The following is a 114,922-nucleotide window of genomic DNA, read 5'->3' on the forward strand; positions in this document are numbered from 1 at the left end:
ATTATCTCGTTGTCTACCTGCCTGCTGTTCTGACCACGCTCTTTGCACTGCGCTCGCTGATCTGGCTGCGCGGGCGCAAACGTGAGCGCACGCCGGAACAGGCCTATCGTCAGCTGAAGGCCACCAACATCCTGTCCTTTCCGATCGCGGTGTTCTGCACCGCCTGGTCGGTCTCGCTTTTGCCCTATGGCGACCCATACCAGAAGGCCCATGTCGCCTTCTTCATGGCGATCACCGTCATCGGCTGCATCTTCTGCCTGATGCATTTGCGGTCAGCAGCCCTGATCGTCACAGTCACGGTCAACCTGCCTTTTCTCGTGGTCATGCTCCTGTCGGGAGAACCGACCTTCATTGCGACCGGCGTGAATGTCATTCTGGTGACGATGGCGATGATCATGATCCTCGTCTCGCATTACCGCGACTTCCGCCAGCTGCACGAGTCCCGCAACGTTCTGATGTTGCAGCAGCAAGCCCTGCAGGAGCAGAACAAGGCGATGCAGGCGCTCTCCGACGAGAACCTGCGCCTTGCCAATCTCGACAGCCTGACGCTGCTCGCCAACCGACGCAGCTTCTTCCACATGCTCGAAACGGCCTTCAACCGCGCCAGCAGCAGCAATGGCCGGCTGGCCGTGGGTGTGATCGATCTCGATGGCTTCAAGCCTGTCAACGATCTCTACGGTCACTCAGCCGGTGACAAGGTCCTGATCGAGATCAGCAACCGCCTGTCGACGATCACGGACAAGCGGCTATCGGTCTACCGTCTCGGCGGCGACGAATTCGGTCTTCTGCTACAAGGCGACGTGGCCGAGGGCGACGCCATGGCGCTGGGCGAAAAGGTTTGCGAACTGATCGCCGAACGCATCAATATCGGGAGCGGCATGGTGCAGGTGACCGGCTCGGTCGGCTTCGCCCTCTATCCTGACGTGGGCGAGACGGGCCAGGAGATCTACGAACTCGCCGACTACGCCCTTTACACAGCCAAACGTCGTCATCGGGCCGGCACGGTCATCTTCAACGCGGTCCAGGCGAACGAGCTAAACCGACAGAAGATCGTCGAGGAAGCGCTGGTCGCAGCGGATCTCGATAAGGAACTGTCGCTCGTCTACCAGCCGATCACCTGCGTCGACCGGCGCATCTGCATCGGTTTCGAAGCCCTTGCCCGCTGGCAAAGCCCGCGGATCGGTCAGGTCTCTCCGGCGGAATTCATCCCCGTGGCAGAGCACAACGGCCGCATCACGCTGATGACCCGCATGCTGCTGAAGCGGGCGCTGAAAACAGCCGCGCTCTGGCCCGACAATGTCTACCTCTCCTTCAATCTTTCTCCCCACGATCTGACATCGCCGGAGAACACGTTGAAGATCGTGTCGATCGTGCTCAAGAGCAATTTCGACCCCCGCCGCATCAACTTCGAGATCACCGAAACCGCGGTCATGCATGATTTCGAGCAGGCCAGCGCCTCGATCCAGATGCTGCGCGAACTCGGCGCCGGCATCTCGCTGGATGACTTCGGCACCGGTTATTCGAGCTTGAACCACGTGCACAAGCTGCCGCTGACCAAGATCAAGATCGACGGGAGCTTCGTGCGCAATATCCATAACCGCAAGACGAGCTTCAACATCGTCAAGTCGGTGCTAGCGCTGTGCTACGAGATGGAGTTGGAAGCGATCGTCGAGGGGGTCGAGACCGAAGAGGAACTGCGCATCCTCGAAAATCTAGGTGTCCGGGCAGTCCAGGGTTATTATTTCGGCAAGCCCATGACGGCGGAGGAAACGTTGAAGCGGCTCGCCCTGCAGGACGCCCCGGCCCTCGCCTCCTGAGGCCTCAGGATGAGCGCATATCCATCGACGCCTTGAGCCGCCGAACCGTGTCGGCATCCGTGCGACGAACGGATTGATCCTCAAAACCGAGGTCGACCAGTCGATCCTGCCCGCTGTAAGACTGACTGCAAGAGGCATGCAGTTCTCGGATTTCAGGGACAGCAAGGAAATGGGCCGCATTCTCCGGCCGCACACCACCACCGGGCATGATCGAGATGCGTCCTGCACCATGGCGGGCGAGACGTTCGATTACCGCGAGCCCCTGCTCCGCATGCCGCGCGCCACCTGAGGTGAGAACGCGGGAAAAACCGAGTTCGATGGCAAGATCGAGTGCGACGTCCATGTCGGCGACCACATCGATCGCCCGGTGGAGGGTGAGATCGAGACCGTCGGCCGCTTTGATCAGCCGCCGGATCGCGTCGATATCGAGCGTGGCAGTATCGGTGATCGCACCGATCACCACACCGGCCAGCCCCGCCTCCCGCGCAGCATGAATATCCGCCTCCATCACGGCGATCTCATCTATCGAATACGTGAAATGCCCGGCACGCGGACGGATCAAGGCATGCACCGGGATCGGTGCTTTTGCAGCGACCGCCATGAACCCATAAGACGGTGTCAGGCCACCCGAGCCAAGCGCCGAGCAAAGCTCGATACGGTCGGCCCCACCGACAATGGTAGCCTCAAGACCCGCGATGTCATCGACGCAGATTTCGAGTAGCAGTCCTGACGCTTTGCCTTGGGAAGTCGCAGCCACCTGTTCTTCACCCTTCTGTTTTGAGCTTCGGCGTCCTGTCCAGCACCCACAAGAGACCGACGCCGATGGCTCCTGCGATCGACGCGATGATCGCCGTGCCCGCATAGTCGCTGATGCTGGTACCGAGCGCAAACATCAGCGAGGCCAGTCCACCGCTGAGGAAAATGTTGACGGCGATCAGCGAGCTGCCGAGACCGGCGCGGTCGGCGATCAGGTTCTGCAGATAGGTGATCGGGATCGCGATGATGCCGGCGGCACCAAGGCCTGCAACGACAGTGAGCAGATAGACGTCCATCGGCCGGTCGGCGAGACCGAGGAAAACGAGATAGCTGCAATAGATCAGCGCTGCCGTTACCATCGCAAAGAGGATCGAGGTGCGCGCTTCGACCCATCCCCAGAAGAGGATGAAGATGATTTCGAGAAAGGCGACGATCCCGACGATGACGCCGACATCAGCAGATGTGCCGCCCGCCTTGCCGGTGACGATCAGAGGCAGAACGGTGCCATTGGCATGCAGCATGGCCGAGATCAGCGAAATCGCCAGAAGCCTTGGCAGGACACTTGCCGAACCGATCTGCCGGATGGAGCGGAAGAAGGAATAGTGCTGCCGTTCCCCCTCCTGCACGGGTTTCGAACGATCGAGCCCGAAGACGAACAGCAGGAGACAGACGAGACAGGCGAGGCTTGCGAGCAGAAAGGCCGGCAGCATGCTGGGTTGCTCGACGAGCAATGCCCCGACAATGCCGGGCACGAGCACCCAGGAGGCGGAAAGGATGGCCCGGACGGCAGAATTGACCGCCATCAGCTCTCGCACCGCCATGCCGGAGGAGACCGCGCGTATATTCGCAAAGATCAGCGAGTTGATCGTGCCGAAGACCGGGATCAGCACCAACGTAGCAATCGCAAACATCACCGGCGTCGGCACCACATAAACCAGTCCGAAGCCGATGATGCCGAAGATGGCGGCCAGGATCATCGGCGAGCGGAAATGGCCTAGTCGGTCAGCAATGATGCCGGCGGTCACGCTGGCGCTGACATTCACCACGGCCGCAAGGAAAATCAGCACCGAATAGACGGCATCCGACAGCCCGAGTTCACGGATGCCGATCAGCGACATGTAGGGCGACGTCGCAGCGCCAGAGAAGCCGAAGAAGAAGATCGCGGTCGCACTGACCCGGATCGGCTTGTGGCGATAGACCACCGAAAAGGAGGACAACATGAAGGGTACAATCGGGTTGGGGATCGTGCCGCCGGACGGGCGGCACCGACATCAATGTCTCAAGGGAATCGCGTCGAGAAGAACACCTTCGCCGTATAGCTGAAATCCTTGACGAAGGGATAGCTGGGCTGGTGGCGGCGATGGCTGGGCAGGTTCTCGATGTCCTGGTTGATCACACCATCCGTCAGCGCCATCAGGTTTGGATTGGCGATCGGCGCAAGCTCCGGCGAGAGATAGCCGGACTTGACGACGAGCAGCCGCACCTTGTTCGGATCGAGCCCGAGCCGGGTGAAATCCGCAATGTTGTGATAGGGCCGACGCCTGGCTGCGAGCACCATCGTGATACCGCCGATTCTGACGACCGCCTGGCTGTCAGCAGCCGAACCGGGATTGTCGAGAAAGACGACATCCGCCTCCACCTCGACGGAGGGGCTTGCCGGATCCAGCGAACCGCCGACCTTCAGCGAAACGCGCGCACCGGCGCCTGCTTCAATGCAGCGTTCGACGGCGGGGCGGTCCGTGATGCCGGCGATCAAGACATCGTCGATCGACCGCGTCAGAAGCGCCTTGAGCACATCCGCCCGATCGCCAACGCCACCCCCGGTCGGGTTGTCGCCGGAATCGGCAAGGATGATCGGCCGTGTCGCGGTGCGTTCGGCGATATCCAGCATCTCCGAAAGCGGACCCGTCACCGGGCCGAAACGGAAGTCTTCGCGGGCATCCCAATAGGATTGCGCAATGGCAGCCGCAACCTTTTCCGCCGCAGCCTTGTCGACGGCCGTGACGACGGCGCAGGCCGTGCCGCGTGGCTCATCGGCCCAGACATAGCCGACCATCAGGTTGGCATCCCAGATACCCGGGGCCGTGTCGTGCTCCGGCAGCTTCAGATATAGGCTCTTGGCCGGCTCGTCCTCGGTCGAGGTCCGCTCGCCCGGCAGAAGAACCGGCACCGGCGCCCAGGCAACGCCCGGTTTCTCGCCGGTCTTCAGTGCTCGCACCAGCATCGACCAGGCACGCATCATGGTCTCGCGCACATCGATATGCGGCGCCGTGCGGTAACCGGCAAAGATATCGAGCTGATCGACAATCTTCTGCGTGACATTGCCATGCAGGTCGTAGCTCGCAGCAACCGGCACATCGGGCCCGACAACGGTTCGCGCCGCCGAAATCCAGTCACCCTCGGCATCGTCCATGCCTTCGACATTCATCGCGCCATGCATTGCGAGATAGAGCCCATCGATCGGCAGTGCAGCCTTCAGCCGCTCTAGGAACTCCGCCTTGAACCCCTCATAGGTAGCGCGCGCCAAGGGCCCACCGGGAACCGCACGCGCATGCAACAACGGAAGGTGTTCGACGCCTTGCGCTTCGAGGAAGTCGAAATATTCATGCGCCAGCAGACCCGGCCCGCGCAGCACGCGAAAATCTTCGGGCTGCATGAGGACAGGAGACGAGGTCGAGCATTCGGTATGGATACCGCCAACGGCGATGCGGAAAGTCATGGTGCTCAGATCCTCAGTAGCGGGGGCTCAGGCGGACGATGGCGGCAAAGCGCAGCCAGTCCTTGTTGTCCTTGCGTGTCCAGGCGGCCTCGGCGATGGCCGGAAGACGCGGGAAAACGAGGTGGTTGAAGTAGTCGCGGGTCAGGAAATGTTCGCACCAGATGCAGGCCTGCACGCCACGCATGCGGGCTGCAAGCTCCGCTGGAAACTCTGCGACCGCCTCATAGGTGTAGGTATGGTGCGGCGGCACGGTGCCGGCCCAGCTGGCACCCGGCTCCTGGAAGGCCTCATCCTGCACCATGTCGAGATAATAGGCCTGGCCCGGGGTCATGACGACGTCGTAGCCTTGGCTTGCGAGCTCCAGTCCGACCTCCGGCTTCTGCCAGGCCATAAGTAACGTGCCCTCGGGATCGACGCCACCGCCATGGCTGACTTCGTCCCATCCGGCGAGCTTGCGGCCACGGTCGGCCAGCATCTTCTGGATCCGCTTCATGAAATAGCTCTGCAGCCCGAAAGTGCCTTCGATACCTTCCTGCTCCATCACCTTTCGGGCAAGCGGAGAGGCCATCCAGGTATCGGCCGCTACTTCATCGCCGCCGATATGGATGAGCTTGGACGGGAAGAGCTCGACCATCTCGTCGAACACCTTGCCCAGCACCTCGTAGGTATATTCGATCGCCGGGTTCAGCGCATTGTTCGGATAGCCCTGCACCGAGCGATAGCTATCGGGCGCCTCCTGGCCATCGACCAGTTCCGGCAGGGCCACCAGCATGGCCGTGCTGTGGCCGGGCACATCGATCTCCGGCACCACTTCGACCTGAAGGGCGGCTGCATGCGCGACGATATCCCGGACCTCGTCCTGCGCATAGAAGCCGCCGACCGGCTCGGCCCCATTACCAAGCTGCGGCAGGAGCGGCTCGTCCGGACCGCGCAACACGCCCAGGGTCGTGAGCTGCGGGAAGGCCTTGATCTCCAGGCGCCAGGCTTCGTCATCGGACAGGTGCCAGTGGAAGGTGTTCATCCGGAACCAGGCGAGGATGTCGATGAGCCGCTTGACGTCGGCAACGGGGAAGAACTGGCGGGAGACGTCGAGATGGCAACCGCGCCAGTCGTAGCGCGGCTTGTCGATGATCGTACCGGAAACCGGGAAGCGGAACGTCTCCGGCTGTGTGCGGGCGCCATGCAGCATCTGCGAGAGCAGGGTCAGCGCATACTGCAGGCCGGCAACATCGCCATAGGTGAGCTTGATGCCATCAGCGGCAAAGTCCAGCCGATAGGCGGAGGCGCCAAGCGCCTCCTCGGCCTTGAGGGAGATCGCCCGCCCCTGATGCACGGGTGCGAGCGACAGCGGCGCATGGCCGACCGCAAAGAGACGGCAGAAGAGGCGCAACACGTTTTCAACGGCGCGCAGCTCGACCAGCGAGGCGCCTTCTGCCGGATAAAGCGCGACCGGGAAGCCTTCGCCAGCCACCAGCTCGGCAGTTTCAGGCCAAGGCAGCATGGCAAAGGGCTGGGAAACCTTCCCCTCAGGCAACAAGGCCGGCGGCGGGACGCTGTTGCCTCCGCCGAGCATCAAATCCGCGACCGCAACGGCCGCATGCTGGCCGGTCGAGAGCGTGATGTAGGCGGATTTCGCCCCATCCGTCCGATGCTTGGCTGGGCGCCAGAGGCCACCGACCCGGAATGTCCAGGAAGCACCCGGCTGCAGCACGAAGCCTGCCGGCGGCGCGAACTGGTGGAAATTGGCGTTGCGCTTCAGGAAGACGGCATTGTCGAGGATCGGCTCTTCCGTGTCCTTGACGCGGGTGAGCGATGTATAGGCGAGCTTGAAATCGGAAAGCGCCACATCGGAGAGATTGACCAGCGTGAAGACGAAGGCGCCGCAGTCGTCGCCCTCCACCGGATGCCACGCGTTTTCGAGGCGAAACTGAACGGCTGGTGCCATGGGGAATGCTCCTGGCTTCTTGATGTCAATAATTGTCGGATTGCGAAAAGGTGCGCGCGAGTTCGGCCTGACCGGCCGTCAGCCCGCAATCGACCGGAAGACAAACGCCGGTGATGGCAGCGGCCTGATCGCTTGCGAGGAAGAAAACGGCATTGGCGATGTCTTCGGCCGTCGCGATGCGGCGCAACGCATACCAGCGCTTGGCTTCCTCGAAGACATCAGGATTGGCGGCAGCCCGCGCCTCCCAGGCCTGGGTGCGAACCGTGCCCGGCGCGACCGCATTCGAGCGGATGCCGTATTTGCCGTATTCGACGGCAATCAGCTTGGTCAGATGGATGAGCCCCGCCTTGGCCGCGCTATAGGCCGGGTGACCGAAGACGGCCATGCCGTTGACCGAGGAGATGTTGACGAGAGAACCCTTGGCTTCCTTCAGCGCATTCTCGAAGGCGCGAAAGCAGAGGAAGGGCGCCTCGAGATTAAGCGCATTATCCTTGCGCCAGATCTCGCCATCGGTATCGCCGAGGCTCACGGCCCGCGCCGCACCGGCATTGTTGACCAGCGTATGCACGAGGCCGAGCGTTGCGATGCGTGCCGCGGTCTCGGCGAGATCCTTCTCGTCCGTCACGTCACAGACCAGCGAGGCGAAGCGGACATCGTCATTGAGCTCGACCATCGCCTGGCCAAGCGCCTGACAATCCAGATCCAGCAGAACAACGAGGTCATGGCTATCGGCGAGGCGCTTTGCGATCGCCCGACCTATATCTCCGGCAGCACCGGTCACCACGGCAACCTTACGAGTCACGGCAGGTCTCCGCTATCGATACGGGCATAGGATCAATCTCCGAGAAGTTGCCGGTCGTCCCCACCATCGCGGTGCTCGACCAACTGTTGCTTGATATGGCGCAGCGTCACCTGCGACTGCTTGCGATTGCGATAGGCAACGAGGCTCGCGATCACGTCGACGACGGCGAGATAGGCAAATCGCGTCGAGGTCGGCCGGAAGATGTTTTCGCCCTCCGGCAGGTCGATGCCGATGACGAGCTCCGAAGCTTCCGCCACCAGGCTCTGACTTTGCGTCAGCGCGATCGTGGTGATGCCGTTCTCGCGGGCAAGCTTGAAGCATTTCACCAGCTCGGCATTGCGACCCGAAAACGATGAACCGATGAGCACATCGTTCGAGCGTGCCGCCGCCGTCAGCATCAGCTGCATGTTGTGGTCGGCCGAAGCCGTGACGCGCGACCCGAGACGAAAGAGACGGTTCTGGATCTCGCCCGAGATCATGGAGGAGTTGCCGCCCGAGCCAAAGGCATAGACCATTTCCGCCCGCGCCAGCCGGTCCGCAACCTTGTCCAGCACATCAGGATCGAGTGCCCGATGCACCATGAACATGGCATTCTGCGCCTTGGTGATAACATCACTCGCGACGTCGGCCGGCTCGGTGCTCTGCGCCTCCGGGTTGAGATAACGCACGCCGACATAGGCGGTGCGGGCGAGGTTGACCTTGAAGTCGGCAAAGCTCTGACAGCCGAGACGACGGCAAAAGCGCGTCACCGTCGGCGGCGAGACCTCTGCCTTCTCAGCCAGCTCGATGATCGAGGCATTGACTGCGAAATCGAAGGAATTGAGCAGGATATCCGCAATGCGTTGCTCGGAGGCCGAAAACTGACCAGCCTCTTCCTGAATGCGCGCGAAGATATCCAATGCCCTGCCCTCTCTCTTATGTCGAAGGCTTGAAGGCTACGCAGTCGATTTCGACCTTGCAATCGACCATCATCGAGGCCTGGACGCAGGCGCGTGCCGGCGGGTGCTCGCCAAAATACTGTTGGTAGATCTTGTTGAAAGTCCAGAAATCGCGGGGGTCATCAAGCCACACGCCGCAGCGCACGACATGCTCGAGCCCGTAGCCGGCCTCTTCCAGAATGGCGATGACATTGGCGATCGTCTTGTGGGTCTGTTCGATAATGCCACCGGGAATGATCTCCCCGTCTTCCATGGCCACCTGGCCGGAAACATAAAGCCAGCCATCCGCCTCGACCGCGCGGGCAAATGGCAACCGCTGACCACCTGCACCCGCCTTTTCGGCCCCGTAACGCTTGATCGTCATGGACACCCCTCATGCAAATTATTTTCTTCGATCGTTGACAAGCGACCACAAAAAACCGATTTTGACCAGACAAAATCGACATTCATGAAAAGAATTTAACAACGGGGAAGAAATGCGCGACCCATTCCAAAATCCGTTCCCGGCATCGGACGAAGCCCGCCACGCCATATGGGAGATGCTCGTCCCCCGCGACATCGACGCCTTTCTCGCCGCCGACTGGAGCATGGTCGCCCATGACTTTGTCGAGGACGGCTTCATCGGCATCAGCGGCAATCGCGAGGAAGATGCGGACAAGTGGACGCTCGCCTTCCCCAATCTCACGGCATACCGCGACGAATGGCTGAAGCAGGCGCATGACTTCGCCGCTCAGTCCTACGGCGAGGATCCGCGCACCGCAATCTTCACCACGACAACGCTGGAAGAGATCGAAATTTCGGCTGAGACCGCGCTCGTGCGCAAGAAGTTCGACGGCGGGATCAAGAAGGCAGACGGCACACTCGACATCATGCGCTGGCAGACGCTCTATTATTGCCGCCTGCATGAAGGCCGGTGGAAAATCTCCGGCTTCACCGGTTATCTACCCAATCCGATGGGCAAGCGCTGAACCCGCCCTTACACACTCAAGACCCCGGAGGTCGGCCCTTGCGCATCTTCACCGCCGCGCTTGCAACGGAAACGAACACCTTCTCCCCGATCTGCATCGACCGGCGCGCCTTCGAGGATTCGCTCTATGCACCTCCGGGACAACACCCGGCAACGCCGACGCTCTGTACCGCGCCGATCACGGTCGGTCGCAAGGTCTGCGCCGACAAGGGCTGGACGCTGATCGAGGGTACTGCGACCTGGGCGGACCCCGCGGGTCTCGTCAACCGACAGACCTTCGAGAGCCTGCGCGACGAGATCCTGGATCAACTCCGCGCAGCCATGCCCGTCGACGCTGTCGTGCTCGGTCTGCATGGCGCCATGGTCGCCGACGGATATCTCGACCCGGAAGGTGATCTCTTGACCAAGATCCGCGAGATCATCGGCCCTGATATCCTGCTCTGCGCCGAACTCGATCCGCACAGCCACCTGACGGCGAAGCGCGTGGCAGCCGCCGATTTCTTCGTTGTCTTCAAGGAATTTCCGCATACCGATTTCGTCGATCGGGCCGAAGACCTGTGGCGCATCGCTGTCGACACGCTGGAGGGCCGCGTCAAGCCGGTCATGTCCGTCTTCGACTGCCGGATGATCGATATTTTCCCGACCTCGCGCGAACCCATGCGCAGCTTTGTTGACAGGCTTATGGCCATCGAAAAGGTCGATCCGGAGGTGCTGTCGCTTTCCGTCATTCATGGCTTCATGGCCGGCGACGTACCGGAAATGGGCACCAAGACAATCGCCGTCACCAATGGCCATCCGGAAAAGGGTGCCATTCTCGCACGCGAACTCGGCCTTGATCTGTTCTCCAAACGCGGCACCTTCATGATGCCCCAGATCGATGAGAAAACAGCGCTCGATCAGGCGCTTGCCTATCCGGAAGGCCCCGTCGTCATCGCCGACATGTGGGACAATCCGGGCGGTGGCACGGCGGGTGATGCAACCGTGATCCTCGCGGAAATGCTGGCGCGTGGCGTCACGAACGCCGCGGTCGGCATGATCTGGGATCCAATTGCCGTTCAGATCTGCATGGCCGCCGGCGAAGGCGCCGAGATCCCGCTGCGGTTCGGCGCGAAATCAGCGCCCGGCACCGGCCATCCGATCGATGGGCTGGTGAAGGTGGTCAAGGTAGTGCCGAATGCTGAAATGCGTTTCGGCGACAGCATCGCGCCCTTCGGCGATGCCGCCCATATCCGGCTCGAAGGCATCGACATCATCCTGAGTTCGGTCCGAGTCCAGAGCTACGACCCATCGCTCTTCACGGCACTCGGCATAGACCCGACGGAAAAGCATCTTCTGGTCATCAAGTCGACCAACCACTTCTATGCGGCCTTCTCCCAGATCGCCTCGGAAATCCTCTACTGCGCCGCGGGAACGCCCTATCCGAACGATCCGGCCAAGACCGCCTATCGCCATGTGCGCCGCGACATCTGGCCGATCACGGCCAATCCGCACGAGACGCCCGAAGGCAGCGAGGCCGCATGATGGTACTCACCCGCCCAAAGTCAGGCCAGCCGATTGCCGAACTGTCGACACCGCTGCCGATCATCGACGAAGACAGGCTTGCCGCCAACATAGCCCGCGTCCAGAGCTATATGGACAGCCACGGCCTCGCCTTCCGCCCGCATATCAAGACCCACAAGATCCCGGCCATTGCTGCCGAACAGGTGAAGGCGGGCGCGAAGGGCATCAACTGCCAGAAAATCACAGAGGCCGAGGTCTTCGCCGATCACGGTTTCGAAGATCTACTGATCACCTTCAACATTCTCGGCAGCGAGAAGCACAAGCGTCTCGTCGCCCTCAACACCCGCATTTCCGGCCTGAAGGTCGTCGCGGACAGCGAGGCAACCGTGCGCGGCCTCTCCTGCGCCTTCTCCCAGACCCGCCCGCTGACCGTCCTCGTCGAATGCGACACGGGCGGCGGACGCTGTGGTGTCCAGAGCCCGGAAGAAGCCATGGCACTCGCCGAGACGATCGCTGCTGCCCCCGGCCTCACTTTCGGCGGCATCCTGACCTACCCCAAGGCAGACACAGAAGAAGCCGTCGAGGCCTTCTTCGCCGCCACGCTTACCGGCCTCTCCGCCCGCGGCATACCCTGCCCGATTGTCTCCAATGGCGGCACGCCCAGCCTTTTCTCTGCGCACAAGGTCACATCTGCGACAGAGCACCGGGCCGGCACCTATGTCTACAACGATCGCGCCATGGCCCGCTCGGGTCACTGCAGCCTCGACGACTGTGCCATGCACATCCTGGCCACCGTCGTCTCGCGCCCGGCAGACGATCGCGCCATCCTCGACGCCGGCTCCAAAGCGCTGACCTCGGACCTCCTCGGCTTCTCCGACTACGGCATGATCGTCGAGTACCCGGACGCCGTGATCTCCGGCCTCTCCGAAGAGCATGGCACGGTTGATCTATCGAAGGTAAAGGGACGGCGCCCAGAGATCGGCGAAAAGGTCAGGATAATCCCGAACCACACCTGCGTGGTATCGAACCTCTTCGACATCATGACCTTTCACCGCGACGGGATCGTCACGAGAGTGGAAGAGGTCGCGGCGCGCGGGCTCGTCTGGTAAAACAGCACCAAAACGAAGAGCCTGCCTTAGATGGTAGTCAGGGTCACTGCTAGCTTGGCTTTCTCCCTCAGGACACCTGCCATATTGAACGCGTTATGCTTTGAAACGGTCGTGAATGGAGGTAGAATGATAGAATTATAGCTACCTGGGTAGAACGTGGTCACGACATGAGTCTCAACATAAAAGATCCCGAAGCACATCGCCTTGCTCAGGCGATCGCCCTTGCCACGGGGCAGAGCATGAGCCGTGTTGTGACCGATGCTCTGCGCGAGCGGTACGCGCAGCTTGAAAAGCAGAACGGCAAGGCTTCCGTCGACGAGCTATTGATGATCGCAAACCGGGCCGCAGCGCATCTGAAGCAGCCCTACGCCGATCACGCCGAGCTTCTCTATGACGAAGATGGCCTGCCGAAATGATTGTCGACACATCAGCCATGGTGGCGATCTTCTACGGTGAACCGGAGGCTCCCAACTTCACGCGGCTGATCCACGACGCAGCAGTCACGCGGACCAGCGTGGCTAACCTTGTCGAGCTATCCATGGTGATCGAAAAGCAACTCGGACCGGAGGGAATGAGGCAGGTCGAGGCTTTCTTCCGCCGCGCGGCAATCAGCGTTGAGCCAGTGACGGTCGAGCAAGGCAATCTGGCGCGGCAGGCCTTTCTCGATTTCGGCAAGGGCAGGCATAGAGCTGCACTGAACTTTGGCGACTGCTTTGCCTACGCCCTCGCCAAGGATCTCGATGAACCGCTGCTGTTCAAGGGCAAAGACTTCGCGGAGACGGACATTCGTTCGGCAGCGTAGTGCTGCGATGAACAGATTCCTGGCCCCAGCATGGAAGGACAAGCATGGCTGAGCACAGTCAGTTGCAGGGTTTCCGCCGGCTGCGCGGCGGCTGCATGTGTGGTGCGGTGTCCTACGAAATCGCCGACCGTTTCCTCTATGCGATGAACTGCCACTGCTCGAAATGCCGCCGCACGACGGGCTCGGCTTTCAAGCCGATCGCGGGTGTGGCACCTGAAGATTTCACGATCACATCAGGCAGCGACGCGCTGTTCCGCCACGGCGATCCCAACGGCATTCATGACATGCACTGCCGCACCTGCGGCTCTCTCGTCTATTCATGGATCGCTGAGAACGGCAACGTGAAGGTCCATGTCCCCATGGGCACGCTCATCGATCCGCCGTCGATGAGGCCCTCAATGCATATCTTCGTCGGCTCGAAATCGCCCTGGTACGACATTCTCGACGACCTGGCGCAGTTCGATGGCTTTCCGGATTGAAGCAAATGGGCGGAGTCACGCGGGCTTTCTCGTTGAGTCCCGCCGCTTTCTCCGTACGGCGGGGTAGTTCTTCAAGGAGGTGGATCGTCCGTCAGGGAATGAGTGCTGCGATTAGATCAGTCTGGCCGAAGATCAGAACTATTGCCACAACAGCAATGGCAAATGGACCTTTCGCCACCATTTCAGCGGCAGCAATTTTCAAGCGAAATTCATTCTCAGGTTCTTTCATTCGGAGCCTTTCATTGGACCTTAAGGCATCGAGTCATTCGATGACGCTTAAATGTCCCCGACCGGACAGTGGAAAAGCAAGAGGCTCCAAGGTTTTCCACGTTCGTCCCTAACGCGCACGCTGACGTAACCGTCGCAGGACACTTCATAGACAAGCTCACGCCCCTAACAAAAAAGGTCCGCCCGAAGGCGGACCAGGGGATTGGCCTTTGGCATGGCCGGGAGGAACTCTATTCGGCAGCCGTAACGGATGCCGGAAGGTCAAGGGTGCGCCAGTCGATGCGCCGTTCCAGCGCCTGGCCATCCGCGTCGAAAAGATGGCAATCTGCGGCCATGATACCGGTGATCATCGGCTGCTCGGCGCGCACCGGAGCAGACCCTGGAAGCAGGGCGCAATAGGGTTCACCATTCGGCAGTGCGGCATAGGCAATCGTGTTGATGCCCAGACGCTCGATGACGGAAGGCGTCACCATGATGTTGATGTCGCCATCGCTGAGACGCGTGTGTTCGGGGCGAATGCCGAGCGTCAGCGTCTGGCCGACAAGATCTGGGCGCCCATCGACCGGGATCATCGCCGTCTGGCCTTCATAGGAAATCGTTACGCCGATCGCGTCGACCCCAATACATGTGACCGGCACGAAGTTCATCTTCGGATTGCCGATAAAGCCGGCGACAAAGGTGTTTTGCGGCTTGTGATAGAGCTCGAGCGGCGCCCCTACCTGGGCAATGTTGCCGGCGTTCAGCACGACGATCCGGTCGGCCATGGTCATGGCCTCGACCTGGTCGTGGGTGACGTAGATCATCGTCGCCGCGAGGTCGCGATGAAGCTTTGTGAGTTCGATGCGCATGTCGGCGCGCAGGGCCGCATCGAGGTTGGAGAGCGGTTCGTCGAAGAGAAAGATCTTCGGTTCGCGCACGATCGCACGGCCGATGGCAACACGCTGGCGCTGGCCGCCGGAAAGCTGGCCGGGACGCTGTTGCAGGCGCTGGTCGAGCTGCAGGATCTTGGCAACAGCGCCGACCTTCTCGCGGATCTGCTCCTCCGGGAGCTTCTCGACGCGCAGTGGAAAGGCGATGTTCTCGAAGACCGACATATGCGGGTAGAGTGCGTAGGACTGGAAGACCATGGCAATGCCGCGCTCGACCGGCGGCCTGTCATTGACGCGCTCGCCGTCGATCACGATGTCACCATCGGTCGTGTCATCGAGGCCCGCGATCATGCGCAAGAGCGTGGACTTGCCGCAGCCCGACGGCCCGACGAAAACGACGAACTCGCCGTCTTTAACCTCGAGATCGACACCCTTGATGACCTCGAAATGCCCGTACGACTTGCGCACCTTTTTCAGAAATAGCTGACCCACGACCCTCAGTCTCCATTGCCGTTCCCTCAAGGACCGGCCAAATCCGCTTGATGAAATCCGCGGGCCGATCCCGGCCCGCGGAGCCTCAGTTGCCCGAGATTACTTGTACTGCTCGAGATCGGCAGCAGCCTTCTTCAGCGCGTCAGCAGGCTCAGCCTTGCCGGTAACGACAGACTGGACCAATTCGATCATGACGTTCTGGAAGCCCTTGTAATCGGTGAAGAGCGGCTCCGGACCACCATATTCGATGCCGTCGATGAACGGCTTCCAGAACGGCTCATTGGCGACGAACTGGTCGACAACAGCACCCGGACGCAGCGGGGTGAGGCCAGCGCCGCCCTGCAGCTCGTATTCATGCTGGATATCGGTTGAGGTGATGTACTTGGCGAACTCGATCGCCTTTTCCTCGACGCCCGAACCCGAGAAGATCGCGAGGCTGTCGGTGATCAGCAGTGTGCCTTCACCCTGGGCCGACGGACCGCGCGGCAGCGGGGCAACACCCCAATTGATCTGGGTGTCCTTGAGGCGATAGGCAGCGCCCGAACCGGCCTGGATCATGCCGACCTTGCCGTCGAGGAAGATGGCGCGGATTTCGTTCTGCTCATAGGCAGTCGCACCTTCGACGGAGTAAGGCGTGATGTCCTTGTAGGCCTGGAGGGCGGCGAGAACTTCCGGGCTGTCGATGACGATGTCGTCGCCGTCGATGACCTTGCCGTTGTTCGTGTAAACCCAGTGCATGAACTGGTGCATCGTGTTGTCGAAGGTCTTGGCCGGCAGACCGTAACCGGCGATGCCGGTCTTTTCCTTGATCTGCTTGGCAAACTCGATTTCTTCGGCCCAGGTCTTCGGCGGGGTTTCCGGGTCGAGGCCGGCCTGCTTGAAGAGGTCCTTGTTCCAGTAGAGCGCCTTGGTCGAGAAGGCGATCGGAACGCCCCACTGCGTGTCGTCAAACGTGACGGTGTCGACGATGTTCGGGTAGTAGGAGGCCTTCTCCTCATCCGTCATCGGAACCGGAACGATCAACTCGTTCTGGGCGAATTCCTTCAGCGTGCGCGAGCCAACATAGGCCATGGCAACCGGCGTGCCTGCGACGGCGAGCGTGGTCGCCTTATCCTGGCACTGCTCCCAGCCGACGACTTCTGGCTTGACCTTCCAGCCTTCGTTCTTGCCTTCCCATTCGGCGATATACTTCTGATGGATCGGATCGATCACATCACCGCAATAGATCCAGCTGATTTCCTGGTCCGCGGCAAGCGTGGTGAGCGCCGAGCTTGCGAGCAGGGCAAACGAGCCTGCGAGCATGGTCAGTTTTCTTGTCATCGGTAGTTCCCCTTTGTTGACAGGTTGAAAGCGTCCGGTTGGCCCGAATTTTTGTTTGGCAGCCTCTATTTCACAGCACCAGCGGTCAGCCCGCTGACGAGGTAGCGCTGCAGGAAGAAGATCACGATCATGGCGGGCGCGATGCCGACGAAGCTCGCCGCCATCAGCTCGTTCCAAATGACCTCCTGCCGCCCGAAATAGGCAAACAGCCCGATCGGCAGCGGCATGTATTCGGTCTTGGAGTTGAAGGTCAGCGCGAAAATGAACTGCTGGGCGTAGGCGCAAATGAAGGTGGTGATGGCAACGACCGCGATCCCCGGCATGGCGAGCGGCAAGACGACACGGCGGAAGGTGTAGAAATAGCTGGCCCCATCGACATAGGCCGCCTCTTCGAGCTCCCGAGGGATGCGCATCATGTAGGTGCGCAGGAGCCAGATGGCGGTCGGAATGAGGAAGGCCACGCCAGGCACGATCATGGCGAAGTAAGTGTTGAGTACGCCCATCGTCCGCATCAGTCGGAAGAGCGGAATGAGCAGGACCGCACCCGAGAACATATTGACCGCGAGAAACGCTCCGAGCAGCTGGCCACGGCCTTTGAACTCGAAACGAGCGAAGGCATAGGAAGCCGGCACCACGAGCAGAAGCACGATGAGCGTCGCAATCGTCGAGATGAAGAACGAGTTGAAGATGTAGCGGGCAAAGCCCGGCACGCTGTCCCACATCGTGAAGTAAGCATCGAACGAGCCGTTTTCCGGCCAGAAGCGATAGGGTGAAGAGAAGAGCTGGCTGAGCGGCTTCAGCGACACCAGGAAACCTTCGACGAAGGGCGCAAGCACGAAAGTCAGGAAGAGCGCGATGCCCGCATAGATGCCGACCAGTTCATACCAGCGATAGCGGTTGATCAGGGCTGTCTTGTCGTAGCTCATCGAGCATGCTCCTGCGAAAGACGGCTGGTCACGCGGAAATAGGCGACACAGAAGATCGACAGGAAGATGCAGATCAGAACCGCGCGGGCTGCCCCCTCGCCGTACTTCTTCGAGCCGATCGCCGTGTGATAGGTGTCGATGATCATGGTGGTGGTTTCGCCGCTCGGCCCACCACGCGTCAGGATCCAGATGATGTCGAAGGAATTGAAGGTCGAGATCAGCGAAATCATCGACATGGTGATCATCGCGGGCAGGATCAGCGGCAGGGTAATGCGGCGGAAGCGGTAGAAGCGTCCAGCACCATCGGTCCATGCGGCCTCGTACAGATCCTGCGGGATCGCCTGCATGGCAGCCAGCATGTAGAGCGTCACCATCGGCACGCCGATCCACACATCGGTGAAGATCGTTGCCCAGAAGGCGGTGGAGCCATAGGCGAGGAATGCCACCGGACCGTCGACCACGCCTGTACGCTGCAGGACGCCGGAGATCATGCCGAACTGGCCGTTATACATCCAGCCCCACATGAAGATGCCGATCGCCATCGGTACGATCCAAGGCGGCATGGTGAGCACACGGAAGAGCGTGCGACCGGGCACGGCCGTATTCAGCATCGCTGCCCCGAAGGTGCCGATGATCATCTTGATCGACACCGAGAAGAAGGTCCAGATGAAGGTCCTGACGATGACGGTGGCAAACGTGTCGTTGAAGATCTTCTCGTAGTTGACCCAGCCGACCCAGTTCGTCGTCTTGCGGAGCGACGCATCGGTGAAGGAGAGAATGAAGGTATCGACAAGCGGATAGGCGACGATGGCGGTGATATAGAGAAGAGCCGGCGCGATCAGCAGCCAGGCGAAGATGATGGCGCTTTGGCGAGCTTGCATCCGACCGCTCCTTCAAGCCGACCGAACGCGGGATGAGGTGTCCGACGCGCCGTGCAGGCAGGCATCGAACTTCTCCCAGACCGACTTCAGGTCCACAACCTTGCGCCCGAGACGTGCCTCGTCCATGGCAAGCGCGAGAATGCCCGCTTCCAGCGCATCGATTGCGGATACGGGCTGCTTGGCACCCGTCTGGACGAAGGCGATGACATCTTCGGCCATCTGCTCGTCGGCGCCGTAATGCTGCGAAAGCGCAGATGGCGCCTTGTAGGTATTGGCGATGACCTTCTCGTTGGTGCGCGCGTCATGCACATCCATGAAACCGCGGACGAAATCGCCTTCTGCCATGCCCTTCGAACCGATCACGCAGAAGCGGCGGAATTCGTCGGGCACATTGAGATTGGTATGGAAGGTCATCGACACGCCGTTCTCGTATTCGACGATCGCGGTCTGGAAATCGATGATGTCGCCATCGCTGTCGAACACCTTGTCGGAGCCCTGCCAGCCACTCGGCTTGCGGTGATAGACGTTGAGATCGTTGACGCCGGAAGCCTCGGGCGCATTTTCCGGCACGAAGCTCTTGCGGCCGCCGAAGCTTGCAACGAAGCGCGGGCGGGCACCGACGACACCATTGTAGAGATCAAGGTCGTGGCAGCACTTTTCCAGCATGAAGCCGCCGGCATAACGACCATAACGGCGCCAGTCGCGCATGAAAAAAGCGCCGTGATAGGGCTGGATATGCTCCGACGCCTCGATCGAGACGACATTGCCGAGCCGCCCCTCTTCCTGCGCCTTGCGCAGATCACGATAGAGCGGGGAATAACGCAGCACGAGACCGACCAGCAGGCGATCATGGCCGTATGTGTTGAGCAGAGAGGCAAGCGCATAGCTTTCCTCGATGCTGGTGACGATTGGCTTTTCGGTAAAGACGGTAAGGCCCGCTTCGAGGCCCGTCCGGATATGGTCGAGATGCAGGTGGTTCGGCGAACCGATCATCAGAAGATCGAAAGCCTCGCCGGCGATCAGAGCCTCGGGCGTCTCATAGGCCTTGCCGGGAGAGATACCATGCTCGTCGAGCGTCGCCATGCCGGCTGGCGCCGGATCGACATAACCAACGATCTCGAAAGTCGGGTCGATCTCCTTGAACACCCGACCCAGATATCCAAGACGGAATCCGAGTCCGATAATGGCGACCTTCATGATGCATTCCCCTGGTTTCGTAATTATTTTTCGCAGACTGCGTCAAAAATCCAACATCGTCAACACAGGAAGCGGAATTCCCACGCCAGATGAAAATGGTTTTCACATCAGTCGTCGATATTGGATGAGGAGCGAAAAATCACCATCCTCCAGTGCCGCACATTTCAGCTTCTCGGCAAAAGGAAAGGCTTTTTGATTGGCCCCTCTCCAATCGTTAATTTAAGATACCAAAACTAGTCCAATCGTAAAGCCAGAACCCTCAGAATCTGAGGATAAATCTTGCAAACGGCTGTTTTGGCGATGAAATTTCTGCGCCCCCCCATCATTGAACATGCTCTTTTCAAAACCATTTGCGAAATAGGTTTCTGGTTGGTATTGTTTTTGGAAAGACCAGCGGGGGACGGAAACATGCCGAGGTTGATGACGGGTTGCACATCGCCCCTCCGCTTGCGGCCGATCGACCACAAGGCCAGAGGAACCGCATGAGCACGCCCCTTCCCCTGGAACAGCTTCAATCGGTTCGCGGCGGTCCGCTTTACGTCAAGCTCCGCAAGATGATCGAGGATGCCGTAGCCTCCGGTCGCCTCAAGCATGGCGACGCGCTGCCGGCGGAACGCGACATCGCAGAAGCGGCCGAGATCAGTCGCGTGACGGTACGCAAGGCGATCGACGAACTGGTGGAAGAAGGCCTGCTCGTCCGCCGACGCGGCTCCGGCACATTCGTCGTAAAACCCGTCCCGCGCATGCAGCAGCCTCTCAGCCAGCTGACCTCCTTTACCGAAGACATGCGCCGGCGCGGCATGGTCGCAGGTTCCCGCTGGCTGAGCCGCGGGCTGTTTTATCCAACGGCGGAGGAAACCATGATGCTCGGTCTCGTCGGCGGCGCGCGCGTGGCACGCATCGATCGTTTGAGAACCGCCAACGACATGCCGATCGCGCTTGAACGGACCAGCCTGCCGGACGATCTGCTGCCGGATCCGGATAAGATTGAGGACTCACTTTATCTCTGCCTGCTCGATGCCGGCATCCGGCCCGTCCGTGCCAACCAGCGCATTTCGGCCGTCCTGCTCAAGGACGAGGAAACCAAGCTGCTCGGCGTGCCACCCGGATCGGCTGCATTGTCGGTGCAGCGCATCGCCTATCTCGAAACCGGCCGCGTGATGGAAATGTCGCGCGCGCTTTATCGCAGCGACGCCTATGACCTGGTCGCCGAACTCGGCATCGGCTCGCCCATGAAGCCTCAAGACTGAAAGTTTGCCCGATGACCACAAAGATGCGTGAGGAGATCGACGAGATCCCCGCAGCCGCCGCCCGATTGCTGGAAAGCTCCAGAACCGTGATATCAGACGCGGCAAACGCACTGCGCGGCAAGGATCCGGGCGTCGTCGTGACCATCGCCCGCGGCTCGTCCGATCATGCGGCGCATTTCCTCAAATATGCGATCGAGCTGCAGATGGGCCTCCCGGTCGCCTCGCTCGGTCCATCGCTTGCATCGATCTACGAGACGCCGATGAAGCTCGGCAAGGCTGCGGCCTTTGCCGTTTCGCAGTCCGGTGCGAGCCCCGACATTGTCGCCATGGCCAGAGGCGCCCGCGACGGCGGCGCAACCACGGTAAGCCTCGTCAACACCCTGCCCTCGCCGCTTGCCGAGGCAGCCACCTTCGCCGTCGACATCAAGGCCGGCCCGGAGATTGCGGTCGCCGCCACCAAATCCTTCGTCAATTCGATCGTAGCGGGCCTGGCAATCCTGGCAAGCTGGAGCCGGGACGAGGCGCTGACCCGCGCCGTGGACGCCCTACCCGAGCATTTCGACAAGGCACTCTCCCTCGACTGGAGCGCCCTGCTCGATCCGCTGAAGTCGGCAGAGTCTCTCTACATGCTCGGCCGCGGCCCGGCACTTGCCATCGCTGCGGAAGCAGCGCTCAAATGCAAGGAGACCTGCGAACTGCATGCGGAAGCTTATTCCTCCGCGGAAGTGCTGCACGGCCCGGTCTCGATCGTCGGCCGTGATTTCCCCGTCGTCGCCTTCGCCGCCCGCGACATGGCGGAAGCCTCGATTGCCGGGACCGTCTCGAAGCTCGCGGCGAGCAATGCCACCTGCTTCATCACCTCGGATCAGGCGACTGCCGGTCACAAACTGCCCTTCGTCGCGACGGGACATCCGATCACGGATGCGCTGGCGCTGATCGTTCCCTATTATGGCTTTATCGAATCCCTCTCCCGTGCCCGTGGCTTTAATCCCGACAAGCCGGTCGCACTGAAGAAAGTTACCGAGACCCAATGAGACAAGCCTTCGCCACCACAGCAAGCCGCATCTTCGATGGGCACGCGTTCCACGACGATGCAGCCCTCGTGGTCGACAACGGCCGGGTCAAGGCCATCCTGGGCAAGTCCGACCTGCCGGCCGGCGTCCCGCGGCAGGATTTGGGCGATGCGTTGATTGCCCCTGGTTTCGTCGACCTGCAGGTGAACGGCGGCGGCGGCGTGCTGTTCAACAACGATCCGACGGTCTCGGGCATCCGCACGATCTGCGAGGCGCATGCGCGCTACGGCACGACGGCCCTGATGGTCACGCTGATCACCGATGCGCCCGAGATTAAACGCGAGGCGATCACTGCCGGCGATGTAGCAGCCAAGGCGGGCGAGCCGGGTTATCTCGGCCTGCATCTCGAAGGTCCGCACCTCTCGATCGCCCGCAAGGGAACCCATGATCCGGCCCTGATCCGCGCGATGACGGAGGCCGATCTCGAATATCTCGTTACGCAGGCTGGTCGCTTCGGCATTCCGAAGATCACGGTCGCCCCGGAGAGCGTCACACCGGATCAGGTCAACCGCCTGGTTGAGGCCGGCTACCGCGTGAGCCTCGGTCACACCGATACGAGTTGCGCCAGTGTTGAAGCCTATGTCGAGGCGGGCGCCACGCTCGTCACCCACCTTTTCAACGCCATGAGCCCGCTCGGCAACCGGGAGCCCGGCCTCGTCGGCGCTGCTCTCACCTCGGCTGCCCTACATTGCGGCCTGATCGCCGACGGCTTCCATGTCGATCCGGTCACCATGAAGATCGCGCTCGCCGCCAAGTCCGGCCCCGCCCACATTTTCCTCGTGACCGATGCCATGTCGACCATTGGCTCTGATGAGACAAGCTTCGACCTGAACGGCCGGACTGTCTACCGCCGCGATGGCCGGCTGACCCTTGCCGATGGAACGCTCGCCGGCGCCGACATCGACATGCTCTCCTGCGTTCGCTACGTGCACGAGAAACTCGGCCAGCCGCTGGAAGAGGCACTGCGCATGGCATCGCTCTATCCCGCAGAAGCCATTGGCGCCCCGACCAAGGGAAGCCTGACCGAAGGCCAGGATGCCGACTTCGTCGTGCTCGGTCCGGATCTCGACATCCACTCGACCTGGATCGCAGGGACCTGCGTGTTCACGACGGGCGCTGAACCGAGCAGAGCCTTCGCATGATCGTCTGTTTCGATATCGGCGGCACGGCCATCAAGGGCGCGCTCGCAACAAGCCCCGAAGACATCCGCCCCTTCCCGCGTCAACCGACCCCGATCCACGATTTCGACGCCTTCGTCGCAACGCTCGCATCGGTCATCGCGGAAGCCGAAGCCATCGCCGGTGAGCGCGCTGCCTGCATCGCGATCTCGATCGCCGGTGTCATCGATCCCGACACTTTGAACGCCGTCGTCGCCAACATTCCTTGCATCCATGGCCGGCCGCTGCAGGCCGATCTGGAGGCCGCGCTCGGCCTGCCGGTGATCGTCGCCAATGATGCCGACTGTTTCGTGCTGGCCGAAGCCGGCATCGGGGCTGCCCGCGGCCACCGGGTTGTCTTCGGCGTCATCCTCGGCACCGGCGTCGGCGGCGGCCTCGTCATCGACGGCAAGCTGATCAACGAAAGCGGTTTTGCGGGCGAATGGGGCCATGGGCCGATCCAGCCGACCGAGGCCGGCACACCTCCGATGCACGTGCCCCGCTTTCAGTGCGGCTGCGGCCAGATCGGCTGTATCGACGCGATCTGCAGCGCGCGAGGCCTCGAAAAGCTGCACCGGCATATTCACGCCGAACAACTGACCAGCGAAGAAATCATCGCCGACTGGCAGGAGGGCGATGCCAAGGCCGACCGCACCATCGATGTCTATGTCGACATCCTCACCGATCCGCTGTCGGTCGTCGTCAATGTCACCGGAACAACCATCCTGCCCGTCGGCGGCGGCCTCTCCAATGTTCCGGAACTGCTGACCCGGATCGACAAGGCCTTGCGAGCACGCATCCTGCGCAAGTTCGGCGATCCGATCGTCGTTCCCGCCGCCTGCCGAGTGGAGCCGGGACTCATCGGCGCGGCCATCCTTGGCCTAGACTTCGCCAAAAGCCACAAGGGAGACTGACATGGCCGCAGACATGCTCGTAAAACTCTACGAACTTCAGGCTGATCCAGCCCTTGAGCAGCGCATGGCGACCCAGGGCGTGACCATCCGGCGCGCTCTGGTACCCGAACTTTCCGGGATCGCCGCCTGGATCGAGCCCCGCTTCGGCGCCGGCTGGGCGTCCGAAGCGACGGCCGCGATCATGCGCCAGCCGGTCACCTGCTGGATTGCCCATGAAGGCGAAACGCTGCTCGGCTTTGCCTGCCACGAGGCCACGATGAAAGGCTTTTTCGGCCCGACCGGCGTCGACGAGGCAGCCCGCGGTCGCGGCATCGGCCATGCCCTCTTGATCCGCACACTGCTCGACATGCGCGACCAGGGTTATGGCTATGCGATCATTGGCGGCGCGGGGCCCATAGGCTTTTATGAAAAGAGCGTCGGTGCCATCGCCATCCCCGGCTCGTCGCCCGGCATCTACAAGCATATGCTGCCGCTCGCAGCTCCCTCTGGCATGGGCGATTGAAATACTTCAACCGAGTTCCAGCGTCGTAATCGCATAGACGCCCGTCTTCTGCACAGACGGCGGTTCGCCCCGATACATGCGCGCTGTTTTGAACCCCGGCTTGAAGCCGAGGCGGCCGAGCAGGTAGCGAAAACCGTCCTGATAGTCGGGCACATCCAGATGCACTTCCTCGCCCTTGAGATTTGCAAGGCAGACCTTCAGGAGATCCTCGGCCGTCCGTCCATCCAGGGCAAACAACGGCCCGATCTTGTAGCCGCTAAGGCAGGGTCGCATCACGGCATAGCCGGCCACCAAACCCTGTCTGCGGCAGAGGAAGGCACGACGCGGCGGCTTGAGCCAGCCTGAAAGGAAGTCTGTTCTCGGCGCGGGAAAGAAGGCCGCGTCGAGTGCGAGGATCTCGGCGACATCACCCTCACTGATCGCCTCACACTGGGCGAAGCTGGAAGGCAGGGCCGGCATGCGCTCGATGCTCCAGCGCACGGTGTCGTAGGCGGGCACAAACCCCATGCGGCCATAATTCGCCTGTTGCTCGACAACCCCGTCGAGGCCGATGACACGATCAGCAAGATGCGCCATGCCGGCATCCCAGACCCGCCGTCCGAGCCCTCTACCCCTAAAGTCCGGATGGCAGATATAGAGCCCGATGAAGCCGAATCCGTCGCCGTAGCGCACGGACGAAATCCCGGCAGCGAGCCGTCCGTCGACAAAACAACCGATGAAGCCTTCAGGATCGGCGGAACGGAAGGCTGCGGCATCGCCATGCCCAGGGTTCCAGCCTTCGAGCGCCGCCCAGCCGACGAGCTCCTCGACTTCGCCAGCCGTCAGGACCCTGATCTGCCCATCCTCCGCCACGCTCATACGCCCATGGCAGCGGGAGAGAAACGGGCGAGATCACCGTGATAGGTCTTGGTGACGGGCGTCGCATAGGCGCCACGCTTGGCGGTCGACAAGCCCTGTGCAATGAGGCTTTCCGCCTGTTTCACGGCTGCCGCCACGCCGTCGACCACAGGCACGCCGAACTCCTGCCGGAGTGCTGCTGTCAGATCGGCCATGCCGGCGCATCCGAGCACGATCGCCTCGGCCCTGTCGTCCTTGAGCGCTGCCGATATCTCACTGCGCAACCGGTCGCGGGCGTTGGAATTCGGATCTTCGAGCGAGAGAACAGGCACATCCGCCGCCCGCACCTTGCATCGGCTGCCCATGCCGTAGCGATGCACGAGATGTTCGACCGGCAGTCGCGAGCGTTCCATGGTGGTCACGATCGAAAAACGCTGGGCTATGAATGCGGCTGTAGAGACCGCTGCCTCGCAGATGCCGATGACCGGGATAGCAGCCAGCGCCCGGGCTGCATCCAGCCCCGTATCGTCGAAACAGGCAATGACGATCGCATCTGCCCCCTCGCGTTCGGCCTTGGCGATTTCCACCAGTAGTCCAGGAACAGCAAAGACCTCGTCATAATAGCCCTCGATCGAGACAGGCCCCATGGACGAGGTAACCGCCACGATTTCGGTTCCGGCATGGGCCACGCGCCGTGCAGCATCCGCGATGGTCGCAGTCATGCTGGCAGTCGTGTTCGGATTGATGACGGCAATTTTCATGCGATTAGGCCCGCCCCCGACGGCGGTTCATGGCCATGATGAGCCCAAGCGTTCCCGCAATCACCAGAAAGGAGAAGAGCGTGGTCACCGTACCAAGCGCATAAAGCACAGGCGTCGTGACATTGGTCGTCATGCCGTAGATCTCGAGCGGCAGCGTGTTGTAGGTGCCGGACGTCATCAACGTGCGCGCGAATTCGTCATAGGAGAGCGTGAAGCCGAACAGCCCGACCCCGATCAGCGGCGGTGCGATCATCGGCAGCACCACATGCCGGAAGGTCTGCCAGGAAGTGGCACCCAGATCGCGTGCGGCTTCTTCATAAGCAGGCGAGAAGCGGTTGAAGATCGCAAACATGATCAACACGCCAAAGGGCAGCGTCCAGGTGAGATGTGCCCCAAAACCGGATGTGTACCAGGCAGGCTGGAAACCAAGCTGGCTGAACAAGACGCCGATACCGAGCGAGATGATGATCGAGGGCACGACGAGGCTGGCAACAGAGAGATAGAAGAGCGCGGTCGCCCCACGAAACTTGCGACGGAAGGCGAGACCCGCGAGCAGCGAGACGACAACCGTCACGACCATGACCATGACGCCGAGCACAAACGAGCGCCGGAACGAGCCGCCGAAATCACCGACCGCCTGTTGTTCGAACAGGTTGGCGAACCAGCGCAGCGAGACCCCGTTCAGCGGAAAGGTCAACCCACCATTCGGCCCCTGGAAGGAGAGGATCACGATTGCCGACAAGGGGCCGTAGAGGAAGAGCACGAAGAGGGTGAAGAAGATGGCGAGCACGTAGAATTCGCGCGACCGTTTCTCGGTGTTCATCTCAAAGCTCCTTCCGGATATCGACGACGCGAAGAATGGCAGCGACCATCAGCAGGACCAGCGCCAAGAGCACGACGGCATTGGCGGCTGCTGCCGGATATTGCAGCAGCGACATCTGGTTCTTCATCATCAGCGCGACAGACGCGCTCTGCCCGCCGGACATGACCTGCACGGTGGAGAAATCGGCCATGACAAGCGTCACCACAAAGATCGTACCGATCGCCATGCCGGGTTTCGACAAGGGAATGATGACATTGGTGAGGATCTGCCAGCCGCTGGCGCCGGCGTCACGCGCCGCTTCGAGCAGCGATCGGTCGATGCGCATCATCGTGTTGAAAATCGGGGTGACCATGAACAACGTATAGAGATGCACCATGGCGAGCACCACGGCGAAATCGGAATAGAGCAGCCACTCGATCGGCTGCGGCACGATGCCGGCATTCACCAGCGCCGTATTGATCAACCCGTTTCGCCCGAGCACAGGGATCCAGGAGATCATGCGGATGATGTTGGATGTCAGGAACGGCACCGTGCAGACGAGGAATAGTACGCTCTGCATCGTCGAAGTGCGGACGTGGAAGGCCAGGAAATAGGCGACCCAAAAGCCGACGAAGAGTGTGATGGCCCAGACGATGAAGGCGAACTTCAGCGTGTTGAAATAGATCTTCCAGGTGACCCAGGAGCCGAGTGTCTCGGTGTAGTTGAAGGTGACGAAGTCGGGATACATCTGGGCGAAGTCGTAGTCCCAGAACGAGACCGTGCCGATCATCAGGATCGGCAGCAACAGGAAGCAGCCGAGAATGAGCATAAGCGGCGTCGCCTGCAGATAGGATACGAGCCTAAGCGGCACACGGATGACGCGTTTCGGCTTCGGCTCGCCGACACCCAGAAATCGCACTTCCACCATGATGTCAGGTCTCCTGTCGCTTCAAAAAGAGCGGACCGGGAAGGTTGCCCCTCATCCGGCTGCCGCCACCTTCTCCCCGCAAGCGGGGAGAAGGGATCTGTGGCCCACCTCCCCCTAGAGGGGGGGAGGTCGCGGCGAAGTCGCGGGTGGGGGTGATCCATTGGATCTATTGCAGACGTTCACCCCACCCCGGAGCTTCGCTCCGACCCTCCCCCTCAAGGGGAGGGTAGAAATCAAGCTGCGATGAACTCGTTCCAGCGGCGGACCATGTAGCGGTCTTCGTCCATGACGGAGTTCCAGCAGGCGACCTTGCCCATGCGCTCTTCGAAGGAGCCGCCGTCGCGGACAGCACCTGCCTTTTCCATAACGGCACCTTCCGGAGACATGATGTCGCCGGTCGCAGCCTTGCCTTCGATCCAGTAGCCCCACTCGTCGGCGGACATGAATTCCTTCGCGGTTTCCATGCAGGCCGAGTAATAGCCCTGACGGTTGAGGTAACCGCCGACCCAGCCGGACGTGTACCAGTTGATGTATTCATAGGCCGCGTCGAGCTGCGCGCCGGTGAGGTGTGCGGCAAGACCGAGGCCACCGCCCCAGGAGCGATAGCCTTCCTTGAGCGGCTGATACTTGCAGGCGATGCCCTTGGAGCGCACGGCGGCAACAGCCGGCGACCACATCGACTGGATGACGACTTCGCCAGAGGCCATCAGGTTGACCGACTCGTCGAACGACTTCCAGAAGGCGCGGAACTGGCCGTCCTGCTTGGCCTTGATCAGGAAGTCGATCGTCGTATCGATCTCGGCCTTCGTCATATTGCCCTTGTCGGCATATTTGATGATGCCCATGGCTTCGCAGATCATCGCCGCATCCATGATGCCGATCGACGGGATATTGAGGATCGAGGTCTTGCCCTTGAAGGCGGGGTCCATGATGTCGGCCCAGGAGGTGATCTCGCGGCCAACCAGATCCGGACGGATGCCGAGCGTGTCGGCATTGTAGATGGTCGGCATCATCGTGAAGAGTTCGGTCTCACCCGATGCAAAGGTCTTGGCATCCTTGCTCTCGACGTAACCGACGGTGTGCGGCGCGGTGCCCTGGGCGATCACGCTGTCGGGCAGCAGCTTGCCGTTTTTAAACAGCGGCACGACCTTGTCGTAGAACTTGAGCTTCGACGTTTCCATCGGCTGGATGACGCCGGTCGGATAGACCTTCTTCAGGATCCAGTATTCGATGTCGGCGATGTCGTAGGAGTTCGGCTGGGTCACGGCGCGCTGGGCTGCCGCGTCGGAATCGGTCGCCGTCATCTCGAGCGTGATGCCGAGGTCTTCCTTGCACTTCTGGGCGATCGCATTGATGTTCGACACACCGGTGCCGAACTGGCGAAGCGTGATCGGGTTCTGCGCCCAGATCGTCGGGAAGCCGGTGATCGCGCCCGAACCGGCGGCGAGGCCGGCGGCGGCCGATGCGGTCTTCAGGAATGTACGGCGGGACACGCCCTTCTTCGTCTTGCTGCTGTCTGACATTGCACTGTTCTCCTGGTTTTATTGGTTTGGCTTCACTTCACGATACGTCCGAGGACGATCGAATCCGGCTGATCCCATGACAGGGTGACGCCTTCCCCGACGCGAACCGGAGAGGCGAAGAAGGCCGCGTCCGTAAGGACAGCGGTGAATTCGTCGGTGAAGGCGGTGGTGACGGTCAGCTTCACCTTGGCGCCGAGATATTCGACATTCGATACGATGCCGTCGAAGCCGAGCCCATCCGCTGGCGCCGCCCCTATCCGCACGTGATCGGTGCGGATGGCGATATCGGCCTGGTCATGGTCGACCGGTGCTGCGCCGAGTGCGAAAAACCGTCCGCCGCCGATCACCTCAATGAAGAGACCCTCGGCCGTCCGCTCCATGATGCGTCCCGAGAGTACATTATGGTCACCCATGAAGCGGGCGACGAAGGCCGTCGCGGGCCGCTCGAAGACCGCGCGTGGCGTATCCGCCTGCTCGATGCGCCCCTCGTTCATCACGACGATCAGATCGGCAAGCGCCATCGCCTCCTCCTGGCTGTGGGTCACATGCACGAAGGTGATGCCGAGAGAGGTCTGCAGCTTCTTCAGTTCGGCGCGCATGCGAATCTTGAGGAATGGGTCGAGTGCCGAGAGCGGCTCGTCGAGCAGCAGTGCCTCGGGCCTTGTGATCAAGGCACGGGCGAGCGCCACGCGCTGCTGTTGCCCACCGGACAATTGGGCCGGGCGACGCTCGGCATAGGCCTCCAGCTGCATCAGCTTGAGCATTTCAAGCGCTTGCGCGCGTCGCGCCTCCTTGTCGACACCCTTCATCTTCAGGCTGAACGCAACATTGTCGACAAGATCGAGATGCGGGAAGAGTGCATAGGACTGGAACATCATCGCCGTGCCACGCTGCGCAGGCGGCAGGTCCGTCACGTTCGCATTGCCAAAGAGCACATCGCCGGATGACACGCTTTCATGCCCGGCGACCATTCTGAGCGTCGATGTCTTGCCACAGCCGGAGGGTCCGAGCAGGCAGCAATAAGTGCCGGCCGGAATCTTGAGGCTGATGGCATGAACTGCAGTGGCGGCACCGTAAACCTTGGTCACTGCAGCAAGTTCGATCTCGGCGGCTTTCGTCATGACGGCTCCTTCGTCTCGTCAGGGACAATGCATAAGCCGTGCCAGTTCGACGCAGCGCCGCTAAGTGCTTGAATCCCAAGAAGGCACTTGCTGCACCGCAAAAGGAATGAGCAGTCAAGGCGACTGCATGCACACGAATTAATCGATTGCTGTCAAATCGTAATCTATATTGTATGCAATCCTGGATCGATTTCGCGTCCGCCAGACCTTTCGCAAGATTGAACTGCGAGGTAAAAGACGATGAGACACCGGATGATCCCATGACCGCCAAGAGCTCACTCCACAAGCAACTCGACCCAAACCTTGAAGACCGCGCCCGCGCGATCCGCGACGCCCTGCGCGACGCGATCGTCGACCGACGCCTTGCTCCGGGAACCAAGCTCTCCGAAGCAGAAGTCGGCACCCTCTTCGATGTCAGCCGAACGGTCGTGCGCGACGCGCTGCAGATGCTGGCCTTCGAGGGACTGGTGAGGACGGAACGCAATCGCGGCGCCTTCGTCTCCAATCCGAGCACGGAAGAGGCGCGCCAGGTCTTTGCATCGCGCCGCCTGATCGAGGCCGGCATTATTGCGGCCGCCGCCGAGCGCATCACGTCATCCGACATCGCAGCCCTGCGCGAACACCTGAAGGAAGAGGCGCGGTACCGCACAGAACGCGGCGCGAATGCAAGACGCGCCGAGATCAAGGCATCGGGCGATTTCCACCTCATGTTGGCCAAGGTGGCTGGCAATCAGGTGCTGGAAAAGTTCATGGACGAACTCGTCGCCCGCTCATCCCTCGTCATCGCGCTTTATGGCCGCACCGGCATTTCCAGCTGCGGACATGACGAGCACGACGAAATCCTGAACGCCTTGGAAAAGGGCGAGGTGGAGAAGGCGACCCATCTCATGCTGCATCACATCGATCACATCGAGGCCGATCTCGATCTCACCATGGCCGAAGCCCGCACGCTCAAGGACGCGCTCGCCCTCTGACCTTACCGTTTCGCGCTGATACCGGGCCCTTGTCAGCCGGATCGCTGCGCGACCTTGCGGTCGTGCTCGATAGTTTCGAGCATGGCAGCTCTCGCTCCGGCTTCGTCGCCATATTCGATCCGGTTGACCAGCAACCGGTGTTTCTCGAGGAGCGCATCCAGAAGGCATGGATCCGGTGCCGCCATCAGCGCCTTGTAAGCAAGCGCGTGGGCAAGCTCGATGACGCCGTACAACGCCCGCACGAAGGGATTATGCGCCGAATCCGCGATGATGCGGTGCAGTTCGAAATCCGCGAGTGCGAAATTCTGCAGCGAACCGAGCGAGGTCTCCATCTGGTGGATCCAGTAGAGCATCAGGCGGATCTGGTCGGCGGTACGGCGCCGTGCCACTTCGGCCGCGGCCTGCGGCTCCAGCGAGCGACGCACCTCGTGCAGACCCGACAGGAACTCGGCATCGACAGGGGCTTCCAGATGCCAAGCCAGAACCTGCGGATCATAAAGGCTCCAGCGGCTCTTCTTGGCGACCTTGGTGCCAACTTTCGGGCGGGCTTCGAGCAACCCCTTAGCCTCCAAAGTCTTCAAGGCCTCGCGCAACACCGTGCGCGAGACCTCGAATTCCTCCATCAATTCGGCATCGTTCGGCAAAGTGGTGCCGATCGGATAACGGCCGGAGATAACTCCGGCCCCAATTTCGTTGATCACATGCGAATGATAGTTACGCGCCGTCGACCGCCCGGACAGGGAGCGAAGAAGGCTCCCCGGCTCACTCATGCAGGGGCCTTCTTCAGGCGCGTACGCCCGGTCTGCGCGGTAAACACCAGCTTCTGAAGCAAGATGAACATGAACAGCAGGAACCCGATGGCGATTTTAGTCCACCAGCTGGAGAGCGTCCCATCGAAGACGATATAGGTCTGGACGAGGCCCTGCAGCATGACCCCGATCAGGGTTCCGAAGATGAAACCGTAACCGCCCGTCAACAGGGTTCCGCCTATCACCACGGCTGCAATCGAGTCAAGTTCGATGCCAACGGCCGCCAAGGGGTATCCGGCAGAAGTGTAAAGCGAATAGACGATGCCGGCGAGCCCGCCAAGGAAGGACGACAGGGCATAGATGCCGACCGTCACGCGCCCGGTCGGCACACCCATGAGTGATGCCGAATTGGCATTGCCGCCGATCGCATAAACATAGGAGCCGAACCGCGTCTTGTGGGCGATGAACCCGAAGACGAGGAAGGTGCCGAGCATCAAGAGACCGATGAAGCTCAGGCGTCCTCCACCGGGCAGCCGGTAGTAGAGGCTGGAAATGGTTCGGTAGAACTCGTGATCGATCGGAATGGAATCCTGGCTGAGCACCGAGGCCATGCCGCGCGCCAGAAACATGCCCGCCAGCGTCACGATGAAGGGCGGCACCTGCAGGAAGTGAATGACCGCCCCCATTGACGCCCCGAAGGCTGCGGCCAGAACCAGAACGATTGCAAAGACCGCCATGGGATGCAGGCCGACCCAGGAAATCAGAATGGCCGTGATGACGCCGGTCAGGCCGATCACAGCCCCGACGGAGAGATCGATGCCGCCGGAAATGATGACGAAGGTCGCACCGACGGCAGCGATGCCGAGAAAGGCGTTGTCGGTCAGAAAGTTGCCGAAGACGCGCGTCGACCACATGCCCGGATATTGGGAAATGCAGATGGCATAAGCGATCACGAAGATGAGGGTGGTCGCGGCGAGAGGGCGATAACGCGGATTCATCTTGCCTGTCCCGAAGTTTGGGTCTTGGTCTGGGTCTGGGTCTGGGTCGGTGTCGTGGCGGGTGCCTGACGCGGGCCGAATTTGCGCCCGAGCACCTGGGCGATCCGGGCCGATTGCAGCACCAGGATGATGATGATCATGCCCGCCTTGACGATCAGGTTGAACTCCGGCGGAAAGCCGGAGACGAGCACGCCGGTGTTCATCGCCTGAATGATGATCGCGCCGAGCACCGACATCGGGATCGAGAAGCGACCGCCGAGCAGCGAAGTGCCACCGATGACGACCGCAAGGATCGCATCGAGCTCGAGCCAGAGGCCCGCATTGTTGGCGTCCGCCCCACGAATATCGGCGGCCGCGATGATGCCGGCCGTCGCGGCACAGAAGCCACCGAAGGCATAGATGCAGAGGATGACGACCTTGCTGCGCAAACCGGTATAGTTGGCCGCCGACAGATTGATGCCAATGGCTTCAATGAAGAGGCCGATGGCTGTCCGGCGCATCACGAAATGCGCGACCACCATCAGCACGATGGCAATGACAGCCGGCATAGGCAGACCGAACAGATTGCCGGTCCCGACGAAAATAAGTGCCTGATCGGAGAAGGTGACGATCGAGCCCTCGGTGATCAGCTGCGCCACCCCTCGCCCCGCCACCATCAACACCAGTGTGGCGACGAAAGGCTGGATGCCGAGATAGGCGACCAGAATTCCGTTCCAAAGACCGCAGAGAATGCCGACGGCAAGCGCTGCCGCGAGTGTCACGATCAACGGCTGCCCGGCAACCGCGCAGGTGGCGGCAACCGCACCGGCAACCGCCATCACGGCACCGACCGAGAGATCAACGCCTTTGGTGGCAATGATCGCCGTCATGCCGATCGCAAGGATTGCCACCGGCGCACCACGATTGATGACGTCGATCAGACTGCCGAACAGCCGGCCATCCTGCCAGGTCACATTGAAGAAGCCGGGAAAGACCAGCCAGTTAAAAAACAGCACGCCGGCAAGAGCCAGAAGCTGTGGGGAAATGATGCGGGACATGGAAAGCCTTTTCATGCCTCGGCCTCCGCCGGCTGGGCGGCAATGGTCTGGACGATGACACCCGGGGTGATGTCGGCGCCATGCAGTTCGGCGACCATCTTGCGGTCACGCATGACGACGACACGCGAGGAATAACTGACGATTTCGTCGAGCTCGGACGAGATGACGACCAGCGCGAGGCCGTCTTCGCGCAACCGGCTGATCATGCGCACGATTTCGGCATGAGCGCCGACATCGATGCCGCGCGTCGGCTCGTCGAGAATGAGGAACCGCGGATCGGTAGCAAGCCAGCGGGCAAGGATCACTTTCTGCTGGTTGCCGCCGGAGAGAAGCTTGACGGGAAGCTCGGCAGACGCCGTGCGGATGTCGAGCGCCTCGATGAAATTGCCGGCGATCTCCAGCTGCTCGTCGCGGTTCAAGGCCTTGAACCAGCCAAGCCGCGCCTGCATGGCGATGACGATGTTCTCGCGAACCGAGAGGTCGCCGAAGATGCCGTCGATCTTGCGGTCTTCCGGGCAGAAGCCGAAGCCGAGTTCGACGGCTTCGCGCGGATTGCGGACCTGCCGTGTCGAGCCGTCGATCTTGATCGCGCCGCTATCGGCATGGTCGATGCCGAACATCAGCCGCGCCATTTCTGTACGGCCGGAACCGAGGAGACCGGCGACACCTACGACTTCGCCGCGATGGATCTTGAGATCGAAGGGCTGGACGCTGTTTGTGAGGCCAAAGCCCTCGAATTCCATCAGTGTCTCGCCGACCTCGCCCTCTTCGCCGAGAACATCAGGATGGTGAAAAGCCAGGTCCTTGCCGAGCATCATGCGCACCAGGCTGGTGCGGTCAAGCGAGGCAATGGCCTGCGTGCCGACAAGACGTCCGTTGCGCAGGACCGTCACGCGGTCCGACAACTCGAACACCTGATCGAGGAAGTGGGTGATGAAGACGATGGCGAGGCCACGATCACGCAGCTGCCGGACGATGCCGAACAGCTTCTCGACTTCGGATCGGTCAAGACTAGCAGTCGGCTCGTCGAGGATCAGCACCTTACCGGAAAGCTCGACGGCACGGGCGATGGCAATGATCTGCTGAACGGCGACGGAAAAGGTTGAAAGCTCCGCCTTCACATCTATGTCGAGACCATAGGTCGTCAGGATTTCGCGCGATTCCCGTTCCATCCGACGCTTGTCGACCAGACCGAAACGGTTTGTCGGCTGTCGGCCGATGAAGAGATTGTCGATGACGGTCATGTTGGGCAGGAGGTTGACCTCCTGATAGACCGTGCCGATGCCGAGTGCCTGGGCCTGCTGCGGCGTGGTAAAATTGACGTTTTCGCCATCGACGGAGATCACGCCTCCATCGGGAATATAGGCGCCTGTCAGGATTTTAATCAGCGTCGATTTGCCGGCGCCGTTTTCGCCGAGCAGCGCATGCACCTCGCCGCGATGAAAGGCGATATCGACGCCGTCGAGCGCCGTATGATTGCCGAATGTCTTGGTGATGCCCGCCGCCGCAAGCACGATCGATGGATGCTCGGTCATATGCCTCTTCCCCCACTCCCACGAAGCTATCCCCGATTGAAGCCGGGAGAAAGCGACAGCGACCCCGCCACCAGGAACTGGCGGGGTCGTGCCGGGAGGGTTACCTTAGTAACCGAGGCCCTTGCGGTTGTCATACTCGCCCTGCGGGTTGTCCGCAGGCGTGTAGAGCTTGGATTCCGTGATGATGAACTTCTCCGGCTGCTTGCCGTCCTTCAGGAATGCGTCGAGCGCATCGAAGGCAGGGCCTGCCATGTTCGGGGTCAGTTCCACGGTGGCATTGGCTTCGCCGGCAACCATGGCAGCGAAGATATCCGGAACGGCGTCGATCGAAACGACGAGGATGTCAGTGCCCGGCTTCAGGCCGGCATCCTTGATCGCCTGGATGGCGCCGACGGCCATGTCGTCATTGTGGGCATACATCGCGCAGATGTCCTTGCCGCCATTTTCGGCCTTCAGGAAGCCTTCCATGACTTCCTTGCCCTTGGCGCGGGTAAAGTCGCCGGTCTGGCTGCGAGCAATCGAGATGTTGGACTTGCCGGCGATCGCTTCTTCGAAGCCCTTCTTGCGGTTGATGGCAGGCGTCGAACCGACGGTGCCCTGCAGCTCGACCACCTTGCACGGCTTGTCGCCGACGGTGTTGACCAGCCATTCGCCGGCAACACGGCCTTCCTTCACCTGGTCGGAAGCGACCGAGGTCAGGTAAAGATCCTGCGGAGCGTCAACGCCGCGGTCGAGCAGGATGACCGGGATTTCGGCTTCCTTGGCTTCGGTCAGAACGTCTTCCCAGCCGGTTGCGACGACGGGAGCGACGAGAATGGCGTCAACGCCCTGGGCGATGAATCCGCGGATGGCCTTGATCTGGTTTTCCTGCTTCTGCTGGGCATCGGCGAACTTCAGTTCGATGCCGCGCTTTTCAGCTTCGAGCTTGGTGACGGAAGTTTCAGCAGCGCGCCAGCCCGATTCCGAACCGATCTGCGAGAAGCCGACGGTCAGGTCTGCAGCCATGGCAGACGAGCAGCCGAGTGCGATCACGCTTGCGCTGAGCGCAAGCTTGCGAAGAAATGTCATGATGTCCTCCCTTGAAAAGACACCGCCTCCACGGTGCCTGGCATTATGCATAGGCAAAGGTTCGAGACCTGTAAAGTCCAAAAGTACTATTATATGTTGTGCGCTGCAGCATAACCTTGAGCTACACTTCGCAGCCCCTCGTCAGGACATCGGGGGCCGAAAGGTTAACATGGTCGAAAAGCACTGGCCGAGTATAGGCGAAGCAGGAGAACGCGAAAGCCCTGAAATACAGGGGTTACAGCGCCGCCACCCCAATTTTCGTAATTTCCTGTTAACCAGTTTTCTTTATATTTCCCGATGCACGATGGCTGTGCCTCCGCATGAGCGATTCCGGCTCCCGCTATTCGAGACAGGAATACCCAATGGCAGTGATCACCTTCGCGAATACGAAGGGCGGCGCAGGAAAGACGACTGCGGCCCTTCTTCTGACCACCGAACTTCTCCACCGCAATTACCGAGTTTGCGTGATAGACGCCGACCCCCAGCGGTGGTTCTCCAAGTGGTACGAAGGCGCTGCATTGATGCCGAGGCTTTCCGTCGAGACCTATGTCTCCGCACCAACCATTCAAAAGATCGTCCACGAGCGCCGCAGCCAGTGGGATTTCGTCATCGTCGACCTTCCCGGCCTCCAGTCACCCCTGCTCGCGTCGGCCGTTGGGCTGTCGGATCACGTCATCGTTCCGATCCAGGGCTCGAGCATGGACGCTCAGGGTGGCGCCCAGGTGCTTGATCTCCTGCGCTACCTCGACCGCAAGGCGGGGATTCGCATTCCGCATTCCGTCGTCCTGTCCCGAGTCAATCCGGCCATTACGACCCGTTCGATGCAGGCGGTGAAGCGTCTGCTGTCGGCGCAGGATATCCGCGTCTTCGACACACCGATTGCCGAACGCGCCGCATTCCGGGAAATGTTCGACATGCATCGCCCGCTTCGAAAGCTCGACAATGCCCCGACCGCGGGCGGCGAAAAGGCAATCCTGAACGCACGGGCCTTCGCCGACGAGGTCCTGTCGCACGTCGATATTGGCAAGGCAGCAGCCCCTGCTTACGCTGCAAGACGTGATCTGCAGGCCCTGGAGACCGCGGCCTGAGGGGCGCTCTCACAACACAACCAACGGAAGCAGAAATTCTTGCGAGGCGCCGCGGCCAACAGCCCGGCGCCTCCTTCGTTTTCTGGTCATTTTGCGACAGCGATGTCGCTGCTGCAATTTTGCCCGATAACTTCTCTAGCCTTCGCCAAATCACGATTCCGTCAGGCGTCGTGAAAGGCAACAAGGAGATTGCGACGTAAGAGATGACGGAACAACGCGGGCGATGGGCGAAATCGCCACATTCCTGCCGGATTTCACAGTGGCTTTGAGCCCGGCCCAGGCGAAATTCTCATCTGTCATTCCTTATAAAGCAGCTATCGAAAGGACCGCTGGTGCGCCAAAAAGATACAATTTTTCGCAGCGCAAAATTGCATTGGTACCATCCGCAACCGATTTACAGCTCACTGAGAAGCCAACTAATGCACTGATTGAAATACGTATTTTTTCGCAAAAGTGACATGACATGCCAAAACCGGATTTTGCAGCCCAACAATTTGTCTAGAATTTTCGCGGCACTGCAACATCTTGACACCATGGACGTTCTCCCGGACCATTCCCGCACTTGGCTAGGTGGGTGAGACTTGTTCAACCGGTTGTGACCGAAGAAGGGTTTTGTGGCGTTGTCGAAAGATTGGAGCTGCAATGGATTACACTAGCAAGATCAGGGTGCTGGTTCTGGACGACAACCCGGTTCTCATCGACGGGCTGAACTTCCTCATCAACTCTACCCGCCAACTGCATGCGATTATCCTGCCGCAACGCAATCAAAAGCTGTGCGAAGCCATCGAAAAGCTCGAGCCCGACGTGATCGTGGCGGACCCGAACTTCCTGGACGGACTTCTCTCCGAATGCGGCCTGCAAATGCAGGACCTTCGCGTCAGAACCAAGCTGATCGCTTATTGTGATGCGCGAGAAACGCAGTCTGGAGAAACCTACATAAACCGTGGCTACAGTGGTGTGGTCACGAAGACGGTCGCCAGCCCACGCCTCCTGCGCGCGATCAAAAGCGTCCATGCCGGAGATGTCGTCATCGACGAAACAGTGCTTGCGCTGTCGGATCGACCGTCCAGACCCTGCGCAATCGACCAGCGGAAGCTGTCCATGAAGGAAGAGTTCGTCCTTCGCCATGTGGCACTCGGCAAAGCGATGAAAGAGATCGCAGCGGACATTCAGCTGAGCGCAAAGACGGTCGAGACATATAAGTATAGAGCAATAAAAAAGCTCGATCTTCGGACCAGGTCAGATATTGTAAATTACGCGATAAGCGTAGGCTGGCTGCAGCACTAGTATTTTCCACGCACATATTAGAAAAGCCGCGTCATTTTGATTGCGGCTTTTTTGCATTTTAATTTTCTGTTTATCATGAAATTCTGAAATTTACTTTTCAAAAGACGGGAAATTCCTGACAAACGTCGTATTTTCCTGACTTTGAACAGGGCAGCAATACTGCCAATTCTACAGCCGACATTAACGGAAGTTAACAATCGGCAAGCCCCAAGCTCGGGTTCTGCCGACCGGATAGAGGGCAGCAAATGGCTAAGATCAGCGTATTTGGGATCGGTTATGTCGGCGTCGTCGCCGCGGCATGCCTGGCAAAGGACGGCCATGAAGTGGTCGCGGTGGATATAGATCCTGCCAAGGTGGATACGATCAATCGCGGCAAGACCCCCATCGTCGAAAAGGGCCTTGAACCGCTGATCGAGATGACGGTGGCCAATGGCAGCCTGCGCGCCACACTCGATATCGGCGAGGCGATCGCCGCGACCGATCTGTCCTTTGTCTGCGTGGGCACACCGAGTGCGCCGGATGGTTCCGTCGGCCTGACCTACGTGGTCAAGGCCTGCGAAGCGATTGCTGCGGCGATCGCTCGCAAGAAAGCTTACCATTCTGTCGTCGTTCGTTCGACCATCGTGCCCGGCACCATGGACAAGGTCTGCATCCCCGCCCTGGAAGCCGCGTCCGGACTTATCGCTGGCAAGGATTTCGGCGTCGGTTACTACCCCGAGTTCCTGCGCGAAAGCACGGCCATCGAAGACTATTACGATCCGGGTCTGATCGTGTTCGGTGCGATCGATGAGACGACCGACAAGATCCTGCACGAGATCAATGCCGGTCTGCCCTGCGTCTGCCACTCGGTGCCGCTCGCGACCGCCGAGATGATCAAGTATACCAGCAACTCCTGGCGCGCCGTGAAGGTCACCTTCGCCAACGAAATCGGCAACATCGCCAAGGCCTGCGGCGTCGATGGACAGCAGGTGATGAAGATCCTGTGCTCGGATCTCAAGGTCAACATTTCCCCCTACTTCATGCGTCCGGGCTTCGCCTTCGGTGGCTCCTGCCTGCCCAAGGACGTACGTGCGCTCCGCCATCTGGCAAAGGAAGCGCATGTGGAAAGCGCCCTTCTTGACGCAGTCCTCGAAGCCAACGAGGCCCAGATCGACCGCGCCGAAACCATGGTTTCCCAAATGGGCGGCCAGACGATCGGGATGGTCGGCATCAGCTTCAAGACGGGCACCGACGACCTCCGCGAGAGCCCGCTGGCAAGCCTCGCCTCCCGTCTGATCGCCAAGGGCTATGACCTCAAGATCTACGATCCCTTCGTCCAGCAGGCCTATGCCGAGGGCATGAGCGGTGCAGGCCGCGGCAACGACACCTCGATCGATCTGAAAAACCGACTGGTCGGCGAACTCGACGATCTCATCGACTCCTCGGATGTCATCCTCGTCGGCAATCACTACGCCGAGGCCATGCAGGCACTCGACCAGTCGAGCGATAAGGTGCCGATGGTCGACCTCCTGCGCATCCGGCCGGACATCCGCTCGTCCGGCACCTACCAGGGCATCTGCTGGTAAGGAGCGCCGATATGCTGGCCCATGTCATCTATCTCTTGTCCATGACGATCCTGGCGCTCAGCGTGCCGCACCCGACCGTATCCGCGGTTTCCGGCACGCTGATCACCGTCGGACTGATTGGCGCCTGGCGTTATGCCTGGGCCGGGATCAACCTGGCGCGGGCCGCCTATTTCCTCAACTTCGCCTATCCTCGGCGGCGCCGTCAGGCCGCCGAGGCGTACACAGCCCGGGGTTTGAAGGATCATGCCTACTTCCTGGTCACGACCTACAAGATCGCCCCTGAGATCTCGACCCGCGTTTATCGCTCGATCTTCGAGGCCGCCTTCCGGGCAACCGGCGGCGCGACCATTGTCGCCTCCATCGTCGATGAGGCGGATGCGCGCCTCATCCGTCGGGTCATGGCATCGGTTGCCCTCCACCATCCCGGCCGCGAAGCGAGCGTCGGCCTGAAGATCGATAAAATCGAGGGTACCGGCAAGCGTGATGCACTCGCAACCTCGCTCCGCTCGATCGCCAGACTCAACCCCGGCCGCAACGACATCGTGGTCTTCGTCGATGGCGACAGCTGCGTACCGCATGACGTCGTTGACCGCAGCATTCCCTTCTTCACCGATCCGAGCATCGGTGCAGTCACCACCGACGAACTCAGCGACACCCAGGGCGGCCGCCTCTTCCGCGACTGGTTCGACCTCCGCTTCTCGCAGCGCCACGTCATGATGTCGTCGATGTCTTTGGGCGGACGTGTGCTCACCCTTACCGGCCGCATGTCGATCTTCCGAGCGAGCCTTGCGACCGATCCCGGCTTCGTCGACCTCGTCCGCAACGATTTCATCGACCACTGGCGTCTCGGCCGCGTCCACTTCCTGACCGGCGACGACAAGTCCACCTGGTTCTGGCTGCTGCAGCGCGGCTACAAGATGCTCTACCTGCCGGATCTCTGCACCCTGTCGATCGAGACCCAGCCCAAGGACGGCTTCTTCGAATCCGCCACGACGCTGATGACCCGCTGGTTCGGCAACATGCTGCGCACCAACGCTCGGGCGCTCGCCCTTCCCGCCTCGCGCATCGGCTATTTCACCTGGTGGTCGATCCTCGATCAGGCGCTGTCGATCTGGACGACGTTGGCCGGCCCCGCGAGCATCCTCTTGGCCGCTTTCTTCGTCAGCCCCTGGATCCTGCCGATCTACATCGCCTGGGTCATGTTCACCCGCTACCTGTTCTGCACGGTTATCATGGCCTTCCGCGGCGAGAGCTTCCCGATCACCTACCCCTTCCTGCTCTATTTCAGCCAGGTCGGCGGCGCGATCGTCAAGAGCTTCATCCTCTTCCGCCTCGATCGCCAGAGATGGACCCGTCAGTCGGGCTCCGGCTCAAACCGGACCATCCCACTTGGCCAGCGCTGGCGCGCGATGAGCTCCACCTACATGCACTGCCTTGCCCTCGGATGGCTCATCCTCGGCGTGGCCTATGTCGGCAACATCATCTAACCCGTTAAGGACCGTAACCATGGATATCGAAACGAAGGCCGTACGCGACACCGCTTCCAAGGGCTACGCCGGACAGGCAGAAAGCTTCCCGATCCTGCTCGACACGGGCACCGAACACCCGAAGACCAACATCCCCTTCGTCACCGTGATCGACGGTCGCCAGTTCACCGGCCGCAGCCTTTCGCTCGTTTCCGCCACAGTCTCCGGCCTTGCCGGTCCGGAACTCGAGGGCAGGGAGCGCATTGCCGTCCTGAGATTCGATTTCGATGGCTACACGATTTCCCTGCAGGTCGATGTCCGCATCAGCCGCACACATGCCGAGACCGGCGAGGTACGCCTCGATTTCCTCGAGCCGACCGGCGAACACCTGCCGACCCTGCGTTACCTCCTGAACAGCTATATCGCGGGTGACATCACCTCGGTGGACGGCATCATCAGCCTGCGAGAGAGGGCCGCAGTCAGCGGCAGCAAGAAGCAGCCGGGTCAGGCGAGCATCGGCAACATCGTCGGTCGCGGCCTCAAGATGGCGGCAACTGTTGCCTTCAGCCTTGCCCTTGCCGGGATCGCCGCCAACCTCGTCTACGAGCGCGTCTTCTCCAAGGAAGTGAAGCAGCTTGCGGTGCTGTCTGCCGGCGGCCAGCCCTTGCGTGCCATTGCCAGCGGCCAGATTTCCTATCTCGACCTAGGCGCGACCCGCGGCGAAGTGCTCTACACGCTTCAATCGGTTTCCGGCACGACGCTCAGCGTCAACATGCCCTGTGATTGCCGCATCCTGCCGACCCGCGCCGGTGAAGGCTCGACGGTCATGGCCGGCGACGCGATCGTCGAGGTTGTCGACGAAACGGCAACCCCGATCGTGCAGGCCGTCGTTTCCGCCGATCAGGCCAAGCAACTCGTCTCCGGTGACATCGCCGAACTGCGTTTCTCGGATGGCAAGGTCGCCTTCGGCAGCCTCGCCCAGAATGCCGAAGCCCTGACGGCGGTAGGCAACGAAGGCGAGATGCGTGCCTTGATCGAGCCGAATACCGAACTCGGCAGCGAAGCCATCGGCTCCCCCGTCTCCGTCCGCATCATCAGCCAGCGCATCTTCACGCTCCGCCAGAAGCTTGGCCAGTGGTTCAGCGAAGGAGCGGCAAGCTGAGTACCCCGTCCAGGCAGACTATCCCGCGCAATCACTCCAACGGATTCACAGGAGCAGCCATGCAAGACGTTCACCCCCTTATCCTCTGCGGAGGAATCGGCACTCGCCTCTGGCCTCTGTCGCGCACGGAACATCCCAAGCAGTTCCAACGCATCGACGGCAATTCGGAGACCACCTTCTTCCACGCGACCGTGGAACGCCATCGCGCGCCGGGCTTCGCCGACCCGATCGTTGCCGTCAGCAGCGCCCATGTCGCAACCGTGCTACGCCAGTTGAGCGACCTCAAGTGCCCGGCCCGCGTTCTCGCCGAGCCGATCTCGCGCAACACCGGTCCGGCCGTCCTCGCAGCCGCCCTGACACTTGCGAAGACCGATCCGGCGTCGCTGATCTGCGTTATCCCCTCCGACCACATCGTCAAGGGAGACCTGCCAGCCAACGTGCTCGCCGCCCGCAGGGCCGCCGAACAGGGCCACATCGTCCTCTTCGGTGTTCCGCCGGAATACCCGGAGACCGGCTATGGCTACATCGTCGACGGCGGCGCCCTCGAGGATCTCACCTGCGCCCGAAAGGTGTCGAGCTTCATCGAAAAGCCGCCGGTGGAAGTGGCAACGGCCCTCATCGACGCCGGCGGCGCTTACTGGGCCTCGGGCTTGAGCCTCTTCCGCGCCGACGTCCTGATCGAAGAGTTCAAACGCCTCGATCCAACGACCTTCGAGGCCGTGAAGAACGCGCTCGATCATGGCTTCGAGACCGAGCACGCATTCTATCTCAATGCCGAGGCTCTGCAGCCGGCCGCCAATCTGCCGACCGAGTCCATCGTCTTCGAACATTCGCCCCGCACCGTGATCGCTCCCCTCCTCGTGGCATGGAGCGATGCCGGAGCCTGGAATGCCCTGCACCACATCGCCGAGAAGGACGAGGACGGCAACGTCCTGAGCGGCGACGTCATCAGCATCGACACCCGCAACTCCTATGTCCGTGCATCGAGCAAGCTGGTTGCCGTTGTCGGTATGGACGATGTGGTCGTGGTCGACACCGACGATGCCCTGCTCATCACGACGCGGGATCAGGCCCAGCAGGTCAAGCAGATCGTCAAGAAGCTCGAAAGCATCAAGCGCCGCGAACTCGCCCAGCACATGCGCAACCAGATGGCCTGGGGTGAGGTCCGCCGTGTCCAGTCGGGCCCGGGCTACGAGCTGCGAATGATGACGCTGCGCCCCGGCACCATGCTGCCGATCGCAGAAGATGCCTCGTCACACCGCATGGTGACGGTCACGACAGGATCGGGGCTTTTGAAGACCGGTGCGGTCACCCGGCCGCTGCGCATGGGTGACAATTTCGAGGTGCCAGCCGGCGAGGCGGCGTCGATCTATTGCGGCCCCGAAACCGAAATGCAGCTGGTCGAAGTCGTCTGCGAAGTCGCTGTCGCCACATCCGTCGATGCGGTGGCCACCCTGCAACTCGTGCACAGCTGAGGAATGGCAATGCGCAAGGGGCTCTCTCTTCTTCTGACACTCTTGATGACGTCGACCGCTCCCGGCCTGCGCGCCGAGAGCATCAGCCACGCTGACGTGGCCGGACTGACCCGGACAGTTTCGGAGATCAGAGGACAGCTTCGCGACCCCGCCTCCCGAAAGGACGACGTGCGCGCGCTCCTCTCCGGTCGCTTGGCCGAGGTTCGGCAGGACGGCGCTGAACCCCCCCTCGCCCTCGACCGCCTCGCGACCGCCGGCAAGCTGCATACGGTGCCCATCGACTTCATGCTGGCCCAGCTGCGCTTGCAGACGGCAAGGCATTTCAATGTCGAGATCGAAAAGGCGCTGGCCAACCGCGCGGCACCGGCGCTCTTCATCCGCGGCGGCTCAATGACGCTCGACCAGTTGCTGGCCGAAGCAGCAAACAGTCATCCCGGCGCTTTGCAGCAGAAGGGAGAGAAAGTCGTCTCCCATTGGCCGATCGTCATCTGGTCCGATTCCGCGCTTGTGATTGCCCCCGGGCAGTCTCTCGAGCTGTCGACGGAGGATGGTGCCTTCATCCTGAATTCGGGGCTTCTGACCGTGGACGGCGGCGAACTCGCCGCTTCGGACGGCACCAACCCGGCTCTCAACGCCTTCCGTCCCTTCGTGGCGACCGCGATGACCGGCGCTGTGCAGGCCCGGCGAGCCCACTTCAAAAACCTCGGCTTTGGGGATTCCGGCGCAACCAGCGGCCTCTCCGTGCTCGGCGCCGCCCTCTTCCCCTCCAAGATTGCCTCCTATCTGACGGATAGCAGCTTCGAGAACATGTCGGGCATCAGCCTCGAAAACACCCATCGGGTGGTCGTTTCGAACAATCACTTTTCCGGCGGAACAGGCCCGGCCATCGCATTGAAAGGCGTCACCGGGGCACAAATCCGGGACAACGTGATCACCGGCACCACCGAGGCCCAGGCGATCGATGTGCAGAACACCAGTTCTTCGATCGACGTTACCGGCAACATCCTGATCGGCAATCGCGGCAGCGGCATTTTCGTCGCCAACGATGCGCGCGACATTGCGATCACCGGCAATCTTCTGTCGGGCAATGGACGCGGCGGTGTCTCCGTCGTTCGAAGCGCCTGCGTGACGATCGCCGACAACATCGTGCTGTCGAACAGTCAGGTCGGGATCAAGCTGCGCGCCAGCCACGCGTTGACCCTGTCGCGCAATGATCTCGTCGCCAATGCCGGCGCGGGTGTCTCGATCATCGACCAGGATGAGAATGCCCGCGTCGTCGTCGACGGCAATGTCTTTTCTGGCAACAAGTCCGGCATTCATGGCGGCGCGGCGAGCGAAGTGGCGCTGACGGCCAATGATTTTGGCGGCCAGTCGCCGATCCTGCTCGACGGCGAATTCGCCCCCTATGTGCCGCATCTCCTGCGGGCAGCCGCAGGCCCCGACTCGGACAGTCGCGCCCTCACCATTCACGCCAACACGCCATCCGCCGATCCGGTGGACTGCAAGACCGGGAGCTGACAATGGTTTTCTCGTCAGAGACTTTCCTGTTTCTCTTTTTGCCACTGTTCCTGGCCGCCTATTACCTGACCCCGGACCGGTTCAAGTCCTGGACCATTCTGATCGGGTCCTACCTCTTTTACTGCTGGTGGCGACCGGACTTCCTCTTGCTCTTCGTCGGCGTGACGGCCTGGGCCTATGGCTGTGGCCTGATGATCGAGCGGTGGGAAGGCCAGGTCAAGGCGAAGATCCCCCTCATTCTCGGTGTCGTGGGCTGCCTTTCGGTTCTGGGCGTCTTCAAATACCTGAACTTCTTCGTCGACAGCTTTGCCGCCCTGCTCGGCACGACGCCTGATGAGCTCGGAATCCATTGGCGCCTGATCCTGCCGATCGGCATTTCCTTCTACGTCTTCCAGGCCGTCGGTTATGTCATCGACGTCTACCGCAAGGACACGCCGGCAACCCGCAACTTCGTCGATTTTGCCGCCTTCATTGCGCTCTTCCCCCAGTTGATCGCTGGCCCCATCCTGCGTTTCAAGGATCTGGCTGACCAATTCCATTCCCGCACCCATAGCCTTGCTCTCTTTTCGACCGGTCTCGGTGTCTTCACGATCGGTCTCGCGAAGAAGGTCCTCCTCGCCGACTCGATCGCCCCTGTTGCAGACGCAGCCTTCGCATCAGGCAACGTCACCTTCGTCGAGGGCTGGCTCGGCGCCGCCGCCTACACGCTGCAGCTTTATTTCGACTTCTCCGGTTATTCCGACATGGCCATCGGCCTTGGCCTGATGATGGGCTTCAAGTTTATCCGCAACTTCGACACGCCCTATGTCAGCGCCTCGATCACCGAGTTCTGGCAGCGCTGGCACATCAGCCTCTCGACCTGGCTGCGCGACTATCTCTACATCCCGCTCGGCGGCAATCGCATGGGTCCGCTGCGCACCTACCTGAACCTCTTCCTGGTCATGCTGCTCGGCGGCCTCTGGCACGGCGCCGCCTGGACCTTCGTCCTCTGGGGGGCCTGGCACGGCGGCTGGTTGGCAGTCGAGCGTTACACGGGATACGCCCGTGCAGGGCTCAACAAAGCCTTCACCGTCCCGGCAACTCTCCTGCTCGTCGTCATCGGCTGGGTCATGTTCCGCGCCGCAAGCGTTGGCGAAGCCTTCTCGGTCTATGCCGGCATGCTCGGACTGAACGGCATGGCGCCGAGCCTGGAATTCCTAGCAAGCGTCAACCAGGAGCACCTCGTCTTCATCATGATTGCCGTCGTGGCCGTGGTGATGGAGCCCCGCTTCAAGCACCTGACCGATCCGGACCGCGTGCCGCTTATCGGGACACCGCAGGTGGCGGCCGATGGCACGGTGATTGCAACGTCGTCGATCGCCTATCCGCTCGCAATGACCGCTCTCCTGGCGGTGACGATCGCACGCCTCGCCGAGCAGTCGGCCTCACCATTCCTCTATTTCCAGTTCTGACAGGAGCAAGACCATGCCAAGTCTGCGCCAGTACACAGCGACACTGCTTCTGCCCTCCGCCTTCTTCGGCTACGCGCTCTATGCGAATTCGGCCCTGCTGACGAATGCGGCCTCCCCGGCAGCCCAGGCTTCGGAGGCGAGGAACCTCTCGCTTTCCTACGTCATGGACGGCGAGGCGACACGCGATCTCGATACGCTCTACAAGAATGAACTTCCCCATCGCGCAGCCTCTGTCGGTCTGTTCGGCAACGCGCGCTACGCGCTTCTCGGAGCGGGCCGAAAGGGCGTCATCGTCGGTGACGACGGATGGTTCTTCACCGCAGAAGAATTCAAGACCGTCTCGCCCAGCGACATTGACGACGCCGTCCAGCGGATCGTGGAAGTCAAGCGAGAGCTTGAAGCCCGAGGCATCCAGTTGGTGCTCGCACCGCTGCCGGCAAAGTCCGACCTTTATGCCGAAGACGTGCCCTCCCTCGTCCGCAGCGCCGCCATGGCTGACGCCTATCGCGACTTTTCGACTGCTCTTCAGAAACAGGGGATCATCGTCGCGGACACCCGCGCCACGATGCTGACGGCAAAACCATTCGGCGACGTATTCCTGAAGTCGGACACGCATTGGTCGCCGGCCGGCGCCAATGCCGCAGCAGAGGCCGTCCAGTCAAGCCTTCAGCTGAGCGGCGTAGATCTTGCCCCGCAGGATCTGACCGCGCAGTGGCAGACCCCGGTGACCCTGTGGGGAGATCTGACCAAGTTCGTCACCTCTCCAGACTATGCACCGACGGTCGGCCTGGCGGAGGAAAGCGTGCCGATCTACCGGACGCGGGTCAGTGAGGCGGCAAGCGGCGCCGACATCTTCGGCGACGATTCCTCCGTCCCGGTCATGCTCGTCGGCACCAGCTACAGCGCCAACGAGAACTGGTCATTCGCCGATTTCCTCCGCCAATCGCTGCAAGCCGATGTCGTGAACGTGGCGAAGGAAGGCCTCGGACCCGGCGTCCCAATGATGGACCTGCTTGCCGGTTCCACGCTCGACGAGACCGACCCGACCGTCGTCGTCTGGGAGTTCCCGGTCCGCTATCTCGGCACCAAGACACTCTGGCAGCGTGACGGTGAGACGAAGACGGAGGGCGGCAATGTCTGATCGTCTCGCCCGCCTGCTCTGCTCGGCGCTTGTGGGATTACCTCTGATGGCGGCCTCGCCCGCCCATGCGGTCAAGCCCCTCTTTCCACGCAACCCGCCCGAAGCCACCGAACCTGCCAAACCGGTGAAGCGCAAGACGATGGGGCCTGCTTCGCACCTGCCGCTCGCCTTGCAGGAGGCGCGCAAGCGGCTGCTGGCCGGCAAGCGGGTTTCCTATCGGGAGCTTCAGGCGCTCGCTGATGCCAAGGACGGGATCGGCGCCTTCAAGCTGGCCGAGCGGATCCAGAAACAGGGCGATCCGAAGCTCGCGACCGACGCGCTGCACTATTTCGCCATCGCCGCCTATCACGACCGCGGCTACGCGGTGCGGCACATGATGGAAATTCTCGGCAACGACAGCCTGGAGCTCGCGCCTTCCCATCTTGAAAGCGCGGAAGCAGCCCTTCGGCGGGAGGCACGCAAAGGAAACGACCAGGCGGTCGAGGGTCTCATCCGGCTCTACAGCGAGGGCCGGCGGTTCGGCGACAAGCGCGACGAACTGGAATCCCTGCTCGCCTCCGGCAAGGGCAAGAAGAGCGGCGACACCGCGTTCAAGCTTGCCGTGCTTCTCCTCTCCGATCGCGACCGCACGCCTGAAAAGACCGAGCAAGCCAGCCGATTTCTGACGATCGCCAAGGAGAACGGCAGCATCGGGATGAAGGCAGCGGCCAGCAACCTTCTGGCCCAGCTTGAGACGAAGTCCAGTGAAACAAACATGGAGGTTATGCCATGATCCGCGTTCGCAAGACACGCATACTCGCCGGCACCGCCGTTGCGGCCGTCATCGTGGCGACCGGCCATCACGCCCACGCCGAAATGCCGGACGGCGATGCCGCCTCCGCCTACGGATGCCGCAGCCTGGAGGAAATCGCCGAGCTCCAGATGATCGAGGGTCAGGATGGAATGTTCTTCCGTATCCTCGCCGACCTGCGCCTGCAGCACGCTTTCACCGATCAGACGGTCGATCATCTTGCCGCCATGGCGAAAGCTCTGGAGAAGAATGGCACGACCCTGATCTATGTGCCGCTTCCCACCAAGTCGCAGGTTCTTCCGGAGCTCGTGCCGGAGCGCGCCTCCCTCTATGGCTTCGATGCCGGGATCGCCACGGAAATCTACGACGACGTCGTTCGCCGCCTGAACGACAAGGGCGTCGCTGCCGTCGACATCGCCACGCCGATGCGGAAGAACAACCGCAATAGTTTCGGCGAGTATTCCTTCTTCCAGGCAGACTTCCACTGGACGGCCCACGGCGCAGACGTCGCAGCCAAGGCGATCGGCGATCGGCTGAGGGCATTGCCGGCCTATGCTGACGTGACCCCGGTCCGCTTCGACATGCGGGAAGTGCCACCGCCGGAGGAATTCTCGAGCATGCGCGAAATGCTGCAGAAGCACTGCATCTCGCATGTGCCGACCGTGACGGCCCACACCTATGAGGCCGTGCGCGTCGAGGATGACGCAGCCGAGTCAGGCGCCATGGACATCTTCGGCAGCGGTGATGAGACCACCATTGCCCTGATCGGCACCAGTTACTCCGACAAGCCGATCAGCAATTTCTCGGGCTATCTGGAGCACTGGAGCAGCATCCCGGTCGAAAACTACTCGATCTCGGGCGGCAACCAGTTCGGTTCGATCCTCTCCTATATCACCTCCCGCGAATTCCAGGAGCGCCGCCCTCGCTTCCTGATTTGGGAAAACCCGATCTACAACAATCTCGGCCAGTATGGCGCAGCCCCCTGGGCGGAAATCGTCGCCGCATCGCTCGGCGAATGCAGCCCCGCCATTCCCGCAAATGCCAGCGGCAACAACGCGGTCGAAGCCGATCTTTCGACGACGAAGCTCAGCGATGACGATGTCATCCTTGCCGATATCGGCAGTGACGTCAGCCGCAAGGCCACCTTCACCCTGACCGGCGCCGACGGCACCGTGCGCACCCGCTCGATCGAACGCGGTGACCGCCTGCGCTCCACCGGCCGCTATTTCTTTTCGCTCGGCGGCTTCCCCGAAGGTTCGATCGAGAAAGTGGCCGTCAGCTTCGACGCCCCGGTCGACGACACCACCACCCTATCCATCTGCAAGACCAAAACTGGAGAACAGTCATGATGACCAAGGTCCCCACACGCTTCGCCCTCGTAACATTTGCGGCCACCCTTGCCCTGTCGGCAGCGGCTTTCGCCGACGACGGCGGGCTCTATGAAAAGCCGCTCGATCCCAACTCCGCTTTCGTCCGGGTGATTGCACCGGGTGCAACGACAGCATCCGTGCAGAACAGCGCCTTCAACCAGCTTGAAGAGGGTGTCTCGCCCTATGTGGCTGTCGCGCCCGGAGACATTCCTGTCTCCTCCAGCTTCGGCGAAGGCAGCGTCAAGGCGAGCGCCGGCAAGTTCTATTCCGTCGTCGTCACCAAGGCGGGCGCGACAACCGTCGTCGACGACATGACCAAGAACCCGTCCAAGGCGACGCTTTCCCTCTACAACCTCACCGAAAAGGCCGCGATCGACCTCTTCGTGCCCCAGGCAGGCGCTGAAGCCGTCTCGGACGTCGACAGCGGCGGCTCGAAATCCGTGGCGCTCAGAGCACCGCTTGCCGTCGATCTGGTCGTTCGCGAAGGCGACAAGGATCTCGCCAAGCTCGACAAGGTCGAATTCAAGCGCCTCGCCGGTGTGACCATCGTAGTCACCGGCGAAGGCGATCAGGTCGACGCAGTCGCCGTTCCCAGCACCATTGCCCGATAATTGAAGACAGGTTCCGGAGGTTTATCATGACGATTGCAAGAATGGCGAAGTCGCTGCTGATGGCAGGCGTGATGACGATGGCCGCCGGAACCCCGGGGCGCTCGGCCGCCATCGGCGTCCGGTTCGCACCACCGGATGTCGAACTGCCGAAGCAGGCGGTCTGCGCACCGCGCGTCCGAGACGAAGACATGATCGCCGAATGGACGGCTTGGGATCAGAAGGCCCTGCCCAAACGAGCGACCTTCGCGATCACCCGCGACATGAACCGCATGCGCGATCTCGATGCGCGCAGGTTCGAACCGATCATCACCCGAATCCAGGCGCTGATGCCGACGGTCAAGAAGAATTACGACGAAACCGACGCTCTGTTCGATCGTGTCAAACTGATGCTGGCCAAGGGCGAAGGCGACAAGGTGCGCGACGAGGGCCTGGTGCAGAAGCTCATCGACGCCGGCTCCCATCCGGCAGGCTCGCTCAACACACTCGCCGACTATTTGATCGAGGGCCGCGGCATCGCCCAGGACAAGCAGGCCGGTCTGAAGATGAAGGTCCAGTCGGCCTATGGCGGCAATGCCGATGCGATCCTCGATCTCGCCCTCATGACCGACGAGGGCCAGACCGTGGACGGTTGGGACATCGAACCCGAACTCGCCGTCAACATGGCCTTCGGCTCGCTGGTCGGCGTTCTCGACGAAGGCATTTGCGACCGCATCAGCCGCGTGGCCCGTGAATATGACGATGGCGAAGTGGTGGTGAAGGACCCGCAGCTGAGCATGGCCTGGTATCGTTTCGCCGCTGACCTCGGCGACACGGCCGCAGCCTGGGAAGTCGCGGAACTGAACCTGCTCAGCGAGAAGATCGTCAAGGATAACGAGGTTCTGCTCAAATATCTGAAGAAGGCAGCCGACGGCGGCAACATGTCCGCGATCCTCGAGATGGGCCGCCTCTATGCCGAGGGCGCCCTCCTGCCGCGCGATAGAAAGAAGGCCTTCGACTATTTCAAGCAGGCGGAAGCCGCCGGAAACCAGGCCGGCATCATCAAGCAGGCGCAACTGCTCGAGCAGACCAAGGACCGGTCACCGGAAGATGCGGCTGCCTATGAAGATCTCCTGCGCCAACTGATCGCCCGCAACGACCCGCCGCCATGGGCCTATACCCGCCTCGCGCGTGTCATCCAGGCGCGTGACGGCATCTGGAAATCGGCAGCGGAGGTCAAACCGCTCCTGGAAGAGGCCGTCAAGCGCGGCGACATCGAGGGGGGCATCGACCTGGCAGAGCTTCTCATGAGGGAAGACCTGTCGCCCAGAACAATCGCTCGATCGACCGACCTCTTGTCCGGCGCGATCCACATCAACGGCGAAATCAATGCAATTGCCAAGCTGCAGCGCGTCTATCTCTGCATGGATCCGGCAGGCCCCGACATCGAGGCATCCAGATACTGGTCAAACATCGAGGCAGGCGCTGGCAACAAGACCCTCAACCTGGCACCCGAACAGATCGACAAGCTGCCGGAACTGAAAGATCCGATGGTCATTGCGGCCATCCAGACCCAGGCACTTTATGGCCGAGCCAGCGCGCTCGCGCTTTACCAGCGCTACCTGAAGGGCGCGGGCTACTCCGACCAGGTGCTCAAGTTCTGGGCGGAGCGCGCGGAAGTGCGCCGCGGTGCCACCGTCGAAGCGGCACTCCTCGAATTCAAGCAGAACCTGGAGAAAGGCCGCATCAACGATGCCAAGCGCAGCATCCAGATGACCGGCGAAGGCATGACCGTTGATGCCGGCCTGAGCTTTGCTCGCTTCCTCGTCAACAATTACGCGACCGATCCCGAAAGCGTCGCCCTTGCCAGGGAGATCCTGACGCCGCTCGCGGAGACCGGTTCGGGCCGGGCCGTCGGGCTGCTGAAGGACCTGGAGGGCTCCAACGCCGAGACCAGTTCCTCGCCACTCCAGCGTTTTGGTGACGTGATGCGCGATCGCGGCGACATGTCGGCGCAACTGCTGCTGGCCGAAAACGCGACCTCGGAAGAGGACCAGGCACGCCTGTATCACCAGGCGATCAGCACGCAGCGCTGCGACTACGACGACACGATGGCTCTGGCCGAATTCTCCATCCGGCATCAGCGCCAGGATGCCGAGCGTTGGCTGTCGATCGCAAGCCACATTGCGGGTGACGACGCCTGGCGCAAGGTCAAGATCGCCGATGTCTACATGGCGCTCAACCAGCCGAAGACCCAGGAACGGGCGCTTGAACTCTATCAGGAAGCGCGTCTCGGCGGCGAGCCGGCCGCCTTCTATCGCCTCGTCAAATACTATGCCGACGACGCGACCGAGAGCTACGACCCACAGAAGGCAAGCGACATCTTCGTGGACCTCGTGGAGAGCTCGGACATCAAGGACGTGCCCGAAAAACTCCTCATGCTTGCCAACATGAAGCCGGATATCCGGCGTCAGGTGTCGCAGCGCATCGACGTGCGCGGTCTCTATGAGGAGGCGGCTGAAAACGGCCAGCCCGTGGCCATGCGCGAAGTGGCAAAACTACTGCGCAGCGATGCGAAGGACAGCAAGTCCATTCTCGCCGCCTTCAATTGGCTGAAGAAGGCGGCAGAGGCCGGCGATGCGGAGGCCATGTTCCTCCTGTCGCAATCCTACGCCTACGGGCTGGGCACGCGCCCGGCTCTCGACGACGCACAAGCCTGGATGGCACGCGCGGCGGAAGCCGGGCATCCCGCAGCTACCCAGGTCCTGAAGCTCAACAACGCAGGAACGGAGGGCTGACCATTGGCCGATCTCACCCATTGGACACTGAACCGCCATATCGCAGCCTCGCTGCTCGCAATCACAGCCGCCATGGCGGCGGCACCAGCGGCGCAGGCCGCCGACGAGACCTGCTTCAAGACGCCGACGCCGGTCATGAGTCTCGGCTTCGGCAGCCGCTACGAGGCCGATTCCAAAAGCCGCTCCGACATCGATGAAGAGTCCGATGCGGCCGTGACCAAGGCTCTGAAGCCGATAGACCAGTTCATTCAAAATCTCGCCAAGGTCGTTTCGAAGGCACAAACCGAGAAGGACATCGCAACGAGGCGCGCTTACCATCGCTGCGTCGTGGATTCCGTTTACGCCTGGGCCAAGGCGGATGCTCTCAACGACATGCGCACGTTCAACGCCAAGCTGTCGATACCGGCACGGATCGGCGGCCTCGCCATCCTCTTTGCCGAAAGCCGTGACCAGGTTCCGGGACTCCACGACCGGGAACGCATCGTGGAGAAGTGGCTGCAGAAGCGCGCGCTGGAGATCGTCTACTTCTTCGAAAACGAAGCGACCAAGGGGGCTGCCCGCAACAACCTGCGCGCCTGGGCCAGTATGGCTGTCGGCGAGGTCGGGGTGCTCAACCGGGACCGGGGTCTCGTCGAATGGTCGATCCTCAGCAACAACACCATGATTACCAATGCGGCGACCGATGGCAGCCTGCCGCTGGAAATGAACCGCCAGCGTTATGCCCTGCACTATCAATTGCACGCCATGACACCGCTGGTCACCTCCGTCGCACGGCTCTGCGAGGCAGGCTACGGCAAGGGCGGTGCGGATCTCGACAAACTGCGGACCATGGCGCACTTCTCGGTCAAGGCCGTGAAGGACCCGAAGATCGTGCAGAAGATCAATGGCAAGAGCCAGACGGTGAAACCGGGGCTGAAGAACAACCTCACGTCACTAGCCTGGCTAGAACCCTATGTGGCGCTCACCAACGATCTGGACATGGAGAAGGAATTCGCGTCGCTGAGACCGCTTTCGAATTCGAAGCTCGGCGGAAACCAGACCAATCTCTACGACGATCAAAGGATCAGTTGCACCATCACGGTACAAAACTGATCAGGATCAGTCAGAGGAAAGCCGGATACGATGACCAATCAGGGGCTGCTCGCTTCGGGCAGCACCTGCCACGCGAGCGTCTGCGCCAGAGTCCATCTGCCACTCCTGAATTTCAAGCTGGACGAGCGAACGGACGGCGTCGAGCGACCGCTCGCGGCCATGCGTGCCCGCCAGCGCCTCGCCCAGGCGGCTCAGAAGGTCTTCGGTCGGGTTATGCGGGGACTGCGTCACCTCGGTGCTCCTCTGACGACATCCTGCTACAAACATGGGCATTGCGGAAGCCGTTCGCTATCAAAGCTGGCCCCAAACACTTAAAAAAGTCGCAATTCCTCGTGATCCGCGCGCCCAAGCACGCCGCTTTCGAGCAGAATGGCAAATAAAGTGTGATGATCGGTCAGCGTCGGCCGGAAGACTCAACGGGGGCTTTGCGCCCCCGGAGTTGAATTAGGCAGCCATGCCCCAGGCGGAGGGATCGTCATCGCCGAACATGCGCTCGAGGCTGAGGAAGCAGATCATGCTCTTGTCATGGGCAATGATGCCGTCGGAGAAGGCTGCACTCGGGCCGGTCGCGGCCGGGAGAGGCTGCAGCGTGCTGCCAGCCACCGTCAGGATGTCGGAGACGCCGTCGACCAGCAGACCGACAGTCATGCCGTTGACTTCTGTGACAACAACGGCACTGCGCTCCGTCGCCTGAGCAGCCGGCATGCCGAGCTTCACGGCGAGATCGACGATCGGGATGACCGTCCCGCGAAGATTCATGACGCCGAGGACTTCGTAGGGCGAGTGCGGGATGGGCGTAACCGGGGCCCAGCCGCGGATTTCGCGGATAGATGTCGTCTTGACGCAGAACTCCTGTTGATGAAGCCGGAAGGCGATGATTTCGAGGGCATCGGCGGCGTTCGACGTCGTATTCATCTGCGATTTCCTCCTGCTGCGAGCCTCCGTCGGCTGGCAGCTTGTCACGATGTTGGTTCACCGGGGATCCCGGCGGCAGAGGCCTGCTCTGCACTCCAAATCAATTTAGCCCACCAGTAATTAAAGAATATCTAAATCAATTAGGAGAATGCGCAACGGGCGCTGCGGACATGCCCCTCACCGGGCAAGCATGGTGAAATGCGCCATCTGTCCGGCACTCCACCAGGAGAACTCTCGCAGCAGTGAGGGCGCAACCTCGCCGATGCGACCGCCGTGAAGGCTGAGCATGCCCCGCGTCGTGGCGATCGCCAGCACATTTCCTACATGCTGGCGAGACACCTGAAACCGCTGCGACAGTGCATCATAGGTGAGCGCAAGCGGCCAGTCTTCACCCAGCGCACCGGCCAGGTGGGCACCCATAACGGCACAAAGAATGAGATATCCGCTGTCGCGACCGGTGAAGTCGACGACCGTCTCGAAGGGCGTGAACAGGACATCCATCGACTGGAAGGCAACGGTCGATCGGCCGATCAGCCGACAGATCAGCGACACATCGGCGTCCAGCGCTTCACGAAGTGAATGGCCTTCAAGCATGGCGGAAGCAGCAATGAAGGCAAGAGGGGAGCGGGCAATTTCCAAGACGAGGGACGGCGTGGGCCGCAACCTGATCTCTCGCCTGTCTCGCGCATTCTGTTCTGCCACGACATAGCCACCGGCTCGAAGGCCCGAAATGAGATCGCTGACCTGGCGTGCGCTGCCGGGGACCAGTGTCTGCAGCAGGGTCATAGTGGGTGCAGGCCCCGTCCCCTCCTCGAACCGGACCCACATTCCGATCAACATGTAGCAGGTGATGTAGCGCATCTTCTGCGCAAAGATCTTGTTGGCCGGCCAGCGGAATGCACTGGCCTCCACCATGCTGCGGCAATAGGCGAGCACTGCCCTGTCGAAGCCCTGATGGGCAAGATAGCCGCTCGCCAATTGCCACACAGGCTCGCCCAGATGCTTTTCGACACCGGGATGGACGACCAGTCGGTCCCGATCGAGTTCGGCACGCAATTGATCCATGGCGCAACTCCAGATCAGAATTGTGCATAGGAGGCCAATTCACCGGCGCCGTCGATTGGTAAATCTAGTAGTCAACCCTAATGAAGAAGCCACGCAGGCTCCATGCGCCGCCGTCCTCCGCTTCAGGGTACTCGTTTGGCAAGATCATAGGCGGCTGCGCATCGCTGGCCCGAGGCGCAATAAGCGAGGATCGGACCCGACTGCTGGCTGATCAACGCCTTCAACTGACGCGCCTGGTCGAAGGAGACGGAACCCGGCACCACCGGCAGATAATGCGCTTCGAGCCCGACCTGATGCGCAGCGCTTTCAATCTCGTCAAAGGCCGGCTGAAAGAACCCTTCCCTGTCCGGGCGCATGCAGATCACGGTCTTGAACCCGAGTTCGGCAATCGCCTGCAGCTGCTGCGGCTTGATCTGTCCGGTGACATGAAAGCTCGGATCGATGCTGCGAATGCTCATGAGAAGTCCTTCCTGAAGGCACTGACCTTCATACGCCGAGGTTAAAACACATAACGTTTTTTATATATTTTAGCTCTATGGCCCCGTGTCAACACTTGCCAGTCCGGATTTCTCATATATATTCGTATCTATGAAGATTGATCCTGAACAGATGAAGGCTGGTGCCGACATGGCCAGCGAACTCCTCAAGTCGCTATCCAATCGATATCGACTGCTGATCCTCTGCCGTCTGGCTGACGGCGAGCACTCCGTTGGTCAGCTTGCCGAATTCCTCGGGATCCGCGACAGCACCGTGTCGCAGCATCTGGCACTGTTGCGCCGGGAGAAGATCATCATGGGGCGGCGCGACGGCCAGACCATCTGGTACCGGATCGAAAGCGAACCGGCGCGCGCGATTATCGGCACCCTCTACGACAGCTTCTGCAAGACCTCCGACTGCGCGGCCTGACGGCAACCAACGCCGTCTTCCATTCTACAAATGGCGGCTTGACATCGACTTGCCTAATATATACGTATCATCGTAGATATGTATCTTAAGGAGAAAAACATGTCGATCGATCGCGCCGTTCTCGTCTTTGCAGGGTTCATGATCCTGCTTTCGCTTCTGCTGACATACTTCGTGCATCCGGGCTTCGTCTGGTTCACCGCTTTTATCGGCGTGAACATGATACAGTCGGCCTTCACCGGCTTCTGCCCGGCGGCCACGATTTTCCGCAAGCTGGGGCTGCGCCCCGGCACAGCATTCTGAGGACAAGTCATGCCGAAATCCGCCTTCATCGCCCTTTTTGCGGCAGCGACTGCCATGGGACTGACCGTCAGCCATGCCGCTGATCTCAAACTCGAAGCCGTCGACATCACGGAGATGAAGGCGGTCTATGGCCAGATCCAGCCGCGCAACAGCGTCCTGGCCCGGACAAGGCTCGGCGGCACCCTGGTCGAGCTGAATGTCACCGAAGGCGACATCGTCAAGGCTGGCGATGTGATCGCCGAGGTGAAGGACGACAAGATCGACTTCCAGATCAAGGCCGTCGACGCGCAGCTTCTCGGCCTCAGAGCTTCTCTGCGGGATGCTGAGGTCGAACTGGATCGTGCCGATCGGCTGGTGCGCAGTGGCGCCACCAGCACCCAGCGTCTTGATCAGCTGAAGACCCAGCTGGACGTCATCACCAACCAGGTCCGCCAGGCAGAAGCTCAGCGCTCCGTACTCGTCCAGCAGGCATCGGAAGGCGCAGTGCTCGCCCCCTCGGAAGGGCGTGTGATCGCCGTTCCCGTGACCCGCGATGCCGTCGTCATGGCGGGCGAGACGGTTGCGACGATTGCCGGCGGCGGCTTCTTCCTGCGGCTCGCAATTCCCGAGCGTCATGCACAGGACCTCACGCAGGGGGCACCGATCCGCATCGAGGCGGGTGGCGCGATGCTCGAAGGCGAACTCGTGAAGATCTACCCACAGATCGAAGGCGGCCGGGTGACGGCCGATGTCGAGGTCGACGGGCTTGATACCGATTTCGTCGCTGCACGGGTTTTGGTCGAGCTGCCGATCGGCAAGCGTCAGGCGCTTGTGGTGCCGGCAGCCTCCCTGTCGAACCGTTCCGGCGTCAACTTCGTCGCCGTGCGCGAGAACGACAAGATCGTCGAACGCGCCGTGATCGCAGGCAGGCCTTTGGAGATCGACGGTCAGAAGCAGGTCGAAATACTCTCAGGCCTCGTGGCCGGCGATGTCGTGGTGACAGAATGAGCACTCCCGTCGACAGATCCCTCAATGCGCCGGAACCGGATGACGATACGCCAATGACCAATCTGGGCATTGCCGGCCAACTGACGCGCGCCTTCATCAAGTCGCCGCTCACACCGCTTTTCCTCATCGCCGCCTTTGCCTTCGGCATTGTCGCCCTGCTGACCCTCCCCCGCGAGGAAGAGCCGCAGATTTCCGTTCCCATGGTCGACATCATCGTCGAGGCACCGGGCCTGCGTGCAGACGACGCCCAGAAGCTGATCACCGAGCCGCTCGAGACCATCGTCAAGAGCATCAACGGCGTCGAGCACATCTACTCCCAGTCCATGGACAACATGGTCATGGTCACCGCTCGCTTCCTGGTCGGCACCTCCGCGGATGCCGCGGTGCTGCGCGTCCACGACAAGGTGCGCGCCAATATCGACCGCATTCCGGTCGGCATCGCCGAACCCAAGGTCGTCGGACGCGGCATCGATGACGTCGCGATCGTCACCCTCACCTTCTCCCCGACGAAGGACGCGAGCAGCCATGTCGGCGCCAACGATCTCACCCGCATCGTCCGCGAAGTCCGCAACGAGATCGCCAAGGTCGATAATGTCGGCCTCACCTATGTCGTCGGTGAAACCAATGAGATCATCCGCATCTCGCCACAGCCGGAAAAGCTCGCCCTTTACGGGATCACGCTGCAGCAGCTTGCCGGCCAAGTCGGCGGCGCCAATACCGCGATGCCGGCCTCGCAGGTGCGCGAAGGCGGCCGCCAGATTGACGTGATCGCCGGCGAGACGCTCTCCACGCCGGCCGACATCGGTAATCTGCTGCTGACGGCCCGCGATGGTCGCCCGGTCTATGTCCGCGATGTCGCAACGATCGACTTTGCCACCGACACCAGCGAAGCCCTCGTTTCAACGCTGCGCAAGGACGGCGAAACCATCGAGCGCGTGCCCTCGGTCACGCTTGCGATTGCCAAGCGCGCCGGCTCCAACGCCGTGGTGGTTGCGGAAGCGATCCTTGCGCGCGTCGAAGCCCTGGAAGGCAGGCTGATCCCCGAGGACATCCATGTCGAGGTCACTCGCGACTATGGCGAAACCGCGAACGAAAAGGCGAACGAACTCCTCTACCACCTCGGCCTCGCAACCGTTTCGATCATCGCGCTCGTCTGGCTGGCGATCGGTCGCCGCGAAGCGCTTGTCGTGGCCATCGTCATTCCCGTGACAATCCTCCTCACCCTCTTCGCTTCCTGGCTGATGGGCTACACGCTGAACCGCGTCTCGCTCTTTGCCCTCATCTTCTCCATCGGCATTCTCGTCGACGACGCGATCGTCGTCATCGAGAATATCGCCCGCCACTGGGGCATGGGCGACAAGCGCTCGCGCCGTCGCAGCGCCATTGAGGCGGTCGCCGAAGTCGGCAACCCGACCATCGTCGCGACGCTGACCGTCGTCGCAGCTCTCCTGCCGATGCTCTTCGTCTCCGGCATGATGGGCCCTTACATGAGCCCGATCCCGGCAAATGCGTCAGCCGCGATGATCTTCTCCTTCTTCGTCGCAGTCATCGTCACGCCCTGGCTGATGCTGAAGGTCGCCGGTAATGCGCCCGTTCACGCCCATGAGGATCACGAGACAGGTGGCAGGCTTGGCCGGATGTATGCGGCAACCGCCCGCCCCATCCTCGCCACCAAGACCCGCAGCTGGGTGTTTCTGGCACTGGTCGGCCTGCTGACGCTCGGATCGCTGAGCCTCTTCTACACCAAGCATGTCACGGTGAAGCTCCTGCCCTTCGACAATAAGTCGGAACTGCAGGTCACCATCGATCTGCCGGAAGGCTCCTCCGTCGAGGCGACCGACGCCGTGGCCCAGGCCGTGGGCCGCACCGTGCTCGACATGCCGGAAGTGGTCTCCGTCCAGACCCATGCAGGAACCGCAGCCCCCTTCAACTTCAACGGCCTTGTCCGTCACGCCTATATGCGCGCCGCGTCCTATCAGGGCGACGTGGCGATCAACCTGACGCCCAAGGCCGATCGCGATCGCACGAGCCACGACATTGCGCTTGATATCCGCCGGAAGATTTCAGGCATTACCATGCCCGAGGGCACGAGCCTCAAGGTCGTCGAGCCGCCACCGGGACCGCCCGTCATGGCAACCCTGCTCGCCGAGATCTATGGCCCGACGCCGGAGATCCGCCGTGCCGTGGCCGAAAAGGTCGAGGCAGCCTTCCGCTCGGTGCCCTTCATCGTCGATGTCGACAACTCCTATGGCGTCGAGGCGCCCCGCAAGCGGCTGGTTATCTCGACCGACGACGCGGAATTCTACCGTGTCGAGGAAGGCGACGTCTTCGACACCATCGCGATCCTCGCGAACGGCAAGACGATCGGCTACTCGCATCGCGGCGAAGGCCGTCCGCCGATCCCGATCCGCCTGGAACGCGCCAAGAGTGAGAAGGTGATCGACGAGCGTTTCCTTTCGACCCCGATGCCGGCCAACGTTCTGCCAGGCGACAAGGGTGTCGTTGAACTCGGCGATGTCGTACGCGTCGTCGACGAGAAGACCACGCTGCCGATCTTCCGCCACAACGGCATCAATGCAGAAATGGTGACGGCCGAACTCGCCGGCGACTTCGAAGCGCCCCTTTACGGCATGCTCGCCGTGCAGGAAGCGATCGACGCGCAGGACTGGACGGGCCTGCCCAAGCCGGTGATCGCGCTCAATGGCCAGCCGACCAATGAAGAGGAAGCAACCCTGCTCTGGGATGGCGAATGGGAAGTCACCTGGGTGACCTTCCGCGACATGGGCGCCGCCTTCATGATTGCGCTGCTCGGCATCTACATCCTCGTCGTCGCCCAGTTCGGTTCGTTCAAGGTGCCGCTGGTCATCCTGACGCCGGTGCCGCTGACCTTCATCGGCATCCTCGGCGGCCACTGGCTCTTCGGTGCGCCCTTCTCGGCCACCTCGATGATCGGCTTCATCGCGCTTGCCGGCATCATCGTCCGCAACTCGATCCTGCTGGTGGATTTCATCCGCCACGCCGATCACACCGGGAAAACGCTGACCGATGTCCTCATCGAAGCAGGCTCGATCCGCTTCAAGCCCATCCTGCTGACAGCGCTTGCGGCGATCATCGGTGCGGCCGTCATCCTGACCGACCCGATTTTCCAGGGGCTGGCGATCTCGCTGCTCTTCGGCCTGATCTCGTCGACGCTGCTGACGGTCCTGGTGATCCCCGCAATCTACCGGGTGCTACGCACCTGAAAGTAACTGAGCTGAGGACATATGGCCGTGCCGCAAGCGCGGCCATTTTCATTTGGACAGAAGTTTCTCGACACACCCCCTTCAAAGCGACATCAAAAAGTGTAAACTAAATTTTACACTCAAGCTGAGGCGGGACCCATGGCCCAACCATTCCCATTCGCCGCCATCGTCGCCCAAGAGGACATGAAGAAGGCCCTCCTGATGGCGGCCGTCGAGCCTCTGCTCGGCGGCGTGCTGATCTTCGGCGATCGCGGCACGGGAAAATCGACGGCAGTCCGCGCCCTGACCCAGCTACTGCCACCGATCGAAACGCGCGAAGGTTGCCGCTACAACTGCCTTCCGGCGGAACCACAATCCGCCTGCACCATCTGCAATCCCACAAGCGGCCTGAAGCCACCTGCGATCGTCAAGCATCGCGCACCGATGATCGATCTGCCCCTGGGGGCGACCGAAGATCGTGTCTGCGGCTCGCTCGACATCGAAAAGGCCCTGGTCGCCGGGGAAAAGCACTTCGAGCCCGGGCTCCTGGCCGCCGCCAACCGCGGCTTCCTCTACATCGATGAGATCAACCTGCTGGAGGACCATCTGGTCGACCTCCTCCTCGACGCAGCCGCCTCCGGCGTCAACGTCGTGGAGCGCGAGGGCCTGAGCATCCGCCACGCCGCCCGTTTTGTCCTCGTCGGCAGCGGCAATCCGGAAGAAGGCGATCTCAGACCCCAATTGCTCGATCGCTTCGGTCTTTCTGTCGACGTCCGCACCATCGACGATCTCGACCAGCGCATCGAGGTAATCCGCCGCCGTGATACCTACGAAACGGACCCGCGCGGTTTCATCAAGCTCTGGGCGAAGCGAGACGCAGCCGTCGGTCGCCGCGTAATCGCCGCGCGAAAAATCCTCCGTCAGGTCGAGATCCCTGATCCTGTGGTCAGGCGCATGTCGCAGCTCTGTCTGCGTCTCGGGATTGACGGCATGCGCGGCGAACTGACACTGATGCGCGCAAGTCGCGCCGCGGCCGCCCTTTCGGCGCGGCTACAGGTCACCTGGGACGATGTCGCAGATATCGCCCCCATGGTGCTTTGCCACCGTCTGCGCCGCGACCCGCTCGACGATGCCGGTTCTGCCCCCCGCATCGAGCGCGCTCTGGCGTCGATCGACGACACCGGCAAAGACCGTCACGCCCATGGCTGAACTTGGCCCCCACGATGCCTATGAGAAGACCCTTGATGACAGGGGCGCGGAACTCTGGGCGGATGCGCGGCTGGCAATCGAGCTGCTCGGCCTGGGAGGCTCGAGCCTCGGCGGCATCTGGCTGAAGGCCCGGTCGGGCGGCGTCCGCGATCTCGTCATTTCCCGACTTCAGGAACGCCTCGGGATCGGCTTTGTCCGCCTGCCACCCGGCACATCTGCGGCCAATCTCTCAGGCGGCGTCGATCTCGCGGCAACCGCTGCGACAGGAAGTCTCGTCCGGCAACAGGGTCTTCTGGCCCGGGCCGAAGGTGGCGGGCTGATGATACCCATGGCGGAGCGCCTCGACCCATCACTCGCAGCCATGGTCGCGAGCGCAATGGATCAACCTCAGGAGAGCGGGTTTTTGCTGGTCGCCCTCGACGAAGCACTCGATGACGAGGCCCCGCTTTCCAGCGGACTTGCCGATCGCCTTGCGCTGCGCATCGATCTCGATGGCATCGGCTGGCATCATGTGAACGGCCAGGAGGCAGAGCCGGCACGACCGTGGAACTCGCTGACCACTTGGCAGGATGTGACGATCAATGATCGACTGCTGAAAGGCCTTGCCACCCTCTCGCAGATGGCCGGCCATGGCTCGACACGCATATTGGCGCATCTCGCACGCACGGCACGAGTTCTGGCGTATCGCGAGGACCGTATGACAGTTGAGGAGCGCGACGCGCTGACAGCCCTTCGCCTTTGCCTTGGTCTGCGGCTGACGCCTCAGGCTGAAGCGCCCGCCGAGCAGCCGGAAGATCCAGCGACAGATGCTCCTCCGAAACACGACGAAGAACCGATAGGCCCCTTACCTTCGACGGATCCGGCCGATCAGGATCAAGAGAGCAACACCGACAACCCGACACAGCTCGACGTGCTGACGGAGATGCTGGCGGCCATCAAGGCAGGTGCGCTCTCGGCAGATCCTTGGCTCACCATCGCCCAGCGCCCCAGCCGCAATGCCGGCGGAGCGGGCAAGTCGGGCGACCTGCACAAGAATACCCGGCGGGGACGGCCTTTCGGCATTGGGCTAGCGCCGCCCCATCCGGAGGCCCGGCCCGACATCATCGCGACCCTGCGCGCAGCAGCGCCCTTTCAGCGCATCCGGGCCGCCCAGCGGCAGGCTCTGGGTGTGGCGAACCCTCGTCCATCGTCCGGAGCCACGGCGCCGCGCGCCTTTGTAAGCCGCGATGACTTCCGGTATCTGCGGCTGCGCCATGCAGCGCCCTCGACGGCAATCTTTGTCGTCGACGCCTCTGGCTCCACCGCGCTGGAACGCCTCGGCGAAACCAAGGGCGCAATCGAACAGCTTCTGGCGCGCTGTTATGTCCGCCGCGACGAAGTGGCCTTGATCGCCTTCAGGGGAACAAGCGCCGAGCTGCTTCTGCCACCGACCCGCTCGCTCACTGCCGCGAAACGCCAACTCGCCGCCCTTCCCGGCGGTGGACCGACACCGCTTGCCGCGGGGCTGAAAGCCGGCCTTGAACTTGCGCTCTCCGTCGAGAGACGCGGCAGCAGCGCTGTGCTTGTACTGCTGACAGATGGGAGCGGCAACATCGCCCTCGACGGTACCCCCGATCGAGCCCTGGCCGCCGAAGAACTCGCGCGGCTTGCCCGAAACTGCAAGGCGAGGGACGTGAAGACGATCTGCATCGACATTGCACGCCGCCCGCGCGAAAGCGTGACCACTCTTGCGAACATGCTCGGAGCCGAATTGCACATCTTGCGAAAAGCCGATGCCGGTCATGTGTCGCAGCTCGTGGACCGTTCGATGCAGGAGGCGCGCGCATGACACTCGGCCGCGATCGACTGGACTGGGAAACGGACGGCCGCAACTGGCCGAACCGAGACGCAAGCCAGTTCATGAAGACCAACACCTGTGACTGGCATGTCCAGATCGCGGGACCTGACACCGCACCGATGATCCTGCTGCTGCACGGTACGGGCGCATCCTCCCATTCCTGGCGCCACCTCCTGCCGCTGCTCAGCACGCGCTTCCGCGTCGTGGCGCCGGACCTTCCAGGCCACGGCTTCACCCGTCCGCGCGGACCAACAGACCTCTCACTTCCCGGCATGGTGCGGGCATTGACGGAACTGCTCTCCGGGCTGGATCGCTGCCCGGCTGTCATTATCGGGCATTCCGCTGGTGCTGCCATCGCCGTCACGCTGGCTGCCAGCAAAGCCGCTGCCGTGCCGCGCCATGTCATCGGCATCAACGGCGCCTACCTGCCGATCCGTGGCAACGCATTGTTTTCGCCGCTGGCCAAGGCGCTCTTCGCCAACCCATTTTCCGCTTCGATGTTCTCGCTGATGTCACGGGTGACGCCGCTCGGCAGCAACCTTCTGACCGCGACCGGCTCACCGATCGATGAGGAAGGGCGCGCGATCTACCGCATGTTGCTCGCCTCCCCCGCCCATGTTCGCGGCGCACTCGGCATGATGGCCGCCTGGGACCTGTCCCGCTTTGACGCCACCCTCCAGCGCCTGCCCTTCCCCATGACGCTGATCGCCGCCAAGGACGACCCCATGGTGCCGATCGAAAACTCTCAACACGCAGCGCGTCAGGCTACGGGGAGCCGGCTGGTGCTCACCGACAAGGGCGGGCACCTCCTGCATGAATGCCGGCCCGCCGACATCGTGCGGTGGTTGGACGAAGCCATCGGAAACGAAAGACCGAACGGAGCGGACGCAGCATGAATGTCGCCAGCCGTTTTCCCAGACACAAACCCAAACCTGTCGACAACAGACCGCATGCCGTCGTGATCGGTGCTGGTGTCGGGGGGCTCGCGACCGGTGCCCTGCTCGGCGCCAAGGGCTATCGCGTTACAATCATAGACCCGCTGGACGAGCCCGGGGGACGTGCCTATGCCCATCGCCAGGATGGTTTCACCTTCGACGCCGGGCCGACCATCATCACCGCCCCCTGGCTTTTCGAAAAGCTCTGGCATGACTGCGGTGGACGCCTGAGCGACGATGTCGAGCTCCGGCCAAACACCCCTTTTTACCGCGTGCGCTTCGACGACGGTACGGTCTTCGACTATTCCGGTGACCGCGCGGCGATGGAAGCGCAGATTGCCCGGATCGAACCCAGGGATGTCGCGGGCTATCGCAGCTTTCTCGACGAGAGCCGGCGGATCTATGAAGTCGCCTTCGAGCAACTGGCGCACAAACCCTTCCACAGCCTGCTGTTCACGGCAAAGACGCTTGCCGGTCTGGTGCGTCTGGGCGGCTATCGCTCCGTCTATTCGGTCGTCTCGAAGCATTTCAAGAGCGACAAGCTGCGCACCCTCTTTTCCTTCCATCCGCTGCTGATCGGCGGCAACCCCTTCTCGGCCACCTCTTTCTACTGCCTGATCGCCCATCTCGAGGGCAAATATGGCGTGCATCATGCCATTGGCGGGACGAACGTGCTGGTGCGCGGCATCGCCTCGCTCGTCACGCGCAACGGCGGACAGATACGGCTGAATGAAACCGTGACCGAAATCGAGACGGAGGGGCGTCGGGCAAAAGCCGTGCGCCTGGCCTCCGGCGAGCGGATCGCTGCCGACATTGTCATCTCGAATGCCGATCCCGCCACCACCTATGGCAAGCTCCTGAAGCAGCATCCCCGGAAACGCTGGACCGATGCCAAGCTTCAACGTGGCGACTATTCGATGAGCCTCTTCGTCTGGTACTTCGGCACGAACCGCCGCTATGACGATGTCCTGCATCACACGATGCTCTTCGGCCCGCGCTATCGTGGACTTCTCGACGACATCTTCCGCAACCACCGCCTCGCAGACGATTTCAGCCTCTACCTGCATCGGCCGACGGCGAGCGATCCCTCTCTGGCTCCGCCCGGCGGCGATGCCTTCTACGTCTTGAGCCCGGTGCCGAACCTTCAAAGCGGGACCGACTGGAACGAGGCAGCAGAAATCTACCGCCGCAAGATCGAAAAACGGCTTGAGCAAACCATGCTGCCCGGTCTTTCAAAGAGCATCGTCTCCTCGCGAATTGCGACCCCGCTCGACTTCCGCGACAGGCTCCTCTCCTGGCAGGGAGCCGCCTTCGCGCTTGAACCCAAGCTCTTTCAGAGCGCCTGGTTCCGCCCCCACAACAAGAGCGAGGAACTCGACAATCTCTTCCTCTGCGGTGCTGGCACCCATCCCGGTGCAGGCCTGCCCGGTGTCGTGTCGTCTGCGCGTATCGTCGCAGATCTGGTGCCGGATCCGGCGTCCCTGCCTGGCGGCCATTGGGAAGGAAATGGAAGAGGATCTGCACAATGACAGACACGCACCCGTCCTACTCCGAAGCCCATCTGGCACGTCCGACGATCCGTCGACCAATTCTCCTGAACTACGGCTTTTCCGGCGATTTCGAGGATCAGAGGGCCTGTTCGGCTGCCATTCGCCGCGGGTCCAAATCCTTTCACCTCGCCTCTCTGCTTCTGCCAGGGCCGACCCGCGAGGCCGCCCGCGCGCTCTATGCCTTCTGCCGGCATTCCGACGACCTGATCGACGATCCGCGCAGCGGCATGCCAGCCCTTCAGCGCCTGCGCGAGCGGCTGGACCTGATCTATGCCGGTGACCCGGCACCCTTTGCCTGCGACCGTGCCTTCGCACGGGTGGTGCATGACCATGCGATCGCCAAGCCGGTGGTCGAAGCCCTGCTCGACGGTTTCGCCATGGATCTCGATGGCCGGCGCCACGCGACCATCGACGACGTGAAAGCCTATGCGACCTGTGTGGCTGCAAGCGTCGGGCTGATGATGGCATCGGTGATGGGCGTCAGTGACAGGGCAGCACTTGCCCGCGCGGCCGACCTCGGGATTGCGATGCAATTGACCAACATCGCCCGCGATGTCGGAGAAGACGCGCGAAACGGAAGACTCTACCTGCCGCTCGACTGGCTGGAAGAACAGGGTATCGACGTCGCGGCATTCCTCGAAAATCCGCAATTTACCCCCGCGCTCGGTCTGGTGGTGAGGCGGCTGCTCGACGAAGCCGCCCGCCATTACCGGCTCGGGCATGCCGGCATCCGCAGCTTGCCTAAACCCTGTCGTCACGCGATCCGCACAGCCGCCCTGGTCTATGAGGCGATCGGCCAGGGCATCGCGGACAATGGCTATGACAGCGTCAACCATCGCGCGACGACAGGGCTCAGCACCAAGATTGGACTCCTGCTGAAGGCACGTTCCGACGATAGCCGTTGGACAGCGACGGCCGTGCGAGACCTCCATGCAAGCACCGAACCCGTAGCGCGCGCGCTGGTGACACTCAGCGGCGTGTTGCGGGAGAGTGCACCAATGCAACGTGCTGATAAGCCTACCTCCGATGCGGAAACGGCCGTCGGACGGGTCACCGACATCCTGCTCAGGCTGCATAACGACGCTCGACTTGAGACGCTGAGACGCCGAGAGGCGGCGCGAGAAAAGGCGGCGAGCCTTGCTTGAGCATTATTTCGGCATCATCGAAGCCATCTTCGTCTTCAGTCTGGCGATCGCCTTCTATGTCTGGCAGATGCGCGATCTGAAAAAGGCGAAGCTCGAAGCGGAAGCCCGCGAGCGACAGGCGTGTCAGCAGGAGACGGGCGAGCCAGGAAGCGATTAGGTGTGCCGCGGCATACGAAACGGAAGCATCATCCTGACGACCGGATTTGCCAGCCGGCGACAATCGAGCGTCTCGTGCATCATCTCGACCGAATCCCCGGCAACGACCGTTTCGACCAGCGAGCGCCGGTAGAACGGCGTATCTTCCAGAACGCTTTTCAAGACGGGAGTTGTGCCGCCGTCGCAGGCGATCCCGCCGCCGACGCCCCAGAACCCACGCTTCAGCGATTGTCGCGGCGGGGGATCGAAGTCCGATATCGCACCGTCACGACCACAGACGAGGCCGAAACGGCTGTTCGTGCCGTCGGCAAGCACTGAATCATAGAGTATGACGGTGCGGCCATCGCCCACATTGCCCCTGGCCCAGTCCCAGCCGGAAAAATCCTTCTCGAGCGGACGCACGCCATGGTTCATGTCGTGATAGCCCGTGCCCGTCCATCCACCATCGGGCAGCGCCTCGCAGGCGACGGTGACCCGCCCATTGGGGGCGACCGGCTGCCAGATGTGAAACCCGCCCGCGTCGAGATCATAGGCCCGCGCACCGAGACAACCCGGCACTAGCCGGATGTCGCCCCGCATGCGTTTCGGCAGGATGCGTTGTCCGGGCCAAGGCAGGAAGATCTCGTCGAAGGTGATCACGAAACCTGACCCATCATAGCGGAACGAACTGTTGCCGATCGCCAGGGAGTGCCGGTCGCGCGTGAGCCGGGCCTTGCCACGCTCGGTCATCGCCCAGGCGTGACCCTGCGGCCCATAGAGTGCAACATTGAAAGCGATATGCTCTTCCGGATCACGCCGGCCCGACCAGTGATAATAGGGCGAAAACACGGAGCCTATGAAGGCAATCACCGTGAAGGCGAAATGTCCGCAGTCGCTCGTTCCGTCGGCATACCACCAGTGATAGCCGCCGGGCTCGACCGCCGGGTCAAAGGCCGGTCCGCCATCAACCGTTCGGCCGCGAGCTTGCCGGAGAGCGCCGCCATCGGCAGTCCCGGTCCCGGATGCACGCTGCCCCCCGCCAGATAGAGCCCCGGCACCGGCCCCTCCGACCCCGGTCGGGCAAAGGATGCCATCCACCCGTGCGAGGCCATCCCGTAAAGGGCTCCCCCTGTTCCCGGATAGAGGCTCGCAAAGCGATCCGGCGTGGTGATACTCGCCGCAGCCCGTTGGTTCGAGAGCGTCAGACCGTTCAGCCCCAGTCGCCGTTCCATGCTCTTCAGACATGCATTGACCTCGCTTTCATCGAACCGGTGACGATCGCCATCCGCCGGGAGGTTCATCAGGGCATAGATACGCTCCGCTCCGACACCGCCTGCCTGAGGACGACCGGTCGCATCGCGGTCCTGAGCGCAGAGATAGACGGTCGGATCGGAAGGTGCCTCGCGCCGTTTAAAGATGGCCTCGAACTCGCGCTCGTAGTCGTCGGAAAAGAACACCGTATGGTGAGCGATTGGCACGCCCGTTGGCTCGGCGACGCTGCATGACACCAGAGCCGACAGAGACCGTTGTGCCCGGCCGCGAGCCGGGTCCGGAGGCGAGGCACCGATCAGCCGGGGCAGCGCGGCGACATCTCCGTTGTAGACGATCTGCCGGGCCTCGACCTTTCGGCCGCTGCGGGTGACGACCCCGGACACGGCCCGCCGTGAGGGATCGATGAGGATCTCATTGACCGGGTCACCATACCTAAACTCGACGCCGAGCTCGACGGCCAGCGCTTCGAGACGCGTGGCAAGCGCCCTGATCCCGCCCTCGACGGTCCAGACACCCTCTTGCTCGACATGCGCGACCAGCATCAGCGTCGCTGGAGACAGATACGGCGAGGAGCCGCAATAAGTGGCATAGCGGCCGAAAAGCTGGCGCAGCCGGACATCGGAGAAATAGCTGCCCAGCGCCGACCAGAGCGTCGAAAACGGCTTGATAGCCAGCAGATCAGCCGGGCGACCGAGCCCGATGCGGCGGGAGAGCGAAACCGGGTTGGGCCTGGAAGCGTCGATGAAACTGTCTTTCAACACCTCGAAAGTCCGCCGGCTGTCGGCCGCGAAGCGGCGGTATCCCTCGGCCTCGCGCCGTCCGGCAAAGTCTCCGATCGCCCTGATCGTTTCGTCCTGGTCGGCATGCAGATCGAGGCAGGCACCACCCCGCCAGTAATGGCGCGCGATCACGGTCGAGGGGACCAGCTTGAGGTCATCGTCCATCCTGCGCCCTGTAGCGGCAAAAAGCGCCTCGAAGACCCATTTCATCGTCAGCACCGTCGGGCCCGCATCGAAGCCTTTGCCGTCGACTTCGACACGACGCATCTTACCGCCGGCCTCGGTCTGCGCCTCGCAGACGACGACGCGATATCCGGCAGCGGCTGTTCGAATGGCCGCAGCGAGCCCAGCCATGCCGGCACCGATCACCAGTACTGTGTCGTCAGTCGAAACAGGCACCTTCGTCTCCTGTGGCCAGTTGACTTACGGACTTAATGTGTCAATCTTGATTTACACATTATTGAGTTGCGCAAAATTTACAACAGCGCATTCTCTGGAGGTCAACCCAATGGATTTCCCCGAGCGCATTGAAACCGGCATGCAGCGCGCCTTGCGTTATGCGACCGCCAACGGATGCCCACCCATCCTGGCAAAAGCCCTGAAGCATGCGGTATTTCCCGGTGGTGCGCGCATAAGACCACGGCTCTGCCTTGCGGTCGCGGCCGCCTGCGGTGACCGCGAGCCGAATGCCGCTGACAGTGCTGCCGTCGCCATCGAACTCTTGCATTGCGCATCGCTCGTGCATGACGACATGCCATGCTTCGACAATGCGATGACGCGTCGTGGGGCGCCAAGTGTGCATGCCCAATTCGGTGAAGAGATCGCGCTTCTTGTCGGCGACGGCCTGATCATCGCAGCCTTCGAGACGGTCGCGCGGGAAACGCAGCAGACACCGCTTCTCACCGCACCGATGATCGCCACCATCGCCAAGGCGGTGGGCAGCCCTTACGGTCTCGTGGCCGGTCAGGCCTGGGAAAGCGAACCTGAAATCAACATCACCGCCTACCACCGCGCCAAGACTGCCTCGCTGTTCAGCGGCGCCGTGTCGACCGGCGCGATCGCCTCGGGCGGCAATCCGAGGGAATGGCTGGTGCTGGCAGATGCGCTCGGCGCTGCCTATCAGGTTGCCGACGACCTCTATGACGCGGTGGGCCAGTCCGATGCCGGCAAACCGGCCGGACAGGATAGCCGCAACGGCAAGCCGAACATCGTCGCGAGCATCGGCCTCGAAGCGGCGCTGGCTCGCCTGAAGAGCCTCGTCATCGAGGCCGTCGACAGCGTCCCCGACTGCCCCGGTGCGGATGCATTCCGCGCAATGATCCGCAACGAAGCGACGCGGCTGATGCCGAAAACGCTCGCCACCAGCGCGGCTTAGGATCATGGACACCGGAGGCGGAAGAGGCTTCGACGCCAGCCCGCCGATCCGAACCAGCAAGACACGAGCGGAGCGTTCGCAAAGCCTCCTGCAGTCTGTCGCGATCAGTCTTCGTCTCTGGCGAAGCCGCCAGATCGCCTCGCCTCGCTTTCGCGCATTCGTTTCGCGAATGCCGCTGCTGCGGCAGATCGCCAACCGCAAGGCCAATCATCTGTTTCGCCTGACAACAGGCTTCGTCCACACCCAAATCCTGTCTGCCTGTGTCGGCCTCGGGGTCTTCGAGGCACTGGACGGCGAGGCATTGTCGACGAACGCGATCGCGACACGCTGCGGCTTGCCCCCCGACGCCATGCGGCGTCTGCTCGAGCAGGCAAGGCGACTCGATCTCGTCGTCAGCCCTGCGCTCGATCTCTGGCTGCTCTCCGATGCCGGAACGGTGCTTGCCGCCGATCGCGGGCTGCGGGAGATGATCCGGCACCATGACATGTTGTACCGCGATCTCGCCGATGCGCCCGCCTTTTGGCGCGGCGATCGCAGCGATACAGAACTCCGCCGCTACTGGGCCTATGTAAGGGGCAGCGACCCCGCCAGCATCGGCAACGAGGAGGCGGCACCCTACTCCGCCCTGATGCGCGAGAGCCAGGCGATGCTGGCAGACTGCCTTCTTTCATCCCATGACTTCGGCCAATACCGATCCGTCCTTGATGTTGGCGGCGGCGAAGGCGCATTCCTCGCAGCCATTGGCGCGCGGCACCCCTCGACACGGCTCGCGCTGTTCGACTTGCCCGCTGTTACCCAGCTTGCAGCCCGCCATCTGCAGGAGCGCGGCCTTCTGGCGCGCAGCACGTTGCACCCGGGTGATTTCACCCGCGATCCCATTCCGGCCGACCAGGATTGCGTGACGCTGATCCGGATTCTCTGCGATCACGATGACGACCGCGTCCTGAAGATCCTTGCAAACCTGCACAGGCATCTCGCGCCCGGCACTCATCTCCTGGTCGCGGAAGCCATGGCCGGCACGACGGACGGCCCCAATCTCGCAGCCATCTATTTCACCAGTTATTTCACCGCCATGGGCTCCGGCCGCTGCCGGACTGCCGGTGAAATCATAGCCCTTCTGGCCCGCAGCGGCTTCGTCGGCGCAAGCGTCGTCACGACCACAAATCCCCTGCTGGCAGGCCTTGTGATCGCCAAGCGCTAATTGTTCCGTGAACTTCACGGTCCAAAGTGTAAATATAGATTGACACTTTGATGCGTAATCTTAAGATGACATTGGGAGCAGAAAGCATCCCGTGTCCGGGGAGGGCACGACAATGCGCAGTTCAGCCATCGTCTTTGAAAAACCGGGAACACTCGCCGTCAGGCGATTGGCGCTCCGCGCGCCCGAGGCGTCGGACGTGGTTGTCGAGTCCTGCTTTAGCGGTGTGTCGAGTGGCACCGAGAAGATGCTCTACGAGGGCACCATGCCCGCCTTTCCGGGCATGCGTTATCCCCTGGTCCCAGGCTACGAGACGGTTGGTACAGTGGTCGAGGCGGGCCTGGACTCGGGCCGCTCTGTCGGCGATCAGGTCTTCGTCCCGGGCGCCAATTGTTATGAAGATGCTGCCGGACTGTTCGGTGCCAGCGCCGCATGGCTCGTCGTTCCCGGTGCCCGCACCGTCAAGACCCATTTCCAGCATGCGGAAGAGGCAGCGCTGCTCGCGCTGGCAGCAACCGCATACCATGCCGTCTGTCGATCGGCCCATGCGGCCACAGTTGTCATCGGCCATGGCGTCCTCGGCCGCCTGATTGCCCGGATTGTCATGGCAACCGGGCATCCGGCCCCGACCGTCTGGGAGACACGCCTTGCCCGCCGTGACGGAGCGACCGGATATGTCGTCGAGACACCGGACGCCGCCAGCGACCAGCGTCACGACGCCATCATCGATGCAAGCGGCGATTCCGCCGTCGTCGACAAGGCGATCGCGCGCCTCAACCGGCGCGGAGAACTCGTGCTCGCCGGCTTCTATGGCGAACGGCTCGACTTTGCCTTCCCGGCGGCCTTCATGAAGGAAGCCTCGATCGCCATCTCCGCAGAATTTACGCCTAACGACGTCCAGGCGGTGCTCGCACTTGTCGATGCCGGGCGCCTCTCCCTAGGCGGCCTGATTACCCACCATTCCGCCCCATCGGATGCGACCTCCGCCTATCGGACCGCATTCAACGACCCCGACTGCCTGAAAATGATCATCGACTGGAGGAATGCCGCATGAGCCTCGACCTCGCACAGGACGGCCTGGAGCGCCTGCAGGAAAATCTTCGCGAAGAAGCCGCCATCGAACCCGATGCTCCGGCCACCGGCAAGGTGACCAAGGACACGCAGATCATCGCGATCTACGGCAAGGGCGGAATCGGCAAGAGCTTCACGCTCGCCAATCTCTCCTACATGCTGGCCCAGCTCGGCAAGAAGGTGCTTTTGATCGGCTGCGATCCGAAGAGCGACACGACCTCTCTGCTGTTTGGCGGCCGCGCCTGCCCGACAATTCTCCAGACTGCATCGCGCAAGAAGGAAGCCGGCCAGGAAGTCTCGATCTCCGACGTCTGCTTCAAGCGCGACGGCGTCTTTGCCATGGAACTCGGCGGACCGGAAGTGGGCCGCGGCTGTGGTGGCCGCGGCATCATTCACGGCTTCGAAACGCTGGAAAAGCTCGGCTTCCATGACTGGGACTTCGATTTCATCCTGCTCGACTTCCTCGGCGACGTGGTCTGCGGTGGCTTCGGTCTGCCGATTGCTCGCGACATGTGCCAGAAGGTCGTGGTGGTCGGGTCGAACGACCTCCAGTCGCTCTATGTCGCCAACAATGTCTGCTCTGCGGTAAAATACTTCCGCAATCTCGGCGGCAATGTCGGTGTCGCGGGTCTCGTCATCAACAAGGATGACGGCACGGGTGAAGCCCAAGCCTTTGCGGACGCCGTTGGCATCCCGGTGCTCGCCTCGATCCCGCAGGACGACGACATCAGGCGCAAGAGCGCGAACTATCAGATCATCGGCACGCATGAGAGCCATTGGGGTCCCCTCTTCGAGGCGCTCTCGATCAATCTTGCCGAAGCACCGCCGATCCTCCCCAAGCCGCTCGATCAGGACGGCCTGCTCGGCCTCTTTGACGCCAGTGAGACAGGCGCCGATTACAAGCTCCAGCCAGCTCTGCCGGAAGACATGTGCGCTACGGGCGCTCTGAAACGGCCGTCGCTGGAAGTCGTCTACGACAACGTGTGAGATCGGGTGAGCATCATGGATGACCTTCGCAAGGAATTCGAGCTGGACGACGCCAACGGGATCGCTCCCGTCGGCAACGACGCCGCTGTCCTTGCCGACGGCGTGGCGGAAGACACATCGGGAATCGGTTGCCATGGCGGCGTAAAACTCTCGAAAGCCGCCGCCCGTGCCGCCGGTCAGGGCGAGTTGATGGATCGGTTCGAAGCCGATTATCCCAAGGGTCCGCATGACCAACCGCAATCCATGTGCCCCGCTTTCGGATCGCTCCGCGTCGGCCTGCGCATGCGTCGTGTCGCCACCATCCTCTCGGGCTCGGCCTGCTGCGTCTACGGCCTGACCTTCACCTCGCATTTCTACGGCGCCAAACGCTCAGTCGGCTACGTGCCCTTCAGCTCTGAAACGCTGGTCACTGGCAAGCTCTACGAAGACATCGTCGAGGCCGTGCACCAGATGGCGGATCCGGAGAAGTTCGATGCGGTCGTGGTCACTAATCTCTGCGTTCCCTCGGCCTCGGGCGTGCCTCTGCGCATGCTCCCACGCGAAATTGATGGCGTCCGTATCGTCGGCATCGACGTACCAGGCTTTGGCGTGCCGACCCATGCGGAAGCGAAAGACGTGCTCTCGGGCGCCATGCTTGCCTATGCACGCCAGGAAATCGGCGAAGGTCCGGTCCAGCGCCCGCGTGGCGGTTTGAAGGACCGGCCGACAGTCACCCTGCTCGGCGAAATGTTCCCGGTCGATCCGGTTGTGATCGGCGGCATGCTGGAGCCGATGGGCTTGGCAGCCGGCCCGACGGTCCCCGTCCGCGAATGGCGTGAACTCTATTCCGCGCTCGACTGCGCCGCGGTCGCTGCGATCCATCCCTTCTACACGGCGAGCATCCGAGAATTCCAGGCGGCCGGCCGCCCGATTGTCGGCTCGGCCCCGGTGGGCATCGACGGAACGGATGCCTGGCTGAAGGCGATCGGCGACAGCTGTAACGTCCCGGAGGCCAAGACAAATATCAGCCGTAACGCGATGCGCGGCGCGATTAAGGCAGCGCTCGCCGAACACAGGATCAATGGCCGCATCACGCTCTCGGGCTATGAAGGCTCCGAACTGCTGGTCGCACGCCTGCTCGTCGAACTCGGCGCCGATCTGCGCTATGTCGGCACGGCCTGTCCGAAGACACCCTATAACCGCGAAGATGCGGAGTGGCTGGCGGCCCATGGCGTCGAACTCCGTTTCCGCGCGTCCCTGGAGCAGGATCTGGCCGCCTTCCAGGAGTTCAAGCCGGATCTCGCCATCGGCACGACCCCTGTGGTGCAGAAGGCCAAGGAGAGCGCCACCCCTGCCCTCTACTTCACCAACCTGATCTCAGCCCGCCCGCTCATGGGTCCGGCCGGTGTCGCCTCACTGCCAGCGGTCATCAACGCCGCGATCGGCAACAAGGACCGCTTCCTCACCATGAACGCCTTTTTCGAAGGCGTCGGCTCGGGCGATAGCGCCGGCATCTGGGAAAACGTGCCTGAAGACCGCAGCGCCTATCGCAAGAAGTTCGCCGCAAAGGTCAAGCAGTCCCGCAACGCCGTCGACAATGGGGAGAGCGTCGGATGCTGATCCTCGACCACGACAGAGCCGGCGGATACTGGGGCAGCGTCTATGCCTTCACCGCGATCAAGGGCCTCCAGGTCATCATCGACGGCCCCGTGGGCTGCGAGAACCTGCCGGTGACCTCGGTGCTCCACTATACGGACGCCCTACCGCCGCACGAACTGCCGATCGTCGTTTCCGGCCTGTCGGAAGACGAACTCGGCCAGCACGGCACCGAAGGCGCGATGAAGCGGGCCCGTCTCGCCCTCGACCCGGATCTGCCGGCCGTCGTCGTCACGGGCTCGATCGCCGAGATGATCGGCGGCGGCGTGACCCCGGAAGGCTCCAACATCGTCCGCTTCCTGCCCCGCACGATCGACGAAGACCAGTGGCAGAGCGCCGACCGCGCCTTGAAATGGCTTTGGACCGAATTCGGCCCGAAGGGCGGCAAGGTCCCGGCTCCACGTCGCCGTCCTGATGGTGCCAAGCCCCGCGTCAACATCATCGGCCCGATCTACGGCACCTATAACATGCCGTCGGACCTCGCCGAGATCCGCCGCCTCGTTGAAGGCCTTGGCGCCGAGATCAATATGGTCTTTCCGCTCGGCAGCCATCTCGAAGATGTTCGCAAACTTGCCGACGCCGATGCCAATATCTGCCTCTACCGCGAATTCGGCCGTCTGCTCTGCGAAACACTCGATCGCCCCTATCTGCAGGCACCGATCGGCATTCATTCGACGACGGCATTCCTCCGCGAACTCGGCGACATGCTCGCGCTCGACCCTGAACCCTTCATCCTGAAGGAAAAACACACGACGCTGAAGCCGCTCTGGGATCTCTGGCGCTCCGTCACCCAGGACTTCTTTGCCACCGCGAGCTTCGCGATCGTCGCCAACGAGACCTATGTGCGCGGCATCCGCAATTTCCTTGAAGAGGAAATGGGCCTGCCCTGCAACTTCGCGATCCCGCGCAAGGCCGGATCGAAGACGGACAATATCGAGGTCGCGGAGCTGACCGCCAAAAAGCCGCCGATGATCATGTTCGGCTCGTTCAACGAGCGCATGTACATGGCCGAGCGCGGGGCCCGCGGCAAGTTCGTGCAGCTGTCCTATCCCGGCGCCATCGTCCGCCGCCATCCCGGCACGCCGGTCATGGGCTATTCAGGTGCGGCCTGGCTGATCCAGGAAGTCTGCAACGCGCTGTTCGACATGCTGTTCGACATCCTGCCGCGCGCCGGAGAGCTCGATGCGATCGAGGCAACAACGGCCCGTCCGCGCACGGAAATGGCCTGGCAATCCGATGCCCAGGCCTCGCTCGAAAAATTCATCGGCAACGAGCCGGTCCTCGTCCGCATCTCGGCCGCCAAGCGGCTGCGGGAAGCAGCGGAACGCGAAGCCCGCCGTGCCGAAGACCACGAAGTTACCCGGGATCATGTCGAAACGGCCGCCCGCCTCGAGGGAGCCTTTGCATGACCATCGGAACGACACCCATCAACGGGACAACTGGAGGCAAAGCCATGATCACTGCAACCCGATCCGATCAGGACCTGCGTCGACATCGCGACCGCCAGTCCGAGCGCCAGAACATGCGGCGCCTCTATCTGCTGCTTTATCCGCTGTGCCTGTGCGCAGCGCTGACATCCAGGCTCTCGGGCCATGCGGAAGACGCCGCCGAGCGGCCCGCTCAATCCATTTTCGCCGAGGCTCGCTCCTCGGCCTACGCAGCTGCCGGTTACGCTTTCCACGCGTAACCCGATCCGTTTGCCGGTGTTCTCGACACCGGCAGAAACCCGGCAGGTCTCCTCAAGACCTTCCGAAACCCCGCCGCGGGGGCGCCGCGGTGTTCGAGACTAGGAGGTGAATTTGATGGCTGAAACATCAAATGTTTCACTTTCGGGTCTGACCGAAAGCGAAGCGCGCGAGGTCCATGGATTCTTCATCCAAGGCTTCATGATATTCACGGCGATTGCCATCGTCGCGCATATCTTGGTCTGGATGTGGCGTCCCTGGATCCCGGGTCCGGAAGGTTACAGCTCTCTCGAGGGCATTAACCAGACGGCTCTCACGCTTCTGCCGATGTTGACCTGAGGAGGACGCGATATGTGGAGAGTCTGGCTTATGTTCGACCCGCGCAAGGCGCTGGTTGCACTGTCTGTATTCCTGTTCACGCTTGCGATCCTGATCCACTTCATCCTGCTGAGCACGGAACGCTTCAACTGGCTGGAGGGCAGGCCCCTCACAACCAGTTCAATCGAGCATTCGATCTCTGAAGGTGTGGATCTCCGGCTCATCGGCTGAAGAACCAAGACGGCAGCGGGCGGCACTTCGGTCTCGCCCGCCGCCAAATGGCATGACCCGACAACGCCGCCTGGCTGATCACCTCTGGAGGAAACGAACATGGCGCTGCTGAGTTTTGAACGCAAATATCGCGTACGAGGCGGGACGCTGCTCGGAGGCGATCTCTTCGATTTCTGGGTGGGGCCATTCTATGTGGGCTTCTTCGGCGTCACCACGGCATTCTTCGCGATCCTCGGGACGGCACTCCTGATCTATGGCGCGGCCATCGGTCCGACCTGGAACATCTGGCGGATCTCGATCGCGCCACCCGACCTGTCCTACGGCTTGGCGCTGGCGCCACTGAAGGAAGGCGGTCTCTGGCAGATCGTGACCGTCTGCGCGCTCGGCGCCTTTATATCCTGGGCGCTTCGTGAAGTGGAGATCTGCCGCAAGCTCGGCATGGGCTACCACGTACCCTTTGCCTTCTCAGTCGCGATCTTCGCCTATGCGACGCTCGTCGTTATCCGTCCGTTGCTGCTCGGCGCCTGGGGTCATGGTTTCCCCTACGGCATCTTCAGCCACCTCGACTGGGTGTCGAACGTCGGCTACCAATATCTGCATTTCCATTACAATCCGGCGCACATGATCGCGGTGACCTTCTTCTTCACCACGACGCTGGCGCTCTCTCTGCACGGTGGCCTCATCCTGTCAGCCGCCAATCCAGGTGCATCGATCACCGAGGCTGGCAAGCAGGCCGAGGTGAAGACACCCGAATACGAAGACACCTTCTTCCGCGACATCATCGGCTACTCGATCGGCACGCTCGGCATCCACCGCCTCGGCCTGATCCTGGCGCTGAACGCGGGCTTCTGGAGCGCCGTCTGCATCGTCATCAGCGGACCGTTCTGGAACCAGGGCTGGCCGCAATGGTGGAACTGGTGGCTGACGCTGCCGATCTGGAACTGAGGGGGGACCAGACAATGTTTTTAGCGCAGTATCAAAACATCATCACGCCGATACAGGTCAGCGGTCCGCTGGAAGAAGGTATGCCTCTGCCCGCAGGCGACAGCCCGCGCGCCGGCAAGCCAATGCTGGTGCAGCTCTTCGGCATGATCGGCAACGCCCAGATCGGACCGATCTATCTCGGCTATCTCGGGACGCTCTCGCTGGTCTTCGGCTTCATCGCCTTCGAGATCATTGGCCTCAACATGCTGGCTTCGGTCGGCTGGGATCCGATCCAGTTCGTTCGCCAGCTATTCTGGCTGGGGCTGGAACCGCCACCGGCGCAATATGGTCTGAAGGTCCTGCCGCCGCTCGCGGAAGGTGGCTGGTGGCTGATCGCAGGCTTCTTCCTCACCATCTCGGTCCTGTTGTGGTGGGTGCGCGTCTACCGCCGCGCACGTCAGCTGGAGATGGGAACTCATGTCGCCTGGGCTTTCGCCGCCGCAATCTGGCTCTTCCTGGTGCTCGGTTTCATCCGTCCGCTGTTGATGGGCAACTTCTCGGAAGCCGTGCCCTTCGGCATCTTCCCGCATCTCGACTGGACGGCCGCATTCTCGATCCGCTACGGCAACCTCTACTACAATCCCTTCCACTGCCTCTCGATCGTCTTCCTCTATGGCTCGGTCCTGCTCTTTGCGATGCATGGCGCAACGATCCTGGCCGTTGGCAAATACGGCGGTGAACGCGAGCTGGAACAGATCACCGATCGCGGTACTGCCTCCGAACGTGCAGCCCTCTTCTGGAGATGGACCATGGGCTTCAACGCCACCATGGAATCCGTCCACCGCTGGGCCTGGTGGTTCGCGATCCTCACCCCCATCACCGGTGGCATCGGCATCCTGCTCACGGGCACTGTCGTCGACAACTGGTACCTCTGGGGCATCAATCACGGGATCGTCTCCCCGCTGCCGGGCTATCCCGGTGTCGTCGACCCGGCGCTTTAAGGAGAAGGACGATGAAACTCTGGATTCCCTTCGCTATCTCCGCCGGTTCCCTGCTGACGATCGCGAGCTTCGTCGGCGCCGGATGGGATGCTCCACCCGTCGAAAGCGAACAGATCGGCTTTCGCGGTACCGGCATGTATGTCCACCGGGATGTCGAAAATCAGGAAGCATTGAAGCTGGCAAACGTCGTGCCGCCCGCCCCGTGGGAAGCGGACCCTTCGGGGGACCGGGCCGGCGACATCTATGAAAACGTCCAGGTTCTCGGCGATCTCTCGGACGATCAGTTCAACCAGTTCATGGCCTCGATCACCGAATGGATCGCACCGGAAGCTGGCTGCAACTACTGCCACAATCCGGAGAACCTCGCATCCGACGAGGTGTACCAGAAGGTGGTCTCTCGCCGCATGATCCAGATGACCCAGGCGATCAATGTCGACTGGCAGAGCCATGTCGGTCAGGTCGGCGCCACCTGCTACACCTGTCACCGCGGACAGGCGATCCCCGCCAACTACTGGTACGAGGATCTCGAGCCGAAGCCGGCCGGCGGCATGACACAGAACCGTGCGGGACAGAATGTCGTCGCAATGTTCGCCGGGAATTCCTCGCTGCCGCAGAATGTCCTCAAGGACTATCTGCTCGACGCAAAGCAGATCCGCGTGCATTCCACCACAGCGCTGCCGACAAGCGCCAATCTGGCTGGCACCAAGGAAACCGAGGCCACGTGGTCGCTGATGATGCACATGTCGGAATCGCTCGGCGTGAACTGCACCACCTGCCACAACTCCAGAGCCTTCAACGCCTGGGATGAAAGCCCGCCGCAGCGCGTCACCGCCTGGCACGGTATCCGCATGGTCAGGGACATCAACGCAAACTACATGGTCGGGTTGACTCCGGTCTTCCCGGACATCCGCAAGGGGCCGGAAGGCGATGTCTTCAAGGTCGGCTGCGGCACCTGCCATGCCGGTGTTCAGAAACCGCTCTACGGCGTCTCGATGCTGCAGGACTATGCCGACTCGCTGACGAGGAAGGGACCGACGGAAGTTCCAGACTTTGCGAGCTACCAGCCCGGCACGACCCAGAGAATGGCACCTGCGGGCGACGCCCCGACGACCCCGGCCGCCCCTGCGGACGTCACCCCCCCGGTCGATCCGGTCGAAGCCGCACCTCCGGCAGACCCCGCCGCCGTCACGCCACCGGCTGACCCGGCGACACCCTCGACACCTGCGGCGACCCCGCCCGCAACGCCCTAAAAGGCGGACCACAATGAAAAGGGGAGCTCTCGAGCTCCCCTTCTTTTTGTCCTCGATCGAATTCGCTGACTGACGTGGCCAGGCTCAAGCCTCAAGGAGCTGAGCGGATTAAACCCGCATATGGGCGCACGACGGCATTGATCGCGGCTGGATCATGAGAGGGAGAGGCAGGCCGGAGGGTCAGGCAGCTTCGGCGAAACTCAAGCCGGGGAAGCGCTGAAGATAGATGCGGAACCATGGCGTGAAATCCTGCGGGCGCTCACGCACCTCCCGCATCAGTTCACGAGGGCCAATCCAGCGGGTTTCTTCGACCTCGCCTTTAACAGGCGCGATCTCAAGTGCCCGGCTGTCGACTTGAGCGCTGAACAGCGTCACGCGCTCGTGCTCCTTCAGCCCCTGACCGACATCGGCGGCATATTCGACCGTCTGATGACGGGTGAGCGGGACACTGAAGCCGAGTTCTTCGGAGAGGCGGCGCTCGGCGCAGTCCTCGACCGTTTCCTCCCAATGCGGATGGGTGCAGCAGGTATTCGCCCAGAGTCCGGCACAGTGGTACTTCGTCGAGGCACGTTTCTGGATGAGCAACAGGTCACCGTCGAAGACGAAGACGGACACGGCAAGATGCAGTTGGCCGTCGAGATGCGCCTGCATCTTTTCGATCGGATAAAGCGATCCGTCACCGGCAATCGCCGGAATGTAAATGCTGTCCGTCATCCTGTCCGGCTCCAAACTCCTGGCTGCGCCGTGCCGATACGGCTTTTGTAAGCCTCAGGCAACCGCCCTGGCCAATGCACATTTCGACCAGAGCGAACAGAGCGCTTCGGCGAGGTGCTCGATATCCGCGTCTGTATGAAGCGGCGTCGGCGTAATGCGCAATCTTTCCTTGCCAACGGCGACTGTTGGATAATTGATCGGCTGGACATAGATGCCGAAGTCATCAAGCAACACGTCCGAGATCCATTTGCACTTGGCCGCATTGCCGACCATGACCGGCACGATATGGCTTGGGTTGTGCATGTGCGGAATACCCCGCACGTCGAGCGCCCGCCGGACCTTCGCGACTGTCGCCTGATGCATATGGCGCTCGAAGGGGCTTTCCTTGAGGTGACGGATCGACGCAGTCGCGCCAGCCGCAAGCGCCGGCGGGATCGCGGTGGTGAAGATGAAGCCTGACGCGAACGAGCGAACGAAGTCAACCAACACAGCTGGACCGGTGATATAGCCGCCCATGACGCCGAAAGCCTTGCCGAGCGTCCCCTCGATGACCGTCAACCGGTCCATGAGTCCTTCGCGCTCAGCAACACCACCGCCACGCGGTCCGTACATGCCGACGGCATGCACCTCGTCGAGATAAGTCAGGGCGCCGAACTGGTCGGCGACATCGCAGATCTCCTTGATCGGCGAGATGTCGCCATCCATCGAGTAGACGCTCTCGAAGGCGACCAGCTTTGGCGCTGCCGGATCGTCCGCAGCCATCAGTTCGCGCAGATGCTTGTAATCGTTGTGACGGAACTGCCGCTTGATGCAGCGGGAATGACGGATGCCTTCGATCATCGAGGCATGATTGAGCGAGTCCGAATAGCAGATGATGCCGGGGATCTTTGCGAGCAGCGTCCCGAGTGCGGCCCAGTTCGAGACATAGCCCGAAGTGAAGATCAACGCCCCTTCCTTGCCATGCAGGTCGGCCAGTTCGTGCTCGAGGAGGACGTGGTAATGATTGGTACCGGAAATGTTGCGCGTACCGCCGGCACCGGCGCCGCACTTGCGCACGACCTCGATCATCCGTTCGGTCACGAGCGGGTTCTGGCCCATGCCCAGATAATCGTTCGAGCACCAGACGGTGACGTCGCGGGCCGTCCCGTCACCATGGTGAAACGCGGCTTTCGGAAAGGCCGAGCAGTGACGCTCCAGATCCGCGAAAACGCGGTAATTGCCGGCGGTATGCAGGCCGGCGAGCGCCTCTTCCATGTGCTGGAAAACAGTCATCAGTCTTTCCTCTTCCCGATCGTGTCGTGTCCGATTGTTGTCCAGGCGGCGTGTGGCCCGGACACCGGCCCACCCTCCTTGAGTGCGGAGACGCCGTCCGCCACCGGGCGAATGGCAAGATTGCCCCGATCCTGCCGCGCCATCGCCCAGCGCCAGAGCGCTGTGTCCGAGACGGGAAGGACGAGAACCAGATGCTCGACGATGGCGAGCGCCATGAAGGTCGCGAGCAGCGTATGGCCAACGACCGAATGCGCCTGCGTCGCGCGGTTGGCACCGACGACGAGGACGGCGAAGATCCCGGCCGCGAGGGCCAAGAAGATCGGAAACAGCGGCGTCATCCGATCGGTCTTGAAATAGCTTTTGAGGTGGCGGATGCCCTTCGGCATCAACTCGCTAATCGCATGCGGCGCGCCAAGGAAAATCACCAGCTTGGCGGAGATCCGCATGCCCCAGAGGAGCCCGAAGGCGGCAAGCCCGAAGAGGTTGGCCGATCCCTCAAGCGCTAACCACAAGGCAATCGCTGTCACCAGGATGGCGATCTCGTGATCGCTGACCGCCTCCCAGGCCGCCCGAAATCGACGGAAGCCGGTCAGTCCAGGCGGGCATTCACCCGTCCGCCGTCCTGTCAGTATCCCTGCCAGGAAGGCCGCTTCATGCCAGGCCCAGACGAGCAGCGCGCCGAAGAAGCCGAGATAGGAACCGAGCACAGTCGGCTCCTGTGCGCCCCAGAGCATCAGCCCGAAACCGAAAGCGCCGACTATGGTCATCAGGCCCATCAGAACAAGGCCCCTGCCCCGCGGCCCGTCAGATCGATTGACCATGGCGAGCACCAGCCCGGTCGAAAGCCACCATACCGAGATGGCGACCAGAACGACAGCGAGCGGGTGCGTGAGCGTCATGGCAATCTCCTCACCAGACCGGCTGCAGGCGGGACGTCGCCGGGATGGTATTCGACTTGGTCGGGATCGCATACATCCTGATAAAATTGACGGCAGCAGCAGCCGACCAGAAGCCCTTGGCGATCTTGCCCGAAAGGCCACCCTTCGCGTCAGCCGCCATGACTCGGCGGTTGATCCGCTCCATCCGGCGGAAGCCTTCATGCAGGGCCGGATTGTCGAGATCGAGCACGAGCGGGAAGCACTGGCGCGAGATTTCGCTCGTCAGCCGGAAAACCTTCATGTCGTAATCGTCGATATCGACGCCGAGCCCCTTGTGGAAGGCCGGCCGCATGTGATCGCGCACATACATGGTGGCAAAGACGGCAAGCAGGAAGAACTTGATCCAGTACTTGTTCATCCCCTCCATCAGCCGCTTGTCGGAGCGGATGATCAGCGAGAAGGCCTCGCCATGGGAGAACTCGTCATTGCACCATTCGCGGAACCACTTGAAGATCGGGTGGAAGCGCTTGTCCGGGTGCTTTTCGAGGTGGCGATAGATGGTGATGTAGCGGGCATAGCCGATCTTCTCGGAGAGATATGTCGCGTAGTAGATGAACTTCGGCTTGAAGAAGGTGTATTTCTTGGCCTTCGCCAGAAAGCCCATGTTCACGCCGATGCCGAATTCCTTCAGCGCATCGTTGATGAAACCGGCATGGCGGGATTCGTCGCGGCTCATATAGCCGAAGAGCTCGCAAATCTCCTGGTTCTTGCCGCGCCGCTTCATCTCCTTGTAGAGCACGCAGCCGGAAAACTCCGATGTGAGCGACGAGACGAGGAAGTCGATGAATTCCTCGCGAAGATCGTCCGGCAGGGCGTCGATGTCGATATCGTCCCACTGTTCGTTGCGCTTGAAGTGTCCGCGGTTCGGATCGCTCTTCATCTGCGCGATCAGCACGTCCCATTCGGCACGCACCGGCTCGACATGGATTTTGTCCATCTCTTCGAAGTCGGTGGTGTAGAAGCGCGGCGTCAGCATCGTCGAAACGAGCGCGCTGCGGGTCGTGTCGCTGACCCCGGCCATGCGTTCCTCGACGGTCGGCTCGTGATCGGCAAGATCAACAGGCGAAACATGGTTGTTCATGACAGTGCCCTCTCCGTGAAGCTGAATTCGCACAATTCCATCATGTCGAGATCGCCGGTGGCGCGGGTCCAGGCCCGCTCCAGGAAACCCGCCCGGGTGATGGTCGCCTTGCGGCGAAAATTCTGGCAGGAGCCATAGGGGATCTGGACCGGTGCGCCATGCACCAGAACCTCGTCACCCGGATGCACCACCACACCGTTGTCGAACCTCAAATGCGCACCGAGCGCCTCGAAGGTGTTGTTGATCTCGACGGTACAATCGACCGTCTCCCTCCGTCGCATCAAGGCAAAGACCGGGTTCATTGGTTTTCTCCTCCCTGTGAGCCTAGAAGGGCTTCGAATGCGGCCACGTTGTCTGGGCCGAATGCATCGAGATAGATCCGCTCGCCGGTGCCCGTATCGGACAGGCTCAGTCCACCGGCGTCCCATTTGATCAGTCGGTAAGGCGTATCGAACGGTACCTTCGAGACCTGGCGCATGCGTTCGAACGCGCGCAACGAGCCCGGCACGAAACCGCCGGCCTGTGGCGCATAGCTTGCGATCTCCTGATACGTCGCAGCGTCTCTCACGACGACGAAATCTGAAGTGGTGCGGGTGATGGTGAGGTCGCGGATGGCGATGGGTGCGGCCTGCTGCTGCTTGACGAGCCCGATCCCTGTCGTTGTTCCAAATAGGATTGCGCCTGCCGTGAATCCCAGGAGACCGACAAGACCGAAGAACACGCCGCGAGGCACACGATTGGGCGTCTTGCCCTTGCGGTCTGCCCAGTAGCCGAGATGCGAGGCCGATCCCATCACATGGCTCCTATTCGGCTGCAACGACGGAAGGCGGCATGGCGCTTCCGGCCGTCTCATGCATGATGATCCGCGGCTGTTCGGCCCGCGCACCGCGATACTGGCCGATCGCGGCCGACAGCACATTCGCCACCTTGTCCGCGTCGGGCAGGCAGATCAGGCTCGGCTCCGGCCTTGAAAAACGGAAGCCCCGCACATGCGGCCACTGGATGAGCCAGGACAGGCGCTGCTCTGGCACAAGGGCGATCGCGATCATGCCCGCCTTTTCGCCGAGCCGTGCGAGAGCCACGCCATCGACCTGCCGATACGGCAGGTTCAGCGTCATCGAAATTGCCACACCGAAGCGAATGACGATGCGCTCCGTGGTGATCGTGTAGAGGGTCGTCTTTTCAACGGCCCAGGCGAAGAGCTCGATCATGCCGATCAGCACCCCCGCCAATGCGGTCAGGACAGCCACCGAAAAGACGATGCCGCCGACAGGCTGAGCATCGTTCAAGCCGGCAAGTACAGCCCAGCTGGCTAGGATCAGGAAATAACCGACAATCCAGCGGACTTTTAGAAGATGCCGGGCGACAAGGGCAGACGATGGCCGCCCCTGCCAGAGGATGACTTCACCTGCCGGAGGCACGCCTGGAAGGCCCGGCAGCGGCTCGATCTCATGTTCTCGTGTGACGAACTGTTTCACAGCAGTGGCTCCTGACGAAAGCGATCCGCATAGAGGAGACCAGCGCCGAAATAGGCAGCGATCTTGTCTTCCTCGAGCAGGGTCACGAGTTCGGGACGAGCGGTGGCCGGGACATCGATGAACTGCGCAGCTGTTACCGCATGCACATAGAGATACCGGACATTGCCGCGACCGGTCTGGAAGACGACGAAGTTGTTCGGCAACAGCACGGTGCGTCCGCCATCGGCGAGTTCCACCTCATAGTAGCGGATCAGATGTTCGGCCCGGTCGACCCAGAAATCCTTGACGGTGCCGGCAATCTGCTTGTCGCAACCGAGGACGGCAAGGCCACGCGGCTCGGCGGCGCCTTCGGCAAGCCCGAAGCCTTCTGCGACACGGAGCGGCACGATGCGGGCATCGCCATGGGCGGTGACGTCAGGCTTGTCGGAGCGTTCCGCCCACGAGCCGGGGCCGATGCCGGCGAGCAGCGGATTGCCGACGGGTTCGATCGGATAGCCCGGCGCCGGTGCGATGCGGCGGCTTGAGAAGGTGCGTTCGTCACGCTTGAAGTCAGGAGCATGCCGGACGCCCTGGCCATGCGGCAGGATGAAGGTCTTCTTCGGCGGCACGAACAGCCAGGGGCTCTTGTTGTAGCGGCCCGACACGTCCTCTTCGAGCGGATAGCCCTCACGACGATCTTCCTGGCGCAAGTACCAGATCAGCCCCGCAAAGAAGAGCCAAAACGCATAGAGCACGACTTGTGCGACATCGATATTCCCAACCAGCGACCCGGTCATATCCAGACCCTCCCGTGTAAAGCGCATCCGCCGGCGGTTAGCCGGGCAGCTCCGCCAATCCAAAACGCATGTTATGCAGATAGTCCCTCTGATAGCGCCGTCCGGTGAGCGGACCCAAGACCGCCAGGCACAGGAAGAGGAGAATAATTTCAAAGGCATAGACGACAAGATATCCAGCCGCCGGCGTCATCATGACCTCACCCAGCGAACCGTTGAGCGCCAGCGCATTGATCGTGTTCTTGATTACGCCACCGGCCAGCATGGCCGCACCGATGGCGGTGGCCTGCACCGCCCCCCAGGCACCGACGACGAGACCGCTGTCCGAGCGTTCGGCAATGCCCATGGCGGCAAGCATGGTGCCGACGGCAAACAGGCCGCCACCCAGGCCGATGCCGAAGGCACCGAGATGGAATAGGCCGGTGATGCCGAGCGGTGATGCGAAGATCACAGCCGAGAAGGCACCAATGCCAACCAGCAAACCGCGTGCCGCCACGCGGTACATCTGGGCTCCATGCTGCAGGCTGCGCGCAGCCCAACCGAAGCCGATCATCGTGCCGAAGGCCCAGATCCCGGTAAGCCTTGTCGTCTCACCGACGGATAGCCCCAGGATCTCCCCGCCATAGGGCTCGAGCAGGATATCCTGCATCGAGAATGCTGCAGATCCAATGGCGACGGCCAGAAGAAGCCGCAACACGCCTGGCGCGCTGCGATAGTCGTCGAGCGCGTCGAAGAAGCTTGCGAGATCGCGATCGACGGCCGTGCGTCGCACATCGCGCGCTTCCTGCTTCCAGATGGCGATGACATTGATGACTATAGTCAGCAGCGCCGTGCCCTGGATCACCTGGATCAAAAGCTTCGGTGAGAAGTCGACCAGGAAAAAGCTGTAGAAGCTCGATGCCCCGATCATGCCAATAAGCAGCATGAAGTAGAGAAGTGCGACGACCCGCGGGCGCTTTTCTTCGGGAACGAGATCGCTGGCGAGAGCCAGGCCTGCCGTCTGCGACATATGCATGCCGAAGCCGGTCAAGATGAAGGCGAGGCTCGCACCTGCAGCGCCGGCCCATTCAGGTCCGATGGTCTGCGACTGTAGAAGGAGGAGGGCAAAGGGCATGATGGCGAGACCGCCGAACTGCAGCAGGCTGCCGAGCCAGACATAGGGCACACGGCGCCAGCCGAGCACCGATTTATAGGTGTCCGAGCGGAAGCCGAAGAGCAGCCGCAGCGGAGCGGCGAAAACCGGAATGGCGACAACCGCCGAGACGAGGGCCACGGAAACGCCGAGTTCGACGATCAGCACACGGTTCAGTGTGCCGGTCAGGAGAACGAGAACGCAGCCGGCAGAGACCTGGAACAGCGAAAGGCGCAGCAGCCTCGACAGCGGCATCTCGACAGATGCCGCATCCGCAAACGGCATGAAACGCGTTCCGAGCTTCTGCCAGAACGAGATCATTTTGCGGTTGGCGGCAGCGATCGTCATGACCGGATCACCTCCATGGCCTGCGAGGTATAGAAGCCGACAGCAACCTTGTGGCTGCGACCGGCCTGCCAGTCGGCAAACTTCGGATGGTTGACCATCTCGCCAACAAGGCGCGACGGATCGACCGGATAGATTGCCGGCGCCCGGTTGCCGCGCGGAAAGACCTTGCCGGCGGCGAGCATCGCGCGCAGCAGACGCGAGCCGGGAGCGAGCGTGAAGATCATTTGGCGTGAGGTGCGCTCAGCCAGCGTGTGGAGCACGCGAACGGCGTCCGCCGGGCGATAGTGGATTAGCACGTCCATCGCGACCACCGCATCGAAGCGCCCGTGGCGCGGATCGAGCATGTCGCCGCTGTGGAAGGTAACCGAGCCCTTGAAGCGACCGTGCGATGCTTCGATCTCATGCGCCCGCTGGCGGGCATGGGCAATCATCTGCGCCGAAAGATCGATGCCGACGACTTCGGCACCACGTGCGATCAGTTCAAAGGACAGAACGCCGGAGCCACAACCTGCATCGAGGATGCGCCAGCCGGTCAGATCCTGCGGCAGCCAGGAAGCGAGCGTGCCGCGCATCTCCTCGCGACCCTTGCGGACCGTCGCGCGAATGCCGCTCACCGGCTGGTCGCCGGTCAGCCGCTTCCAGGCATCGAGCGCGGTACGGTCGAAGTAGTGCTCGATCTCGCCGGTGCGTCGGATGTAATCGGCCTGGCTCATGGCAACCTCACTCGAATCCGAGAAATTCGAAAATTTCCCGGTCCTTCATCGGTTCGGCTTCAAGTGCTGGCGTGCCCGCCCAGAGGCGCTCGGCCAATTGCATGTATTCCTTCTGGATGCCGAGGATCTCCGGGCTATCGCCCATCTCGAACAGCGTGCTCTTCTTCAGCCGGCTCAGCCGCACATGGTCACTATCAGGCACATGCGCGAGGCGCGTCAGCCCGATCGCCGCATTGTAGCGGTCGATCTGGTCCGTCTCGCGCGACCGGTTGGCAATCACCCCGCCGAGCCGCACCTCATAGTTCTTCGACTTCGCCTTGATGGCAGCAACGATACGGTTCATCGCGAAGATGGAATCAAAATCGTTGGCAGCAACGATGACCGCGCGTTCTGCATGCTGCAGCGGCGAGGCAAAGCCGCCGCAGACGACGTCACCGAGCACGTCGAAGATCACGACGTCGGTATCATCGAGCAGGTGGTGCTCCTTGAGCAGCTTCACCGTCTGGCCGACGACATAGCCGCCGCAACCGGTCCCGGCCGGCGGACCACCCGCCTCGATGCACTGAACGCCGTTATAGCCCTCGACCATATAGTCTTCCGGACGGAGTTCTTCCGAATGGAAATCGACCTTTTCGAGAACGTCGATGACGGTCGGGATCAGGCTCTTGGTCAGCGTGAAGGTGGAATCATGCTTCGGATCACAGCCGATCTGTAGCACGCGCTTGCCGAGCATGGAGAAGGCAACCGAGAGGTTCGACGACGTCGTCGATTTGCCGATCCCGCCCTTGCCGTAGACCGCGAAGACCTTGGCGCCGTCGATTTCCATCGTCGGGTCGAGATGGACCTGCACGCTGCCTTCGCCATCGGCGCGCTCCCGGAGCTTCTCGGCGATGCGGGCCTCGCGTTCGGCGATCTTGCCATGGGTGTAGATGTTCATTGGGCAGCCTCCCTGACCAGCCCCTCGAGACGGTCTTCCAATTCTTCACCGGCCTGTTTCAGGGCGGCGAGCGTTTCTGCATCCGGCTGCCAATAGTTGCGCTCATGCGCCTCGATCAGCCGGTTGGCGACACGGGCGGCAGAAGCCGGATTGAGTGTGGCCAGCCGTTCACGCATGTCAGCGTCGAGCACGAAGGTCTCGGTAATCTGCTGGTAGACCCAGGGGTCGACATCGCCTGTGGTCGCCGACCAGCCGAAGGTGTTGGTGACCTGCGTCTCGATATTGCGCACGCCCTCATAGCCATGCTTCAGCATGCCTTCGAACCACTTCGGGTTCAGCGTACGTGTGCGTGTCTCCAAAGCCACCTGCTCGCCGAGGGTACGCACGCGTCCCTCGCCTTGTGTCTGGTCGGAGATGAAGACCGGCAGCGTCGCACCGCCTTTGGCTTTCGAGACCGCCTTGGTCAGGCCGCCCAGCGTATCGAAATAGTTCTCGATCGTGGTCACCCCGATCTCGACGGAATCGAGGTTCTGATAGGCCATATCGACCTGCCCGATCATCGCATCGAAGACCTCGGCCTGCGCGCTGGTCTTGCCGCGACGGTTGATCGCGAAGCTCTTGCGATTGCTGTAAGTCTGCGCGATCTCGTCATCGTCACTCCAGGAGGACGACGCGACCAGCATGTTGACGTTCGATCCATAGGCGCCGTCGGCATTCGAAAACACACGATAGGCAGCAGCCTCGATGTCGCAGCCATGGCTTTCGCAATAGGCAAGCGCATGCTTGCGGATGAAGTTCATCTCGACCGGCTCATCGGCAGTGGCAGCGAGATAGCTTGCCTCGGCCAGCATGCTCGCCTGGATCGGCAGGAGATCCCGGAAGATGCCCGAGAGAGTCATGACCGCATCGATGCGCGGACGCTGCAGTTCCTCAAGCGGCACCAGAACAGCGCCGCAGACCCGGTTATAGGCATCGAGCCTCGGCCGCGCACCCATGAGTGCCATGGCCTGCGCCAGCGGCGCGCCGCCGGTCTTCAGATTGTCGGTGCCCCAGAGGACGACGGCGACCGTTTCCGGCAAACGACCATCGGCTGCGAGATAGCGTTCAAGGACCTTGGCTGCCTGGCGTTCGCCATCCTGGATGGCAAAGGCGCTCGGAATGCCGAAAGGATCGAAACCGTGAATATTGCGACCGGTTGGCAGCAATTCCGGCGTGCGCAGCAGGTCACCAGAGGGCGACGGCAAGACGTAACGGCCGTCCAGCGCCCTGACGAGGCCGTCGATCTCGCCGTTATGGGCCAGTTCGCGGTTCATGGTGACGAGCTTGTCGATGCACTCCTTGAGCTCGCCGGCGGCATTCTTCGTCATCCGGGCAATTGTCGCGGCGTCACCATTGGCGATCGCGGCAATCAACTCAGTCTGAAGGTGCGGACGCACGGCAGGCGGCATGTTGGCGGCGACATGGTCGAGCATGTCCAGACGCTCGCTTTCCTCCATGGCGCGACCGGCAATGTGCAAACCATGCGGAATGAGCGCATATTCGACTTCAGCCACTTCGGCGACGAGCGCCTGAATGAGGTCGGCTTCGGCAAGCGCGATACCATTCTTGCCCAGGTCCAGTTGTTCGGCCTGTACCTGGATGAGCTGGAACAGCCTCTCGCGCTCGACGCGCGCGTCGGGCGCTGCGCTGCGATAGCGATCCAGGCTGCCCTTGATCTCCGTCAGGCCCTTGTAGAGCCCGGAATGGGTGATCGGTGGCGTGAGATAGGAAATCAGTGTCGCGGCCGAGCGCCGTTTTGCGATCGTGCCTTCCGACGGGTTGTTGGCGGCGTAGAGATAGAAGTTGGGAAGCGCGCCCAGGAGGCGATCCGGCCAGCAATCTGCAGACAGGCCGACCTGTTTGCCGGGCATAAATTCAAGTGCGCCATGGGTGCCGAAATGCAAGACGGCATCGGCGCGGTAGGTTTCGCGCAGATAGCGGTAGAAGGCGGCAAAGGCATGGTTCGGGGCAAAGCCGCCCTCGAACAACAGGCGCATCGGGTCGCCCTCATAACCGAAGGGTGGCTGGATCGCGATCAGCAGGTTCCCATACTGGCGGCCGAGCACGAAGATACCACGCCCATTGCTGAGAACGCGTCCCGGAGCCGGTCCCCACTTCGCCTCGAGATCGGCAAGGTGTTTTTCGTTGCGCACATGCTGGTCGACAGGGATGACCGTATGGACATTCGCCTCGACGCCATAAAGTGCTGCATTGCCTTCAAGAATGCCGTCCTTCAGCGCTTCGGCATCGGCGGGCAAGTCGACATCGTACCCTTCCGACTTCAGCCGGCGCATGGTCTCGAACAGGCTCTCGAAGACGGAGAGATAGGCGGCGGTACCGATGCTGCCGCTGTTCGGCGGATAGTTGAACATCGCAATGGCGATACGGCGCTCGGCACGTTCCTTGCGCCGCAGGTCGACCATGGCAGCGAGGCGATCGGCTAGCAGCACGACGCGTTCGTCATCCGGCTGCATGCAGGCCCTGCCGGACGGGCAGGAGGCAAGCTCTCTCGAGCAGATGCAGGCACGCGCCCCGCCACCCGAGTCAGAACGACCGCCGAAGACCATGGAGCCGATCGAGCCGTCGAGCTCCGGGATCGCCACCATCAGCGTGGTTTCGATCGGGGTCAGCCCCTGTGTCGACGAGAACCAGACTTCCTTGCTCTGAAACTCGGTCGCCATCGCGGAGAAATAGCTAACATCGAGCGCCGCAAGTGTCTCGGCAGCGGCAGCGGCATCGCTATAGGCCGGTCCGCCGACCAGCGAGAAACCTGTCAGCGAGCAAAGCGCATCGATGCGGACGCCTCGCGTTCCAGGCGTCATGAAGCGCTCGATTGCGCCGCGCATGTCCAGACCGCTCGAGAATACCGGCACGACATTGAAGCCGCGCGTTTCCAACTCGCGGATGACACGATCATAGTGGCCGGTATCGCCAGACAGGATGTAGGTCCGCATCAGGAGAAGACCGATCGTCCCGCGAGATCCGGCCCTCTGCGGCAGGCTGGAAAGCTGTGTCGTGACCCGTGGCTTCAGGCCCGGATGATAGAGGCCCATTTCGGGATATTCGACCGGCTCTCCCACCGTGACCTTGCCCTGAAGACCCTTGCGCTCACCCTTGGCATATTTGCCGACCAGCAGGCGGACCATGTTGGCGATGTTCTCGTCCGAGGCGGCGATGCGATATTGCAGCGTCAGGAAATAGTTACGCACGTCTTGGGCAGTGCCAGGAATGAAGCGCAGGAGCTGCGGCAGGCGGCGCAGCATGGCGAGCTGGCGCTCGCCTGCGGTGCGCCCGCTGTCCTTGCCGCCACGCGAGCTTTTTCCCCGGAGCTTCTTCAGGAGTGCCAGCGGCCCCTTCTGCTCCTCGCTCATCTTGAAACGACCCATGGTCGTGTATTTCATGATGGTGCCGGCCGACATGCAGCAGACCATCGCATCGCATTCGAGGTGCCGTGCTTCGAGCACGTCGGCAATAGCGCGCACATGCTCCTCGACGAAGATCATCGAGACGATGATGATATCGCCGGCGAGGATCGCCGCGCGGCAGGCTTCGAGGCTTGCCGGATTGTCGTTCCAGTCGGTTGCGGCATGCACGGAGAGAGTGAGCCCCGGCAGGTCTTTTGCGAGGCTGCGGCGCGCATCATCAACGGCTGCGACAATGTGATTGTCGAGTGTCACGAACACCACCCGGACCGGGGTCGCGTCAGCGGGCGAAATGGGCTTTCGCGTCATACAACGTCTCCACGGTGATGGGGCGGATACCCTTGCGGGCGGCGAAGAGTTCGGTGTTCCTGCGGGCCTTGCCGCGCACAAAGAACGGGATTTTCTTAAGCTCGCGTTCGGCATCTGGCGTCCAGGCCGCGTCGTCGGCGGGTACCTCGGCGAGCACAAGCGTCTCATCGTCGGAGACCACTTCGGTCGCACCAGCCGCGGCTGCCGGGGCGTGACCGTGCAGATGCGAGGCCTGGGCCTGGTCGTTGAATTCGAAATCGTCCCGGAACATCTGCAGGAGGTGCTCTTCCAGCCCCATCATCAGCGGATGAACCCAGCTGTCGAAGATGACGTTCGCACCTTCGAAGCCCATTTGCGGCGAGTAACGGGCCGGAAAATCCTGGACATGCACGGGGGACGAGATGACGGCGCAGGGAACGCGCAGCCGCTTGGCGATGTGGCGCTCCATCTGCGTGCCGAGAACAAGCTCCGGACGAGCGTCGATGATCGCCTGTTCGACATCGAGATGGTCGTCGGAAATCAATGCCTCAACGCCGAATTCTTCGGCCGCCTCGCGGACCTCTCGGGCGAACTCGCGCATATAGGTGCCGATGCCGCAGACCTTGAAACCGAGTTCTCGGGCAGCGATACGGGCAGCGGCAATGGCGTGTGTTGCATCACCAAACACGAAGACACGCTTGTTGGTGAGGTAATTGCTGTCGACCGAGCGTGCATACCAAGTTGCCCGGTCTTCGGCCTCGCCAACGAACTCCTCGTTCGGAAGCCCGGCCAGTGCCCGCACTTCCGTGAGGAAGGCGCGCGTGGCACCGACGCCGATCGGGATGGTCGAGACGAAGGGCATCCCGAAGGTCTTTTTCAGATAGCGTGCCGCGCTGTCGCCGATCTCCGGATAGAGCACGATGTTGAAAGCGGCCTCCGGCAGCTTCGCAAGATCGGCAACGGTTGCACCGAGAGGTGCGACGACCCGAACATCGATGCCGTTGGCTGCAAGCAGCCGCGAAATTTCCGTAACGTCGTCACGGTTACGGAAACCGAGGGCGGAGGGCCCAAGGATATTGCAGCTGTTCGGCGCGATATTCGCCGGGCGCTCCCGGCCGCCGGCAAAGCTGCGCACAAGCCGATAAAAAGTCTCTGCCGCACCCCAGTTTTCCTTCTTCTGATAGGAAGGAAGCTCCAGCGGTACGACCGGGATACCGACATCCAACGTGCGGGCAAGCCCTGCCGGATCGTCCTGCAGAAGTTCTGCCGTGCAGGAGGCTCCAACCAGAAGCGCATCCGGCTGGAAGCGCTCGGCAGCATCGCGGCAGGCGGTCTTGAACACATCGGCCGTGGAGCCTGCGAGATCACGGGCCTGGAAGGTGGTGTAGGTGACAGGCGGACGCGAGGGGCGACGCTCGATCATGGTGAACAAAAGATCCGCATAGGTATCGCCCTGCGGCGCATGCAGCACGTAGTGCACGCCCTTCATCGAGGCGGCGATCCGCATGGCACCGACATGCGGGGGTCCTTCATAGGTCCACATTGTGAGTTTCATGATGCGGCCCTCCGGTTGCCGGAGCGGTCGCCCGCGATCATGGCCTTGCGTGTCAGCGGGCGGGCAAAGAGTTCGGCAAGGTCGCCGGCCTGCTCATAGCCCTGGATCGGCGTGAAGGCGAATTCGATCGACCATTTGGTGACGATGCCTTCGGCCTCGAACGGGTTCGCAAGCCCCATGCCGCAGACGACGAGGTCGGGCTTGGCGGCACGGCAGCGATCGATCTGGATTTCGACATCCTGACCTTCGGAAATGGAGACACCCGGCGGCAGCATGGCGAGTTCGCCGGCCACATGTTCGCGATGCAGATAGGGGCTGCCGACCTCGATGATCTCGGCGTCGAGCTCGCGGCTGAGATAGCGGGCGAGTGACGGCTCCATCTGGCTGTCGGGGAAGAGGAAGATGCGCTTGCCGGCGAGAGCGCTGCGATAGTGTGCGGTCGCTTCGAGCGCCCGGCGGCGCGGGGCCTCGGTGACGGCGGCGAAACGGGCCGGTGACACGCCGAAGGTATCGGCAATCGCTTTCAGCCAGGCGGTCGTGCCTTCTTCGCCGAGGGGGAAAAGCGCGTTGATGCGTGATGCACCCAGGCTCTCAAGCGCTGCGGCCGTGGCGCCGAGATAAGGCTGCGCCAGAACAAACTTCGTGTTCGGACCGATCTTCGGCAGGCGCTCGCTGCTGCGACCGGGCAGGAAAACGAAGTCTTCGAGACCGAGTTCATCCAGCAGCCGGGCAAACTGATCTTCCACGACATCGGCGACCGAGCCGGCCACCACGAGCCGTGCAACCTTGTCACTCGCGCCGTGGACAGACTGATCCTGCACCAAAGCGGCCAGGAAATTGTCTTCGCCCTGGGTGAAGGTGGTTTCGATGCCGCTGCCGGAATAGCAGAGCACGCGCGGCTTCGAGCCGAAGCGCTTGTCGAGGCGCTCTGCAGCGCGGTTGAGATCGAACTTGATCACTTCCGAAGGACAGGAACCGACCAGCACCAGCATGCGGATATCCGGGCGACGCTCGAGCAGGCGCGCCACTTCGCGGTCGAGTTCGTCATGCATGTCGACCATTCCGGCGAGATCGCGCTCTTCCATGATCGCTGTTGCAAACCGTGGCTCGGAAAAGATCATTACACCGGCAGCGGACTGGATGAGATGGGCGCAGGTGCGCGAACCGACCACGAGGAAAAAGGCATCCTGCACCTTGCGATGCAGCCAGATGATCGAGGTCAGGCCACAAAAGACTTCATGCTGGCCACGCTGGCGGATAGTGGCCGAAGGCGTCGCGCAAGAGACGAGCGGCTGGTTCATGACGTGCTCCCCGTGAGAGAAGCGCCATTGCCAAGTGTCGCAGACAATCTCAGCTTTTCGGCATGATCGAGCCTTGCAAGCCGCAGCTTCCAGAGGAACTGGCCGGCATTGATCACATAGGTGACATAGGCGGCAAGCGCGAGTGCCATCAATGCACCTGAGGTCAGCGAGCTGGCAAACAAAGCCACGAGATAGGCCGTGTGCAGCGCCAGAACCAGCATCGAGAAGACGTCTTCCCAAAAGAACGGGCGGGCGAAGAGATAACGGCCGAAGACGACCTTTTCCCAGATCGAGCCGGTGATCATGATCGCATAGAGCGTCAGCGTCTTCACGACGATGGACATCTGGGCGGCGAACAGCCCTTCACCCGTTGCGAGGAAGCGAAAGATCAGACCGAGGCTGACGAGGAAAACGAGAAACTGCACGGGAGCGAGGATACCCTGCACCAAGGTCCACACGCTTTCGTCGCGCCTGCGGCGCTCGTCCGGTGTGTAGAGGGCTCGGCTTGATGCCGATGGTTTGGGTATGCGCATGGCGGTCATCCCTTCTCCCATCCCCTCCCAAGGGAAATCGGATTGACTGAAGACTACGCCTGCCACAACGGAAGTGTCAACTTAGGTTGACGTATATTTTGATTTACAGAAATGAAAACTGGGTACATGTTACTCATGCTCGTCTGACGGGATGCCTGCTGTCCACGCCTGACGCCGCATTGAAAACGGTTTCGCGGGCGGGGGGCACGGCGCGGGATGATGGACGGATCACTTCAAGGAATGAATGAGAGGCAAGATGGCACGGCTCCGTCGCATTGCGAGGGCCTGCAGCCGCTCACGAGGGTTGCCGCGGAAGGCAAGAGAGCATACCTAACCCAATGCGACGGGGACAAACTCCGCCGCCTGATTGAGGGAACGGTGGCTTCGATGACCGCCGAAAAGCTGTCGACGCGTTACGACCGAGGTCTGGAGCACGATCGCCTCTATGAGAGGGCGCTCGCTGAGTTTCGCATGCTCGTTCTTCACCCGCGCACGCGCCTAGCGTCCCTGCGCGCGTTTCTCGACCACGAACTTCCGCGCGGCCGGCCTTACTACGTCAAGGTTCTGTTCCTGGAAACCGTCGCGCGCATGCTCGGCCGAGAATGGGTTTCGGATGATTGTGACTTCATCGACGTCACGATCGGAACCTCGCGTTTGCAGGCCCTGGCAATCTCCCTGTCGCTCGACTTGCGGGAAGCCGACCGCACTCGCAATGCGCCGGCAGCGCTAGTGCTGACGCCGTATGGCGAGCAGCACACGCTGATGCCGCAGCTGATTGGCCTGCTCTTCGACAGCCTCGGCTGGACAAGCGAGGTGCTCGAGCCTTCGGCCCTCAAGACCTCGATCTTTGCCCGTGCCGTAGAAGAGGCCGATGTTGCCTGCATCGGCTGGAGCAACATCCGGCTTGCCGCAGAATTCAAGACCCTCATTCGGGATGTTCGCAAGCATCGCCGCGGGCCGCGCCTACCCCTCATCGTCGGCGGTGCGGCAGCACTGGATTCCGTTGATTTTCTTGTAGGTTTGGGGATTGACTGCATCTGTGACAGCGTTTACTCCGCCGTGAAGATCTGCGAAAGTTACTATGAATTGGAAAGAATCAGCCAGCAGGCTAGCGCCGCCGGCCGAACGGCAGTGGTTACACCCAGCGGAATCGATTGGCTCACTCCATGAAGCCACTGAACGGTCATAGCGGTACAGATGGCTTCGCAGTCGCAGACAGCCTGTTGAAGACGCTCGATCCGGATTCGATCGGCTCGCTTGTGAGCCTCGGCGCAGACGTCGTTCTGCTCGTCGATCAGTCCGCGATCATTTCCCAAGTCTACTTCACCAACAAAGATCTTGCCGACTATGGCTTGGCAAAGACGGTTGGCAAGCGGCTGCAGGATTGCGTGACAATCGAGTCGGTACCGAAGATCGATTCCATGCTGTCGTCCGATACCAGCCATCGCCCCCTGCGCGGCTATCAGGTCAACCATAAGTGTAGCGGCAAGCCTGATCTTCCGGTCGTCTATTCTGCCTACACTGCCCAAGACTTCCCCTACACCATCGTCGTCGGCCGCGAGCTGCGCCAGCAGATGCTCGACCAGCAGCGCCTCGTCCAGACCCAGATGGAGTTGGAAGCCGACTACCGCGAACTGAAAGAAGCCGAGACCCGCTATCGGACGGCTTTCAAGGTCGCAACCGTCGCCTATGTCATGCTCGACGGCGAGCGGCGCACCATTCTGGATGCCAATCCGGCTGCGAGCACGCTTCTGTCCTCGACCGGCGCCCCCCTATCCGGCAAGTCGATCCGCGACCTCTTTGCCAAGGACGACCGGGACCGCGTGGGAGACGCGATCAGCGAGGCACGTCACAGCCCCAATCCGGTTAATCTGGATGGCGTGAGAGTGGCCAAGGGCGAGCCCGTATCGCTGACGATCCGCTCCTATCGGGAGAACGGCATCACCAATGTTCTTCTGGCGATCTGGCCAGCCGACCAGGACAAGGAAAGTAAGCGCCAGCGTACGGAACGGCCAGTCGGTGGCACATCGGTCGAGATCGCCGATCTGCCCGAGGCCGTCCTGCTGACGGATGCCGAAGGCGTCGTCATGGCGGCGAATACCCTGTTTCTCGATCTGATTCATGCGCCGTCCCTGACCCAGGTTCTTGGTCGCAACATCGGATCCTGGTTCACCAGTGCCGCCATCGATATCCGCGTGCTCTACACGCGCCTCCTGGACGAGCCTTCCATTCGCGGCTTCACCTCGACCCTGACCGATAACCTTTCCGGCGAAAGCGCCGTCAGCATCTCCGCGCGGCTCAATGCCAGCAACAACACGATCCAGTTGATCGTAATCCCGCAGACGGCGGGCAATGAGCGCCTGACCATTCCGTCTCCGGGGATGTCCGACCAGGCTGAGGGCTTTTCCGCTCTCGTGGGCAAGGTGCCGCTGAAGGATCTGATCCGGGAATCCCTCGACGTCATCGAAAAGATCTGCATCGAGGCAGCACTCGATCAGACCAGCAACAACCGCGCCTATGCGGCAGAGATCCTCGGCCTGTCGCGCCAGAGCCTCTACATCAAGCTGCGTCGCCACGGGCTTGAGGACTACCGTCCCGGCTCTGATCGTCACAGCTGACGGACGGCCAAGACTGTCAATTTTAGTTGACACATTCGAGGGTGCGGACTAGCCTCCGTACATGGCTCAGATCCCTTCCCATGTCCCGGCAGCCTCCTACCCGTCGCCTAAGGCGGTGGTGCAGTTGTTGAAGCCGATTACATGGTTTCCGCCGATGTGGGCCTTTGCCTGCGGGGCAATTGCCTCGGGTGCCGGCATAGGCGAGCGGTGGTTTCCGATCGCGCTCGGCGTGCTCCTCGCCGGACCGCTTCTGTGCGGCACCAGCCAGGCGGTCAACGATTGGTTCGATCGCCATGTCGATGCAATCAACGAGCCGCATAGGGTGATCCCATCGGGCAGAATGCCCGGCCAATGGGGACTGGCGATCGCGATAGCCATGTCCGTTCTGTCCATGGCCGTTGCAGCACTTCTCGGGCCGCTTGTCTTCGCTGCCGCACTTGTCGGCCTCGCTCTCGCCTGGGGCTACAGCGCGCCGCCCTTCCGCTTCAAGCAGAATGGCTGGGTCGGCAACGGTGTGGTCGGCCTGAGTTACGAGACCCTGCCCTGGATCACGGCCGCGACGGCGGCGCTCGGCCATGCGCCCTCCACGCGGACCCTGCTGATTGCGCTCCTCTACGGCATCGGCGCCCACGGCATCCTGACGCTCAATGATTTCAAATCGATCAAGGGCGATCAGCAGATGGGCGTCGACACGTTGCCGGTTCTGCACGGCGCGCAAAACGCTGCCCGGATTGCCTGCCTCGTCATGGCGATCCCGCAGGCCTGCGTCATCCTTCTGCTCGCACAGGCAGGCCTTCAAACAGGGGCAATGCTCGTCGGCGTCGTGCTTGCCCTGCAGCTCCTCTGCATGATCCGCTTCTTGGGCGACCCAGAAGGCAAGGCCATCTGGTATTCCGCTGTGGGTGTGGGTCTCTATGTCACCGGCATGATGGCGACAGCCGTAGCGCTCGGTTCTCTGACGCTGCCCGCGCCACCCCTCGGATAGGAAGCGCGATCATGCGTCAGCTCGCCCTTAAGCCCCGATCCAGCCGTCCCGTAGAAGAAGGCCTCGGCTGGCTCGCGATCATCCGGCTGGGTCTCGTCCAGGCAGCACTTGGCGCTATCGTGGTTCTGACCACCTCCACCTTGAACCGGGTGATGATCGTCGAACTCGGTCTTGCCGCCGTCATCCCGGGCCTGCTGGTCGGCCTGCATTACGGGGTGCAGATCACCCGCCCCATCTGGGGCCACAAGTCGGATACCGGCCGATCCCGAACCCAGTGGATCCTTGGCGGCCTTGCCCTCCTCGCCATGGCCGGGACCGGCGCGGCTGCAACGACACTTCTCTTCGAGCAGTCGGTTCTCGCCGGCATCATGGCGGCCATCATCGCCTACATCCTGATCGGCATCGGCATCGGCGCCTCCGGAACGTCCCTGCTCGCGCTGATCGCCATGAAGACCGCCGTCGAAAAACGCGCCGCAGCCGCAACGATCACCTGGATGCTGATGATCACCGGCATCATCGTGACATCCATAGTCGTTGGCGCGCAGCTTGATCCCTACTCCCACGAGCGTCTCATAGCCGTCACGGCAGCGACCGGCGTGGTTGCCTTTCTCATTGGCATCATCGGAGTGCTGGGCATGGAGTCCCGGCCAACGGTGGGTGCTCCGGAAGAGCGCCCCGCCGCGACGAGTTTTCGCGAGAGCCTGCGAGACGTGCTCGACGATCGGGAGTCGCGGCTCTTCACGCTCTTCATCTTCCTCTCCATGCTGGCCTTCGCCACACAGGACCTCATCCTCGAGCCCTATGCCGGCCTTCTCTTCGGCATGACCCCGGGTGAAACGACAGCCCTCTCAGGCATCCAGCATGGCGGCGTGCTGCTGGGCATGATGACGGTCGGGCTGTCGGGCGCGCTTCTCGGAAAACGCCATTCCGGTCTGCCGAGACATTTCATCACCTGGGGCTGCTTCGGCTCGGCCGTGGCCTTGGGCGCCCTTGCTTTTTCCACGCAGGCCGCACCCACCTGGCCGCTGGAGCTCAACATCTTCCTGCTCGGCGCAGCCAACGGCACCTTTGCGGTGGCGGCCGTCGGCACGATGATGATCCTTGCGGGACGGGGCCGGACATCCAACTACGGAATGCGGATGGGCGTCTGGGGAGCCGCACAGGCCATCGCCTTCGGGCTCGGCGGCGTCCTCGGAACGGTAGCGCTCGATCTCGGACGGTGGCTGACGGCGAGTGATGCGCATGCTTTCGCCACCGTCTTTTCGATCGAGGCGGGCCTTTTCCTCGTGTCCGCCCTCGTCGCGACGCGCATCGGACGTCAGGCCACGCGATCGCCGGCCCCGATCCAAAATGCCGCTATCATGCCTGGAGAATAAACCCCGAGGCCGGATGCTCGGCAGGGAGACGCGCATGTCGAAGATCTATGACGTCGTCGTTGTCGGTGGAGGCCCCTGTGGCGCCATGGCGGCCGAGCGGCTGGTCGAAAAGGGGCATAGCGTGCTCCTTATCGACCCGGATAACCGCATCAAGCCCTGCGGCGGGGCAATCCCGTCGAGAGCGCTGGCCGATTTCGCCATTCCCGAGGCCCAGCTGGTGGCGCGCGCCAATGCGGCGCGGATCATCGCGCCATCAGGTCGGACCGTGGACATGACCATCGGCGACATCGGCTATGTCGGCATGGTCGATCGCGCCGCCTTCGACCCTTACCTTCGTCAGCGAGCCGCCGACGCCGGCGCGGAGAGGCTCTGCGGCAAGCTCGACGAGATGACGGAAGGAGACGGCGGCCTGCTCGAACTGACCGTGGAACCGACGGCCAAGGGTGCCGGCCAAGAGCCGATTCAGATCCGGGCCCGACGCGTCATCGGTGCCGACGGCGCCAACTCGGCCGTGCGGCGCCTGATGTTCCCGGCCTCGCGCAAACCGCCCTATGTCTTTGCCTATCACGAGATCGTCGAGAGCCCGGCCGGCGCGGACGAGGCCGTCTTCAAGGCGGACCGCTGCGACGTCGTCTATGATGGCCGGATCTCGCCGGATTTCTACGGCTGGGTTTTCCCCCATGGCGGACAGACCAGCATCGGCACGGGCACCGCCGTCAAGGGACACAACATCCGGGAAGCCACCCGGGCCTTGAAGCTTGCCGCAGGCCTTGGCGACTGTCGGGTCATCCGAAGAGAAGGGGCGCCGCTGCCGTTGAAGCCAATGAAGCGCTGGGACAACGGCCGCAACGTTCTACTTGCCGGCGATGCCGCAGGCACCGTTGCCCCGTCATCGGGGGAAGGCATCTACTACGCCATGCTTTGCGGAAGGCTCTCCGCAGACGCCGTGCACCAGTCACTGCTGAGCGACAGCGGACGGGCCTTGGCAGAAGCGCGTCGGACCTTCATGCGCGCCCATGGCCGGGTCTTCCTGATCCTCGGTATCATGCAGACGATCTGGTATCGCAACGACAGGCTGCGCGAGAAGTTCGTGGCCATGTGCGCCGACCCCGACGTGCAGCGACTGACCTGGGAATCCTATCTCAACAAGAAACTCGTGCGCCGCGATCCGCTCGCACATGTGCGGGTCTTCTTCAAAGATCTCGCCAAGCTCTTCGGCATCCCTGCGGGGCAAAGATGACGGCACCGCTGGTCTTTCTCTTCACGTCGGGCTGGATCAGTGCCGTGGCGATCGCGCTGTTGTGGACAATCACTCTGGTTGTCGCGAGGCGCTCACCAGAGCCACGAGTGGCGATTGCCAATCTCGCGCCCAACGCCATCTCTGGCAGCGCGCTTCTCGCCGCTTTCGGACTTGCCATGCGCCAGACACAGGTCCTGTGGCTGGCGCTGCTGCTGGCGGTCTCGCTGGTCGCTTTCCTGATCGATCTGCGGATCAGGCTTGCAGATCAGGCCTCCGGATTGAGGCGTCGGACGGATTGATTGAGTGCGGCGGCCGCCGTCACCCAGACGAGATAAGGAACGAACAAGGCGGAGGCTAGTGGCGCCACGGGCCAGGCAAACAGGATGAACAGCGCAATCGAAAGCCAGAGCACCGAAACATCCGCGAGCGCCAGATCCATGCGCCGCATGCCGAAGAAGAAATAAGACCAGAGCGCATTGGCCACGATTTGCACAGACCACAGGGCCATGGGCAGCGACCAGCCGGCAACATCCCAAATCAGCCAGCCTGCATAGCCGATCAGCACGTAGAGGATCGTCCAGACGACGGGAAAGGCCCAGTTGGGCGGGGTCCAGCTCGGTTTGCGCAGATTCTCGTACCACTCACCGGGCTTGAAGACCGCGCCGCTCGAGGCGGCTGCGAGAACGATGACGAGAAAGACGACTGCGGCCATGATCCGGCTCCGGGTTGGTTTGCGTATATTGAAGCATATGGCCTGCATTCTGGTTCCAAGCCTGGCCTCAGAATGCGAGGCGAACCACCCGGCGATTGAACCGGACTGGTCGAATTTCATACCAGCATTACTTCTTACTTCATCCGCGATGCCATGGGAGGATACACATGTCGAGGATAATTGCAGCCGCTTGCACCGTCGCAGCCCTTTTGCTGTCTCAGAATGCTTTCGCGCAGGAAGGCGACGCGGCAGCTGGCGAAGCCGTGTTCAAGAAATGCACGGCCTGTCACAACGTCGCCGACGCCAAGCATAAGGTCGGCCCTTCCCTTCAGGGTGTCGTCGGCCGTCAACCCGGTGTGGCTGAAGGCTTCAGATACTCCAAGGCAATGACGGATTTTGGCGCCGACAAGGTGTGGGATGACGCACAATTGGCCGCTTATCTCGAGAACCCGCGTGGTGTGGTCAAAGGCACGCGCATGGCCTTTGCCGGTCTGAAGGATCCGAAGGAAATCGCAGACGTGATCGCCTATCTGAAGACCTTCCCGGCCCCCTGATCGCTGGGGGTTCATTCCGCCGGGATGCAAATTCCGGCGGAATTCCGCTGAGAAGTGTAAAAAAAAGTTTACATATCGCTCGTCTTCTCCGAATATGCAGATATTGCACCATTCTCAGGCAACCGCCCACCGGATGCGCCAAGCCGGCGCTCGCAGCGGCAGCGGACCCAGGAGAATTGGGCTCTTTCGTGGGAGGAGAGCGCGGTGGGTTTTTCTTTTGCGAATGATGTCGCCACCCCTTTGCTTGACCAGGTGCACGTCCCTGACGACCTGAAAAGCATGGACCATGCGGCGCTCTGTCGTCTCGCACAGGAACTGCGCGGCGAGACCCTGCGGGTCGTGTCCGAAACGGGCGGTCACCTCGGCTCCAGTCTCGGCGTCATCGAGCTAACGGTCGCCATACACGCCTCTTTCTCAGCCCCGCGCGACACGATCATCTGGGACGTCAGCCACCAGTGTTATCCGCACAAGATCCTCACTGGACGGCGGGACCGCATGCGCAGCCTGCGCAAGAAGGACGGCCTGTCGGGCTTCACCCGCCGCGGTGAGAGCCCTTTCGACCCCTTCGGTGCCGCTCACTCCTCCACATCGATTTCGGCAGGTCTCGGCTTTGCCACTGCCCGCGACCTGAAGGGGCAAGACGGCCACGTCGTGTGCATCATCGGCGACGGCGCCATGTCCGCCGGCATGGCATTCGAGGCGATGAACAATGCAGGCGCATCCGGTCGGCCGCTGATCGTCATTCTCAACGACAACGACATGTCGATTTCAGCCTCAACCGGCGCGCTAAACCGCCACCTGTCGGACGTCCGCCGGAACACCGGCACCAATGCCGGCAACGTGTTCGAGAACTTCGGATTCGACTATCGCGGACCGGTCGATGGCCATGATCTCGACGTGCTCATCCCACTCCTCGCAGAGCTTAGGGACGAAAAGGACGGTCCGATCCTCCTGCATGTCGTCACGCGCAAGGGCGCCGGATATGCCCCGGCCGAAGCCGCCGAGGACAAGTATCACGGCGTCAACCCGTTCGATGTAACGACAGGCAAGCAGAACAAGACAGAAGCAAAGGCCCCGAGCTACACACGGGTCTTCGCCGACGCTCTGATCGCGGAAGCGGAAAAGGATGACCGCATCGTCGCGATCACGGCCGCCATGGCGGCGGGCACCGGTGTCGACCGTTTCGGCGCCGCCTTTCCCGATCGGACCTTCGATGTCGGTATTGCCGAACAGCATGCGGTGACCTTCGCGGCCGGTCTCGCCGCCGCCGGCATGAAACCCTTCTGCGCGATCTACTCGACCTTCCTGCAGCGCGCCTATGACCAGATCGTCCATGACGTGGCCCTTCAGCAGTTGCCTGTTCGCTTTGCGATCGACAGGGCCGGGCTCGTGGGTTCTGACGGGCCGACCCATGCCGGCGCCTTCGACATTCTCTACCTCGCCAACCTGCCCGGCTTCACCGTGATGGCCGCAAGCGACGAGGCGGAACTCATGCATATGGTTGCGACAGCGGCAGCCCATGATCACGGCCCGATCGCATTTCGCTACCCGCGTGGCGAAGGGACAGGCGTCCCCCTTCCGATCCGTGGCGATGTGCTGCCGATCGGCCGTGGCCGCATCATCGAGCAGGGAGGCCAGATCGCGCTCCTTTCGTTCGGCACCCGGCTTGCCGACTGTCTCAAGGCTCGCCGCCTTCTGGCCCTCGAAGGAATATCCGTGACGGTTGCCGACGCGCGTTTTGCCAAGCCGCTCGATACAGCGCTTCTGGCCGAACTCGTCGACAACCACTCCATGTTGGTAACCATCGAAGAGGGAGCCACAGGCGGGTTCGGCGCGCTCGTCCTTCACCACCTCGCCAATCGTGGCATGCTCGACGGGCGTTGTGCCGTGCGCACCCTGACGCTGCCGGACACGTTCATCGCCCAGGCGAGCCCCGAGGATATGTACGAGGAAGCAAAACTGACGGCCCGCCACATTGCCGCTGCCGCGCGCAACGGCCTGACGGTGGCAAGGCCCAATGCCGATATTCGCCGGTCCGGACGGGCCGGACAGCAGGAACTGCCGGCGCGCCTGCACCGGGCGGAGGACCGCTAAGCTAAACCACAAGGCGCTCTTGGGCGTATTCGACTACGAGAGGTTTGGCGACGGCGCAAGAATGCACTAATATCCCATCGGGATGAGCGGATCCGCCCAGACCGATGACTGGGAGGGTGACATGGCGGATAGAAAGAACGGGGGACCACCCGGAAGGGCGGACGAACCTCCGTCCAAGGGTGATGGTAGGTATGGACCATCGAAATCGGACACACGGCTGACAAGCCTGGAGCAGCGCATCCTCGAAAGCGCGATCCGGGGTGCCGTGCCACGGCTTGTGGGAGCGAGCCATACGGATCTGACGACGGGTCCGCGCGTTGGCGAAATGCCGCCGGAAATCGATTTCCATCTGCATCCGGAACTGGATCCGAAGGCGCGCGAATTGCCCGGAACCGACAAGGCGATCACCTATCGATCCGCGCTGACCGAAGCCCTCGTCCAGGCGGATCCTCGCGGTCATCGGGAGATGATCGAGGAATTGCAGCGCAGTGACCTGCCCATGCACACGCTGGCGATCCAGCTCTTTTCTCCCGTCGCCGCTCATCTCGGTCGCCTGTGGTGCAATGACGAGACCGACTTCATCCAGGTTGCCGTGGCCTCGACGAGGCTCGGCATGATCGTCAATCATCTGTCGCAGAACCGCAGCCAGACCATTCGCGATCGCCAGAAGGCGCGCCGTGTCTTGCTCGCGCGGACTCAGGGTGCACTCCACACCATCGGCGTATCGATCGTCGCTTCCTGTTTTCGCGACATGGGCTGGGACGTCGACGGTGGAGCAGACCTCGAACTCAACGACAACCTCTACATGCGCCTGTCGAATTCCTCTTACAGCCTTCTGGGCATCTCGGTCGGCCGTGTCGACGAAGTCGATGAATGTGCCGCCGCCATTCGCCGGGTTCAATCCAGGCGCGGCCTGGGCCCGATGAAAATCGCGGTCGGGGGCCCAGCCGTCATGAAGGACCCGCACGCCTTCGGCAACATTGGCGCCGACATGGTAGCCAAGTCGGCCCTCGAGGTCATGCATCTGGCGGACCGGATGGGCGCCTGAGCACATCGCCGGCGCCCAAGGCCCGCCAGCGTCAGCCGGTGACGCCAAAGACCAGCGACCACGGTCCAAACGCATCCGGTCGGCGCTCGCCAAGTCCATAGATGACTTCCACAGGATCCACCTCAAAAGTGGCACTCACGTCATGCGATGTGGGATTGGCCACGAGTATGTAATGCCGTCCGTCTTCAAGCGGCCACTCGACACGGATGAGGCCATTCTCGGCGGCATAACGCCCTCCCTGAGGCATGCGTGACAAAAGCGGCACCACTCGCTCTCGCCGAAGCGCAATGAGCTGGCGGTAGCGCTCGACCCAGATCGAACCAGTCTTCGATCCCGCTTCGTCCCAGTCGAGGACAGCCGAGCGGAATGTTTCAAGCGATGTCGGGTCGAGCACATGATCGCTGTCGAAACCCGGCAACTTCGAAAGCTCCTTCCGGCGTCCATCGCGCACCGCTGCGTTAAGCTCTTCGTCGAAATCGCAAAAATAGGGAAACGGCTTTTGCGAACACCACTCTTCGCCCATGAACAGCATGGGGATTTGCGGTGAGAGCAGCATAATCGAGACCGCGAAGGCGAGTACCGGTTCGGGCAGTGCTGCCATGACCCTGTCACCGTGAGCGCGGTTGCCGATCTGGTCGTGATTGTGAAGGAAGGAAACGAAGGCGGAAGGCGTCAGATGGGTACTCGGCCCACCGCGTCGTTCACCGCGATACGGCATCACGTCGCCCTGATAGACGAAGCCTTCGGCGAGAGCCTTTGCGAGAGCCGCACCGGCATCCCGGTAGTCGGCGTAATAGCCGAATGTCTCGCCGGTTGTGGCGACATGCAAGGCGTGGTGGACGTCGTCATTCCACTGAGCGTCGAACGAATCGGTGTCGGGCTGGCCCCGCTCGAGCAGACCCGGGTCATTCTCCTCGTTCTCGACGATGAGATGAATGTGGCGATCGGCAAAACGCTCCCGCACACGCGCTGCAAGCTCGTGCAGGAAATGCGGCTCACTGTCGTCCCTGATGGCATGCACGGCATCGAGCCGCAGCCCATCCACATGAAACTCCTCAATCCAGAAGAGAGCGTTTTCGATCAGGAAAGCGCGTACCATCTCGCTCTGGGCATCATCGAAGTTGATGCCGTCACCCCATGGCGTCTGGTGATGCGGCGAGAAGAGTGGCGCATAAGCCGGCATGAAGTTTCCGGACGGACCGAAATGATTGTAGACGACGTCGAGGAAGACGGAGATGCTCCTTTGATGGGCCGCCTGAACGAGCAGCGCCAGGTCCTCCGGGCGTCCATACCGACTGTCCGGCGCATAGGGCATGACACCGTCATAACCCCAGTTCCAACGACCGGGAAAATCGGCGATCGGCATCAGCTGGATGGCCGTTATCCCAAGTTTGCTGAGGTGATCCAGCCTGTCGATCGCGGCTCGGAAGGTGCCCTCGCTTGTGAACGTCCCGACATGCAGTTCGTAGAGGACCATATCCGCCCAGGGGCGCCCGCGCCAAATGGCGTCTCGGGTCCTCATCGTCGAAAGATCGACGACCTCGCTCGGACCGAACACGTCTTCGGGCTGGTGCCGGCTGGCCGGATCCGGGACCATAAGGCCATCCGGCAGACGAAACCGATAGCGGGTACCCGGCCCGGCCCCTGTGACCTTGAGGCTGAACAGGCCATCCGCCTGCCGATCCATGTCATTCGCAGGAACGCCGTCGATTTCAAGCGTCACCGACTTGCAATGCGGCGCCCACAATCGAAACAAGACCCCGTCATCTTCAATGACGGGGCCGAAGAGATATTCCTTCACCGCTGCTTCTCCCTACGCTGGCACGAGGACGCAACGCAGCAAACGATGAATGGTTCGCGCCAAACGCGAAAGGTGGAAGAACGATTATCGCGTCACGATGCTTTGGGCGAGAACGGCAGAGGGAACGTGACCGCCTGACCTGTCTCCGCCGACTTCTGCGCGGCGAGCCCCATGGCAACCGCCCACCAGCCATCATCGAGCGCAACCTCGACCGGCTGCGCACCCTTCACCGCCTTCTGGAAACGCTGATGCTGATAGAAGGTCGAGCCGTTGTGGTCCCCGGCTTCCAGCAACTGCGGATCAACCGGGATTTCGACGACGTGCGGCCCTTTGGGATCACGCGGTGAGACGATGACCTGAGCAATCGGTGGCTCGCCGAGATGTTCGGGCCAGAAACGACCGGGCCCCGGCACCAGGCACTCGATCTTGCCGGCGGGGCCAACTGCCGAGATTTCCTCCTGATAGCGGGCACCTTCAGCAAACATGCAGAGCTCCAGCATCGCCCGCGCGCCTGAGGCAAAGTCGACGATCACATAGGCATTGTCCCAGATATCGGAGCGATTGCCGTCATAGACCTCGTCGACATGGTTCATGGACTGCCCGCCAGACGCCATGACGCGCACCGGGTCCGACTTCAGGATATGGCGCATCAGGTCGAAGAAATGGCAGCATTTCTCGACAAGGGTCCCACCCGTGTTGCGATTGAACCGGTTCCAGTCGCCGACCTTCTCGAGAAACGGAAAACGATGCTCGCGGATGGTCAACATGCGGATGCCACCGGTGGCCTCGTCAGCCTGTTCGATCATCCGCGCGACCGGCGGCATGTAGCGGTATTCCATGGCGACCCAGATCGGCGCCGGATAGGTGGCGCGAAGTGCTGCGAGCCGCGGAGCATCGGCAGGGTCGGTGAACAGCGGCTTCTCGACCAACACCGGCAGCGGCCGGATTGCAGCGATCTTTTCCAACTGCTCGAGATGCAGGTAATTGGGGCTTGCGATCAGCAGGCAGTTCACCGCCTCGACGGCAAGAAGCTCCTCGATAGAAGCGACCATCTTTGCCGTCGGAACAGCCTCCGCCGCGAGCGCACGCATGCCGGCATCCGGCTCATAGATCGCGATCACTGACGCATCCTGCAGAAGTGCAATATTGCGCAGGTGCTCCTGCCCCATCATGCCACAGCCGATGATCCCGTATTGAAGTCCTGCCACGCTTTCCTCCTCAATTGAACCGCTCCTCGCGGTCATGTCATTTCAGCCGCGATACGTATCGGGCGACGGTGTGATCGAGCCAGGTCCGCGAGACTTCCGCACGGGCTCCCTCCTGATCCTGGCTGATGCGTTGAATATGTGTGGCGGGCGCGCCGGGCTTCCGACCGAAGCTCGTAGGCGCCCAGTCCGGCACCACGTCGAGTCCGATCTGGTCCTCGGCCCTAGCAATCCAGAGCGACAGCTTGGTGCGATAGAAGAGATAGAGGGATTCCGAAACCGCCTCCGGATCGATGGTCTCGACATAGGAGCCGTCGAGCCAGATCTCTTCGAGTGCAGCCGGACGACCGGAAAGACGCCGCAGGCGCCGGATCCGGTGCGCCTCCGCGGACGTGCCGAATGTCGGCAGTCCATCCGGTTTCGGCAGCCGGTCGATGGACAGGATCTCGGCCGTCGGCAGGCCACCGCCGCCCAGCAACTCCAAGCGAAACATGGCATAGACAGATTTCGGATCGGAGATCGCCCGGACATAGTTGCCGGAACCCTGAATGCGCTCCAGCAGCCCGCGATTCTGCAGCTCTGCCAGTGCCTTGCGAAGCGTGCCGACGGCAATGCCGAGCTCTTCGGCCATATCCCGTTCAGGGGGCAGCTTTTCACCATCGATCAGCCGCCCCGCCGCGATGTCACGCACCAGAAGCTCGGTGATCTGCACATAGATGGGAAGGCTGCCGGGCGGCTGCGTTGCTTGGTTTTGTGGCACTTCGGTACGCCCAAGAAAAAATTGATACACTATTGATCTACATCAAATCGGGTGTTAGGCAAGAGGAAAGTTGGAGCCTTGGAGGAGACCTCAATGACTGTCGTACCTGTCACATCGGCCGATATCGATGGCGCGGAAGTGTCGTGGTTTGCAGCCCTTTGCTCTGACGATTATCAATTCCTCGGCGTGCCCGACGGAGACCTGCGATCAAGCTTCGAGCACTGCTCCGACATCGTCCAGAAGGCCGAGCAGCTGGGCTTTCGCAACATCCTCTGCCCGTCCTCCTACCAGGTAGGCCAGGACACGCT

At 61.9% G+C, this 114,922-nt stretch carries 109 protein-coding genes (2 of these 109 only partly in view); 60 read left to right on the forward strand and 49 right to left on the reverse strand.

Annotated elements, in window-relative coordinates:
- On the forward strand, positions 1–1,817 hold the 3' portion of the coding sequence (locus QWE_RS03755; RefSeq protein ID WP_006724747.1) for a putative bifunctional diguanylate cyclase/phosphodiesterase. The gene continues 196 nt to the left of window position 1, outside the view; the window shows 1,817 of its 2,013 coding nt (coding positions 197–2,013); the start codon falls outside the window, past its left edge; the stop codon is at positions 1,815–1,817.
- Between the two features lie 4 nt (positions 1,818–1,821).
- Here QWE_RS03755 and QWE_RS03760 read toward each other — a convergent pair whose 3' ends face one another.
- The 7 genes from QWE_RS03760 to QWE_RS03790 are packed head-to-tail and all read right to left on the reverse strand — an operon-like array spanning position 1,822 to position 9,341.
- Positions 1,822–2,574: a copper homeostasis protein CutC gene (locus QWE_RS03760; RefSeq protein WP_006724748.1), complete on the reverse strand. Its 753-nt coding sequence runs from the start codon at positions 2,572–2,574 to the stop codon at positions 1,822–1,824.
- 7 nt (positions 2,575–2,581) lie between these two features.
- Positions 2,582–3,793: an MFS transporter gene (locus tag QWE_RS03765; RefSeq protein ID WP_006724749.1), complete on the reverse strand. Its 1,212-nt coding sequence runs from the start codon at positions 3,791–3,793 to the stop codon at positions 2,582–2,584.
- A 59-nt stretch (positions 3,794–3,852) separates the two neighbouring features.
- Positions 3,853–5,292: a M81 family metallopeptidase gene (locus QWE_RS03770; RefSeq protein ID WP_006724750.1), complete on the reverse strand. Its 1,440-nt coding sequence runs from the start codon at positions 5,290–5,292 to the stop codon at positions 3,853–3,855.
- Positions 5,293–5,305: 13 nt separating this feature from the next.
- A complete protein-coding gene (locus QWE_RS03775) occupies positions 5,306–7,237 on the reverse strand; it encodes a beta-N-acetylhexosaminidase (RefSeq protein WP_006724751.1) in 1,932 nt (643 codons plus the stop codon).
- A 25-nt stretch (positions 7,238–7,262) separates the two neighbouring features.
- Complete coding sequence (locus QWE_RS03780; protein WP_006724752.1) at positions 7,263–8,039, reverse strand: SDR family oxidoreductase; 777 nt, start codon at positions 8,037–8,039, stop codon at positions 7,263–7,265.
- 32 nt (positions 8,040–8,071) lie between these two features.
- Positions 8,072–8,938, reverse strand: coding sequence for a MurR/RpiR family transcriptional regulator (locus QWE_RS03785; protein ID WP_006724753.1), 867 nt, complete (start codon positions 8,936–8,938; stop codon positions 8,072–8,074).
- A gap of 16 nt (positions 8,939–8,954) precedes the next feature.
- The gene (locus QWE_RS03790) at positions 8,955–9,341 is read right to left on the reverse strand and encodes a RidA family protein (RefSeq protein ID WP_006724754.1); all 387 of its coding nucleotides are present in this window, start codon (positions 9,339–9,341) and stop codon (positions 8,955–8,957) included.
- A 112-nt stretch (positions 9,342–9,453) separates the two neighbouring features.
- Here QWE_RS03790 and QWE_RS03795 point away from each other — a divergent pair, with 112 nt between their 5' ends.
- The 6 genes from QWE_RS03795 (at position 9,454) to QWE_RS03820 (ending at position 13,834) form a co-directional block, all read left to right on the forward strand.
- Complete coding sequence (locus QWE_RS03795; protein ID WP_006724755.1) at positions 9,454–9,945, forward strand: hypothetical protein; 492 nt, start codon at positions 9,454–9,456, stop codon at positions 9,943–9,945.
- A 38-nt stretch (positions 9,946–9,983) separates the two neighbouring features.
- Positions 9,984–11,465, forward strand: coding sequence for a M81 family metallopeptidase (locus tag QWE_RS03800; protein ID WP_006724756.1), 1,482 nt, complete (start codon positions 9,984–9,986; stop codon positions 11,463–11,465).
- Complete coding sequence (locus tag QWE_RS03805; RefSeq protein ID WP_006724757.1) at positions 11,462–12,553, forward strand: D-TA family PLP-dependent enzyme; 1,092 nt, start codon at positions 11,462–11,464, stop codon at positions 12,551–12,553. The genes QWE_RS03800 and QWE_RS03805 overlap by 4 nt, the downstream gene beginning before the upstream one ends.
- Before the next feature lie 167 nt (positions 12,554–12,720).
- Positions 12,721–12,969: a type II toxin-antitoxin system VapB family antitoxin gene (locus tag QWE_RS03810; RefSeq protein WP_006724758.1), complete on the forward strand. Its 249-nt coding sequence runs from the start codon at positions 12,721–12,723 to the stop codon at positions 12,967–12,969.
- A 17-nt stretch (positions 12,970–12,986) separates the two neighbouring features.
- A complete protein-coding gene (locus QWE_RS03815; RefSeq protein ID WP_240532501.1) occupies positions 12,987–13,355 on the forward strand; it encodes a type II toxin-antitoxin system VapC family toxin in 369 nt (122 codons plus the stop codon).
- Positions 13,356–13,399: 44 nt separating this feature from the next.
- A complete protein-coding gene (locus tag QWE_RS03820; RefSeq protein ID WP_006724760.1) occupies positions 13,400–13,834 on the forward strand; it encodes a GFA family protein in 435 nt (144 codons plus the stop codon).
- A 91-nt stretch (positions 13,835–13,925) separates the two neighbouring features.
- On the opposite strand, the gene QWE_RS25195 is transcribed toward QWE_RS03820, so the two are convergent.
- From QWE_RS25195 to QWE_RS03845, 6 genes are all read right to left on the reverse strand, one after another.
- Complete coding sequence (locus QWE_RS25195; protein WP_157790668.1) at positions 13,926–14,063, reverse strand: hypothetical protein; 138 nt, start codon at positions 14,061–14,063, stop codon at positions 13,926–13,928.
- Positions 14,064–14,292: 229 nt separating this feature from the next.
- Positions 14,293–15,423 carry an ABC transporter ATP-binding protein gene (locus tag QWE_RS03825; RefSeq protein ID WP_006724761.1) on the reverse strand — a complete coding sequence of 377 codons (1,131 nt, stop codon included), beginning with the start codon at positions 15,421–15,423 and terminating at the stop codon, positions 14,293–14,295.
- A 99-nt stretch (positions 15,424–15,522) separates the two neighbouring features.
- Positions 15,523–16,743 carry an ABC transporter substrate-binding protein gene (locus QWE_RS03830; protein ID WP_040299437.1) on the reverse strand — a complete coding sequence of 407 codons (1,221 nt, stop codon included), beginning with the start codon at positions 16,741–16,743 and terminating at the stop codon, positions 15,523–15,525.
- 65 nt (positions 16,744–16,808) lie between these two features.
- The gene (locus QWE_RS03835) at positions 16,809–17,669 is read right to left on the reverse strand and encodes a carbohydrate ABC transporter permease (protein WP_006724763.1); all 861 of its coding nucleotides are present in this window, start codon (positions 17,667–17,669) and stop codon (positions 16,809–16,811) included.
- Complete coding sequence (locus QWE_RS03840) at positions 17,666–18,550, reverse strand: carbohydrate ABC transporter permease (protein WP_006724764.1); 885 nt, start codon at positions 18,548–18,550, stop codon at positions 17,666–17,668. Before QWE_RS03840 ends, QWE_RS03835 begins: the two co-directional genes overlap by 4 nt.
- 12 nt (positions 18,551–18,562) lie before the next feature.
- Complete coding sequence (locus QWE_RS03845) at positions 18,563–19,747, reverse strand: Gfo/Idh/MocA family protein (RefSeq protein ID WP_006724765.1); 1,185 nt, start codon at positions 19,745–19,747, stop codon at positions 18,563–18,565.
- 482 nt (positions 19,748–20,229) lie between these two features.
- On the opposite strand from QWE_RS03845, the gene QWE_RS03850 reads away from it, so the two are divergent.
- From QWE_RS03850 to QWE_RS03870, 5 genes are read left to right on the forward strand one after another with little or no spacing between them, the layout of a single operon-like run.
- Positions 20,230–20,997, forward strand: a complete 768-nt coding sequence (locus QWE_RS03850) for a GntR family transcriptional regulator (protein ID WP_006724766.1) — start codon at positions 20,230–20,232, stop codon at positions 20,995–20,997.
- Positions 20,998–21,008: 11 nt separating this feature from the next.
- The gene (locus tag QWE_RS03855; protein ID WP_006724767.1) at positions 21,009–22,031 is read left to right on the forward strand and encodes an SIS domain-containing protein; all 1,023 of its coding nucleotides are present in this window, start codon (positions 21,009–21,011) and stop codon (positions 22,029–22,031) included.
- The gene (nagA, locus tag QWE_RS03860) at positions 22,028–23,212 is read left to right on the forward strand and encodes an N-acetylglucosamine-6-phosphate deacetylase (RefSeq protein ID WP_006724768.1); all 1,185 of its coding nucleotides are present in this window, start codon (positions 22,028–22,030) and stop codon (positions 23,210–23,212) included. Before QWE_RS03855 ends, nagA begins: the two co-directional genes overlap by 4 nt.
- Positions 23,209–24,141: an ROK family protein gene (locus QWE_RS03865; protein WP_006724769.1), complete on the forward strand. Its 933-nt coding sequence runs from the start codon at positions 23,209–23,211 to the stop codon at positions 24,139–24,141. Before nagA ends, QWE_RS03865 begins: the two co-directional genes overlap by 4 nt.
- 1 nt (position 24,142) lies before the next feature.
- The gene (locus tag QWE_RS03870; protein WP_006724770.1) at positions 24,143–24,643 is read left to right on the forward strand and encodes a GNAT family N-acetyltransferase; all 501 of its coding nucleotides are present in this window, start codon (positions 24,143–24,145) and stop codon (positions 24,641–24,643) included.
- 6 nt (positions 24,644–24,649) lie between these two features.
- Here QWE_RS03870 and QWE_RS03875 read toward each other — a convergent pair whose 3' ends face one another.
- The 6 genes from QWE_RS03875 to QWE_RS03900 all read right to left on the reverse strand — a co-directional run bounded on the left by QWE_RS03875 (position 24,650) and on the right by QWE_RS03900 (position 30,615).
- Complete coding sequence (locus tag QWE_RS03875) at positions 24,650–25,501, reverse strand: GNAT family N-acetyltransferase (protein ID WP_006724771.1); 852 nt, start codon at positions 25,499–25,501, stop codon at positions 24,650–24,652.
- Complete coding sequence (locus tag QWE_RS03880; protein WP_006724772.1) at positions 25,498–26,241, reverse strand: aspartate/glutamate racemase family protein; 744 nt, start codon at positions 26,239–26,241, stop codon at positions 25,498–25,500. The genes QWE_RS03875 and QWE_RS03880 overlap by 4 nt, the downstream gene beginning before the upstream one ends.
- Positions 26,242–26,245: 4 nt before the next feature.
- Positions 26,246–27,064: an ABC transporter permease gene (locus QWE_RS03885; RefSeq protein WP_006724773.1), complete on the reverse strand. Its 819-nt coding sequence runs from the start codon at positions 27,062–27,064 to the stop codon at positions 26,246–26,248.
- 1 nt (position 27,065) lies between these two features.
- Positions 27,066–27,971, reverse strand: coding sequence for an ABC transporter permease (locus QWE_RS03890; protein ID WP_006724774.1), 906 nt, complete (start codon positions 27,969–27,971; stop codon positions 27,066–27,068).
- A gap of 233 nt (positions 27,972–28,204) precedes the next feature.
- Positions 28,205–29,494 (reverse strand): ABC transporter substrate-binding protein, encoded by a 1,290-nt coding sequence (locus QWE_RS03895; protein WP_006724775.1) that lies wholly within the window; start codon positions 29,492–29,494, stop codon positions 28,205–28,207.
- 32 nt (positions 29,495–29,526) lie between these two features.
- Entirely contained in the window at positions 29,527–30,615 is a 1,089-nt protein-coding gene (locus QWE_RS03900) for an ABC transporter ATP-binding protein (RefSeq protein WP_006724776.1), read from the reverse strand.
- A gap of 260 nt (positions 30,616–30,875) precedes the next feature.
- Between QWE_RS03900 and QWE_RS03905 the strand changes: the two genes are divergently transcribed.
- A complete protein-coding gene (locus QWE_RS03905; protein ID WP_006724777.1) occupies positions 30,876–31,589 on the forward strand; it encodes a GntR family transcriptional regulator in 714 nt (237 codons plus the stop codon).
- Between the two features lie 32 nt (positions 31,590–31,621).
- Here the strand turns inward: QWE_RS03905 and QWE_RS03910 are convergent, their stop codons facing one another.
- The 5 genes from QWE_RS03910 to ytfQ all read right to left on the reverse strand — a co-directional run bounded on the left by QWE_RS03910 (position 31,622) and on the right by ytfQ (position 36,976).
- Positions 31,622–32,359, reverse strand: a complete 738-nt coding sequence (locus QWE_RS03910; protein ID WP_006724778.1) for a FadR/GntR family transcriptional regulator — start codon at positions 32,357–32,359, stop codon at positions 31,622–31,624.
- Positions 32,356–33,336, reverse strand: a complete 981-nt coding sequence (gene yjfF, locus QWE_RS03915) for a galactofuranose ABC transporter, permease protein YjfF (RefSeq protein ID WP_006724779.1) — start codon at positions 33,334–33,336, stop codon at positions 32,356–32,358. Before yjfF ends, QWE_RS03910 begins: the two co-directional genes overlap by 4 nt.
- The gene (locus QWE_RS03920) at positions 33,333–34,388 is read right to left on the reverse strand and encodes an ABC transporter permease (protein WP_006724780.1); all 1,056 of its coding nucleotides are present in this window, start codon (positions 34,386–34,388) and stop codon (positions 33,333–33,335) included. The genes yjfF and QWE_RS03920 overlap by 4 nt, the downstream gene beginning before the upstream one ends.
- Positions 34,385–35,908 carry a sugar ABC transporter ATP-binding protein gene (locus QWE_RS03925; RefSeq protein WP_006724781.1) on the reverse strand — a complete coding sequence of 508 codons (1,524 nt, stop codon included), beginning with the start codon at positions 35,906–35,908 and terminating at the stop codon, positions 34,385–34,387. The genes QWE_RS03920 and QWE_RS03925 overlap by 4 nt, the downstream gene beginning before the upstream one ends.
- A gap of 105 nt (positions 35,909–36,013) precedes the next feature.
- On the reverse strand, positions 36,014–36,976 hold the full coding sequence (ytfQ, locus tag QWE_RS03930) for a galactofuranose ABC transporter, galactofuranose-binding protein YtfQ (protein WP_006724782.1): 963 nt from the start codon (positions 36,974–36,976) through the stop codon (positions 36,014–36,016).
- Between the two features lie 362 nt (positions 36,977–37,338).
- Here ytfQ and QWE_RS03935 point away from each other — a divergent pair, with 362 nt between their 5' ends.
- The 15 genes from QWE_RS03935 (at position 37,339) to QWE_RS04000 (ending at position 55,766) form a co-directional block, all read left to right on the forward strand.
- Positions 37,339–38,064, forward strand: a complete 726-nt coding sequence (locus QWE_RS03935; protein ID WP_006724783.1) for a ParA family protein — start codon at positions 37,339–37,341, stop codon at positions 38,062–38,064.
- A 223-nt stretch (positions 38,065–38,287) separates the two neighbouring features.
- Positions 38,288–38,521 (forward strand): hypothetical protein, encoded by a 234-nt coding sequence (locus QWE_RS25200; protein ID WP_157790669.1) that lies wholly within the window; start codon positions 38,288–38,290, stop codon positions 38,519–38,521.
- Between the two features lie 185 nt (positions 38,522–38,706).
- The gene (locus QWE_RS03940) at positions 38,707–39,351 is read left to right on the forward strand and encodes a response regulator transcription factor (RefSeq protein WP_006724784.1); all 645 of its coding nucleotides are present in this window, start codon (positions 38,707–38,709) and stop codon (positions 39,349–39,351) included.
- A 245-nt stretch (positions 39,352–39,596) separates the two neighbouring features.
- Positions 39,597–40,916, forward strand: coding sequence for a nucleotide sugar dehydrogenase (locus QWE_RS03945; protein ID WP_006724785.1), 1,320 nt, complete (start codon positions 39,597–39,599; stop codon positions 40,914–40,916).
- 11 nt (positions 40,917–40,927) lie between these two features.
- Positions 40,928–42,403, forward strand: a complete 1,476-nt coding sequence (locus QWE_RS03950; RefSeq protein ID WP_006724787.1) for a glycosyltransferase — start codon at positions 40,928–40,930, stop codon at positions 42,401–42,403.
- 19 nt (positions 42,404–42,422) lie between these two features.
- Positions 42,423–43,544, forward strand: coding sequence for a hypothetical protein (locus tag QWE_RS03955; protein ID WP_006724788.1), 1,122 nt, complete (start codon positions 42,423–42,425; stop codon positions 43,542–43,544).
- Between the two features lie 59 nt (positions 43,545–43,603).
- Complete coding sequence (locus QWE_RS03960; protein ID WP_006724789.1) at positions 43,604–45,019, forward strand: mannose-1-phosphate guanylyltransferase; 1,416 nt, start codon at positions 43,604–43,606, stop codon at positions 45,017–45,019.
- 9 nt (positions 45,020–45,028) lie between these two features.
- Positions 45,029–46,537 (forward strand): NosD domain-containing protein, encoded by a 1,509-nt coding sequence (locus QWE_RS03965; RefSeq protein WP_006724790.1) that lies wholly within the window; start codon positions 45,029–45,031, stop codon positions 46,535–46,537.
- Between the two features lie 2 nt (positions 46,538–46,539).
- Complete coding sequence (locus QWE_RS03970; RefSeq protein ID WP_006724791.1) at positions 46,540–47,988, forward strand: MBOAT family O-acyltransferase; 1,449 nt, start codon at positions 46,540–46,542, stop codon at positions 47,986–47,988.
- A gap of 13 nt (positions 47,989–48,001) precedes the next feature.
- Positions 48,002–49,129: an alginate O-acetyltransferase gene (locus QWE_RS03975; protein WP_006724792.1), complete on the forward strand. Its 1,128-nt coding sequence runs from the start codon at positions 48,002–48,004 to the stop codon at positions 49,127–49,129.
- Positions 49,122–49,901, forward strand: coding sequence for a hypothetical protein (locus tag QWE_RS03980; protein WP_006724793.1), 780 nt, complete (start codon positions 49,122–49,124; stop codon positions 49,899–49,901). The genes QWE_RS03975 and QWE_RS03980 overlap by 8 nt, the downstream gene beginning before the upstream one ends.
- Positions 49,898–51,268: an alginate O-acetyltransferase AlgX-related protein gene (locus QWE_RS03985; RefSeq protein ID WP_006724794.1), complete on the forward strand. Its 1,371-nt coding sequence runs from the start codon at positions 49,898–49,900 to the stop codon at positions 51,266–51,268. The genes QWE_RS03980 and QWE_RS03985 overlap by 4 nt, the downstream gene beginning before the upstream one ends.
- Positions 51,265–51,900 (forward strand): alginate O-acetyltransferase AlgF, encoded by a 636-nt coding sequence (locus QWE_RS03990; protein ID WP_006724795.1) that lies wholly within the window; start codon positions 51,265–51,267, stop codon positions 51,898–51,900. Before QWE_RS03985 ends, QWE_RS03990 begins: the two co-directional genes overlap by 4 nt.
- A 26-nt stretch (positions 51,901–51,926) precedes the next feature.
- Positions 51,927–54,674 carry a tetratricopeptide repeat protein gene (locus tag QWE_RS03995; protein WP_100220840.1) on the forward strand — a complete coding sequence of 916 codons (2,748 nt, stop codon included), beginning with the start codon at positions 51,927–51,929 and terminating at the stop codon, positions 54,672–54,674.
- A gap of 3 nt (positions 54,675–54,677) precedes the next feature.
- The gene (locus tag QWE_RS04000) at positions 54,678–55,766 is read left to right on the forward strand and encodes an alginate lyase family protein (RefSeq protein ID WP_006724797.1); all 1,089 of its coding nucleotides are present in this window, start codon (positions 54,678–54,680) and stop codon (positions 55,764–55,766) included.
- A 6-nt stretch (positions 55,767–55,772) separates the two neighbouring features.
- On the opposite strand, the gene QWE_RS04005 is transcribed toward QWE_RS04000, so the two are convergent.
- The 4 genes from QWE_RS04005 to QWE_RS04020 form a co-directional block, all read right to left on the reverse strand.
- Complete coding sequence (locus QWE_RS04005) at positions 55,773–55,997, reverse strand: hypothetical protein (protein ID WP_006724798.1); 225 nt, start codon at positions 55,995–55,997, stop codon at positions 55,773–55,775.
- A 213-nt stretch (positions 55,998–56,210) separates the two neighbouring features.
- Positions 56,211–56,681 (reverse strand): chemotaxis protein CheW, encoded by a 471-nt coding sequence (locus tag QWE_RS04010; protein WP_006724800.1) that lies wholly within the window; start codon positions 56,679–56,681, stop codon positions 56,211–56,213.
- A 177-nt stretch (positions 56,682–56,858) separates the two neighbouring features.
- Positions 56,859–57,746 (reverse strand): MarR family transcriptional regulator, encoded by an 888-nt coding sequence (locus QWE_RS04015; protein ID WP_006724802.1) that lies wholly within the window; start codon positions 57,744–57,746, stop codon positions 56,859–56,861.
- Positions 57,747–57,868: 122 nt separating this feature from the next.
- Positions 57,869–58,204 (reverse strand): protein tyrosine phosphatase family protein, encoded by a 336-nt coding sequence (locus QWE_RS04020; RefSeq protein ID WP_006724803.1) that lies wholly within the window; start codon positions 58,202–58,204, stop codon positions 57,869–57,871.
- A gap of 130 nt (positions 58,205–58,334) precedes the next feature.
- Here QWE_RS04020 and QWE_RS04025 point away from each other — a divergent pair, with 130 nt between their 5' ends.
- From QWE_RS04025 to QWE_RS25205, 10 genes are all read left to right on the forward strand, one after another.
- Positions 58,335–58,652 carry an ArsR/SmtB family transcription factor gene (locus QWE_RS04025; protein WP_006724804.1) on the forward strand — a complete coding sequence of 106 codons (318 nt, stop codon included), beginning with the start codon at positions 58,335–58,337 and terminating at the stop codon, positions 58,650–58,652.
- Positions 58,653–58,751: 99 nt separating this feature from the next.
- The gene (locus QWE_RS04030; protein ID WP_006724805.1) at positions 58,752–58,952 is read left to right on the forward strand and encodes a YgaP family membrane protein; all 201 of its coding nucleotides are present in this window, start codon (positions 58,752–58,754) and stop codon (positions 58,950–58,952) included.
- Positions 58,953–58,961: 9 nt separating this feature from the next.
- Positions 58,962–59,939, forward strand: a complete 978-nt coding sequence (locus QWE_RS04035; RefSeq protein ID WP_006724806.1) for an efflux RND transporter periplasmic adaptor subunit — start codon at positions 58,962–58,964, stop codon at positions 59,937–59,939.
- Between the two features lie 53 nt (positions 59,940–59,992).
- Positions 59,993–63,181 carry an efflux RND transporter permease subunit gene (locus QWE_RS04040; RefSeq protein ID WP_006724807.1) on the forward strand — a complete coding sequence of 1,063 codons (3,189 nt, stop codon included), beginning with the start codon at positions 59,993–59,995 and terminating at the stop codon, positions 63,179–63,181.
- A gap of 138 nt (positions 63,182–63,319) precedes the next feature.
- The gene (bchI, locus tag QWE_RS04045) at positions 63,320–64,369 is read left to right on the forward strand and encodes a magnesium chelatase ATPase subunit I (RefSeq protein ID WP_006724808.1); all 1,050 of its coding nucleotides are present in this window, start codon (positions 63,320–63,322) and stop codon (positions 64,367–64,369) included.
- Positions 64,362–66,197 carry a VWA domain-containing protein gene (locus QWE_RS04050; protein WP_006724809.1) on the forward strand — a complete coding sequence of 612 codons (1,836 nt, stop codon included), beginning with the start codon at positions 64,362–64,364 and terminating at the stop codon, positions 66,195–66,197. The genes bchI and QWE_RS04050 overlap by 8 nt, the downstream gene beginning before the upstream one ends.
- Positions 66,194–67,102 (forward strand): alpha/beta fold hydrolase BchO, encoded by a 909-nt coding sequence (bchO, locus tag QWE_RS04055; protein ID WP_006724810.1) that lies wholly within the window; start codon positions 66,194–66,196, stop codon positions 67,100–67,102. Before QWE_RS04050 ends, bchO begins: the two co-directional genes overlap by 4 nt.
- Positions 67,099–68,670: a phytoene desaturase gene (locus QWE_RS04060; RefSeq protein ID WP_006724811.1), complete on the forward strand. Its 1,572-nt coding sequence runs from the start codon at positions 67,099–67,101 to the stop codon at positions 68,668–68,670. The genes bchO and QWE_RS04060 overlap by 4 nt, the downstream gene beginning before the upstream one ends.
- Positions 68,667–69,836: a phytoene/squalene synthase family protein gene (locus QWE_RS04065; protein WP_006724812.1), complete on the forward strand. Its 1,170-nt coding sequence runs from the start codon at positions 68,667–68,669 to the stop codon at positions 69,834–69,836. Before QWE_RS04060 ends, QWE_RS04065 begins: the two co-directional genes overlap by 4 nt.
- Positions 69,829–69,993: a hypothetical protein gene (locus QWE_RS25205; RefSeq protein WP_157790670.1), complete on the forward strand. Its 165-nt coding sequence runs from the start codon at positions 69,829–69,831 to the stop codon at positions 69,991–69,993. Before QWE_RS04065 ends, QWE_RS25205 begins: the two co-directional genes overlap by 8 nt.
- Here the strand turns inward: QWE_RS25205 and QWE_RS04070 are convergent.
- The gene (locus QWE_RS04070; protein WP_202802973.1) at positions 69,990–70,820 is read right to left on the reverse strand and encodes a carotenoid 1,2-hydratase; all 831 of its coding nucleotides are present in this window, start codon (positions 70,818–70,820) and stop codon (positions 69,990–69,992) included. The two genes, QWE_RS25205 and QWE_RS04070, sit on opposite strands and share 4 nt — an antisense overlap.
- A gap of 17 nt (positions 70,821–70,837) precedes the next feature.
- Positions 70,838–72,421, reverse strand: coding sequence for a 1-hydroxycarotenoid 3,4-desaturase CrtD (gene crtD / locus QWE_RS04075; protein WP_006724814.1), 1,584 nt, complete (start codon positions 72,419–72,421; stop codon positions 70,838–70,840).
- A gap of 109 nt (positions 72,422–72,530) precedes the next feature.
- Here crtD and QWE_RS04080 point away from each other — a divergent pair, with 109 nt between their 5' ends.
- The 12 genes from QWE_RS04080 to pufC all read left to right on the forward strand — a co-directional run bounded on the left by QWE_RS04080 (position 72,531) and on the right by pufC (position 83,697).
- Positions 72,531–73,397, forward strand: a complete 867-nt coding sequence (locus tag QWE_RS04080) for a polyprenyl synthetase family protein (protein WP_006724815.1) — start codon at positions 72,531–72,533, stop codon at positions 73,395–73,397.
- A 4-nt stretch (positions 73,398–73,401) separates the two neighbouring features.
- Positions 73,402–74,598: a methyltransferase gene (locus tag QWE_RS04085; protein WP_006724816.1), complete on the forward strand. Its 1,197-nt coding sequence runs from the start codon at positions 73,402–73,404 to the stop codon at positions 74,596–74,598.
- 112 nt (positions 74,599–74,710) lie between these two features.
- Positions 74,711–75,649, forward strand: a complete 939-nt coding sequence (gene bchC, locus QWE_RS04090; RefSeq protein ID WP_006724817.1) for a chlorophyll synthesis pathway protein BchC — start codon at positions 74,711–74,713, stop codon at positions 75,647–75,649.
- Complete coding sequence (locus tag QWE_RS04095) at positions 75,646–76,653, forward strand: chlorophyllide a reductase iron protein subunit X (protein ID WP_006724818.1); 1,008 nt, start codon at positions 75,646–75,648, stop codon at positions 76,651–76,653. Before bchC ends, QWE_RS04095 begins: the two co-directional genes overlap by 4 nt.
- Positions 76,654–76,668: 15 nt before the next feature.
- Positions 76,669–78,252, forward strand: a complete 1,584-nt coding sequence (gene bchY, locus QWE_RS04100) for a chlorophyllide a reductase subunit Y (RefSeq protein WP_006724819.1) — start codon at positions 76,669–76,671, stop codon at positions 78,250–78,252.
- Positions 78,246–79,697 (forward strand): chlorophyllide a reductase subunit Z, encoded by a 1,452-nt coding sequence (bchZ, locus tag QWE_RS04105; RefSeq protein ID WP_006724820.1) that lies wholly within the window; start codon positions 78,246–78,248, stop codon positions 79,695–79,697. Before bchY ends, bchZ begins: the two co-directional genes overlap by 7 nt.
- A 44-nt stretch (positions 79,698–79,741) precedes the next feature.
- Positions 79,742–79,975, forward strand: coding sequence for a hypothetical protein (locus QWE_RS04110; RefSeq protein ID WP_157790671.1), 234 nt, complete (start codon positions 79,742–79,744; stop codon positions 79,973–79,975).
- Positions 79,976–80,090: 115 nt separating this feature from the next.
- Entirely contained in the window at positions 80,091–80,312 is a 222-nt protein-coding gene (gene pufB, locus QWE_RS04115; protein WP_006724822.1) for a light-harvesting antenna LH1, beta subunit, read from the forward strand.
- 12 nt (positions 80,313–80,324) lie between these two features.
- Positions 80,325–80,522, forward strand: a complete 198-nt coding sequence (gene pufA, locus QWE_RS04120) for a light-harvesting antenna LH1, alpha subunit (protein WP_006724823.1) — start codon at positions 80,325–80,327, stop codon at positions 80,520–80,522.
- Positions 80,523–80,621: 99 nt separating this feature from the next.
- Entirely contained in the window at positions 80,622–81,467 is an 846-nt protein-coding gene (pufL, locus tag QWE_RS04125) for a photosynthetic reaction center subunit L (RefSeq protein ID WP_006724824.1), read from the forward strand.
- Between the two features lie 14 nt (positions 81,468–81,481).
- On the forward strand, positions 81,482–82,447 hold the full coding sequence (gene pufM / locus QWE_RS04130) for a photosynthetic reaction center subunit M (protein ID WP_040299508.1): 966 nt from the start codon (positions 81,482–81,484) through the stop codon (positions 82,445–82,447).
- A gap of 11 nt (positions 82,448–82,458) precedes the next feature.
- The gene (pufC, locus tag QWE_RS04135; RefSeq protein WP_006724826.1) at positions 82,459–83,697 is read left to right on the forward strand and encodes a photosynthetic reaction center cytochrome PufC; all 1,239 of its coding nucleotides are present in this window, start codon (positions 82,459–82,461) and stop codon (positions 83,695–83,697) included.
- A 180-nt stretch (positions 83,698–83,877) separates the two neighbouring features.
- Here pufC and QWE_RS04140 read toward each other — a convergent pair whose 3' ends face one another.
- The 15 genes from QWE_RS04140 to bchF are packed head-to-tail and all read right to left on the reverse strand — an operon-like array spanning position 83,878 to position 100,230.
- A complete protein-coding gene (locus tag QWE_RS04140) occupies positions 83,878–84,411 on the reverse strand; it encodes an isopentenyl-diphosphate Delta-isomerase (RefSeq protein ID WP_006724827.1) in 534 nt (177 codons plus the stop codon).
- A gap of 54 nt (positions 84,412–84,465) precedes the next feature.
- Entirely contained in the window at positions 84,466–85,683 is a 1,218-nt protein-coding gene (hemA, locus tag QWE_RS04145) for a 5-aminolevulinate synthase (RefSeq protein ID WP_006724828.1), read from the reverse strand.
- On the reverse strand, positions 85,683–86,582 hold the full coding sequence (puhE, locus tag QWE_RS04150; protein ID WP_006724829.1) for a putative photosynthetic complex assembly protein PuhE: 900 nt from the start codon (positions 86,580–86,582) through the stop codon (positions 85,683–85,685). Before puhE ends, hemA begins: the two co-directional genes overlap by 1 nt.
- A gap of 10 nt (positions 86,583–86,592) precedes the next feature.
- On the reverse strand, positions 86,593–87,642 hold the full coding sequence (acsF, locus tag QWE_RS04155; protein WP_202802975.1) for a magnesium-protoporphyrin IX monomethyl ester (oxidative) cyclase: 1,050 nt from the start codon (positions 87,640–87,642) through the stop codon (positions 86,593–86,595).
- Positions 87,643–87,698: 56 nt separating this feature from the next.
- Entirely contained in the window at positions 87,699–88,004 is a 306-nt protein-coding gene (locus QWE_RS04160; RefSeq protein ID WP_006724831.1) for a hypothetical protein, read from the reverse strand.
- Positions 88,001–88,495 (reverse strand): photosynthetic complex assembly protein PuhC, encoded by a 495-nt coding sequence (gene puhC / locus QWE_RS04165; protein WP_006724832.1) that lies wholly within the window; start codon positions 88,493–88,495, stop codon positions 88,001–88,003. The genes QWE_RS04160 and puhC overlap by 4 nt, the downstream gene beginning before the upstream one ends.
- 10 nt (positions 88,496–88,505) lie before the next feature.
- Complete coding sequence (puhB, locus tag QWE_RS04170) at positions 88,506–89,180, reverse strand: photosynthetic complex putative assembly protein PuhB (RefSeq protein ID WP_006724834.1); 675 nt, start codon at positions 89,178–89,180, stop codon at positions 88,506–88,508.
- The gene (gene puhA / locus QWE_RS04175) at positions 89,177–89,956 is read right to left on the reverse strand and encodes a photosynthetic reaction center subunit H (protein WP_006724835.1); all 780 of its coding nucleotides are present in this window, start codon (positions 89,954–89,956) and stop codon (positions 89,177–89,179) included. The genes puhB and puhA overlap by 4 nt, the downstream gene beginning before the upstream one ends.
- 37 nt (positions 89,957–89,993) lie before the next feature.
- On the reverse strand, positions 89,994–91,433 hold the full coding sequence (locus QWE_RS04180) for a BCD family MFS transporter (RefSeq protein WP_006724836.1): 1,440 nt from the start codon (positions 91,431–91,433) through the stop codon (positions 89,994–89,996).
- Positions 91,430–92,146: a magnesium protoporphyrin IX methyltransferase gene (bchM, locus tag QWE_RS04185; RefSeq protein ID WP_006724837.1), complete on the reverse strand. Its 717-nt coding sequence runs from the start codon at positions 92,144–92,146 to the stop codon at positions 91,430–91,432. The genes QWE_RS04180 and bchM overlap by 4 nt, the downstream gene beginning before the upstream one ends.
- Before the next feature lie 7 nt (positions 92,147–92,153).
- Positions 92,154–93,083, reverse strand: a complete 930-nt coding sequence (gene bchL / locus QWE_RS04190; RefSeq protein WP_006724838.1) for a ferredoxin:protochlorophyllide reductase (ATP-dependent) iron-sulfur ATP-binding protein — start codon at positions 93,081–93,083, stop codon at positions 92,154–92,156.
- Entirely contained in the window at positions 93,080–96,853 is a 3,774-nt protein-coding gene (locus QWE_RS04195; protein ID WP_006724839.1) for a magnesium chelatase subunit H, read from the reverse strand. The genes bchL and QWE_RS04195 overlap by 4 nt, the downstream gene beginning before the upstream one ends.
- The gene (bchB, locus tag QWE_RS04200; RefSeq protein ID WP_006724841.1) at positions 96,825–98,387 is read right to left on the reverse strand and encodes a ferredoxin:protochlorophyllide reductase (ATP-dependent) subunit B; all 1,563 of its coding nucleotides are present in this window, start codon (positions 98,385–98,387) and stop codon (positions 96,825–96,827) included. Before bchB ends, QWE_RS04195 begins: the two co-directional genes overlap by 29 nt.
- Entirely contained in the window at positions 98,384–99,688 is a 1,305-nt protein-coding gene (locus QWE_RS04205) for a ferredoxin:protochlorophyllide reductase (ATP-dependent) subunit N (RefSeq protein WP_006724842.1), read from the reverse strand. The genes bchB and QWE_RS04205 overlap by 4 nt, the downstream gene beginning before the upstream one ends.
- Positions 99,685–100,230: a 2-vinyl bacteriochlorophyllide hydratase gene (bchF, locus tag QWE_RS04210; RefSeq protein ID WP_006724843.1), complete on the reverse strand. Its 546-nt coding sequence runs from the start codon at positions 100,228–100,230 to the stop codon at positions 99,685–99,687. The genes QWE_RS04205 and bchF overlap by 4 nt, the downstream gene beginning before the upstream one ends.
- A gap of 378 nt (positions 100,231–100,608) precedes the next feature.
- On the opposite strand from bchF, the gene QWE_RS04215 reads away from it, so the two are divergent.
- The 6 genes from QWE_RS04215 (at position 100,609) to QWE_RS04240 (ending at position 106,739) form a co-directional block, all read left to right on the forward strand.
- The gene (locus QWE_RS04215; RefSeq protein WP_006724844.1) at positions 100,609–101,391 is read left to right on the forward strand and encodes a hypothetical protein; all 783 of its coding nucleotides are present in this window, start codon (positions 100,609–100,611) and stop codon (positions 101,389–101,391) included.
- Positions 101,388–102,839 (forward strand): transcriptional regulator PpsR, encoded by a 1,452-nt coding sequence (gene ppsR, locus QWE_RS04220; RefSeq protein WP_006724845.1) that lies wholly within the window; start codon positions 101,388–101,390, stop codon positions 102,837–102,839. The genes QWE_RS04215 and ppsR overlap by 4 nt, the downstream gene beginning before the upstream one ends.
- Positions 102,840–102,900: 61 nt before the next feature.
- Positions 102,901–103,824, forward strand: a complete 924-nt coding sequence (gene chlG / locus QWE_RS04225) for a chlorophyll synthase ChlG (protein ID WP_083872833.1) — start codon at positions 102,901–102,903, stop codon at positions 103,822–103,824.
- A gap of 11 nt (positions 103,825–103,835) precedes the next feature.
- Positions 103,836–105,200 carry a BCD family MFS transporter gene (locus QWE_RS04230; protein ID WP_006724847.1) on the forward strand — a complete coding sequence of 455 codons (1,365 nt, stop codon included), beginning with the start codon at positions 103,836–103,838 and terminating at the stop codon, positions 105,198–105,200.
- Between the two features lie 34 nt (positions 105,201–105,234).
- Positions 105,235–106,440, forward strand: a complete 1,206-nt coding sequence (locus tag QWE_RS04235; RefSeq protein WP_006724848.1) for a geranylgeranyl diphosphate reductase — start codon at positions 105,235–105,237, stop codon at positions 106,438–106,440.
- Positions 106,437–106,739, forward strand: coding sequence for a hypothetical protein (locus tag QWE_RS04240; RefSeq protein ID WP_006724849.1), 303 nt, complete (start codon positions 106,437–106,439; stop codon positions 106,737–106,739). Before QWE_RS04235 ends, QWE_RS04240 begins: the two co-directional genes overlap by 4 nt.
- Here QWE_RS04240 and QWE_RS04245 read toward each other — a convergent pair.
- Positions 106,706–107,152: a TspO/MBR family protein gene (locus QWE_RS04245; protein WP_006724850.1), complete on the reverse strand. Its 447-nt coding sequence runs from the start codon at positions 107,150–107,152 to the stop codon at positions 106,706–106,708. The genes QWE_RS04240 and QWE_RS04245 overlap by 34 nt on opposite strands.
- A gap of 167 nt (positions 107,153–107,319) precedes the next feature.
- Here QWE_RS04245 and QWE_RS04250 point away from each other — a divergent pair, with 167 nt between their 5' ends.
- From QWE_RS04250 to QWE_RS04260, 3 genes are all read left to right on the forward strand, one after another.
- Positions 107,320–107,706, forward strand: coding sequence for a c-type cytochrome (locus QWE_RS04250; RefSeq protein ID WP_006724851.1), 387 nt, complete (start codon positions 107,320–107,322; stop codon positions 107,704–107,706).
- Between the two features lie 279 nt (positions 107,707–107,985).
- A complete protein-coding gene (locus QWE_RS04255; protein ID WP_052018069.1) occupies positions 107,986–109,800 on the forward strand; it encodes a 1-deoxy-D-xylulose-5-phosphate synthase in 1,815 nt (604 codons plus the stop codon).
- Positions 109,801–109,921: 121 nt separating this feature from the next.
- Positions 109,922–110,848, forward strand: coding sequence for a cobalamin B12-binding domain-containing protein (locus QWE_RS04260; RefSeq protein ID WP_040299442.1), 927 nt, complete (start codon positions 109,922–109,924; stop codon positions 110,846–110,848).
- A 31-nt stretch (positions 110,849–110,879) separates the two neighbouring features.
- Here QWE_RS04260 and treZ read toward each other — a convergent pair whose 3' ends face one another.
- The 3 genes from treZ to QWE_RS04275 all read right to left on the reverse strand — a co-directional run bounded on the left by treZ (position 110,880) and on the right by QWE_RS04275 (position 114,614).
- Positions 110,880–112,649, reverse strand: a complete 1,770-nt coding sequence (gene treZ / locus QWE_RS04265) for a malto-oligosyltrehalose trehalohydrolase (RefSeq protein WP_006724854.1) — start codon at positions 112,647–112,649, stop codon at positions 110,880–110,882.
- A gap of 92 nt (positions 112,650–112,741) precedes the next feature.
- A complete protein-coding gene (locus QWE_RS04270) occupies positions 112,742–113,857 on the reverse strand; it encodes a Gfo/Idh/MocA family protein (RefSeq protein WP_006724855.1) in 1,116 nt (371 codons plus the stop codon).
- A 37-nt stretch (positions 113,858–113,894) separates the two neighbouring features.
- Positions 113,895–114,614, reverse strand: coding sequence for a GntR family transcriptional regulator (locus QWE_RS04275; protein WP_240532502.1), 720 nt, complete (start codon positions 114,612–114,614; stop codon positions 113,895–113,897).
- A 93-nt stretch (positions 114,615–114,707) separates the two neighbouring features.
- Between QWE_RS04275 and QWE_RS04280 the strand changes: the two genes are divergently transcribed.
- Positions 114,708–114,922: the 5' end (the start) of an LLM class flavin-dependent oxidoreductase gene (locus QWE_RS04280; RefSeq protein ID WP_006724857.1), read on the forward strand. It continues 943 nt past the right edge of the window; only the first 215 of its 1,158 coding nucleotides appear in the window; its start codon is at positions 114,708–114,710; its stop codon lies beyond the right edge, outside the window.

The sequence above is a fragment of the Agrobacterium albertimagni AOL15 genome (assembly GCF_000300855.1).
GTDB classification, from domain to species: Bacteria; Pseudomonadota; Alphaproteobacteria; order Rhizobiales; family Rhizobiaceae; genus Allorhizobium; species Allorhizobium albertimagni.

What these genes read in the sequence shown, in the direction of transcription:
- QWE_RS03765 (WP_006724749.1), bottom strand. Translation starts at nt 3,793, where the DNA reads ATGTTGTCCTCCTTTTCGGTGGTCTATCGCCACAAGCCGATCCGGGTC.
- QWE_RS03770 (WP_006724750.1), bottom strand. Translation starts at nt 5,292, where the DNA reads ATGACTTTCCGCATCGCCGTTGGCGGTATCCATACCGAATGCTCGACC.
- QWE_RS03775 (WP_006724751.1), bottom strand. Translation starts at nt 7,237, where the DNA reads ATGGCACCAGCCGTTCAGTTTCGCCTCGAAAACGCGTGGCATCCGGTG.
- QWE_RS03790 (WP_006724754.1), bottom strand. Translation starts at nt 9,341, where the DNA reads ATGACGATCAAGCGTTACGGGGCCGAAAAGGCGGGTGCAGGTGGTCAG.
- QWE_RS03795 (WP_006724755.1), top strand. Translation starts at nt 9,454, where the DNA reads ATGCGCGACCCATTCCAAAATCCGTTCCCGGCATCGGACGAAGCCCGC.
- QWE_RS03805 (WP_006724757.1), top strand. Translation starts at nt 11,462, where the DNA reads ATGATGGTACTCACCCGCCCAAAGTCAGGCCAGCCGATTGCCGAACTG.
- QWE_RS03810 (WP_006724758.1), top strand. Translation starts at nt 12,721, where the DNA reads ATGAGTCTCAACATAAAAGATCCCGAAGCACATCGCCTTGCTCAGGCG.
- QWE_RS03815 (WP_240532501.1), top strand. Translation starts at nt 12,987, where the DNA reads ATGGTGGCGATCTTCTACGGTGAACCGGAGGCTCCCAACTTCACGCGG.
- QWE_RS03820 (WP_006724760.1), top strand. Translation starts at nt 13,400, where the DNA reads ATGGCTGAGCACAGTCAGTTGCAGGGTTTCCGCCGGCTGCGCGGCGGC.
- QWE_RS25195 (WP_157790668.1), bottom strand. Translation starts at nt 14,063, where the DNA reads ATGAAAGAACCTGAGAATGAATTTCGCTTGAAAATTGCTGCCGCTGAA.
- QWE_RS03830 (WP_040299437.1), bottom strand. Translation starts at nt 16,743, where the DNA reads ATGACAAGAAAACTGACCATGCTCGCAGGCTCGTTTGCCCTGCTCGCA.
- QWE_RS03835 (WP_006724763.1), bottom strand. Translation starts at nt 17,669, where the DNA reads ATGAGCTACGACAAGACAGCCCTGATCAACCGCTATCGCTGGTATGAA.
- QWE_RS03840 (WP_006724764.1), bottom strand. Translation starts at nt 18,550, where the DNA reads ATGCAAGCTCGCCAAAGCGCCATCATCTTCGCCTGGCTGCTGATCGCG.
- QWE_RS03845 (WP_006724765.1), bottom strand. Translation starts at nt 19,747, where the DNA reads ATGAAGGTCGCCATTATCGGACTCGGATTCCGTCTTGGATATCTGGGT.
- QWE_RS03850 (WP_006724766.1), top strand. Translation starts at nt 20,230, where the DNA reads ATGAGCACGCCCCTTCCCCTGGAACAGCTTCAATCGGTTCGCGGCGGT.
- QWE_RS03855 (WP_006724767.1), top strand. Translation starts at nt 21,009, where the DNA reads ATGACCACAAAGATGCGTGAGGAGATCGACGAGATCCCCGCAGCCGCC.
- nagA (WP_006724768.1), top strand. Translation starts at nt 22,028, where the DNA reads ATGAGACAAGCCTTCGCCACCACAGCAAGCCGCATCTTCGATGGGCAC.
- QWE_RS03865 (WP_006724769.1), top strand. Translation starts at nt 23,209, where the DNA reads ATGATCGTCTGTTTCGATATCGGCGGCACGGCCATCAAGGGCGCGCTC.
- QWE_RS03870 (WP_006724770.1), top strand. Translation starts at nt 24,143, where the DNA reads ATGGCCGCAGACATGCTCGTAAAACTCTACGAACTTCAGGCTGATCCA.
- QWE_RS03875 (WP_006724771.1), bottom strand. Translation starts at nt 25,501, where the DNA reads ATGAGCGTGGCGGAGGATGGGCAGATCAGGGTCCTGACGGCTGGCGAA.
- QWE_RS03880 (WP_006724772.1), bottom strand. Translation starts at nt 26,241, where the DNA reads ATGAAAATTGCCGTCATCAATCCGAACACGACTGCCAGCATGACTGCG.
- QWE_RS03885 (WP_006724773.1), bottom strand. Translation starts at nt 27,064, where the DNA reads ATGAACACCGAGAAACGGTCGCGCGAATTCTACGTGCTCGCCATCTTC.
- QWE_RS03890 (WP_006724774.1), bottom strand. Translation starts at nt 27,971, where the DNA reads ATGGTGGAAGTGCGATTTCTGGGTGTCGGCGAGCCGAAGCCGAAACGC.
- QWE_RS03895 (WP_006724775.1), bottom strand. Translation starts at nt 29,494, where the DNA reads ATGTCAGACAGCAGCAAGACGAAGAAGGGCGTGTCCCGCCGTACATTC.
- QWE_RS03900 (WP_006724776.1), bottom strand. Translation starts at nt 30,615, where the DNA reads ATGACGAAAGCCGCCGAGATCGAACTTGCTGCAGTGACCAAGGTTTAC.
- QWE_RS03905 (WP_006724777.1), top strand. Translation starts at nt 30,876, where the DNA reads ATGACCGCCAAGAGCTCACTCCACAAGCAACTCGACCCAAACCTTGAA.
- QWE_RS03910 (WP_006724778.1), bottom strand. Translation starts at nt 32,359, where the DNA reads ATGAGTGAGCCGGGGAGCCTTCTTCGCTCCCTGTCCGGGCGGTCGACG.
- yjfF (WP_006724779.1), bottom strand. Translation starts at nt 33,336, where the DNA reads ATGAATCCGCGTTATCGCCCTCTCGCCGCGACCACCCTCATCTTCGTG.
- QWE_RS03920 (WP_006724780.1), bottom strand. Translation starts at nt 34,388, where the DNA reads ATGAAAAGGCTTTCCATGTCCCGCATCATTTCCCCACAGCTTCTGGCT.
- QWE_RS03925 (WP_006724781.1), bottom strand. Translation starts at nt 35,908, where the DNA reads ATGACCGAGCATCCATCGATCGTGCTTGCGGCGGCGGGCATCACCAAG.
- ytfQ (WP_006724782.1), bottom strand. Translation starts at nt 36,976, where the DNA reads ATGACATTTCTTCGCAAGCTTGCGCTCAGCGCAAGCGTGATCGCACTC.
- QWE_RS03935 (WP_006724783.1), top strand. Translation starts at nt 37,339, where the DNA reads ATGGCAGTGATCACCTTCGCGAATACGAAGGGCGGCGCAGGAAAGACG.
- QWE_RS25200 (WP_157790669.1), top strand. Translation starts at nt 38,288, where the DNA reads ATGGGCGAAATCGCCACATTCCTGCCGGATTTCACAGTGGCTTTGAGC.
- QWE_RS03940 (WP_006724784.1), top strand. Translation starts at nt 38,707, where the DNA reads ATGGATTACACTAGCAAGATCAGGGTGCTGGTTCTGGACGACAACCCG.
- QWE_RS03945 (WP_006724785.1), top strand. Translation starts at nt 39,597, where the DNA reads ATGGCTAAGATCAGCGTATTTGGGATCGGTTATGTCGGCGTCGTCGCC.
- QWE_RS03950 (WP_006724787.1), top strand. Translation starts at nt 40,928, where the DNA reads ATGCTGGCCCATGTCATCTATCTCTTGTCCATGACGATCCTGGCGCTC.
- QWE_RS03955 (WP_006724788.1), top strand. Translation starts at nt 42,423, where the DNA reads ATGGATATCGAAACGAAGGCCGTACGCGACACCGCTTCCAAGGGCTAC.
- QWE_RS03960 (WP_006724789.1), top strand. Translation starts at nt 43,604, where the DNA reads ATGCAAGACGTTCACCCCCTTATCCTCTGCGGAGGAATCGGCACTCGC.
- QWE_RS03965 (WP_006724790.1), top strand. Translation starts at nt 45,029, where the DNA reads ATGCGCAAGGGGCTCTCTCTTCTTCTGACACTCTTGATGACGTCGACC.
- QWE_RS03970 (WP_006724791.1), top strand. Translation starts at nt 46,540, where the DNA reads ATGGTTTTCTCGTCAGAGACTTTCCTGTTTCTCTTTTTGCCACTGTTC.
- QWE_RS03975 (WP_006724792.1), top strand. Translation starts at nt 48,002, where the DNA reads ATGCCAAGTCTGCGCCAGTACACAGCGACACTGCTTCTGCCCTCCGCC.
- QWE_RS03980 (WP_006724793.1), top strand. Translation starts at nt 49,122, where the DNA reads ATGTCTGATCGTCTCGCCCGCCTGCTCTGCTCGGCGCTTGTGGGATTA.
- QWE_RS03985 (WP_006724794.1), top strand. Translation starts at nt 49,898, where the DNA reads ATGATCCGCGTTCGCAAGACACGCATACTCGCCGGCACCGCCGTTGCG.
- QWE_RS03990 (WP_006724795.1), top strand. Translation starts at nt 51,265, where the DNA reads ATGATGACCAAGGTCCCCACACGCTTCGCCCTCGTAACATTTGCGGCC.
- QWE_RS03995 (WP_100220840.1), top strand. Translation starts at nt 51,927, where the DNA reads ATGACGATTGCAAGAATGGCGAAGTCGCTGCTGATGGCAGGCGTGATG.
- QWE_RS04010 (WP_006724800.1), bottom strand. Translation starts at nt 56,681, where the DNA reads ATGAATACGACGTCGAACGCCGCCGATGCCCTCGAAATCATCGCCTTC.
- QWE_RS04015 (WP_006724802.1), bottom strand. Translation starts at nt 57,746, where the DNA reads ATGGATCAATTGCGTGCCGAACTCGATCGGGACCGACTGGTCGTCCAT.
- QWE_RS04020 (WP_006724803.1), bottom strand. Translation starts at nt 58,204, where the DNA reads ATGAGCATTCGCAGCATCGATCCGAGCTTTCATGTCACCGGACAGATC.
- QWE_RS04025 (WP_006724804.1), top strand. Translation starts at nt 58,335, where the DNA reads ATGAAGATTGATCCTGAACAGATGAAGGCTGGTGCCGACATGGCCAGC.
- QWE_RS04030 (WP_006724805.1), top strand. Translation starts at nt 58,752, where the DNA reads ATGTCGATCGATCGCGCCGTTCTCGTCTTTGCAGGGTTCATGATCCTG.
- QWE_RS04035 (WP_006724806.1), top strand. Translation starts at nt 58,962, where the DNA reads ATGCCGAAATCCGCCTTCATCGCCCTTTTTGCGGCAGCGACTGCCATG.
- QWE_RS04040 (WP_006724807.1), top strand. Translation starts at nt 59,993, where the DNA reads ATGACCAATCTGGGCATTGCCGGCCAACTGACGCGCGCCTTCATCAAG.
- bchI (WP_006724808.1), top strand. Translation starts at nt 63,320, where the DNA reads ATGGCCCAACCATTCCCATTCGCCGCCATCGTCGCCCAAGAGGACATG.
- QWE_RS04050 (WP_006724809.1), top strand. Translation starts at nt 64,362, where the DNA reads ATGGCTGAACTTGGCCCCCACGATGCCTATGAGAAGACCCTTGATGAC.
- bchO (WP_006724810.1), top strand. Translation starts at nt 66,194, where the DNA reads ATGACACTCGGCCGCGATCGACTGGACTGGGAAACGGACGGCCGCAAC.
- QWE_RS04060 (WP_006724811.1), top strand. Translation starts at nt 67,099, where the DNA reads ATGAATGTCGCCAGCCGTTTTCCCAGACACAAACCCAAACCTGTCGAC.
- QWE_RS04065 (WP_006724812.1), top strand. Translation starts at nt 68,667, where the DNA reads ATGACAGACACGCACCCGTCCTACTCCGAAGCCCATCTGGCACGTCCG.
- QWE_RS04080 (WP_006724815.1), top strand. Translation starts at nt 72,531, where the DNA reads ATGGATTTCCCCGAGCGCATTGAAACCGGCATGCAGCGCGCCTTGCGT.
- QWE_RS04085 (WP_006724816.1), top strand. Translation starts at nt 73,402, where the DNA reads ATGGACACCGGAGGCGGAAGAGGCTTCGACGCCAGCCCGCCGATCCGA.
- bchC (WP_006724817.1), top strand. Translation starts at nt 74,711, where the DNA reads ATGCGCAGTTCAGCCATCGTCTTTGAAAAACCGGGAACACTCGCCGTC.
- QWE_RS04095 (WP_006724818.1), top strand. Translation starts at nt 75,646, where the DNA reads ATGAGCCTCGACCTCGCACAGGACGGCCTGGAGCGCCTGCAGGAAAAT.
- bchY (WP_006724819.1), top strand. Translation starts at nt 76,669, where the DNA reads ATGGATGACCTTCGCAAGGAATTCGAGCTGGACGACGCCAACGGGATC.
- bchZ (WP_006724820.1), top strand. Translation starts at nt 78,246, where the DNA reads ATGCTGATCCTCGACCACGACAGAGCCGGCGGATACTGGGGCAGCGTC.
- QWE_RS04110 (WP_157790671.1), top strand. Translation starts at nt 79,742, where the DNA reads ATGATCACTGCAACCCGATCCGATCAGGACCTGCGTCGACATCGCGAC.
- pufB (WP_006724822.1), top strand. Translation starts at nt 80,091, where the DNA reads ATGGCTGAAACATCAAATGTTTCACTTTCGGGTCTGACCGAAAGCGAA.
- pufA (WP_006724823.1), top strand. Translation starts at nt 80,325, where the DNA reads ATGTGGAGAGTCTGGCTTATGTTCGACCCGCGCAAGGCGCTGGTTGCA.
- pufL (WP_006724824.1), top strand. Translation starts at nt 80,622, where the DNA reads ATGGCGCTGCTGAGTTTTGAACGCAAATATCGCGTACGAGGCGGGACG.
- pufM (WP_040299508.1), top strand. Translation starts at nt 81,482, where the DNA reads ATGTTTTTAGCGCAGTATCAAAACATCATCACGCCGATACAGGTCAGC.
- pufC (WP_006724826.1), top strand. Translation starts at nt 82,459, where the DNA reads ATGAAACTCTGGATTCCCTTCGCTATCTCCGCCGGTTCCCTGCTGACG.
- QWE_RS04140 (WP_006724827.1), bottom strand. Translation starts at nt 84,411, where the DNA reads ATGACGGACAGCATTTACATTCCGGCGATTGCCGGTGACGGATCGCTT.
- hemA (WP_006724828.1), bottom strand. Translation starts at nt 85,683, where the DNA reads ATGACTGTTTTCCAGCACATGGAAGAGGCGCTCGCCGGCCTGCATACC.
- puhE (WP_006724829.1), bottom strand. Translation starts at nt 86,582, where the DNA reads ATGACGCTCACGCACCCGCTCGCTGTCGTTCTGGTCGCCATCTCGGTA.
- acsF (WP_202802975.1), bottom strand. Translation starts at nt 87,642, where the DNA reads ATGGCCGGGGTCAGCGACACGACCCGCAGCGCGCTCGTTTCGACGATG.
- QWE_RS04160 (WP_006724831.1), bottom strand. Translation starts at nt 88,004, where the DNA reads ATGAACCCGGTCTTTGCCTTGATGCGACGGAGGGAGACGGTCGATTGT.
- puhC (WP_006724832.1), bottom strand. Translation starts at nt 88,495, where the DNA reads ATGGGATCGGCCTCGCATCTCGGCTACTGGGCAGACCGCAAGGGCAAG.
- puhA (WP_006724835.1), bottom strand. Translation starts at nt 89,956, where the DNA reads ATGACCGGGTCGCTGGTTGGGAATATCGATGTCGCACAAGTCGTGCTC.
- QWE_RS04180 (WP_006724836.1), bottom strand. Translation starts at nt 91,433, where the DNA reads ATGACGATCGCTGCCGCCAACCGCAAAATGATCTCGTTCTGGCAGAAG.
- bchM (WP_006724837.1), bottom strand. Translation starts at nt 92,146, where the DNA reads ATGAGCCAGGCCGATTACATCCGACGCACCGGCGAGATCGAGCACTAC.
- bchL (WP_006724838.1), bottom strand. Translation starts at nt 93,083, where the DNA reads ATGAACATCTACACCCATGGCAAGATCGCCGAACGCGAGGCCCGCATC.
- QWE_RS04195 (WP_006724839.1), bottom strand. Translation starts at nt 96,853, where the DNA reads ATGACGCGAAAGCCCATTTCGCCCGCTGACGCGACCCCGGTCCGGGTG.
- bchB (WP_006724841.1), bottom strand. Translation starts at nt 98,387, where the DNA reads ATGAAACTCACAATGTGGACCTATGAAGGACCCCCGCATGTCGGTGCC.
- QWE_RS04205 (WP_006724842.1), bottom strand. Translation starts at nt 99,688, where the DNA reads ATGAACCAGCCGCTCGTCTCTTGCGCGACGCCTTCGGCCACTATCCGC.
- bchF (WP_006724843.1), bottom strand. Translation starts at nt 100,230, where the DNA reads ATGACCGCCATGCGCATACCCAAACCATCGGCATCAAGCCGAGCCCTC.
- QWE_RS04215 (WP_006724844.1), top strand. Translation starts at nt 100,609, where the DNA reads ATGACCGCCGAAAAGCTGTCGACGCGTTACGACCGAGGTCTGGAGCAC.
- ppsR (WP_006724845.1), top strand. Translation starts at nt 101,388, where the DNA reads ATGAAGCCACTGAACGGTCATAGCGGTACAGATGGCTTCGCAGTCGCA.
- chlG (WP_083872833.1), top strand. Translation starts at nt 102,901, where the DNA reads ATGGCTCAGATCCCTTCCCATGTCCCGGCAGCCTCCTACCCGTCGCCT.
- QWE_RS04230 (WP_006724847.1), top strand. Translation starts at nt 103,836, where the DNA reads ATGCGTCAGCTCGCCCTTAAGCCCCGATCCAGCCGTCCCGTAGAAGAA.
- QWE_RS04235 (WP_006724848.1), top strand. Translation starts at nt 105,235, where the DNA reads ATGTCGAAGATCTATGACGTCGTCGTTGTCGGTGGAGGCCCCTGTGGC.
- QWE_RS04240 (WP_006724849.1), top strand. Translation starts at nt 106,437, where the DNA reads ATGACGGCACCGCTGGTCTTTCTCTTCACGTCGGGCTGGATCAGTGCC.
- QWE_RS04245 (WP_006724850.1), bottom strand. Translation starts at nt 107,152, where the DNA reads ATGGCCGCAGTCGTCTTTCTCGTCATCGTTCTCGCAGCCGCCTCGAGC.
- QWE_RS04250 (WP_006724851.1), top strand. Translation starts at nt 107,320, where the DNA reads ATGTCGAGGATAATTGCAGCCGCTTGCACCGTCGCAGCCCTTTTGCTG.
- QWE_RS04255 (WP_052018069.1), top strand. Translation starts at nt 107,986, where the DNA reads ATGGACCATGCGGCGCTCTGTCGTCTCGCACAGGAACTGCGCGGCGAG.
- QWE_RS04260 (WP_040299442.1), top strand. Translation starts at nt 109,922, where the DNA reads ATGGCGGATAGAAAGAACGGGGGACCACCCGGAAGGGCGGACGAACCT.